The following is a 115,343-nucleotide window of genomic DNA, read 5'->3' on the forward strand; positions in this document are numbered from 1 at the left end:
CCATAGATTCCGAAGACCTTGACGCCATCAACCGCCTGGGTCTCGTTCAGTTGCATCTCGGCCGGTTCGACGACGCGGAGGCGGGATTCCAGAAGGTGTTGGATCTTGCGAGCGACGACATTGGTTGGCAAGCAGTCGCGGCCGGAAACATCGGTATGGTGCGTCTCGAACGATGGGATTTCACAAGATTGGATTTCATTGGTGCCTTGGACGGGCTCCTAATGGCCTTGCAACTTAATGAGCGCATTGGTTCGGTGAGCGGTACCGCCAAGGCATACGGCAACTTGGCGTTGGTCCATCAAAGACTTGACGATTTGCCAAAGGCTCAGGTTATGTTGCGCAAGGCCTTGGCCCTGTTTAAGAAGAAAAGTCTTGAGCAGGAAGTGGCCAGGACGTATGCAAACCTCGGTGCCGTGTTGAAGGCTCGCGGTAAGCCTCGGGCCGCAAGGGTAGTCCTTTGCAAAGCCGCGAATACCGCCCAAGCGATTAGCAACACGGCGGTCCTGGCCGGCGCCTACGCCAATCTGGGGGCGTTGTTCGAGGAGGCGGGAGACTTCGCCGAGGCCCGGCGCCTGTGGACCCTCGCCCGAGACCTGTACGCCCAGATTGGGGCCGGGCCGAATATGGAGCGGGTCAAGGGCTGGCTGGACGGGCTGCCGCTGGACTGAGCCCGCCATCGCGGGGCGTGCGCCAGGGCCGCCCCACCCGCCCGGCGTCCGACCCAACACGTGCGGCGCGCGGCGGATCGCCTGTTGGGTGTCGCCCCGCACGTGCGTGGCGGAAGGGACCACGTGCGGGGCGGGGCCCAACAGGTGCTGGGCGGCACGCCGCACGTGCGGGGCCGCATCCAACACGTGCGGCGCGGCACGGAACACGTGTTGGGCGGCACCCAACGCGTGCGGCGCGGCATCCAACACGTGCTGGGCGACGCGCCGCACGGCGTTATCCGGGCGTTGCGGGGCCCGCGCAGCCACTCACCCGGCCCGCACCGCATCCACCGCCACCGGTCCCGGCAATCCCGGAAACCGCCCCCGCGGGCCCGCCAAGCGGGTTTCCGCGGGCGATCGGGGGCGTGGAGTTGGTCGCAGCGCCCCGGTGGATGGCCCGGCGGAGCGCGGAGGCGTTTGGTTTCTGGCTGAGCTGTGCGGCGCGGGAGATCGCAGGGGGTTATGCGAACCACCGCCCGCCTCGCAACTGTTACGCTTGCTCGAACCCAATCACCTGCGTATCTGGCAATCCGGCATGGCTGCTCGGAGCGACTCGAAACTCTCATCCGAGACATTTGTGCCGGTCAGATCCAGTCGCTTCAGTTTTGGAAGCCCTGCAAGCCCTTCCACCTTGGTGACCCCTGTATGGCTGAGATCGAGGCGGACAAGGTTCTTGAGTACGAGAATCGGCGTGATGTCCCGAACGCCAGCTTCGGACACGTCAAGATCGACGAGTTGGGGCAATGCAGCGAGATAGGTCAGGTCGCCGACGTACGCGCTACCGAGAACAAGTTGTTCCAGACTTTCCAAATTCGACAGCGGTGAGAGGTCGGCGATTGAGGTGCCCCCGAGGAATAGTCGACGCAGGTTAGAGAGCGTCCGTACCCCCTCGATTTCCCCCAACGTTGAACTGTCCAGGTCGAGTCGCCTCAGTCGTGGGAATGCCAGGAGGGGCTCAGACGTCGACAACTCGGCACCGGTCAGCGACAGCTTCTCGCAAGCTTCGAAATCTCGCTCGGTCAGTTTATCAACGGGCTTGTCAAGTGCCAGCGACGCGGCCTCGCGGTAGATCCGAAGGTCGTGCGTGCTGGCCTCGAGAATCTGGAATTGCCAGTCCATTAACTCGGACAGTTCCACCATACGGGGTATCGGCGACTTGGCAAGTAGACCGGGCTCGTCGTCGGCGTCACGGGCAACACTGTCGATTAGTTTGTCTCTGAACGCACCGTTGCGATAGTGGGCGTGCGCTTCGATCGTGAAGACGCTCCGGAGATGAGGATCATCAAGCATGCAGAGAAATGGTTTGAACACCTTGGGCGTGCGGATGGTGTCCTCGGGATAGGGCTCGCGATCCAGGAGGACAACGCGCCAGTGGCTGAAGAATGCGTCGAGCGTGCGCGTGCCCAAGGCGTCGAGGCAGCGCTCAAAGTCCTCCTTGGCGTGTTGGCTGATAGATCCGCCTTCCTTCGACGAGGAAGTGGGAAGGTCCGCGCGACCGCTAGCGAGCAACTCCAACCTGCGCCTTACCATGAAACGACGAGCCCCTCGAAGTGCGCAAAGCGTGCGGTCAACTGGCTCGTCATTTTCGAGGCCGAGCCGGTCTTCGTGCCAGAGTTCACCAACGGCCGCCATCATGATCCCGTTGAACAAACGCTTGATTTCGCGCGGGTTGCGATCCGCGTGCTGCAGGATGAATTGCCGAATGCTTCGCTGGGCGGGCTCCCAATGCGCGAGACTCTCCCAAACATGATGTTCGCTGGCAACGCTCTCGAAGAAAGCCTCTGCGATTTCCTCCTCGGCGTCGAGCGTCACCTCGACCTGGAACATCTTGGCCAGGTAGCGATGGGCGTCGACCTCGCGAACGCCGTGCTTGTCGTACAGGCTCTTGACCTGCGCGGTGATCACCGGCTGGTCCACGCCCACGACGAAGATGGTCCGCGGAATGCGCAGGTAGAGCTTGAGGGCCTCGAGCACCTGCACCGCAACGTGGGGCCGGCAGCGGTCCAGGTCGTCGATGAAGACCACGAGGCGTTTGTGCTGGGGGATCGTGTGCTTGACCCAGTCCGAGAGGGCCTGCTCGAGGTTGTTGACGAAGGCCAGCTCCGGGTGGTTGGCCTCCTTGTACGCCTCGACCGCGCCGCGGACGGCCTTGTCGGGCTGGAGCTCGACCCCGGTGCCGTCCACGCCGGCCTTGACCTTCACGCTCTCCAAGCCGGCCAGGAAGGTCTTGCCCAGCATGCCGCCGAACAGACGCACGGCGTTGGTGACCGTGGCCACGTCGCTGTGCTGGACCTTGATCGTCTCTCGGATGATCTCGGCGATGATGCCCCGCAGCACGTCGTCGCGGTCCTGGTACTTCCAGGGGTCGAACCAGACCGTGCGGACCTGGACGAAGTCGTCTTCGTCCATCCGGCCTGCATCGACAAGTTTCTGGCCCCCGCTCTTTTCGCCGCTCTTCCCTGTGGACCAGCATTCCAGCATCCGGTCGAGCCACTTCATCGCCGTCGACTTGCCCGAACCCCACGGCCCGTAGATCGCCGCCGTCAGCGGCATCTGCGTGTCCTTATGGCGGATCAGGTCAAACAGGGGGCCGACCTGACGCACCAGACGCTGGCCGACAATGGGCACTTCGCCATCGGCACGTCCGCCGTCGACGTACTCAATGCCCGCCGGCGGCTCATCGCCAACCGCCGAGCCCACCGGCGGCGAACGCAGCAGCCGCGCCGCCTCCTCCTGGGGATTCCGCGCGGGACGAACGGAGCGGGGCTTAGGAGTCGCATTGCTCACGATTGCCAGCGTAGGAGGCCCCCAGGTCATTCGCGTACGCCCGATCAGGGGGGATGACCGGCCTACGACGCTGCAATCTAAGCTGCTTCCATACAAGTACTTGTCGCCTGCTCGCACAAATGCAGAAAGAAATCTTTTACAAAGAACAGAACTCGCAGTAAAGCCGCTCCGCGATCACCCCGATCTTCATTTCCGGACGGGCGGCACGGTGCCAACCGCCATGCACAACGGCTCGCGATGCTTCCGACGATGTGGGGGCGGGCGGGTCACCGAGATTGGAGGCATCGTTATGACTGCTACTCGCACGATCCCCGACGACAAGCCGGGGCAATTGGACTTCTTCGAGACCCGCATCACCGCGTGGACCGAGAGCGCGGCGGAGATCGGGTTGCTGGCCAGCCAGTCCGCGCAGCTGAGCTCTCTTATTACATCGGCACGCGCCAGTTATGATGCCGCCCAGGCGGCCAAGCAGGCCTTGAAGGGCCTCATCGAGGTGCAGGACGCCGACCTGGCGGCCATGACGCAGTACGGCTCGCAGCTCGTCCAGACCATCCGCGCGTTTGCCGTGCAGACCGGCGATGCGCAGGTGTACGCGACGGCCGAGATCGAGCCGCGCAAGGACCCGACGCCGATCCCGCCGTTCCCTGCGAGTAATCTCTCGTACGAGCTCACCACCAGCGGTGCGCTGAAGCTGCGCTGGGACGGGCGCTTGTCGACCGGGACCTCGTACATCCTCGAGCGCGCGTTCTTCAACGAGCAGAGCCAGCCGCTGCCCTTCGAGGCCATCGCCTTCGTCGACGGGCTGAGCTATACCGACGCGTCGATCCCGAGTGGCACCGGCAACGTGCTGTACCAGGTCAAGGCCCTGAAGGGCGACACGACCACGCAACCCACCGCGCCGATCTTCGTGCGCTTCGGCACGGGCAACCATGCGCAGGGCCAGCAGCAGGCGGCGTAAGAAGCGCGTCCGCCATTCCAGACCCCCACGAGTCGATGACGCCCGGGCGCCGTATTGGCCCGGGCGTTGTCATTGATGAGAGGACCACGCGACGGCCAAGCCGGCGAGGCGCCAAGACAAATGTCCGGGGCATCGGCCTTGGGAGTCCTACGCCTTGCGCCCCACCATCGCCTCGTACACCAGCTCGCTGCCATCGGGCGCGAGGCGGTGCACGTAGCGCTCGCGGGCGGCCAGCCCGAGGCGGCCCGACGACAGCATCTCGCGCACCAGCCCGGCGAAGCCCCCGCGGGCGTCCTCGTCGAGGAACTCGGCCTTGATGTTGAAGCCCACCCAGCCGCCGGGCGCGACGCGGTCGAACGCGGCCATGAAGACCTCGGGCGGGACGTCGCCGTAGCCCAGCGCGGCGACGCAGACCATGGCGTTGAACGCGTGCGCGTCGAGGACGGCCTTCGCTTCCGTCGCGCTGCCGCCCTCGACCGCCTGGGTGATGTCGCCGACGGCGTAGGCGTCGTACAGGCCCGGGCGGTCGCGCTCGGCGGCGACGGCGGCCTCGGCGCAGATGTCGGCGCCCACGATACGGCGGACGCCGAGCCCGGCGAGCTCCTCGCCCACGCAGCCGTTGCCCGCGCCCAGGTCGAGCACGGTGAGCGCCGCGGGATCGTCGCCGGCCTCGAGCATCGCGCGGCCCAGCAGCCCGACGACGACGCGCGGCGACGTGCACCTCAGGGCGTGGTAGACCCACTTCTCGTAGAGGCCCGGCACGGCGAAGACCTCGTCGTAGTCGTGCAGGCGGATGCGCCGCCAGCGGCCGATGCCGTCGGCGTCGTCGGCATGAACGCGCACCAGCGCCCACTCCTCGTCCTGGTCGACGTCGGCGCCCATCACGGGCAGGGCGAGGTCGAGGGATGCGATGGCCGCGTCGAGATCGGCCGTGTCGATCACGGGGGCGGCGTCGGATGCGGACGGTGATGCGGGCGAAACGGTCATGCGTGCTCCTTGCTGGATTGCGCTCGAGGGCAGCGAACTGCTGCGAGCGAGGATGCCGCCCGGCACGCAGCGCAGGGCAAGCACCCGCCAGGGCGTGCTGGCGGTCGTACACGCGACGCGCTTCGAGCGATCGACGCGCGGGGACGACGAGAGATGTGACAAGGCACGCTACGGGAGCGCGCGCCCTCGATCAACCCGGGCCGCCGGGCCTACTCGAGCAGCTCGAACGGCGGCAGGTCTCCCAGCAGCGGCCGCACGTACTGCAGGAACGACTCGCTCACGTCGTGGTGCCCATCGAGGTACGCCGGCGGCATGTGCCGCGTCTTGGCGGCCACGTCCTCGAGCCGCTGCACGCCGGTACGGCACTGGTAGGTTTCGTTCGGGCCGATCTGGCTGGTTCGCTCCAGGGTGATCGAGATGCCGGCGTGTCCCTGCGCGGCGAGCTCGGCCGCGGCGACGCCGACCATGCGGGCCTCGCGCGCGTCGACGGGGCTGGCGTCGGGATAGCAGCGCTGCAGGTAGCCCAGCGTGTCGGCCCGCACGCGCGGGGGCTTGCCGCCCTCGGGCGTGAGCTTGGCCTTCAAGAGGCCCGAGAGCTGGTCGCCCAGCGCGCCCGAGCCCGAGAGCTGGACGTTGCCGTGCGCATCCTTCTCTTCGCCCATGAGCAGGGCCCCGATCGCCACGCCGTCCTTGTCCTGGATGCCCTCGCTCACGGCGATGTGGCACCGCCCCAGCTCGTCGTAGACCCTCGCGACGTCCTGCACGAAGCGGTCGGTGATGAACGGGACCTCGGGCACGTACACGAGGTGCGGGCCGGCGTGCTCCTCGTGCCGGGCGGCGGCGGCGGCGGCGGTCAGGAAGCCCGCGTGGCGGCCCATGACGACGTTGATCTTGATGCCCGGCAGCGCGGCGTTGTCCATGCCGTCGGCCATGTGCGCCAGCGCGACGAACCGCGCGGCGCTCGCGTAGCCGGGCGTGTGGTCGTTGCCCACGAGGTCGTTGTCCACCGTCTTGGGCACGTGGATGCACCGCAGGTCGTAGTCAGCGGCCTTGGCGGCCTCGCTCACGATGCGGCAGGTGTCGCTGCTGTCGTTGCCGCCGATGTAGAAGAAATACCGGGCGTCGAGCTTCTTGCAGCTCTCGAAGATCCGCTGGCAGTAGTTGGCGTCGGGCTTGTCGCGCGTGCTGCCCAGGGCCGCGCTGGGCGTGTGGGCCACGCGGTCGAGCATGGACTCGTCCAGGCCGGTCATGTCGCTCACGCGGCCCTCGGTCAGCCCGCGGACGCCGTTGCGCATCCCCAGGACCCTCGTGACGTGGCCGCTGGCGTGCAGCCCCCGCCGCAGGCCGAGCGCGACGCCCACCAGCGATTGGTTGATCACGGCCGTCGGCCCGCCCGATTGGCCGATGACCGCCGTGCCCGTTGGAAGATCGCTGGATCGTTCTGCCACTGCTCGCCTCCCGCCAAACGGACCAAGAGAACCCCGAAGAGGCGGATTGTTGGCCCTCAATCGCGGGGCGGCCTCTTCTACAATCGCCCGTGCCGACCGAGATCCCACAGCACGTGCTCGAGTCCATCCCCCCCGCCGACGGCCGCAAGGCCCTCGTGGCGATGTCGGGCGGGGTCGACTCGGCCGTGGCGGCGGCGGCGATGGTGCGGGCCGGGTGGGACGTCGTCGGATGCTTCATGCGGCTGGGCTCGCCCGACGAGGACCTCGACGCCGACACCAAGATCGGCCACCGCGGCTGCTGCTCCATCGGCGACGCCCAGGACGCTCGATTGGTCGCCGCCGACCTGGGCGTCCCCTTGTACGTCTGCAACTTCAAGGACGACTTCGGCCGCATCATCGACTACTTCGTCGACGCCTACGCCCAGGGCCGCACGCCCAACCCGTGCGTGCGATGCAACGACTGGCTGAAGTTCGGCAAGCTCCACGCCTACGCGAGGTCCGTCGGCGCGTCGGTCGTCGTCAGCGGCCACTACGCCCGCGTCGATCGCACGGGCCCGCAGCCCAGATTCAGGCGCGGGCGAGACCACGCCAAGGACCAGAGCTACGTGCTGTTCGGCGCGCCGCGCGAGCGGCTGGCCGAGATGGTCCTGCCCATCGGCGAGTTCGAGGACAAGCAAGAGGTCCGCGACGCCGCCGAGGCGCTGGGCTTCAACGTCGCCGGCAAGCCCGACAGCCAGGAGATCTGCTTCGTGCCCGACGACGACTACGCCGGGCTCGTCGAGCGCCGCCGCCCCGAGCTCGTCGGCGCGGGCTCGGTGCTGACCATCGACGGCGTGCCCCTGGGCGAGCACGCCGGCCAGCACCGCTACACCGTCGGCCAGCGCCGCGGCCTGGGCATCGCCGCCGCCGAGCCGCTCTACGTCGTCTCGAAGGACCCCGCCGCCAACACCGTGACCGTCGGCGGGGCCGAGTCCCTCCTGTGCCGGGCCGTCGACGTCGGCGAAGCAAATTGGCTGGCGCCGCAGCCCGATGACGGCGACCGCGTGCTCGTCCGCTACCGCGCCCACGGCAGCGAGTGCGCGGCGACGATGACCCACCTGCCCGATGGCGACCGACCGACGCCCTCGGGCCGGCATGGCCGCTTCGCGCTTACCTTTGCCGAGCCGCAGCGTGCCATCGCCGCCGGCCAGGCCGCCGTGTTGTACGACCCGGCCGACCCCGATCTGGTGCTGGGCGGCGGCTGGATCGAGTCGACGGCGTAAAACCCACACTGGCAGCATGAGTCTGCCGCTCTGGGTCCGGTTTCCCAAACTCGAGCCCGGATCGGTCCGAAAATACGGGTGTGCATCGGGCCTCCGACGCACGCGGTGAACCTGGGGCGGCATGAGCAGAGGGCAGACCATCCTCGACGCGATCGACGGCGCGTTCGCCGCGCACGGCGATCGCGTGGCCATCGAATCGTGGCCCGATGGCGAGTGCCTGACCTACCGGCAGCTCCAGGCGCGGAGCGCCTCGCTCGCGGCCGCACTCGCTCGTTCGGGCGTCGCCCCGGGGTCGATGGTGCCGATCGTCTTGCCGCGATGCGCCGATTACCTCGTCGCCGTCGTCGCCATCCTTCGCTGCGGGGCCGCCTACGCACCGATCGATCCCGCGGCCCCGCGACGCGAGGCGATGCTCAGCCCGCTGCGTTCGCCCGTCGTCGTCGGCCGCGAGACCGGCATGCTCGACCCGGCAAGCATCACCGAGCCTGGCGAAGCGCCGGTGGTCGAGTGCTCGCCCGAACACCCCGCGTACGTCATGTATACCAGCGGCACCACGGGCCGGCCCAAGGGCGTCCTCGTGCCGCACCGCGCCGTGACCAGGCTCGTCATCGACGCCGACTACGCCGAATTCGGCCCGGACAAACGCTGGGGCGTGATGAGCGCCGTCGCGTTCGACGCATCGACGCTCGAGATCTGGGGCGCCCTGCTGCACGGCGGATGCTGCATCGTGCAGACGATGGCGGTGCCGGGCCTGGACGACCTGGCCGACTACCTGACCAAGGGACGCGTCACCGACACGTGGCTGACCGCATCGCTCTTCAACGCCATGGTCGACGAGCACCCGCGGGCCATGTCCCACATGCACCAGCTGCTGACCGGCGGCGAGCGTGAGAGCATGCCGCACGTCCGGCGGTTCAAGCAGCAGAACCCCGGCGTGCGTCTCATCCACGGCTACGGCCCAACCGAGAACACGACGTTCAGCCTCTGTCACACCATCACCGACGAGGACGCGCGTGGCGGCCGCATCCCCATCGGTACGCCCATCAACGGCAGCACCGTGCGCATCGTGCGGCCGGGCGGCACGCCCGACGAGCAAGCCCACGAGGGCGAGCTGCTCGTCGGCGGCGCGGGCCTCGCGCTGGGCTACCTGAACGACGAGGCCAGGACCGCCGAGAAGTTCGTGGAAGACCGCGACGGCACGCGCTGGTATCGCACGGGCGACCTCGTGCAGTTTCGAGAAGACGGCGCCGCGGTATTCGTGGGGCGCGTCGACCGCCAGGTCAAGATCCGCGGCCACCGAGTCGAGCCGGACGGCATCGAGCACGAACTCGCCGCATGCCCGGGCGTCGAGCAGGCCGCCGTCGCCGTCACGGGAGAGACGGCCGAAACGCGACGCATGACGGCGTTCTTCGTGCCCGCCGGCGATACCACCGCCGCCTCCGTGCGCGCCGAGCTGGCCGAACGCCTGCCGCCGACCCAGATGCCCGAGCGCTTCGTGGCGGTGGAGTCCATGCCGATCGGCCCGACGGGCAAGGCCGACCGCGGCGCGCTCGTCGCGAGCCTCGAGACCGACGAACGACGCGCTTCAGTCGAGGCCAACGATCTCGAGTCGGCCCTCATCCGGCTGTTCTCGAATCACCTGGGCGCCGACATCCGACCCGATCAGCCGTTCCGCGAGGCCGGCGGCCACTCGCTGCTGGCCATGCGGCTCAGCGCCGATGTCCGCCGCGAGCTGGGCGTTGCGTTGCCGGCGGCGCAGATCCTCCGCCTGCAGACGATCGGCAGCATCGCCCGGCTCGTCCCCTCGCTGCCGGCGGCCGAGGCAGTTGGTCCGACGCAGCATGCCGACCCAATCGGCGACATCCGCCGGCGCGCAAGCCTCGAGCATGCGCGCGACGGAACCGCCCTGGCGATGCTCGTCCACCACGCCTGGCACGTCTCCGCGGGCTTCGAGCTCGAGGACCTGCGCCGTGCCTGGCTCGCGCTGCTCGAACGCCACGACGCGCTGCGCACCAGCGTCGCGTTCACCGATGCCGGCCCCACACTCGTCGAGCACGACCCACGAACGGCGGACGTGTTCCACGCCGAACACGACCGCCTCGCCGCGCCAGATCCCGGCGATCCACGCGTCCGCCGAGCAATCGAACGGACCATCGGCCCGGGCGATCCGCCCGCCCGGTTGCACGCCTGGCCCCTCGCCGATGGATCCCACTTCGTGCTCCTCGTGTTCCACCACGCCGCGATCGACGAGTGGTCGCTCCAGGTCCTCTCGGACGAGCTCGATGCGCTGCTGAAGGGCGAGTCGCTCGAGCCGGCGACGCCCTACCAGGCCTTCGTCGATGCCGAGTACGCGATGATGGACGTTGCCTCGGCAGAGCGGCTGGCCGACCGCATCGCCGGCGGCGAAGCCCCGACCGCCGAGCCACCGCCGCCGGGGCCGCAGGCGGGCCGCAACTACGAGATCGAGCTTGAGTTGCTGACCGAGTCGACGCTCGACGCGCGTGCTGCGTCGCTGGGCGTGTCGCCGCCGGCGCTCGTCGCCGCCGCGCTGGGCACGACGCTTCGGTCACGATACGGTCCCCCGGGCCGATGGTTGATGACGCCGTTTGCGCGCCGGCCCGGCGATGCACTGCAGCGCGTCGTCGGCTGCTGCCTCGACATGCGTCCACTCGAGGCCTCCGGCGCTTCCTTCGAAGAAACGGCCCGGGCGCTGCACCAGCAGATGCTCGACGCCCAGGACGACCGCACGCTCCCGCTCGAGACGCTCGTCGAGCGGATCCGCGGCACGACGCCAGAGCGTGCGGGCGATGCGACGCGCTTCGGCCTGACGTACCGGTACATCGACGATCGGCCTACGCCGCTCGGGAACGCGACGGCGACCCCGATCGACGTCCCGCAGCCCGCGGCACGCTTCGGCCTGTGCCTGCACGTCGAACGGCGGCCGAGCGGGCTGCGCCTGTGGCTCGAAGCATCTCGCGCCCAGTACACCGATGATCAGCTCGGAGCGATCGGAAGGCAGATCGTCGATCTCGTACTGGCCGGCACCGCGTCCAGGCCCGATGCACCCGGAGCGGTTGCGACCGAACTCGAGGCCGACGACGGCGTGTCGGCCCACGCCCTGCACGTCTTGAGCGAGCTCTGGGCAGAATTGCTCGGAACCAGACCGCGGCCCGACGGCGACTTCTTCCAGGACGGCGGCACCAGCCTGCTGGCGATGCGGCTTGCCGCGGCCATCCACAAGCGCCTCGGCCGCCGGCTGATGCTCAACCAGTTCCTCCGCCGGCCAACGCTCGAAGGGCTCGCGCGGAGCATCCGCGACGACGCCGAGCATCCGTACGCGGAGTTCTCCATCGCCTCGCACGACGAAGATCGCACCGATTCGCCCTGGTGCGTTGCCGTTCCCGGTTCGGCGGGCCGCGCCATCGATCTCTACCGCCTCTGGCACGAGCTCGGCCGCGATGACGCTGCGCCGATGGACATGCTCGCGTACGATCTGGCCACGATCGCAACGGGCGAGTCCAATGCGTTCGAACCAGACCGCTTCTTTGCAAGATTTACGGCGCTCACCCACGCGTACGCGATGTCGCGCAACCGCCGGGGACCGCTCACGCTCATGGGCTATTCGCTCGGCGGCCTGGTAGCGCTCGACATGGCCGCCAGGCTCCAGGAACTCGGTCACGACGTACAACGCGTCGTCCTGCTCGACGCCTACGCCCCGCCGTACCTCAGCCGGACGCTGCCGTGGTATCTGGCCAAGATCAACGCAAAGCTGCGCACGGCTGGTCGGAAGGCCGACGTGCGTCAGCCGGCGCCGCCCGATCACGAGAGCGGCGATGCGCACGCCGCCGAGGTCAGCCGCGCGACGTGGCGCGGCATCCACCAGACGCTCGCGAGGTGGCAGCCACCCACGGTCACGACGCCCACGGTGCTGCTGCGCTCTCGGCCGGCGTGGAAGCACGTCCGTCCGGTCTGGCACGCCAGGACCAACGGCTTGGGCTCGCTGCTGGCCGGACCCGTCGACGTGCGCGTGCTCGGCGTTGCGCACCTTGCCATGCTCACCACGGGCTCCGATGCCGTCGCCGACAGCCTGCGAGATCTGCTCTGCGTGCCGACGCCCGCTACACCGCCCAAACGCGAGAGCCGGCCGTCGCCCAGCGAGCATCATCCTGCCCGGCCCTGACCGGCGCACCGTCGACGAAGCTCGAGAACGCCGGAAGCACGAGCGCGTGGTACTCGACATCGAGCCAGAAGCACGGCAGCTTCACACGCTCGCCCCGGCCGCGCAGCCGCACGGTGGGGTGTACGTGGCCGCACAGCGTGTATTCTCGGGCGACGATCGGCGGCTCGTGCGTGAGCGCGAGCCCGTCGAGCTCGACGCGCGGCGGCAGGACGTTCACGCCCCAGCCCTCGAGCATCGCCCGGCCGCGCGGCCTGGTGATGCTCCGGTCGTGGTTGCCCGGCACGAGCGCGAGTTCGCAGCCAAGCGTCGGCCGCCACTGCCGGATGAGCTCGTCCATGCCCGGCGCGTACGAGGCGGGCCCGTGCACGAGGTCGCCGAGCACGACGACGCGATCAGCGTTGACGCGATCGGCCGCATCGCGCAGCCTCTCGAGGTCTGCCTGCAGCGGCCCGACCGGCAGGGCGCTGCCCGCATCGCGAAAGGCCTGGCACTTGCCCCAGTGCGTGTCGGCGACCAGCAACAAACCCCTGGCTGCCCAATACAACGCACGCTCGGGCATGAGCTGCAGCTCGTGCCCGGCCAGCGTGATCGAGATATCGCCGGTGGAAACGGTCATAGCTCGGCCTGCATCTCCGCCTGCATGCGCGCCAGGCGAGACTCGAGGTCTTCGCTCGACATCGTCTGCGAGCCGATGCGCTCGATGATCAGCGGCAGGGCCAGCGGGCTGGGCTTCTCGGCCTGGACGATGTTGAACCGGCTCGTCGCGATGCGGTCGAGCGCCGCGGCCAGGCGACCCTGCTCGAACTGGTTGTCCAACACTTCTCGCCGCGCCTGCGCCAGCAGCAGGTGGTCGGGGTCGAATTCGCGCAGCACGTCGAAGATGAGCCCGCTGGACGCCTGCAGGTGCTTGCCCGCGGCGCGCGTGCGGGCGCCGGGATAGCCCTGGAAGACCAGTCCGGCAACGCGGGCGATCTCGCGGAACTGCAGCCGCGCGAGCTCGGCGGTGTTCACGCTCTCGAGCGCGTCCTCGACCAAGTTCTCGCGAGAGAAGAGCGCAGGCGTCAGGTGCTCCCGGTACGGGAAGGGCTCGGGGCAGAGCAGTTCGAAGCCGTAGTCGTTGAACGTCGTCGTGAACGTTGCCGGCGTAATCCGACCGAGCCGAAGCGACAAGAGCGCACTCAGGCCGCTATGCACGAGCCGGCCCTCGAACGGATACGCGAGCAGCCGGAACCCGTCGCGGCTCTCGAGCAGCTCGAACAGCACCTCGTCGGCGTCGGGCACCTCCGACCGATGCGACTGGACGGCGACCACGGGCAGGAACGTCTCGAGCTCGACCGGCAGGCCGTCGGCGTCGCCCGTCTCGACGGCCCGCGCGGCGCGCTCGAGCGACTCGCGTACGGCCCTGGACAGGCTCTCGCTGATCGGCAGCCGCGTGCCGCCCCAGATCGGGGTCAGGTTCGTCTGCCGCGTGCCCTTGCGCACGAGCGCCACCTCGTTGCGCACGCCGACGAACCGCAGCGTCTGGCCGGCAAAGTTGAAGTGCTGGCCCTCGCGGAGGCGGCCGACGAAGCTGTCCTCGATGTGGCCCAGGCTCCGTCCGCCGGCAAAGCGCATCTCGATGGTGCTCGGACCGGTGATGGTGCCGACGTTGAGCCGATGCATCTGGGCGACGCGCTTATTGGGCACGCGGTAGACGCCGTCGACGAGCTCGACCTTGTGGAAGCGCTCGTAGGCGCTCAGCGTCGCCCCGCCTTGGGTCACCAGCAGCAGCGTCCAGTCGAACGACTCGCGCGAGAGATCGCGGAACGACCACGCCGAGCGGACCTCGTCGAAGAGATCGTCGGCATCGAACCCGCCGCCGAGCGCGACGGTCACCATGTGCTGGGCCAGGACGTCGAGCGGCTGGTTCACCGGATCGCGCGGCTCGACCGCACCCGCGTCGATCGCGTCGCGGACGGCGGCGATCTCCAGCAGCTCCAGCGCATTCGTGGGTACGCACACGATCTCGCATGGCTCGCCGGGCCGGTGCCGCGCGCGGCCGGCGCGTTGCATGAGCCGCGCGACGCCCTTGGGCGAGCCGATCTGTACGACCCGCTCGACGGGTGCGAAGTCGACGCCCAGGTCGAGCGAGCTCGTGCACACCACGATGCCGACGTCGCCGCTCTTGACGCCCAGCTCGACGCGCTCGCGCTCCTCGCGGTCGATCGAGCCATGGTGCAGCGCCAGGCGGCCCTCCCACTGCGGCCGCTTGATCGAGATGGCGTGGAACCACTTCTCCGCCTGCGATCGCGTGTTGGTGAAGAGCAGCGTCGGCTGATCGGGGTCGAGGTACGCCAGCACCTCGTCGAGCATGGCCAGGCCCATGTGCCCGGCCCACGGGAAGCGGCGGATGTTCTGGGGCCGCAAGGACTCGACGATGACCGGCCGGTCGATGGGCGCCCGCACCACCGCGGGCTCGATGTCCGAGCCAACGAGTGCCGCAGCGGCTTCGGGCGCGTTGGCGATGGTCGCGCTCAGGCCCCAGGTCTGCAGCCCGGGCGCGAAGCGGCGGAGCCGGGCGAGGCCGAGCTCGACCTGGCTGCCGCGCTTGCTGCTCAGCAGCTCGTGCCACTCGTCGACGATCACGGCCCGCAGGCCCTCGAACCGCTGCTCGGCATCGGCCTGGGTGAGCAGCAGGCAGAGCGACTCGGGCGTCGTCACCAGCACGTTGGGCAGGGCCCGTCGCTGGCGGCTGCGGACCGTGCTCGAGGTATCGCCCGTGCGGCTCTCGACCGAGATCGCTAAGTCGAGATCGTCGACCGGGGCCCGCAACGCCTGCTCGATGTCGCGGGAGAGGGCGCGGAGCGGGCTGATATAGAGGATGGAGAGCTTCCGGGCATCGACGTCGGCATCGGCGAGGGCCGCCAGCGGGCCGAGGTAGGCGGCGTAGGTCTTGCCCGAGCCGGTCGGCACCAGGATGAGGCCGCTGCGGCCCCGGGCTTGGAGCGCCCAGGCCTCTTCTTGGAAGCCGTGCGGCTGCCACCCTCGATCGGCGAACCAGCCGCGGAGGCGGTCGAGGGTGCCCCCTGATTTTGTTTGGGTTTTGGACATTCCTTTGACTACACTATGCCCGCTGGTCGGCTCGGTCGGCGGGCGATGTCCCACGGAGGGGGTGTTCATGCAGGCCCACCGGCTCGACGCCACGAAGACCCCGATGGCCGCCGCCGTCGAGTGGTTTGTGGCGAAGGCCGGCGACGGCGAGCTCGATCTCTCGAACGTGCTCGTCGCCACGCCCGGCGCCCGGGCGGGTCGGGTGTTGTCGACGCTGCTCGCTCGGGCGTGCCAGGATCGCGGGTTGGTCCTGACGCCGCCGGACCTCACCACCGCCGGCAAGCTCGCCGAGGCAATGGCCCCGGCCGCGCGTCCCGCGGGCGACCTGCAACGCCGGCTGGCGTGGGCACGCGTGCTCCGCGACGCGCCCGAGGATCTCATCGCACCCGTCTTGCCCGAGTCGGCCGAGCCCGAGGCGTGGGCGCTCGAGATCTCGCGATCGCTGGACGAGCTCGCCCGCGGCGGGCTGCGGTGCCGCGACGTGGCCCGGTCGGAACTTCCGCCCCTCGAGGATCCGCAGCGCTGGCACGCGCTCGCGTCGATGCAGGGCGAGTACGAGGCACTTCTCGGTCGGGCCGGCCTGGTCGATCCGACGCTGCACGCGATCGATGCGGGCTCCGACGTCGCCGCGGGCCTGCGGGAGATCGTGCTGCTGGCGTGCATGGACCTCACGCCCCTCGCGCGACGGATGCTGCGCGAGGCGCCGTGCCCGGTGCATGCCTTGGTCATGCTGGATGAGGGCCTGGACGACGACGGCGTCGTCCTCGAGGACTTCTGGCGTGACGCCGACATCGACGTGGAGCCCGAGGACGTGTTCGTGACCGAGGGGGCCGAGGCCCAGGGAAGCCTGGCGGTCCGCGCGGCGGTGGACCTGGAGACCAGCGCCATCGGCACTGCGGACGAATCGCTCGCGGGAGCCGTGCGCCGGGCGGCCGACGGCCACGGCTTGAGCGTGCACGTCGCGTGGGGACCATCGGCGTCGGCGAGCGGGCCGGCCCGTCTGCTGGCCGACCTCGCACTGTTGCTCCGCGAGCGAAGCTTCATCGCACTCGCGCGGGTGCTGACGAACCCGATCGTGGTGTCGACGCTCGCGCGGGAAGAGCATCGTTTCGACCAGTTGCCCCGCGCCGTTGACGACTACGCCGGCGCCGCGTTGCCGACCAAGGCATTTGCCAAGCTCCCCGAAGGCACGCCGCGCGTCGCGAGGCCGCGGCGCATCGTCATGCACGCCCAGGCCCGCCTCAAGAGCATGCTCGGCCCGCTCCGTGGCAAGCCCCGGCCGCTCCGCGAGTGGGCCCACGAACTCGGGCAGGTGCTCACGAAGTTGCTCGCGCCATCGCAGGACCTGCTCGGCCCGGCATCGCTCGACGCGATCGCGGCGATCGGCGAGCAGGTGCGCGGGCTGGCGGCGCTGCCCGAGGCGCTCGACGCGGAGGCGGTCTCGGCGCACCAGGCGATCTCGCTGGTGCTCGGCCAGCTCGACCAGCGCGGTGCACCCGCCGAGCCCGGTGGCGAAGACGTGGACTTGCTGGGCTGGCTCGAGCTGCCGCTGGACCCGTCGCCGGCGATGGTCGTAATGGGCGTGCACCACTCGACGCTGCCCGCCGCGGCGATGCCCGGGCCGCTGGTGACCGAGGGGCTGCGCCGCGCACTTGGCCTGCCCGGCGAAGACCGCACCCTGGCGCGCGACGCGGCGAACATGGCCGCGCTGGTGGGCGGCGGCCGGCGCGTGCGGTTCGTGCTGGGCTCGGCCGATGCGAAGGGCGAGCCGCTGCTGCCCAGCACGCTGCTCTTGCGCGGCTCGGGCGATGGGCCGGCCCGCGTGCTCGGGCGGGTGCGCGCCCGCTTCGAGACGCATCCCGCCCGCGAGGCGCCGCCCGCCTGCGGATACCGCGTGGGCGTGATGCGGGACGCGTCACCGATCACCAGCATGGCGGTCACGAGCTTCCGGACGTTTCTTGAAAGCCCCTACCAGTTCTACCTGCGCTACGCGCTCGGGCTCCGAGACGTCGAGCCGATGCCCGGCGTCCCACGCCTGGAGGCCAATGCGTTCGGCACGCTGCTGCACGAGGCGCTGGCGCGATTCGGCGGTGATGTCGCGTCTCGCGAGATCGAGGACGAGGGCGAGATCCGGCGACTCATGCACGCGGCGCTCTGGGAGTCGACCGAGCGGCTGGCCGGACGCCGGCCCTCGGCCATCACGCTTGCGCAGATCGATGCGGCCGAGCACCGACTCGCAGCGTTCGCACGGGTGGAAGCCGCGTGGCGACGCGAGGGATGGCGGACCGTCGAGGTCGAATGGACTCCCGAGATGCGGCCGCCGCTGGGCAAGACGGGCATCGGCCTGAGCGGCGCCATCGATCGCATCGACTTCGACGCCAACACCGGGAGGCTCGCGCTCTTCGACTACAAGACCTCGAACGAGGCCCGCCAGCCGGCTGCGGCCCACCGCGGTCGTGACGGCGCATGGCGCGACTTGCAGCTACCGCTGTACGAGATCCTCGCGCGACCGCTCGCGCTCGAGCACGGCGTCGAACAGATTCCGGCACTGGGGTACGTCTCGCTGAGTGCTCGCGACGCACGGGTCCTGGAAGCGGGTTGGGACGAGGCGGACCTTGCCGACGCGCACGCGTGCGCCATCGACGTTGCGACGCGAATCCGATCGGGCATCGAGGCGATGGCCGACCTGGGCTCGCCGCGATTCGATGGCCCGCACGCGCGGCTTGCAGGACTGGGTATGCTGCTGGACCCCGAGCACCTCGCGGACCGCGCGGGGGTTGCGCCATGACGCCCCCCCACGCCCAAAAGTCGCCCGCGTTCGAGGTCGTCATGGCCTCGGCTGGGACGGGCAAGACCTTCGCGCTTACGAACCGGCTGGCGGGCCTGCTGGCGGGCGGCGTTGCTCCCGAGCGCATCCTGGCCGCGACGTTTACGCGTCAGGCCGCCGGCGAGATCCGTGAGCGGCTTCTTTCGCGCATCGCCGAAGCCGCCGCGGACGACGCCGAGGCAGCGGCGCTTTCCGAGCACACGGGCGCCTCGCTCGACGCGGCGGGCTGGCTGGGCGTGCTCAAGCGGCTGTGTCGCAGCATCCACCGCGTGCGCATGGGCACGCTCGATAGCACGGCACAGGGACTCGCGAAGTCGCTCGCACCCCAGCTCGGGCTGGTCTCGCCGTGGAGGCAAGCGTTCGAGCACGTCGAAGAGCAGCTCCGCGCGGAAGTCGTCGAACGGCTCTTGGAAGAACTCGCAACGCCCGAGGAGCGCGCACCGATTCGCATGCTCACGGGCCGCGAGGGCAGCACGACGGGCGACCAGCGGCTGGCAAAGCTCCTCGCAGATTCGGGCGCCGAACTGCGGCGAGCCCACCCCGACGCATGGGCGTGCCTCGCCGCGCCAGCGTCGTCTGGCCCGACGCTCGATGAGGTACGCCAGGCGGCGGAACGGGTGCGCAACCTGCCGCTGCCCAATAACAAGGGCGGAACGCCCAACAAGAAGTGGACGAAGGCGCGAGACAAGCTCGTCCTGGCCATCGAACGGGGCGAATTCGCTGCAGCGATCGACACCAAGCTCGTGACGTGCTGCAATGACCAGTCGCCGGCCTATTCCGGTGTCGATGCTCCGGCAGAATGGCTGCCCGAGCTGCGGACCATTCTGGAGGGCGTGGTTCGCCACGAGGTCTCGTCGCTGCACCAACGGAACCTCGTGGCGGGGACGTTGCTCTCGCGCGCCGTTGAGATCGAGGACGACGTCCGCCGCGAGCACCGTGCCTACTCGCTGGGCGACCTGTGGCGTGCGTTGGCCGAGAGCGACCTGGAGACCCAGCAGGTTGCCTACCGCATGGACGCCCGATTCGACCACGTGCTGCTCGACGAGTTCCAGGACACCTCGATCGACCAGTGGCGCGTGCTCGAGCCGCTCATCGACGAAGCGGTCGCCGGCGGCGAGCGTGAACGCTCGGTGTTCGTCGTGGGCGACGTAAAGCAGTCCCTCTACGGCTGGCGCAACGCCCAGGCCGGGCTGCTGCCGTACGTCGCGCAGCGCTGGCCGCAGATGCACACGCGTCCGCTCAACAAGACCTGGCGCTGCCGCGGGACGATCGTGGAAGCGGTCAACCGGATCTTCGGCGGGCTCTGCGAGAACCCGAGCATGGAGGCCCATGCGGCGGCCGCCGAGCGATTCGCCGACCAATTCGAGGCACACGAGTCGGCGGTGCAAGGCGAGGGATTCGTGCGAGTGGTCGACCTTTCGGCGGTGCTCGACGAGCCCGACGACGAGGACGGGGCCATCGAAGCGATCGCCGACGCCGTCGCTCGGACGCACGACGCCTGCCCCGACGCGCAGGTCGCCGTGCTCGTGCGCCGCCGGCGTGCGATCGGTCGGCTCGTGGCGGCGCTGGCCGATCGGGGCGTGCCGGCCGTCTCGAACACCTCGGCCAGCCCGTGCGACCATCCGGTCGTCGAGGCCGTGCTGTCGGCCCTGCACCTGGCGGCCCACCCGGGGGATGGGCCGAGCCGGTTCTCGATCGCGACGAGCCCGCTCGGGGTGTCGGTCGGACTCACGGCGTGGAACGACGCGGGGCAGGCCCGGCGGCTCTCGGGCGAGCTCGCGCGACGCATCTTCGAGGACGGGCTTTCGCGCACCGTGGAGTGGCTGGCGCGTGCGGCCGGTGAGGCGACGAACGCCCGCGGACGAGCGCGGCTGGCCGACCTGGTGCACCTCGCCGAGCAATACGAGGCCGAGGCGCCGGAGGCCGGCGGCATCGACGACTTCATCGCGTCCGTACGTGCCAGCCGGGTTCAGCCCCGCGGAGGCGGGCTCGTGCGCGTGCTCACGCTCCACGCGGCCAAGGGCCTGCAATTCGACGCGGTCTACTTGATGGACATCGACGGCCCGCTTGCCTCACACCCGCCCAGCTTCCTTTCCGACGCCGGGGGCGCGGAAGCGATCGATCCGACGGCTGCGCCGACCCGCCTGAGCCTGCCCGGAGGAAAGGAGCTGCGAACGCACTGCCCCGAGCTCGCCAGCATGTACGAGCAGTGGCGGGTGCGTGCGGTGTACGACGAGCTATGCCTCTTGTATGTCGGGATGACGCGAGCCAAGGCCCACCTCGAGGTGTTCGTGCGATCGGACGCCAAGGGGCTTGGGAGCGTTGCCTGGCGGGGGATTGGCGGGCAAGGCCAGGAGATCCACAACGGCGGCCTCGAGTGGATGGACGGCTTCGGAGCAACGCACGTCGCGGCCGCGCCGACCTCGCCGGCGTGGTCGCGGCCCGAGACCGTGCCCGAGCGCTGGAGCGGCCCAAGGCAACCCTGGCGGATCGCCACGGTCAGGCCATCTGACGTGGGCGAAGCGCCCGAAGTAGCCAGCCTCTTGGCGACCGACGCGGCAGCGGCGGACCTCGGCGCCGAGATCCACCGCCTTCTGGAAGGGGTCGAGTGGCTCGAGGACGCACCGGCGGACCCACTCGGGTGGGTCGATCATGCAGGGCCGCTGACGACGGAGGCGGCGCGGCGGATCGAGGCCGCCCTCCGCGAGGGAACGCTTGCCGAAGTGCTGTCCCGTTCGACCATGGCCCAGGCGTGGCCCGGGCTGGAGCTGTCCGTCGAGCGGGAGCGGCCCATTTCGGTGGTCGTCGAGGTGGAGGGTCGGCCGACACTCGTCCGCGGCCGCGTCGATCGGCTGGTCATCGGCCGCCAGCGTGGACGGATCGCCCGATGCTCGGTCATCGACTTCAAGACCGGCCAGGCCGGCGAACGAGGCCCTGCCCAGTTGGACCTGTATTGCCGGGCCATCGCGCAGCTGTACGGGCTTCCGTTGGATGACGTGTGGGGCACGCTCGTGTTCGTCGGCGACCGGCCCTAACGGGCCGTGGCAGGGGTTTCACTTAGATTATCGGGCGAAGGAACGGGCCCTGGAGGCGCGTACGCCCCGTTGTGGGCCTGGGTTCGAGAAAAAAAGCGTCCTGATTTCTGGCGGGGTTTGGGATCGGTGGTAGGTTGTGGGTGATAGGTCGCAAGCAGACGACTGTTGAACCAAGGCTTTCGGGGCATACGGCCCCGGTCGCGTGAGGAGATGTAGATATGAAGAAGGCTTTCGCCCTCGTCGCCGTTGCCGGTGTTGCCGCTGCCGCCACCGCCCAGTCCATCGAGATCGATGTCGCCAACCCGACCCTGGCTCCCGGTGAGAGCACCACGGTCACGCTGAGCGCTGGCTACGGCTCTGGCGACTACGCGGTTGCCGGTGTTGCCACCGACTTCCTCAGCTCGGTCGGCTCGACCGGCTGGAGCGACGTCGCCCTGATCGCCCCGATGGACGGCCCCGGCACCAGCGCTGGCGCCCCCTCGGGCACCGGCGTGGACGGCATCATCGCCGGCCAGCTGAACTTCCCGATCGCCGGCATCTACGCCGACGACTCGAACCCCATCGCTTTCTGGAGCGCCACCTACACCGCCCCGGCCGTCGTTACCGACGCCTTCACCGTCGACCTGAGCACCGACACCAGCAAGTTCGACGTCTACATCGCTCGTGACTCGGCCACCAGCGAGAGCCGCCTCGGCGATCTCACCGAGGGTTCGGGCGCCATCAACGTGGTCCCGGCTCCCGCCAGCCTCGCGCTGCTCGGCCTCGGTGGCCTGGCCGCCGCTCGCCGCCGCCGCTAATCCGGCTCCTGCGACAGGCTCGAATCTGAATTCACGCGGTCTCGATGAGAATCGAGACCGCGTTTTCGTGTCGTTTGCGGCAAAACCCCTTCCGATCGACGTAAGTCGCTGGAAAATCAGGGTTTGCCTCGATCTCTCTTCGGAGAAAACCGATCATTATCCTATCAGAAGAAGCCGGCGTTGAGTCTTATAGGACCTTTCGATTGCGAAATCCGCGCAAAAGCGTGGTTCCAACGTGCAAAAGGTCTTGTCGGCCCCTTTTGGTTCGGTTACACTCGACGCGTCGATCCACGGGTCAGCAAGTTCGGGATCGATGAAAAGTTGTTGTGTGAATTCCTGAAACAAGGTTTCTTGAGCTCAAGAGGAGAGACCAAGATGAAGACTGCTGCGATTCTTGCTGTTGCTGGTGTGGCCGCTGCTGCCACCGCCCAGAGCATTTCCATCGATGTTGCCAACCCCACCCTGAACCCGGGTGAGAGCACCACCGTCACCCTGAGCGCCGGCTACGGCGGCGGCGACTACGCCATCGCTGGCGTGGGCACCGACTTCATCAGCTCGGTCGGCTCGACCGGCTGGAGCGATGTCCAGCTCATCGCCCCCATGGACGGCCCCGGCACCAGCGCTGGCGCCCCCTCGGGCACCGGCGTGGACGGCATCATCGCCGGCCAGCTGAACTTCCCGATCGCCGGCATCTACGCCGATCCGACCAACCCGATCGCCTTCTGGAGCGCCACCTACACCGCTCCGGCCGTCGTTGCCGACGCCTTCACCGTCGACCTGAGCACCGACACCAGCCGCTTCGACGTCTACGTCAGCCGTGACGCCGCTCTCAGCGAGAGCCGCCTCGGCGACCTCCGCGAGGGTCAGGGCGCCATCAACGTGGTTCCCGCTCCCGCCAGCCTCGCGCTGCTCGGCCTCGGTGGCCTGGCCGCCGCCCGTCGTCGCCGCTAATCCGGCTTCAGCGACAGGCTGAATTCTGAATCTGCACGGGCCCGACGAGAGTCGGGCCCGTGTTCTTTTGGGGCGCGAACAAGGCCGGACGAGCGACCGACGCGGAACTTGCTCGGCTCGCGTGCGGACCGGATCGAGCAATTCACGCACGATGCCGACGAGTCTCGGTACGTTGCAAGCGAGAGGAGCAGAGAAATGCGTGGGATGGTGCTCATCGTCGTCGCCGGAACCTGTGGGGCCGCGCTCGGCCAATCGCTCCAGATCCAGTTTGCCAACCCGACGCTGAATCCTGGGGAAACGACCGTGGTGACCTTGTCGGCCAGCTATGGCTCGGGTGACTACGCGATCGCCGGCATCGCCACCGACTTGATTGCATCGAGCGGCTCCGATGGATGGAGCGATCTTGAGCTCGTTGCATCCATGGACGGGCCTGGCACGACCGCCGGGGCGCCCTCAGCGACCGGCATCGACGGAATCATCGCTGGTCAGCTGAACATCCCGATCGCCGGCATCTACGCCGACGGCTCGAATCCGATCGCGTTCTGGCGGGCGACGTACACATCGCCGGCCATCGTCGGCAGCGCGTTCGACCTGGAAGTGTCGACGGTCACCAGCCGCTTCGACGTGTACGTCTCGCGTGGCTCGGCGACCAGCGAGAGCCGGCTGGCCGACCTGACCGAAGCTCGAGGCGGCATCTTCGTGGTGCCCGCTCCATCGGGGGCGGCGGTGCTTGGCGCGGGGCTCATCGCTGGCTTTCGACGGCGGCGAAGGTCCGCGTAATCTCGGTTCACCGGTCGATGGCAACGTCGACTGGCTCAGAACCGCAGAACGTGGTGCAGCGGATCGATGGCGCCGAGCTTCGAACGTCCCCCGAGTGCCTCGAGTTCGATGAGCACGGTGGCGCCGATGATGGTCGCACCGGCCATGGTGGCCAGCTTGGCCGAGGCGTCGAGCGTGCCGCCCGTGGCGAGCAGGTCGTCGACGATGAGGACGCTGCTGCCCGCGGGGATGTCGCCCGCGTGGATCTCGAGCCGATCGACGCCGTATTCGAGCTCATACTCGACGTGGTGGACGTCGCGCGGCAGCTTTCCGGCCTTTCGGATGGGCACGAATCCGGCCGAGAGCGCCTGGGCGATGGCGGTGCCGAAGATGAAGCCGCGAGACTCGGCGCCCAGAACGAGGTCGACCCGCTTGCCTCGGAATGGGTTGACCATGAGTTCGACCGCGAGGGCGAGGGCGCCCGGGTCGGCGAGCAAGGGCGTGAAGTCCTTGAAGACGATGCCGGGCTTTGGGAAGTCTGGAACGTCCTTGATAAACCGGAGCAGGTTGGCTTGCATCGGGTGGTCCCAGGGGTGTCCGGAGCTTGGCGATCGCGGACCTAGCATAGCGGCGCGTTGGGCCGGCCTCGTTGCGGCGGCGGCCGGTCGAGTGAAATGGGTGGTTCGGGAGGCAGTCGATGGCTCGTGCAAGTTCGACCAAGCGTATCGAGACGGTCGAGCCGATCGGCGCGCGTGTGCTCATCCGAAAGGATGAGGACAAGAAGCAGACCAAGGCCGGCCTGCACCTGCCCGACAAGATGGAGATTCCCACGCTGACCGGGCGGATCGTGGCGATCTCGAGCCAGGTGGCCAGCGACGAGGACTACCCGGTCCGGCAGTATCAGCGGGTGTTGTTCCATCCCGGCAAGGCGATTCCGGTCGATTTTGAGGGCGATAACCGGCTCTTTGTGGTGCCGATCACCGACGTCGTGGCGGTGTTCCGGGCCGCCGGGGATGACACGGACGCCGACGGCGGCGCGTAGGAACCTTCGACGCGATGCCCGATCATGCACCCCACGCCGGACCCGAGGAGATGGCGTCGCACCTGGCGGCGCCGCTGGAGTCGCTGGCCGACCCGCTGGCGGTGCCGACACTCCGGTCCGTGATCGGCGATGATCGATTCGACGTGACGCTCCGCCCACCGGGCAGCAAGAGTCTGACGAATCGCGCGTTGCTGCTCGCAGCGCTGGCGCGAGGCCGCAGCGAACTTCGCGGCGCGCTGACGGATGCAACGGATACGCGCGTGATGATCGCGGCGCTGCGCACGCTCGGCGCAGAGATTGAAGTTGACGCGGGCGTGATGCGCGTGTCGGGGGTTGGCGGGCGTTGGTCACCCGCGGGCGGAAGCGAGGTCACCCTCGATCTGGAGAACGCCGGCACGGCCACGCGGTTCCTGGCTGCGGCGAGCGTGCTCTCGCCTGCGCCGATCATCATTACCGGCAACGCGCGAATGCGTGCCAGGCCGATCGGTGAGCTTGCCGGTGCTTTGGGAGACTTGGGCGCACGCATCGAGAGCCTCGAAACACCGGGCTGCCCGCCCATCCGGGTGACACCGCCGGCGGACGTGCCCGAGCGCGGGCAGGTGTTCTTCGATGAACTTCCATCCAGCCAGTTCGTGTCGGCCGTTCTCATGCTGGGTGCCTTCTTGCCGGGCGGGCTCGCGGTCGAGATCGATGGCGAGGTCACCAGCGCGTCGTACGTCCGCATGACGATGGGCCTCTTGGATGCACTGGGCGTCAGCGTTCGCTCGTCGGCAGACCTCCGCGTGCTCCGCGTGGCGTCACGCGGGGGCGCGATCGACGGGTTCGAGTTGGACATCGAGCCGGATGCGAGCGGGGCGTCGGTATTCTGGGCGGCCGCGGCGTCGTCTCCGGGCTCGCGCGTGACCATGGCCGGCGTCGATGAGTCTGGCCTCCAGGGCGACGTGGGGTTTCCATCGGTCCTCGCCCGGATGGGTGCGGAAGTGACGTCGGTTTCGGCCGATGACTCGCCGAGCGGATCGAAGCTCGGCGTTCGCGGTGGGGCCACGATCATGCCAGTGATGGCCGACATGCGCGACATGCCCGACGCGGCGATGGCCCTGGTCGTGCTTGCGGCGCTTGCCAAGGGCGGGTCGATGATCCGCGGGCTGCACACGCTGCGCGTGAAGGAAACGGATCGGCTGCAGGCGCTCAAGACCGAGCTGGCGAGGGTCGGCGTGGATGTCGAGCTCGACGTTCACGGCGAAGACGGCGCCGTTCGCGTGGAGCCACCGACCGGCGGGCTGGACCGGTCCGAGTCGGCTCCGGCGGTGGTGTTCGAGACGTACGACGACCACCGGATGGCGATGGCGCTGTCGCTCATCGCGCTGCACCGACCGAACGTGAGCATCGCCGACCCGGGGTGCGTGCGGAAGACGTATCCGGGGTTCTGGGCGGAGCTGGCCAAGGTCTATCAGTAGCGACCAATACTCGGCATCTGGCAACCTACACTGGGAGTTTCGAGCACGATGCCCGACTCTGGAGACTTGCCTCATGCCCGCGACCGCCGAGCCGATTACGACCGTGGATGGCCGCCTGAACGTGCCGAGCCACGTCATCATCCCGTTCATCGAGGGTGACGGGACGGGACCGGACATCTGGGCGGCTTCCGTGCGGGTGTTCGATGCGGCGGTTGAAAAGGCGTATGGCGGCGAGCGGAAGATCCACTGGCACGAGGTGCTCGCGGGCGAGAAAGCCCACAACGAGACCGGTGAGTGGCTTCCCGACGCGACGCTCGACGCGTTTCGCGAGTACCTCGTCGGCATCAAGGGGCCATTGACCACGCCCACCGGCGGCGGCATTCGCTCCATTAATGTTGCGCTCAGGCAGCAGCTCGACCTGTACACCTGCCTGCGGCCCGTGCGTTGGTTCGAGGGCGTGCCCAGCCCGCTCAAGAACCCGGGGCTGACCGACATGGTCATCTTCCGCGAGAACACCGAGGATATTTACGCGGGCATCGAGTTCGAGGCCGGCAGCGACGACCTGGCGAAGTTCAAGCAGGGCTTCAGCCAGACGTTCCCCGATCGATGGGCGAAGGTTCGCTTCCCCGACTCGTGCGGCATCGGTCTCAAGCCGGTGTCGCGGGAGGGCACCGAGCGGATCGTCCGGGCGGCGATCCAGTACGCGATCGACCACGAACGGCCGTCGGTGACGCTGGTGCACAAGGGCAACATCATGAAGTTCACCGAGGGCGCCTTCATGAAGTGGGGCTACGAGGTGGCGGCGGAGCACTTCGGAGCGACGCCGCTCGATGGCGGCCCGTGGCACGAGTTCACCGCACCCGACGGCAAGAAGATCGTGATCAAGGACGTGATCGCCGACGCGTTCCTGCAGCAGATCCTGACTCGACCGGCCGAGTACGACGTGATCGCGACGATGAACCTCAATGGCGACTACGTGAGCGACGCGCTCGCGGCCTGCGTGGGCGGCATCGGCATCGCGCCGGGGGCGAACATCAACTACGACACCGGCCACGCCGTCTTCGAGGCCACGCACGGCACGGCGCCGAAGTACGCCGGGCAGGACAAGGTGAACCCGGGCAGCGTGATCCTGTCGGGCGAGCTCATGCTTCGGCACTTGGGCTGGAACGAGGCGGCCGACCTGATCATCAAGGGCATGGAGGGTGCGATCGCCGCGAAGACGGTGACGTACGACTTCGAGCGGCTGATGGAGGGTGCGACGCTGCTCAAGTGCAGCGAGTTTGGCGAGGCTGTGGTAGAGAAGATGGCATGACCAAGAAGTTCGAGGGTCGGTGGCCCTTTCTCTATGACTCGATGTCGCCGACACTGTCGCTCAAGCGGATCTTTTCAGAAGACCAGCCGATCCTGTATGTCTGCCACGACTACGACGGAGGATACCAGTTCCTCGATGGTGGCGATGTTTCGGAGGAAGACGCTGCGGTGGTAGCTCTGGAAGAGGTGTTCAGGCTCGACCCGACCATCGCGGAAGTCGCGTGCCTCCCGCCCGGCTGGAGGGCGTATCGCGACCGGGTCGAAGATCTCTGGCAACTCTTGCTCCCGCCCGACGACGAACAGAACGATCAAGAGGACTAGCACCATGCGGCTCATGCTGTTCACCGACACGCTTGGCGACGTGAATGGCGTGAGCCGATTCATTCGCAACATGGGACACGAATCGCTGGCGGCGGGGCGCGAGCTCTTGATCGCCACTTCGACGCGGTTCGAGGTGCCCGATGATCCGTGCTTCTACAACGTCGCGCCGAAGTTCGCGATGAAGATGCCCAAGTACGCCGAGCTGGACATGGTGATCCCGCGGAAGGGTGATCTGGTCCGGAGGGCCGACGAGTTTCAGCCCGACGTGGTGCACGTGTCGACGCCCGGCTCAGTGGGCAAGGTCGGGCGCGACTACGCCAAGAAGCGCGGCATCCCGATCGCCGGCGTGTACCACACCGACTTTCCGGCGTACCTCGAGCACCTGTTCAACGACGAGATGTACGGCACCATCACGGCCCAGTACATGAAGTTCTTCTACAAGCCTTTCGAGCTCATCTTGTCTCGCAGCGAGCAGTACATGGAGTCGCTCGAGAAGCTGGGCTTTTCGCGGGATCGCATGGCCAAGCTCGAGCCGGGCATCAAGCTGGACGACTTCGACGCCAAGCACAAGGACGAAGGCGCGTGGGACGAGTACGGCCTGCCGCGTGACTCGGTGAAGGTGCTGTACGTCGGGCGGATCAGCACGGAGAAGAACCTGCCGATGCTGACGGCTATCTGGCCCAAGGTTCGCGAGCGGGCGAAGGCGGCGGGCGTCGATGCGAGGCTGGTCATCGTCGGCGGCGGACCCTACCTCGACGAGATGAAGTCGGCCCTCGGCGGGCACGGCACGGTGTTCCCGGGCTTCAAGCACGGCACCGAATTGGCGACGCTGTACGCGTCGGCGGACATGTTCGTGTTCCCATCGTTGACGGACACGCTCGGGCAGGTGGTGCTCGAGAGTCAGGCCAGCGGCATCCCCGTCATCGTGGCGGATCAAGGCGGACCGAAGGAGGTCGTCGACGACGGCCGCACGGGCTTGGTGCTGCCCGGGCACAAGACGCACGCATGGGTCGACGCCGTGAGCGATCTGGTGATCGACCACGACAAGCGGAAGGCGATGGGTGCGGCGGGCGTGCCGTGGTCGCAGAACTTTTCGATCTCGGCGAGCTTCGAGAAGTTCTGGGCGGCGCACGAGGCGCTCGTGCGGGAGCCTGCGCTCCAGGGCGCCTAGGTCGGGGCGAGGTCCGGGGCCGGACTTAGGGCCAGGGCTCGTACGACACGACGCGGTCGAGCACGTTGGCGTCGGCGACGAGGGCGACCTTCGGCTGATGGGCCACGTACTCGGCCTCGTCCATCAGGGCATAGTGCATGATGATGAGCTTGTCGCCCGGCGTGACGAGCTGGGCGGCGGCGCCGTTGACCTCGATGACGCCGTCGTCGCCCAGGAAGACGTAGGTCTCGAAGCGCTCGCCATTGGCGACGTTGGCGACCTCGACGGCGTCGCTCGCCCGCAAGCCGACGGCCCGCAGCAGCCGGCGGTCGATGGTGATCGAGCCCACGTAGTCAGGCCGGGCCGCCGTCACGGCCGGCATGTGGATCTTGCTATGGAGCACTTTTCTGAGCATGGGAAGGGGATGATAGAGGAGGCGTGCGGTTTCGACCGCAAGAATCGTGCGTCTCGAGCGGGCAATAACGGGCGTTGCCCGCTCGTTGATCGCGGCGGGCGCGGTGCGCCCCCACTACCGGAGGTTGCCGACCATGAGCAGGGTATTTAATCGGGTTTTGATCGGGATGTCGTGCGTGGCCCTGTGGCTGGCCGCGGCGCCGGCGTTCGGGCAGTTTGGCGGCGGCGGATTCGGCGGTGCCGAGGGCCCGCGGGTCAACCGCGAGCAGTTGGAGGACTACGCCGAGATCCTCGGGCTGGACGCGGACCAGCGTGAGATCGCCCAGATGATGCTCGAAGAGTACATCGACGGGGTTCAGACGGCGACGGACGCGATGCGCGAGGCCGCCCAGCAGGCCCGCCAGGAGTACGAGGAAACGCGCGATCGGTCGGCCTTTGGCGAACTGCGGGAGATGAGCGAGCAGACACGCGAGCGTGTCGCGACGCTCGAGGCCCAGCTCATGTCCGACCTTCAGACGATGCTCACGCCCGAGCAGGGCGAGGCCTGGCCCCGGGTCGAGATGGCGCATCGCCGGGCGACGACGCTCCCCCGCGGGCTCATGAGCGGCGAGCGTGTTGACCTGTTCGAGATCGTGAAGGGCTTGGAACTCGAGGGCGAGCCCGCGAGCGAGGCCCAGGCGTTGCTCACCGATTACGAGATGGCTCTCGACCGAGTCTTGGTCGCCCGCAACGATAAGTTTGAGCAGGGCCTGGAGATGTTCCGCCAGCGCGATTTTGAGTCGTTGCAGAGCCACTTCGAGGACGCCCGCGAGGCCAGCATCCGAGTCCGCGACACGAACCGGACGTTTGCTCGCCGGCTCGAGGCCGTCGTGCCCGAGGAGAAGCTGCCCGCGTTCGAATCGGCCGTCCAGCGAGCGAGCTTCCCGTCGGTGTACCGGCAGAACCGGGCCGACCGTGCGCTCGAGGCCGCCAAGGGCCTGGAAGACCTTAGCGACGACCAGCGTGAGCGGATCGAGGCGATCGGCCTGACCACCGAGCGACGGATGGTGCAGGTCAACCGCAAGCTGGCCGACACGATCGAAAGCAACGAGGTCAGCATGACGCTGCGCGACATGATGCGTGGCGGGCGTCGTGGAAACGAGGACGGCACCCGCGAACTCTTCAGCGAGAAGCGCGAGGTCGTGAACCAGACCGTCGAGCAGATCCGCGCGGTGCTCACCGAGGACCAGGCCGCGAAGATCGACGCCGCGATGGGCTCCGACGAGGAGCGCGAGGGCCGGGGGGATCGGGCCCGGCGTGGCGGCCGCGGCGATCAGGCCCAGCGGACTCGCCAGCGCGAGTTCTAGTCCGGCGTTTCGAGTTCGTGGGGTCTGGCCGGCATGACGGCCTGAGCGACGCGGCGCATCCCTTGGTCGGGGGCGCTGCGTCGCGGTCTTTGGCCCCCGGGAGGCTGCGTGATGCGAACGAGCGTGCTTGGGGTGGCGGTCTTGGGCATGACGCTGGCGGCCGGTTCGGCCGTGCTGGCGCAGGAGCGCGAGCGTGTCGTCGTGGGGTCGGTGAGCGCCCCGATGGGCTCCGGCGGCTCGAGCAACTCGCTGTCTCGCGAAACCGTCCAGCGCATGGGTGAAGCGCTCGGACTCGACGAGGTGCAGCTCGAGATCGCGCTGGAGATGTTCAAGGAACTCGCGTCTGAACGCCAGAGGCTCGGTGATCGTCTGCGGCAGGACCTCGAGGCTGCTCGCAACGACGTGGAAGATGGCGACTTCGCTGCCATGATGGCCACGCTCAAGGAGGTCACCGGCGAGCACCAGCAGGCGGTTCAACGGCTCGAGTCGACGTTCCTTGGCGACGTGCAGGCGATTTTGTCGGCAGAACAGGCCAACGCGTGGCCGCGGGCCGAGCGGATCCATCGACGCGCCAAGCATCTCGGGACGCTCACGCGCGCCGAGGCACGCGTCGATCTCGACGACCTCGTCCGTGAAGAATTTGTCGAGCGGGCCAATGAAGACGGTGTCCTCGATGCACTCGGATCCTGGGCGCTGCAAGTCGATGGCTTGTTGGTCGAGCGAGCGCGCAAGGCCGAGGGCATCGGCGGTCCGGGCTTCCAGGGCGGCGTGTTCTTCATCGAGGCCGAGGAAGATCCGTACAAGCCGTTGCGATCGCTCGACGGGCGAATCGCTGGTGCGAGTCGCCAGGCCGCGCGGTCGCTTGCGGGCGTGCTCGGGGACGATGCGTTCGAGGCTGCGTTTCTACGCCGGGCGTTCGCGCGCGTGTATCGACAGACCGACGGCGAACGGCGGCTTGAAGCGGCCCAGGCGCTGGCGTCGCTCACCGACGAACAGCGCGGCCAGCTCGACGCCGCCGCCGACCAGTGGTCGCGGGACGTGGGCCCGGCACGCGACCGATGGGTCGCCGCCGAGCGTGAGCGGGAGGAAGACGACCGGATGCCTCCGGGCGTCATGATCGTGGTGCAGGGCCAGGAGCCGACCGACAGCGAGAAGGCCCGTGATGCGGTGGAGGTTTTGAACGAGAGGCTGGAGGCGCGGATCGCGTCGATCCTGAACGAGCAGCAAATGGCCGAACTGCCCGCGCCCTCGGCCCCGGAGCGGGCGTTCGAGGTCGATGCGCCGGCGGCGGCGGGTCGATCGATCCGGATCCGCCGCTAGCCCGTACCATGAAGGGTGGGGATCGCGTGTTTGGTGCACGTGCAACCTCTTGGCGGGCATCCCAAAGAAGGGGACATCGGAGTCGTGCTGCCGGAGTCGATCGCCCCGCTCGAGGGCGTCACGGCGGACACGAAGGGGAAGCAACCATGAGTTCGGTGAGCATGCGCGAGATGAATCGCGAGTTTTACGTTCGGTATTTGATCTGTTTGTTGCTCGGCATCGGCGCCGTCGTGGCCCCGGCCCACGCCCAATGGGGCATGGGCATGGGCAACGACGCGATGCAGATGGCCATCGGTCGGGCGTCCGTGGACCGCTATTCCGACCTCCTCGGCTTCGATGAGGTACAACGCGAGACCGCGGAGATGCTCCACCGCGACTATCTGGACAGCTTCAAGCAGGCCAACGACACCCTCATGGACGCCATGCAACGGCTCCAGGAAGAGGCCGGCAAGAGCGGCGACTGGCAAAAGATGATGAAGCCCATGGGCCGCATCATGCTGGGCTTCTTCGATCGGCTCGAAGCTCTCGAGGCGACGTTCTTCGACGACCTGAAGATGATCGCGATCGAGCCCGGCCAGCAGGAGGCTTTTGTCAGGGTTGAACGGGCTCGCCGGCGTGAGCAGGTGGAGACGGCCGGCCAGATCAGCGTGGTGAACGGCGGCACGATCGACCTACACGAGATCGCCCGTGAGGTCGAGGTCTCGGGCAATGAAGCGGCCCGAGAGGCGTTGCTCGCCTATGAGGCCGAGATCGATCCGGTGTACAAGCGGTTGATCGACCGCTCGTTCGGCTTCATGCGCGACCAGATGGAGCGCATGAAGGACATGGACGACGACGACGAATCGATGGGCTTCGACGCAGAGGCCATGGAGAAGATGCAGGACGCTATGAAAGACATGCGTGAGCTCGGGTCGCAGGGCAAGTCGATCAACGCCCGGTACGCGCGCCAGATCATGCAGTTGCTGCCGACCGAGCGGCAGGCCGCGTGGGACACCGAAGTGAAGCGTCGGACGTGGCCCACGGTGTATCGCCAGAGCAAGGCCGAGCGCCAGATCGAGGCCGCGGGCAAGCTCGACAGCCTGACGGCGCAGCAGCGCGAGGGCCTGGACGCCATTCGCCAGACGTACGAGCGCGAGGCGGCGCCGATCAACGATCGCTGGGCCAAGGCCATCGACGAGCAGCAGACGGGCGATGAGATGAACTGGTGGGGCTGGGGCCAGGATTCCGAGGAAGCCGACGCGGCCGAGGAAGCGCGCAAGGAGCTCGACGATCGATTCGTGGAGCGCGTGCGGGGGCTGCTGACCGCCGAGCAGCTCGAGTCCATGCCCTCGGTTGGCGAGTCGGGCTTCGACGCCGACGAAGTGCTGCGCGAATTCGGGGGAGGCTAAGGCGCGTGGAGCGAACGACCGCGACAGATCGGGTTGAGCGCGAGGGCGCGCACAACGGCCACGTGGCTTCGTCGAACGGAGAACCCGTCGAGAAGACGCCGACCGTGATCAACGAGGCCCCGTCGGTCGAACGGTCGCTCTCGCGGCTCATGGGCGGCGACGACGTAGCGCGCCTGCACGCCGCGCCGGTCGAGGAGCGCGACGGGCGCGTGGTGCTGGCGATGCTCGACCCGGGCGATTGGGCATCGGCCGACGAGGCGTCGCTCATCGTTGGACGGCCCGTGACACCGGTAGCGATTGCCGAGCCGGCCTTCCGGGCGCTGGTGCAGCGCGAGTACGGCACGACTGCGGCGGCGATGGCGGCGAGCCTGGGCCTGGGCGGCGACGAGGAGGTGCTGGCCAACCTCGAGTCGATCGAGGCGGAAGACCTGCACCGGATGGCCGAGCAGCCATCGCTGATCAACCTCGTGAACCTGCTCATCCTCGAGGCGATCCGTCTCGGGGCGAGCGACGTGCACGTCGAGCCCTTCGAGCGCGACCTCAAGGTCAAGTACCGCATCGACGGCGTGCTGGTGGAACAGCAGCCGCCGCCCAAGCGACTGCAGCCGGCGATCACCAGCCGCATCAAGATCATGGCCGGCATGAACATTGCCGAGCGATACGCGCCGCAAGACGGGCACATCACGCTGCGGTTCGATGGGCGGAAGATCGACATCCGCGTGTCGACGGCGCCGACGATCTACGGCGAGTCGATCGTGATGCGCGTGCTCGACAAGCAGAGCCTCCAGCTCGACCTCGCGACGCTGGGCATGCGGGAGACCGACCGGCGCGAGATCGATCGGCTGATCGCCATCCCGCACGGCATGGTGCTCGTTACGGGGCCGACCGGATCGGGTAAGACGACGTCGCTGTACGCGGCGCTGAGCAAGCTGTACGACCCACGCAAGAAGATCATCACGATCGAAGATCCGGTGGAGTACGAGCTCGAGGGCGTGAACCAGATCCCCGTGAACCCCAAGCGCGGCCTGAGCTTCGCATCGGGCTTGCGGTCGATCCTGCGTCAGGACCCGGACGTGGTGATGGTCGGCGAGATCCGCGATGGCGAGACGGCCGAGATCGCCGTGCGCGCCGCGATGACGGGCCACCTGATCTTGTCCACCTTGCACACCAACGACGCCGCGAGCGCCGTCGGCCGGATGCTGGACATGGGCATCGAGCCTTTCCTGCTGGCCAGCGTGCTCGAGGCCGTGATCGCCCAGCGGCTCGGCCGGCGATTGGCGGCCGGCTATGCGTTCCCCCACCGCCCGACCGACGCGGAGATGCTGCGGCTGACGGCCGAGGAGCGGTCGATGTTTGCCGACGCGACGGGCGAGGCGATCGACTCTCACGACGCGGGGCTCTCGATCTTCAAGGGTCGCATCGGGTTCTACGAGGTGCTCACGGTGACGCGGGCGATGCGGGCTGCGATCGGCGAGCGGGTGAACGCCCAGAAGCTGCTGGAGACGGCGCACCCGACGCACCAGACCATGCGCCGCGACGGGCTCATCAAGGCCTCGCAGGGCCTGACCACCGTGGGCGAGGTGCTCCGCGCGACGCAGGACAGTGGCACCGAGATGCTGCTTGGCGAGCCGGCCGACGAGGGTTCGGACTGATGCCCAGCTTCCGCGTGCAGTGCGCCGGCGGCGGCGACGCTCCGATCATCGATGCACCGACGCGGGCGGCGGCCATCCGGGAGGTGTCGCGACGCGGGCTGACGCCGCTGGTCGTCGAGCCGATGGATGCCTTTACGGCGTCGACGAAGGTTGGCAGCGACGGTGCGGGCGACGCGGCGGCGCGGCCGGGCTTCTCGCTGTCGAGTGGGCGGTTCAGCGGCACGCAGCGGGCTGCCGTGGTCCGCGAGCTCTCGACGGGGCTCGACGCGGGCCTGCCGCTGGTGCAGGCCTTGCGCCTGATCGCAAGGCAGCGCAAGAGCAAGGCACAGCGTGCCGTGATGGAGCGCGTGATCGATAAGGTCGAGCACGGCCGGGGTCTCGCCGAAGCGTTTGAGGCGTCGCCCGAACTGGCTAACGATCTGAGCGTCAACATGGTGCGGGCAGGTGAGGCGTCGGGCAAGCTGGCCGAGGTGCTCGGCCAACTCGCCGACCTGCTCGAGCGCGACGTCCGCCTTCGGCGTGCGCTCGTGGGCGCGACGACGTATCCCGGCCTGCTGCTGGTCTTGTGCCTTGCGTCGATCGTGCTCGTGTCGACGGTGATCGCACCGAAGATCCTCGAAGAGGCCGCCGGCGCCATCGAGAACCTGCCCTGGCCGACGCTGGTGGTACAGGCATTTGCGAACTTCGTGCTGGGCTGGTGGTGGCTGATCCTGGCATTGCTGGGACTGTTGATCGCCGGGTTTGTTGCCATCCGCCGCAGTGATGAGGGACGACTGAGCATGGATCGGGCGTTGCTCGCGACCCCGCTGATCGGCTTGCTCGCGCGCGACGTTGCGGTGAGCCGGTTCACGCGGACGCTCGGCACGCTGACGGGCTCGGGCATCAGCCTGCTGCAGGCGCTGCGCATTACGCGGGCGACGCTGGGTAACCGCGCCCTCGAGAACGTCATCGATGATGTCGTCACCCAGGTGAGCCAGGGCAAGACGCTGGCGACGCCCATGGAGCAGAGCGGGTATTTCCCGCCGATGCTCGTACAGATCGTGGCGATGGGCGAGCGAAGCGGCCGGCTCGAAGAACTGCTGGGCCACGCGGCCCGGGCGATGGAAGAACGCACCGAGGCGACGCTGAAGCTGGTGACCACGCTGCTGCCGCCGCTCTTGGTGGTGACGATGGCGGGCGTCGTGGGATTCATCGTGCTTGCAATCCTGCTGCCGATGCTCGAGCTGCAGGACGTGGCCGGGAGCGCGATGTGATGGATGGTTTTGGACATGGAGCGAGTGCAATGAAGAAGAACGCACGCCGGCGTCGGCGCGGATTTACGATCATCGAGGTGCTTGTGATCATCACGATCATGGGCATCATCGCGGCCGTGGTCGTGCCGAGGCTCTTCAGCCGCATCGGACAGAGCCGCCAGGCAACCGCCGAGAGCAACGCCGCGAGCATCGCGGGCCAGGTGCAGGTGTTCCTGATCGACATGGGCAAGCTGCCCGACACGGGCACGCTGGAGTTTCTGCGCAAGGAGCCCAGCGGCATGAGCGGCACCTGGAACGGGCCGTACATCACCAACGACGAAATGCTGATCGACCCGTGGGGCAATGCGTACGTGATCATCGCGCCGGGCGAGAAGAACACCGATTTCGACATCGTCAGCTATGGCGCCGACGGCCAGCCCGGCGGCGAGGGCGAGGACGCCGACATCGTCAAGCCGTAAGCGTCGCGGCGTTTCGCGTCTGGAGAGGGTCTTAAGTAGCGATGCATCGCGCCTTCACGCTGGTCGAGTTGATCGTCACGCTGGTGATCGTGGGCCTCGTCCTGGGCCTGGCGGTGCCGCGTGTCGCGACGCTGGCCGGGCGGGGCGTGTCGGCCGAGGCGGACGCGGTGGCGTCTTTGCTCTCGAATGCGGCGGGCCGAGCGGCCGTCGGCTCGCAGCCGTTGCGGGTGCGGGCCGAGGCCAAGACGGTCGTCGTCGAGCGGCGGGAACTGGTCGAGCAAGGTCGGCGTGAATCGTGGGTGTGGCAGCGCGACCCGTTCATGCCCCAGGTTCGATTGAATCGTTCGACGGTGGGCTCGGTGCACGCCGATGGCTTCGCGGTGCGAGGGTCGCCGTGGATCGTGGAACTGGCCGCGGGCTCGAGCGTGGAGATCGACCTGATCGGGGGCAATGGACCGGTGAACGTCGCGTTGATGCCCGGGGCGCTCCGCGCCGTGGTCGTCGAGGGCGACCGGATGATCGAGCCGCCGGGCCGCGTCGACCTGGATGCCAGCGGCATGGAGAGCACGCCTTGGTAGGACGATCGCCGCGACGCACGGGATTCCTGCTGGTCGACGTGCTCGTCGGCACGGTGCTGCTCGGCGTCGCGCTAGGGGGCATCCTCGTGGTGTCCACCCGAGCCCTCGCGATGCAGCGCGAAGCGGCCTCGCTGCGCCAGGCGGGCATGGTGGCCGACGAGGTGATGTCGACCGTCTACGCGTACGGCACCGAGGAATACACGCGGGTCATTCGAGCGAGCGGCCAGGCGAGCGAGCCCTTCGAGCGGTTTGAGTATCGCGTGGATATCGACACGGGCAACGCGGGCGAGCCCGATGAGGTGAACGTGCTCGTGACGTGGCGGTCGGCGACGGGGCAGCCTCGCTCGCTCGAGCTTGATGCGCTCATCGCGCCCCGGCTTGGCGACGAGCCCGACCCCAACCGCATGCCGCCCGAGGCGATCGAGCGATGAGCGGGAGGGCGCGTCGGCATCTCGGCTTCACGCTCGTTGAGACCATCGCCGCTGCGGGCGTTATCGCACTCATCACGGGGCTGGTCGCAACCTCGGTCGTGCGGCTGGCTTCGGCCCGCGAGGCGTCTCGGGCGCATGCCCGGGCGTGGTCGAGCGCCGATCAGGCAGCCCAGATGGTGCAGCGTGCCGTGCTGCAGACGCTGCGGCGCGAGGACCTCGCGCAGACGCGGCTGGTGATCCGCGACGGCGGTCGCGGCGAGGCGTCGAGGGACTCGATCTACGTCGTCGCGCGGGGGCTCGAGCCGGTTCGGCGGGTCGAGAACGAGGCGCTGCGGAGCGAGGGCGGCGAGTTCGAGGTCGGCTTCAAGGTGCAGGCCGGCGAGGATGGCTCGTCGCTGTGGCGCCGTCGCGATATGGCCTTCGACGAGTACCAGGACTCCGGCGGCGTGGCCGACGAGGTCGCCCGAGACATCGTGAGCTTCTCGGTGACGGCCGGCGACGACGAAGGCGTGTGGGCCTCGTGGGACTCGGACCAGACCGGCCTGCCGTACATGGTGATCATCGAAGTTCGGACGTCGACGCCCGATGGCCGCGGCTCGGCGGTTGCACGGCGCGTGGCGGCGTTGCCGCGCGTATTTGCGCAGCCGACGCCCGCTGAGATCGAAGCCGCGGCGGAAGGGGGCGCCCCGTGAGGCACGCTCGCAAGAGCTTCGCGACGGTTCTGGCGCTCTGGGTCATCGGCCTGGCGGCGGTGCTGGTCATGGGCGTGCAGTCTGCGGGGCTGGGCCAGGCGTTCGGCGCCCGCGACAGCCTGGCCGAGACTCGTGCGAGGTGGGCCGCGGTTTCGGGCGTCGAACGGATGATCGCCATCCTGGCCGACGACACCGAGGATCCGCACCCGACCGACGCATTCGACGTGTACGACCGCATGGCCGAGGCGGCGCGCGGCACGGTGGGCGGCACGGGCTCGTACCGCATCGAGCACTGGGAGGGCGGCGAGCGGTTCGACGGGCCGGCTGACGCCAACGCGCGCATCCACGTCGGTCGCATGACCTCCGACGACCTGTTCTGGCTGCCCAACATGACCGAGGACCTGATCTCTCGGATCATCGACTGGACAGACGAAGACGACGAGGTCAGCCCGCTGGGGGCCGAGGTGGGCTCGTACCTGTCGCAAGAGCACGCGTACGAGCCGCGCAACGGGCCCATGCAGACCATCGAGGAGATGGAACTGCTGCTGGGCATCCTGCCGATCGACGTGCGCGAGGAAGACTGGAACCTCAACAACGTGCTCGACCCCAACGAGGACGACGGCGACGAGACGTGGCCGCCGGACAATGGCGATGGCGTGCTGGAAGCGAACTGGTCGGGCATCCTCACGGTGGTGAGCAGCGAGAGCGCCTATGGACTGAGCGGGCAGCCGCGCGTGCGACTCGGGCTGGGGCTGGGCGGCGGCGAGCTCGTCGGTCGCGTCGGCATCACCGCCGAGCAGGCCGACGTGATCGCCCAATACGCCAGCACGAACGCGGCGACGCTCGAGGCGTTGATCACCACGCCGCTACGGTCCCTGCCCGGCCTCACCGGCCAGCCGATCGACCCGCAGGCCCAGCCGTTGACCGATGCACAGATCGGCCTGCTGCTCGAAGAGGCGGCGATCGACGCTCCCTGGCTCGACGCGACCGGACCACTCCTGCCCGGGCGGATCAACATCAACACCATCTCCGAGGACACGCTGGCCTACGCACCGGGCGTGACCAGCTCGATCGCCGACACGATCATCCGCGAGCGGAACGGGCGTCCGCTGGGCTTCCGGACGGCGGCGGACCTGCTGGAGTCCCCGGGCCTTACCAGGGGCCGCGTGCAGGAGCTGATGCAGGCGTTCGGGTTTCGCAGCTCGGCATTCGTCATCCGCAGCGTGGGAATCGACGAGGCATCCGGGATGCGCGTCGAGATGATCGCTACCGTGGACCGATCGCGACTGCCCGTCGTGATCCGGGACGTCATCGTTCGATAAGGTTCGTTCCTCGAAGGATCGTTGGGAAGGGGAGCCTTTGGCCAGGCAACGCGACACGAGTATGAGCCAGGGCGTCGTGGCAACCGACCGCGTCGGCGGCGACGCGGTGCGCCTGCTCGTCGAGCGATCGGGCGAGCGATTCCGGTTGACGACGGTTGCCGACGCCGGCGAGCGTCCGCAGGTCGGCCTGGCTCCGTGGGGACAGTCGCTCGTGCGGTGTCGCGGCGTCGACGACCTGCCGCCGCAGGAACTCCTGAGCGTGCTCGCGATCCTGGGCGACGGCGAGCTTCCTGAGCGCGTGCCGGCGTGGAGACGCGCCTGCGGGGCGCTGCCCGTGGGCAATGAGGGGCGAACAGCGCTGCTGACGGCGTGGATGCCCGGCGGCGAAGCGGACGACGAAGCCGGCGATGCACGGTTCGCGACGGCGCCCGCGGCGCTCGGGCTGGCGGTCTCGCTGGCCGAGGGGTGCGCGTTCGCCAGCGATTCGGCGCAGGGCGTGCTCATCGTGGCCGCGCGCGGGCCCGAGGGCGTGCTGGTGCGATCGCTGCGCGAGTCGCCCGACGTCGTTTCGACCGATGCGCACGTCGAGCGCCGGTTGCTCGAGGCCGCCTCGGCGGTGGGCCTGCACGAGGACCAGGCCCGCTCGACGCTGCGAGCGTCGGCCGAGCCCGGGCGCGGCCGGCGAGCGGGCTGGTCGGCCGGGATCGGCGAGGCGCTCGCGCAGAAGATCGAGGGCTGGCCAAGCGATGCCCGCGAAGCGGCGAAGCGGCTCCTGCCGGCCTGCGCCGGAATGCTGGCGCTCAGCGACGACCCCGCCGTGCGAGCGCTCGCGTCGCTGCGCCAAGACGAGCCGGCGACCAAGGCGTCGACTGGCGAGCGGATGAACGCGTGGCTCGCGTCGCGTCGAAACGTCGCCGTCGCGTGCGCCGTGTGCGTGCTGGTGGTGCTGTTTACGCCGCTGCTGGGCGCCCTGGTGCGCGAGGCCATGCTTGGTGCGATGGTGGCTCGGGCCGAGACGTTGCGCGAGCAATACGAGGCCGACGCCCGGCGCGCGGCGATCTACGGCCAACTTAACGAGCGCGTGTGGCCCATGACCAAGATGCTGGCCGAGGTCAGTGCTGCGGCGCCGGTGCACGTCGTGCTCGAGAGCGTGCGGATGGACAGCAACGCCCAGATCGATATCGAAGGGTTCGTGCAAGTGACGGCCGGCGGACCGGTGCTGGAAGGCCCACCCGAATCGCTCCTGACGCGATACGAGACCGCGTTGAACGAGCTTGGCACGCTTGGCTCCGTGACGGTCGTGCGGCGCGAGGTCGTGGGCGACGCGGCTGAGTTCCAGATCAGCGCCCGCGTGCGGAGCGCTATCGCCCGCGCCAGCCTGCCCCAAGACTTCGCCGAGATGTCGCTGGCCGAAGTGTTGTACGGCGAGGGTGCGAGCAACACGACCACGCCCGTCGTGGCATCCGCCAGCACGCCCACGGGTCGCTCGCGGCCCTCGTCTGGATCGAGCAGCCGGGGCGAAGCGGAGAGGGCGTCGAGGGATAGTGCGATCGAGAGTAGCCGGGAGTCGGCGGCTGATCGGCGGCCCTCGGGCGAGAGCGGACCTGCCTCGGAAGACGGCGTTCCGACGCCGATCACCGACGCGCAGATCGCAGAGCTCGATCGCAGCGAGCTCTTGAATCAATGGCGCATCCGCAACAGCGCGTCGCGCGACGAGTCGAACGATGCAGGGACGAGGGCACGGCTCAAGGAAGAAGCCGACAAGCTGATCGCCCGGTATCGTGAAGTTGGGAGCGGCGGATGAGCGACCCCGGAAGCCCCACGCGGGCCGGCATCCTGGATCGATACGCGCGGCTGCCACGATCGGCGCGGTGGTTGGCGTGGGCGGTCGTAGGCCTCGTCGCGTACTTCTTCATCGTCGAGCCCGTGGTCGACACGACGGTCGGTGCCTCGGGCCGAGCCGATGCGATGGCCGCGCGCATCCGGGCCGTCCAGGCGATGGGCGATCGGGCCGAGGACCACCAGCAGCGAATCGCCATCGGCTCTCGCCTGCACGGCGAGGTCGAGCTGCCCGGGCCCCGCAGCGAGCGCGCGACGGCGCTGAACCGCGCCGTCGATCGGGCACTCCGCGACGCGGGCGTACGCGGGGCGCGCACGCAGACAACCGAGCAGAACCTGGCCGACGGGCCTGCGACCGACTACTACGGTGGGCGTGGCTCGCTCGTAAAGCTCGTCAGCACGGTGAGCTTCGATGCGTCGCCCGAGGCGTTCAGCCAGGTGCTGGGCGCCCTCGAGGCCAGCCCGGACGTGGCAGCCGTGACGCGGGTCATCGTGCGGCGGGCCGACGACGGCTCGCGGCAGGTTTCGGCGACGCTGACGGTCGAGGCGTGGGCCCTGTCGGCATCGGCCAGCCGCAGCGCTGGAGGCAGTTCATGAACGCTCCGACGACGGCGTGGGTGCTGGTCGGGGCCGCGGGCCTGGCCGCGAGCGTGGCGCTCATCGTCTCACTCGGCGGGATCGCCCAGTCGGCGACGCTCTCGCTGCCACCCGCCGAGACCGACATCGGCACTGGTAGCGAATTGGGAGACGTGACCGCGAGGCACCGGGCGCAGCTGGACGGGCGGTCGCCGTTCTTCGTGCCGGGTGCACCGCCGCCTCCCCCACCGCCGCCGCCTCCCGCTTCGCCGCCGGCGCCTCCTCCGCCGCCGCCCGCACCGCCGCCTCCGCCGAGCTCCTACGGCGGGCCGAAGGTCGTTGCGTTCGTGAACGGGCACGTGCTGTTCGACGACAAGACCTCCCTGGCCGTGGGCGAAGGAGAGTCAGACGAGCTCCGCGTACTCGAGGCGTCGGCCCCGTGGTCGATCCGGGTGATGTGGAAGGGGATCGAGTTCGATGTTCCGTTGATGGACCGGGATCGCACGGTGATGCCGGATCGCGGCGAGGGTTCGTCGCCCACGGGCTGAAGCGAGGTACTTGATGAAGGCAGACATTCGTTGCAGCCTGGTGGTTCGGTCGACGGTCGCGGCGCTCGTCGCGATGGCCGGTCTTGCGCCGCCGACGAGCATCGCCCAGGACGCTGACCCGGCCGAGACGGTAGAGCAGGAGGGGCAGGCCCAGGAAGTCCCGGCGCCGATCGAGCGAGGCCCGGACGGACGACGCGTGCTCGACGGCCCGCCGACGACGCTGTCGTTCCGCGGCGCCGACCTCGACGACCTGATCCCGTTCCTCGTCGAAGCAACGGGCAAGGTCGTCATCGTCCCCGAGTTGCGGCTCAACGTCGACATCACGCTCATGAGCGACGAGCCGATTCCGCAGTCGCAGGCGCTCGACCTGGTCATCCTGGCGTTGCAGCAGGACAACGTTGCCGTCGTCGAGACCAAGGACATCATCATCCTGCGCGACATCAACGAGGTCATCCGCCAAGACGTGCCGGTCATCGGCCCCAGCGAGAGCGTGATGGACCGCACCGACCTGGGCACGATGGCCGAAAAGATCTACCGCATCAGCAATTCGGAAGCATCCGAACTGGCCGAGGCACTGGGCGAGATCGTGCCGGACTACGCGAAGGTGACGGTCGACGAGGCTAGCAATCACATCGCGGTGCTGGGCAACATCGGCCTGCTGCGTCGCGTCGAGGGGCTGCTGGCGGGCATGGACCAGCCGGGCTCGCGCGCGCTGGTGACGCGGACGTTCCGCCTGCGGTACGCCGATGCGGAACTGATCGCCGAGAACATCACCGAGCTGTTCGGCCAGGACGGCGCGACCACGCAGGGCCAGCAGCAAGGCGGGCGAAACTTCAACCGCTTCTTCGGCCGCGGCGGCGGCGACGACGAAGGCTCGAGCGGCGCCTCGACCGCCGAGCTGCGCGTGACCGCCAACACGCAGCAGAACGGCGTGACGGTCGCGGCCGAGCAAGGCGTGATGGACCAGATCGCCGACCTGATCGAATCCGAGTGGGATCTGCCGCTGCCCGAAGAGACCGTGACGCCGCGCATCTACACGCTGGAGAACAGCGACCCGATCGCCGTCCGCGACCTACTTGTGGGCCTGTTCGGCGAGCCAGACGCGGCGGCGGGCGGTGGTGGTGGCGGCGGCGGCCAGGGGAACCAGGGAAACCAGGGCAGCAGCGGCTCGTCGCAGGGCGTCGGCCGGCTCGCGGGGCAGTTCGCGTTCGAGGCGATCCCGTCGGCGGGCCAGATCGCCGTCGTCGCGAAGAGCCCGGACAACCTGGCCGTCATCGATCAGATCATCCGCGACCTCGACCAGCCCAAGAGCGTCGGGCTGCCGGCGATCGTCTCGCTCAAGCACGTATCGGCCGAGGAAGTCGCCGAGCAGCTCAACGCGTTGCTCGCGCTCGATGGCACGCTGGCGACGATTCCTCGCAGCGAGAGCGGGCTCTCGACCGGTGCCGGCGCAGGCGACAGCCCCTTTGCCGACGACGCGGCCGACACCGCCGCGGCGGATACCGACAACGACCCCGGAACGATCACGTTCTGGTGGCAGACGGCTCGCGAGCAGACCGACAGCGCGGGGCCGAGCAACCTCATCGGCAAGCTCCGCATCGTCCCGGTATGGCGGCAGAACGCGATCATGGTGCTCAGCCCGCCGGAGTACCGAACGGCCGTGGTCGACCTGATCCAGCAGCTCGACCAGCCAGGGCGGCAGGTGCTGATCCAGGCGGTCATCGCTGAAGTAAGCCGAGACGATGCCGAGGCGCTGGGGCTGCGGTGGTCGAGCTCGCCCATCAACCTGACGCGCACCGACAACTCGATCTCGTTCGTCTCGAGCACGACGGCCAGCGAGGGCGGCATCTTCGGGAATCTCTTCGACACCAGCGTCTTGAACGTGGGCGTCGATCTGAACGCCGTACTGCAGGCCCTCGACGAGCGGACGGACGTGAGCATCCTGAGCCGGCCGATCATCTTCACGAGCGACAACCAGGAGGCCGAGTTCTTTGACGGCCAAGACATCCCGTTCATCACCAACGCCCAGACGACCGACACGGGCGGAACGACGCAGGGATTCGAGTACCGGGCCGTGGGCATCCAGCTCCGCGTGCGCCCGCGGCTGACGCCCAACAAGGACGTCGACCTGCGCGTTAACATCGAGCTGAGCTCGGTGGCGCCGGGGCAGGCCACGGCGAGCGGGCAGGTGGTTGTCGACCGCCGCGAGACGACGACGCAGCTCATCGTGCGCAGCGGGCAGACGCTGGTGATCTCGGGCATCTTGCGCAACGAAGACTCCGAAGTCGTGCGGAAGGTGCCGCTGCTGGGCGACATTCCACTGCTGGGCTGGCTCTTCCGCTCTCGCGAAACGGGCGTGAGCAGCACCGAGCAGCTCATCTTCATCACGCCGGTGATCGTTGAGAATGCCGAAGAGGCCGATGCGATCAACGAGGCGTACCGCCTTCGCTTACGCATGCAGCGCGAGCAGATGGGCATCGAGGAGCCGCTCGAGGGCGAGCTGCTGGACGATGCGGAGGCATTGGATGACGGCGAGCCGGGCTAAGCGGTCGGTCGTCACCGCGCTCGCGCTGATGATCGGCGCGAGTGGGTGCGTGGTCGACCAGGAGCGCACGCAGGCACTGCGTGAAGAGCGTGCGAGCGCGCCGCCCGAACTGCCGAGCGATCCCATCGCCCGGCCGGTGATCAGCGGCACGACGGCGTCGCGCGTCTCGGTGTCGATCGAGTCGCTCGGCACGATCGAGTACGACGGGCTGAGCGTGCCGATGGTGAGCCCGGACGGCCGGTTCGTCGCGACGCAGGACGTACCGGCCCCGCCGCGAGCCCAGCGGCTCGCGATCGAGTCAGCGTCGCCCGATCGGAGCCGATTCGGCACCGTGTCGATCTCGCCCCTGCGGCCGGGCGTCGGCGGGCTGCGGGCGAGCGTCGAGCTGTTCGACCTGCAAGCGCCGATCCTGCTGGGGCGGGACGCGAGTGCCGAGGGCGTGCTGGTAGAGTCGCCGCGCCCCGACGGCTCGCGCTGGATCGGCGTTGCCCGGTGGAGCGAGACTGAAGCGGGCATCCGCTGGCTGGTTCGCGACGGTTCCGTGGCGGCGCACGCCGTGTTCACCGGCAACGATGGATTGCTCTACAGCCGCCGGAGCGCGGGCGGAAAACGCTTCGCGCTCGTGCTGCTCGATCGCGATGGCGATACGCATACGCTCTCGCTCCCCGACGCCGACCTGGTTTTTCCGCTGCTCGCGCCGGACGAACGGCACGCGACGTGTTTGGCCGTCGACGATGCCGGGGCGATCGATTTGCTCCTGATCGACCTGGCAACGGCGAGCGGCGGCGACCTCGGACGCGTGGTGCGACGCTGGCGGCTGGCGGCGAGCGGAGGCATCGTGGGCGCGTCGCAGATCGTGGCGGCTTCGCAATCGGCCGTTCGTGGCGTTTCACAGGCCGACGCCATGCAAGAGATGGCAGCATCACCGACCGAGGCATCGCTCGGGCCCATCGTGTTCCACCCGACGATGGACCGCTGCGCGGCCGTCGATGCCTCGCGCCGAACGCTCGTCGCGCTCGCGCCCAAGAGCGTGGCCGCCGTCGACGCCGGGGATGGGCGGGCGATCTGCTCGACGCCCGACGGCCTTGTATTGTGGACGCCCGGCCCGCAGGCTGGCCGGGGTACGGCTACTCGCGTGCTCAGCGAGGACTACCTCCCGCGGCGCACCGCAAGCACCGAGCGACCGTTCGTGCTGCTCGCACCGATGCGACGGTCGGCGACCGGGCTCATGGTGTTCGGCATGGCTCCCGCCGGGGCGCCGTAGTCAAGCCATGAGCAGGGCTTCGCCGGTCAGGCCGGGCCCGAAGGCGAGTGCCAGCAGCGGTCCGCCTTCATGCTCCTCCAGCAGCTTCGCGATGATGAAGAGGATGGTCGCGCTGCTCATGTTGCCGTGACGGCGCAGCACGTCGCCCGAGGCGCGCGTCGCGCCGTCGTCCAGACCAAGCGCGTCGGCAACCGACGCGAGCACCCTGGGACCGCCCGGGTGGATGGCCCATGCGGCGATGTCGGCGCGTTGCAAGCCTTCCGTTGCAAGCAACCCATCGACCCATTCGCAGACCGATCGCGAGAGGATGTCCGGCACGGCGGGCGAGAGCGTCATGGTGAAGCCAGCCTCGCCGATTCGCCAGCCCATGGCACCGAGGCTGTCTGGGAGCAGGATCGACGCCGTTCGTCTCAGCGAGGGCGCGGATCCGCCACCACCACCGGCAACGACGCACGCTGCGGCGCCGTCGGCGAACAGGGCGTCGGCGACCGAGCAGCCGTCTTGCTGTGACGCCTGGATGTGAAGCGAGCAGAGCTCGACGCAGCAGACGAGGACGCGTGCCCCGGGCTCGGCGAGAGCGATCGCCCGCGCGGTACGGAGCGCGTTGAGCGCGGCATGGCAGCCCATGAAGCCGATGTTGACGCGCTGCACCGTGGTGTCAAGCCCGAGCGAGCCAATCAACGAGATATCGACGCCCGGCGAGGCGAGGCCCGTGCAACTCGCCGTCACGAGGTGGGTGACCTCACGAGCATCGATGACGGAGCGCTGGATCGCTTGGGTGCAGGCCTCGTGGGCGATGGGCGGCGCAAGCACATGGAACGACCGCATGCGGTGCGCCGTGTCTGGTACGGAGCCGTTGTAGTAGGTCTGCCCCTCGCCTTCGACGATCGCCATCGCACGTTCATCGATTCCGGACTGGGCGTACAGGTGCGACATGGCCCGGGCGCGCGCAGGCGTGACCTTGCCGATCGCCGCGACCATCTCGGCGGCGGCTGCCTGATCGAGCCGACCACGGGGCGTCGCGGTGCCGATGCCCAGCATGCGGGCGGTCATGCCACGCTCCTCCGAGATCCGCTGAGCATTGCGGTTGCCGACGCGCTCACGCTTGGCGCCACGCCGGCGAACGCAATGGCCACGCGGACCAGCGTCGGCGAGCGAACGGCGTTGCTGACGGCCCGGCACCTTGTGTGACGCCGGGCGAGCAAGCCGTGCAGCGTGCGAGGCCAACGTGATGAATCAGGACCGTGCTCGATGCAGGCGATGGCGTCACCGGCGACGGCCGATCCACCCAACAACGCCCACGACATGCCCTCGCCCGTGAAGGGCTCGACGTAGCCCGCGGCATCTCCCACGCGCAAGATCCGGCCTTGTTGTGCCTGGGCGCGGCGGCGCAGGACGGGCGTGCCGAACCAGCGGCCATCGGGAACTTCCGACGCGTCTAGGCCAGCCTCGGCCCAGATCGCGCGGGCCGCCTCCGTTGGCGAGCCGGCCTGTCGCACGAGTTCGGGCGTTGCCGCCATCGCGAAGTCCACGCGCCCATCCGGCAGGGCCACGCGGCCGAGGTAGCCGTCCCGCGCCACGGCCATCGTGAGCTGCTTCGTGGGGCACAACGCGGCATCCGTCGTCAGGCCCAGGCCGATGCGTCCGCCGCGCGGCGGACGATCCGCATGGCTGCGCAGTCCCGACGCATCGATGACGACCCCTGCCAGTAGTTCGTCACCGCCGAGGTGGACGCGGCCGTCGGGCGTCGCACGCGCCGACTGCCTCCAGCGCACCTCGACGCCAGCAGCCTCGGCAGCGTCGACGAGCGCCGTATCGAGATCCTCGCGAGAGATCGATGCAAAGCCCGACATGCCGACACTGACGCGTGCGCCACGGGCCGAGAGCGTGAGTCGTTCGATCGGGCCAGCATGTGCGAGCACGCCGTCGAGCCCGGCATCCTGAAGCGCATCGATGCCGACGGCGCCGAGGCAGCAGCCGCAGACCTTCCAGCGGCCCTTGCACGCCCGATCGATCATCAGCGTTCGCGCGCCGCGGAGGGCCATGGTCCGTGCAGCCATCGCGCCCGCGGGGCCCGCCCCGATCACGACGGCGTCGTAGTGGCGTCTGTCGACCATTGGATGAGCATACGCGCCGGAAAGGCGCGATCGATCCGCCACGAACCGCCCTCCGAGATTCCCCGAGTCATCGAACGGGCCTCCCCCACGCTGAGGGCGGCACGGGCCGATCGGACGGCATCGACGTGCACCACGTACGACCGAGTCGTCAGTCGGGGAATGACGATCGCCAGCGCCGTACCCCACGGGCCGCGCCTGAGGTCGCTGACGAGTACCTGCTCGTTCGCGGCGGCGGCCATCTTCTGCAGCACCGTGCAGACCTGGTCGTCCGTGAGGTGGTGCAGGAAGAGGGCGCAGGTCATGACGTCGGCTTGCAGCGGGTCCTCGTTGAGGACGTCGAGTTGATGCGTCGCGAGCTCCACCCCCGCCGCCCTCGCACGCTCGCTCGCGTTCTCGAGCGCGACCTTGCTGATATCGCAGGCCGTAATCGCAAGGCGAACGCCGTCACGCCTCGCCCGCTGCAGCAGCGCGACGGGCAGATCGGCGCTCCCGGTGGCGATGTCGACGATAGTCAGCGGCCGATCGAGCCTTGATGCGAGCCTCTTCAACCTCGGATAAAACTGTCGGGTCACGCCGCTCAGGGCGTTGAGCCTCGCCAGTCCGCGCAGGGCGTGCGCGTGCTCGGCGGGGTCGAGCGCCGGATCGTCCATGAGTTCGCCGACGAGCACGCGCGGCATCGCCTACGGCGCTCGCTCATCGACGCCGAGGATCCAGCCCTCGAGCATCGCCCGCTCGTGCGGAGGCTGGAGCAGTTCCTTCATGTCCCACATGGCGTCGCGAGAGTTTGCGACCTGCCGCGCGTCGCGGTACCAGTGCTTCGGCGCACGCTTGGGGAACAGGCTGGGGTAGATCTCGGCGATGCTGATCGCGTCGGGGCGATCGGGTGCGGGCTCGAAGGGCCACAGGTGCGTGCGCGGAGCGAGCGCCTGATCGGTCAGCAGCCGGTGGATCGTCGGCAGGCCCATCAGGCTCTGGGAGCCCACGCTACCGATGCCCGCAAGCTTCCAGGGCGATTGCGGCCTGCCACCGCCCACGCCGCGAGCCGCCTCCTCCGCCGCCCGGAACTGCGGCACGCCCGTTGGCTTCTCGCGGCCCATCGGCAGGCCGACGAGGTGGTTCATCTCCTTCGGTCGGCCCCAGAACGGCCCGTGCGGCGCACCGGTTGCTTGCCGGATCGAGTCGTTGAGATCGCGCGCGACTTCGAAGCGGTTGTTCACGCCCGAAGGGTCATCAGTGATGCGCGATGCGAAGGAGGCGCAAAGCTCTCGACCCACGGGCAGCACCGGCTCGCCCGAGTCCGAGAGCGGATAACCGATGGCAAAGTCGAAGCCAACGATCGCCCGGGCGCCCGCGTGCTCGGCCAGCAAGCCATGAATGCGGGCCTCGGCCTCGAGCCTCGTGGGCATGTATTCAGGGTCCGGGCTGGCGTGCTCGGTGCTCCGCCAGGCGAGCCAGCAGCGATCCTCGCCGGGCTCCGGCTTGCGGCCCTTGGCAGCCGACCAATCGCAAGCGATAACCAGATCGAACGCGTGCGTCATCGACAGTGATAGCCCGCTCGCGCAGGCTCAGCAGCCGCAGGAGCCGCCCGGGCCGCAGGAGTCGCGGCCCTTGTTGTCGGCCATGCGCCGCGAGAGTTCGCCCACGGGCCGCGGGCCGCCACACGAAATGGCCTTGCCCTCGGCCTCACGAGGTCGTTGCGATGGCTTCTTCGGCGCGGCGGTCACGACAGCGGCAGCAACAATCGCGCCGAACGCGACCATGGCGCCCATTGGCGTCAGCACGGCAACGATGTTGGGAAGGAACACCACCGTCACGGTGGTCAGCACGAAGATCAGCACGCCAGCGATCAAGAGTCGGCGGCCGGGGATGGGGCGGTCCTCGTCCTCGGGCTCGGCTTCGGCGCCCACCGGCAGACCGGCGTCGTCAGGCGACCACCAATTGTCGGAATCCACGATCTCGAGCGGACGGTCGGGCATGGTCTCACCTTGGGAGCGCGGTAAACCGCGTCCACCCACGAGCTGTTCCCGAGTGTCAGCCGGAGTGCCGTTCTCGGACGCTTGCGATCGTCGACGGCGAGCGGGCATGCAAGATGATAGGGGCACCCGTACCGAAACACGACCTAGCCGCAGCGCAAGAGCAGGGCGTCGATGACCTCGGCACTGAGCGTCGAGCGGGTCGGCGTCATCCCGCGAGCGGCCATGTCGTCCAGCGTGGCCCTCGCCTCGTTCAGCCATCGCCGAGCATCTTCGGCGTTCGCGTCGTCGGCGTCGAGAAAGCTCTCGCCCAGACCACGCTGGGAGATACCCAGGACCGTCCAGAGGCGTACGTCGCTGGGGTTATCTTCGAGCCCGTCCCGCGCGATGGCCATGGCGTCGTGGAAGCCCAGGCGTGCGGCGTCGTGGTTGCCACGCAGGCGATCGCAGTGCGCGACGCGCTCGATGGCGATTGCCGATGCCATGCGGTATAAACGGTTTTCGGGGTTGGCGTCGGCCAGGTTGGTGCGTAGGTCACGGGCATTGGCGAACCCCTGCTTCGCCTCCTCGATGCGGTCGACCCGCAGCTGCGCGTTGGCGAGCTTCTCTTCCGCGACGGACCAGTCGAAGTGGGCCCGGGCGTCGCTCGAATCGGCCTGCGCGATGCCGGCGAGCGCATCGCGGGCACTCGCGTAGAGCCTGACCGCCTCGTCCTTCTCGCCCATGTCGCCACGCACGTCTCCCAACCGATGCTGCACAAGGGCGAGGTCGCGCTGGGCGCGCACGCTCCCGGGGTTCGCCTCGGCTGCTGCGGCCCGGAGCGACTCCGACCGTTCGAGGTAGGGCAGCGCCTCGTCGGCCCGGCCCAGGCGGGCGAGCGTCAGGCCCATCTCGTTGAGGCCGATCGTCAGGCGGCGCACCAGGACCGGATCGCCACCGGCAGCCAGGCGTTCTGACGCCTCGAGCGCCCGGCTGAAGTGCTCGAGCGCCTCGTCGGGCTGGCCTCGATTGAGCATCGCCGTTCCCAGGCGCTGCTCGGCGAGCAAACGGACCTCGTCGGCCGCGTTGGTCTCCAGGCCGTCCAGCGTGTCGAGCGTCCGCTGCGCATAGTCGGCCGATTCGTCGGCGCGGGGCGTGCTCGTCAGCGTCTCGGCGATCGCCAGTTCGGTGCGCGCAAGGGCGATCGTCGAAGCCTCCGACGGAACCGCTTCCGCCAGCCGGCGGCGGAGATCGATGCTCGTCGCATAGCTTGCAAGCGCCGCCTCGGCGTCGCCGAGGTTTGCCCGCCTGGGGTTACCCTGGATGTCACCGATGCGGAAGTAGGCCTCGGCCAGTTCTTCCAGCAACTCGGGATTCTTACCGGCGTCTTGGGCGAGGCGGTCGAGGTACTCCAGGCCCGTGCGCACGAGCCGGCGTCGCGCCTCGATGGCGCCCGGTAGCGGCTCGATGAGGTCGTGCAGGTCGAAGAGCATCGTGTTCGCCAGGGCACGAACGTCGACGAGCCGCTGCTCGGCCAGCGTCCGTTGCCGCTGCGCGTGCACGCCGAACGCCACGCTCACGATACTGGCGACGACGAGCATCGCCGCGATCACCCCGCCGGTGATGACCGGGCCCTTGCGCCGCTTGGCGAACTTGCGGAGCTGGTAGAGCGTGGTCGCGGGACGCGCCGTGATGGGCTCGTCGCGCAGCCACCGGCGCAGGTCGTCGGCCAGCGCCGCGGCGGACGGATACCGGCGCGACGCGTCCTTCTCCAGCGCAGTGGAGATGATGGTCTCCAGGTCGCCCCGCAGCCGCTTGTCGAGCGTTCCCAGCCGCCGCGGCTCGTCGTCCTGGATCGCACCGAGTGCGGCGGCCAGCGGCATGTCTCGTACGGCCAGCGGAAGCTGCCCCGAGAGCAGCTCGTAGCCGACGGCACCCAACGCGTAGATGTCGGTGCGCACGTCGATGGCGGCTGCGTCGCCCGAGGCCTGCTCGGGGCTCATGTACGCCAGCGTGCCCACGACTTGCCCGGGCAGCGTGCGGATCGTCGCGGCGGTGCCGTCGTCGGCGGTCAGGCGGGCGATGCCGAAGTCGAGCACGCGCGGCCGGCCCTGCTGGTCGACGAGGATGTTGCCCGGCTTCAGGTCGCGGTGGATCACCCCACGCTGGTGGGCGTGGTGCACCGCGTCGGCGACCTGGGCGAGCAGCTCGACGCGTTGGGCGAGCGAGAGCTCGGCCGCGTGCGCCGTGAGCGGTCGGCCCTGCACGAGCTCCATCGCGAAGAACGGCGCACCGGTCGCGCGATCGAAGCCGGCCTCGTAGACGGCGGCGATGCCGGGGTGTTGCAGCCGGGCGAGGGCCGCCGACTCGTGCTCGAATCGCCGTCGAAGCGAGGCCGACGCCGCGCCGCCGCGCACGACCTTCAGCGCGACCATGCGCTCGGGATGCGCTTGGCGTGCCTCGTAGACCACGCCCATCGCGCCCTCGCCCAGCACGCGGACGACCTCGAAGTCGCCCAGGGTCGATCCCGGCGGCAGGTGGTCGCCGAAGGCGCCGTCGTCCAGGTCGTGGCTGAGCAGGCTGAGCACCTCGGCCCGCAGCGCTTCGTCACCAGCACAGATCTCTTCGAGCAGCGCGACGCGCTCGGCCGGCTCGGCGTCGCACACGCGCAGGAAGGCGTCCTTGGCGCGCTGGTAGAGGGACTCACTGGTCATCGGTCGCGTCCGGGCCGGCGAGCGTGCGCCGCAGGAAGGCCTTGGCCGAGCGCCAGTCGCCGCGCACCGTGCGCTCGCTGACGCCCAGGACGGCCGCTACTTCGGGCTCGGTCAGGCCGCCGAAGAACCGCAGTGACACGACTCTGGCCGCACGGTCGTCGACCTCTGAGAGCTTCGTCAGCGCGTCGTCGAGGTCGAGCGGATCGATCGGGGCCGACGTCGCGTCGAGCGCGGCACCATCGAGCGTCACGCGGCCCCAGCCGCCGCCGCGCTTCTGACGCCCGCGTCGCCGCGCCTCGTCGGCGATGACGCGCCGGACCATCTCGGCCCCGATCGCGAAGAAGTGCGTGCGGCCCTGCCAGTCGACCCGGTCCTGGTCGGCCATGCGCACGTAGGCCTCGTGCACGATGGCGGTGGGCTGGCACGTCCAGTCGGCCTGGCCCGCGCCGCCGAGCCGGGCGGCCGCGAGGCGTCGCAGGTTGTCGTAGACCAGCGGGGCGAGTTGGTCGGCCGCCTTCGCGTCGCCGCCAGCCGCGGCCAGCAGCAGCACCGTGTGCTCGGGAGCCGGTCCGTGTTCCGGCCCGTGTTCCTGCCCGTGTTGGTCGGCGTGGGGCTCGATGACGATTTCCTCGGTTTTTCGTTGCCGGTGGTGCGAGGCATTGTCGCGTTCCGGGCAGCGTGGTGCAAGCCCGTTCGCTCGCACCCCCGACCGATGCACGAACAAGGGTAGACAGGAGCCCCACCATGACCACGATCTTTGCGAACTCCCGGACCGTCGCCTGCGTCCTCACGGCCCTCGCGGCGACCAACGCGCTGGCCCAGGCGCCAATCCACGTCTCGGCGTCTCTGGGCGACGACGCCAACCCAGGCACCCCCGACCAACCCGTAGCGACGCTTGCCGCGGCGCGGACGCTGGCCAGTTCCGGGGTGATCTACCTCGACGCGGGCGAGTACACCGACCTGCGGCTGACCAGCGGCACCGCGCTCCTCGGCGGCTTCGACGCCGGCGACGGCTGGAGCCGTGATCCGTCGCTCAACACGACGATCGTGCGGACCTCCATACCCACGACCGCGGCGGTCGGCGTCATGGCCGACGGCATCCGATTCACCATGCAGCCGTCGACCGGGATCAGCCGCTACGGGCTGGTGCTCCGCGGCGTCGAAGACTTCTTCGCAAGCAACTGCGAGTTCGTCGCCGAGACCGCCATGGGCGGCGCGAACGGTTCGACCGGCTCGAGCGGAGCCCGTGGGGGCAATGGCGGGCTCGGCATGCCGGGCGTCGAGAGCGACGACCAGACCATCCCGGGGACCAGCATCCCTCTTTGTACGCAGGGCCTCTGGCCGCTCGGGGGCGTCGCGGGCACCGGCGGCGGTTTCCCGGGCGGCGTCGGCGGGCGGCCGGGACGCGATGGCGACTTCGGCCGGCCTGGCGAAGCGGGTGAGGGCCCCGGCGGCGGGCGCGGCGGCGACGGAACCTTCCCGGGCCTTGGCAACTGGTGCCCCTTTTTCTTCGGCGGGCGAGACTCGATCGGCGGCGACGGCTTCCCGGGATCTAACGGCGTGAACGGGCCGGCTGGCGGAGAGGGCTCGCTCGGGGCCGACGGCTTCTATGTCCCACAGCGCGGTGGACAGGGTGCCGATGGCCAGGGCGGCGCTGGGGGAGGCGGCGGTGGCGGTGGCGGCGGCGGCACCGCAAGTTGCAACAGCTTCGGCGGCGGCGGCGCTGGTGGTGGCTCGGGCGGCGGCGGTGGTCGCGGCGGACAGGGCGGGCTCGGCGGTGGCGCTTCGGTTGGCTTGGTCGTCACGTCGTCGACCGACGTCGTCATCAACGGTGCGAACTTTGCCACCGGTGGCGGCGGAAATGGCGGCAACGGCGGCAATGGCGGACAGGGCGGGGCCGGCGGCCTTGGCGGTCGCGCCGTCTCCACGTGTACCGCAGGCAACTTCTACGGCGGCGCCAGCCAGCAGGACGACGGCTCCAACGGCGGCATGGGCGGCAACGGTGGGCGAGGCGGCAACGGCGGACGCGGCGGCGGCGGCGCTGGCGGGCCGAGCATCGGCATCTGGGTCTCGGGGCCGTCCGTCGATCTCGTCGACGCACGCTACGACCTCGGCGATCCTGGCAACGGCGGAGCCCCCGGCGGATCGGCGGGCACGCAGTTGCAATCGCGCGGTTCGATCGAATCCGAAGGCGCCATCCCCGTCGACTGCAACGCCAACGGTGTGCACGACCTGGTCGACATCGCCAACGGCGATAGCCTCGACCTGAACCTCGACAATATCCCCGACGAGTGCCAGTGCCGGGCCGACCTGGACGGCGACGGCGTGCTCACCATCTTCGACTTCCTCGAGTTCCAGAACCTCTTCGACACCGGCGACGCGGCCGCCGACTTCGACGGCGACGGCGAATTGACGCTCTTCGACTTCCTGGCATTCCAGAACGCGTTCGACGCGGGCTGCTGAGGCGCACGCCCGCCCGCAGATTCCTCTCCCAGATCCGCGCCGCTCGCCGGCGCGTTTCTTGTATGATTGGGGCGGAGGAATCGATCGTGAGAGAGAACCACACCCCCCGGCCCGGCACGAGGCTCCTCGTTCTCGGAACCTTGGCGGCATTCGGCCAGGCCGCCCAGGCCCAGTTCGTGCCGCTGGATCGCTTCCTGCCGCCGGACGCCCGCGTGTTCGACCAGTTCGGCACCGACGTGGCGATCCTCGAGGATCGGCTGCTCGTCACCGCCCCGGCCGACGACGACGTCGGGCCCGATGCCGGCGTCGCGTTCCTGTTCGACACCGAATCGGGCGCGCTCGTCCGCACGCTCGCCGAGCCCGGCCTGGTCGGCACCGACTGGTACGGGTACGCCGCCGCGCTGAGCCCAGCGGCGGCCATCGTGACCGCCTGGGGCTTCGACGACGGGGACGGACCGGCCGGCGCGATGTTCCTCTACGATCGCCAGACGGGCAGCCTCGTTGACACGTTCACGCCGAGCGACGCCGAGTTCGGCGATCGCTTCGGCTTCTCGATCGACGCCGACGGAAGCGTCGCAATCGCCGGCGCACCAAACGCCGACGGCGCTCGGCTGGCCTCGGGCGCCGCCTACCTGCTGGACGTGAGAGCCCCGGACGCGGTCGACGAGCTCGGCCGCCTGTCCGCCAGCGACGGCGCCCAGGGCTCTGGCTTCGGATTCTCGGTAGCGATCGAGGGCAACCTCGCCCTGGTCGGCGCACCACGTGACAACGAGATCGCCGCCTCCGCTGGCGCGGCGTACCTCTTCGACGTCTCCGATCCGCGACAGCCCGTCGAGCTCGCCAAGCTCACCGCCAGCGACGCCGAGGCGTTCGACTTCTTCGGCAAGTCGGTCGCGCTGCACGGCACGGTCGCGATCGTCGGCGCTCCCGACGCCGACCAGCCGGGCGCGAACGGCGCCGGCGCCGCCTACCTCTTCGACCTGACCGACCCGCGCGAGCCCCGTGAGGTCGCAATCCTCGCGAACGCGGACGTCGGCGTGCTGGGCAACTTCGGCCTGCACGTGGCGACCGACGGCAGGGCCGTCCTAGTCGGCGCGCCCAACGACGATGCCGGCGCGGCCGATGCAGGCGCGGTGTTCGTCTACGACGCGCGCACGGGCGCACCGCTCGAGCCCATCCGCGCCGGTGCTCCCAGCTTCGGCGCTCGCTTCGGCACCGGCCTGGACTTCACCGGCCGGCGACTCGCCGTCGGCGCGCCGCAGGACGACAGCGCGGGCGTGCGGGCCGGCGCCGCCTACGTCTTCGCCGCCCCGTGCCCGGCCGACCTCGACGGCGACGGCGAGCTCACCGTGTTCGACTTCCTGGCCTTCCAGAACCTCTTCGACGCCGGCGACCCGGCCGCCGACTTCGACGGCGACGGCGAGCTGACCATCTTCGACTTCCTCGCGTTCCAGAACGCGTTCGACGCGGGGTGCTGAGGCATCGTTGACCCGATGGAATCGCCCCCTCCCCCGCCGTCGACCACCCGTGTGCTCTTCGTGTGCGGCAAGAACAAGTGGCGCAGCCCGACGGCCGAACAGGTCTTCGCCGACCATCCCGACCATGCCGGCCTCGAGTGCCTCTCCGCCGGCCTGAGCAACGATGCGCCGACGCCCGTCTCGGTCGACCTGGTCGAGTGGGCCGACGTGATCTTCGTCATGGAGCCGGTGCACAAGAAGAAGCTGGCCGCGCGATTCCGCGACCACCTCGGGCACGCCCGCGTCGTCTGCCTGGACATCCCCGACGACTACCGCGAGATGGACCCCGCGCTCATCGCGTTGCTCGAGCGGAGGGTGCCGCCACACCTGCGCTGATCGCCGTCGCCGTCACTCGGCTGGCCTTCGATGACGAGGCCATCCCGCCTGGCACGGCCCCGCTCACTCCACGTACCGCGCAAAGCGCGTGAGGTAGGGCGTGCCCATTTCGACCAGGGTGACGTCTTCGAGCGGGAAGGGGCCGGGCTCTTCCCATCGACCCAAACCGTCGACGCAGCGCACGTCCACGCGTGAGTCGGTGACGTACCTCACCTTGGCGAAGTAGAAGTCCTGGATGGCTTCATCCTCGTCTTCGCACTGGATCGCCAGGAACGGGTACCGCGCCGCGGCGTCGCCGATGGCCATGGCCATGCTGCTGAGGTCGATCTTCGGCGCTTCGTCCAAGCCACCCAGCAGCCCCTCGGCCTCGAGCATGCGATCCCAGAAGGCCTCGTAGTCGCCCTGGCGGACCGACACGACGTCACGCTCGCGGATGATGGCGTAGCCATTGGGCTCGAAGTCGTCGAAGGGGTGCACGAGGGCCAGGCCGTTGGCGGCGTCGAGCACGTAGCCGTTGAGCCTGGGGTTGCTCGGGCGGCTTCGCTCGATCCTGACCCTGCGGCGTGTGCCGGCGTGCTCTTGCAGCGACGTCATGCGAGATTCCGATGGCGCCCCCGCGCTACGGACACCCGGCGGCGAACGCGTTCTGGAAGGCCAGGAAGTCGAACAGGGACAGCTCGCCATCGCCGTCGAAGTCGGCCCGCGGATCGCCGGCATCGAAGAACGACTGGAACGCGAGAAGGTCCATGACCGTCAGCTCGCCGTCGCCGTCCACGTCGGCCCGGCACGGCCGGCGCACGCATCCGTAGCGTGCGATGCGGCTGGACGCGTGGCCGCCCGCGCTCGTGAAACGCCCGCCGGCGAACAGGGCCGCGCCCGAGCCGTCGTCGTGGGCATGGAGCGCATAGACCCGCGGCGTCGAGCCGTCCATGCCCGAGCCCAGCGGCCACCACGTGCGACCATCCCAGCGGGCGAGGTAGTTGCCCGGTCCGCCGTACATGCTCGAGAACGCGCCGCCCACGACGAGGTCCGGGCCGTTACCCCCGCCTGGGTCGAACACGTCGACGGCGTACGCGATGTTCGAGAGTCCTCCGCCGAGTGGCTCGTAGCGCGCCCCATCCCAGCGGACCGCGCCGCTGGTCTCCGGCCGGCCAATCACGCCCAGCCTGCCGACGATGTAGAGCGCCGGCCCGCGGCCGTCGTCGTAGGTGGCCATGTCGAAGGCCTCACCGTTGAGCGGCGTCGAGAGGTCCGACCACACGCGTCCATCCCACTTGAGCACGCAGTTGTTGGGCACGCCCGGCAGCGTGAAGTCGTCGCTGCCCGCGTAGAGCGCCGGGCCCTTGCCGTCATCGAAGACGTGCAGGCAGAATACCTCGGCCCTCGCACCGCTGCCGACGGCCTTCCAAGTCCTTCCGTCCCAGCGCGCCACGTACTTGGCGGTCTGGCCGTCGACACGCAGGAAGTCGCCGCCTGCGTAGAGCGCCGGGCCCGAGCCATCGTCGAAGACCGCCAGCGCGTTCACCAGCCCGTCGCAGCCCTCGCCGGTGCCCACCGTCGACCACGCCGCGCCGTCCCATCGCGCGACGCCGCGGGCGGGCTGGCTGCCGGCCGTGCTGAAGTATCCGCCGGCGTAGAGCGCGGGGCCCGAGCCATCGTCGAAGCTCGCCAGAGCCAGGGCACCCGCGTCGAGCCCTTGGCCGAGCGCCGACCAGCGCAGTCCGTCCCACCGCGCGACGTGGTTGGCCCGCACGCCGCCGGCATACTCGAAGAAGCCGCCGGCGTAGAGCGCTTCGCCCCCACCGTCGTCGTGGGTGGCCAGCACGCGTACCTCTCGGTCCATGCCCGCGCCGTCCCCCGGAGATGCAATGCTCGCCCACGCCGCGCCGTCCCACGTTGCCAGGCCGCCCATGAAGGCGTCCGCGACCGTCTTGAATCGACCGCCCACGAACAAGCGTTCCCCGGTGCCGTCGTCGTAGACGGCCATGGCGTCCACGCGTTCGTCCATCGCGGCGTCGAGGCCGGTCCACCGGCGGCCGTCCCACTTGGCGACCGACTCCACCGGCTCGCCGCTGGAAGCGAGCCGTCCGCCGACGAAGAGGGCCGGACCCGAGCCGTCGTCGTAGACCTGCATGTCGAGCGCGACGCCGTCGAAACCGTCTGCCAGGCCCGACCACTCGGACCCATCCCACCTGGCCACGCCGCGGGCGGGAACGCCGCCGGCGTGCTGGAATCGTCCGCCGACGTAGAGTGCTTCGCCCGCGCCGTCGTCGTAGACGGCCAGCGCGAATGCGGTGTCGTCGAGCCCGATGCCGCCGGAGCCCTCGAGCGGCTGCCACGCGACGCCGTCCCACTTGGCGATGTGATTGGCGATGCGGCGGTCGCCGAGGATGCCGAAGTCGCCCGCGGCGTACAAGGCCGGGCCGTTTCCATCGTCGAACACCACCAAGGCGCGCACCTCAACGAAATAGAGGCCAAGGCCGACGCCCACGGGGTTCCACGCCGCGCCGTCCCAGCGGGCGATGCCCTTGAGCGAGTGTGCCCCGCCCGTGGAGCGGTTGAGATTACCCCCCGCATACAGAATCGGGCCCGAGCCATCGTCGTAGATCGCCAGCGAGTGGACCGAACCAAAGAAACCGGCGCCCACGGGACCCCACCGCGCACCGTCCCAACGAGCAATGTTGTCCACGTCGACCCCGCCGGCTCGGTAGAAGTTCCCACCGGCACAGAGCTTCTCGCCTGTTCCATCGTCGAACGCGACCATGGCGTACGTGAAGAGGTTGGTGCCGGAGTCCAGCGGCGCCCATGCCTGCCCGTCCCACCGTGCGATGTTGCTCGATTCGACGGATCCGACCGTCTCGAAGTTGCCACAGATGTACAGCGCCTCGCCCCGGCCGTCATCCCAGGTGGTCATGGCGTGAACGTCGCGATTGACGCCCACCAACCCAAACACGCCCTCGGCCCACTGCGGATCACAGGGTTGCCCCTTGCCGGGCATGGCCATGAGCAGGACCACCAAGGCCGTCGCCGCCAGTTGCCGTGCGAGCGCGGTTCGAGCCCCACCGGACGCGTGATCGTGGATCATGTGGCCCTCCCTTGTCTTGACCAAGTTACCAGATCACGACCTTCAGTGCAAGGCCATTTGATCCGGAGCGTGGTTCCCAGGAGTAGAGTTTCGATTCATTAGTCGTTCGGCGACACCGCGTGCGCCTCGATCTCCACGAGCATCCGCGGATCGACCAGCGCCGCCACGACCAGCAGCGTCGCGGCCGGCCGGACGTCCTTGAACGCCTCGCCGTGCGCCCGCCCCACCGCTTCGGCGTGCGCCACGTCGGTCACGTACAGCCGCGTCGACACGACGTGCGCGAGCCCGGCCCCGTGCTCGCGGAGGACGGCGCCGATACGCTCGATAATGGTCGAGGCCTGGCCGCCGGCGTCGCCCTCGCGCTCGATCGTGCCGTCGGCGTTGACGGCCGTCGTGCCGGCGAAGAAGAACTCCGTGCGATCGGCGTGCTCGATCTTAACGCAGCGGCTGTAGCCGTTGGTCGCTTCCCAGGGGCCGCCGGTGGAAATGTTGGTGCGCTTCACGGCGAGCCCTAGAGCTTCTTCAGTGCATCCACGACCTGATCCACGTGCTCCTTGGTGTGCACCGCCGACATCTGCAGCCGCAGCCGCGCCTCGCCCTCGGGCACGACGGGGTAGCCGAAGCCGATCACGAAGACGCCCAGTTCCAGCAGCCGCTTGCTCATCGCGATGGCGGTGGCCGTCTCGCCGACGATGATCGGGCAGATGGCGGTCGGCGAGTCGATGACCTCGAAGCCCGCACCGCCGATCTGCTGGCGGGCGTAGGCCGTGATGTCGCGCAGGGCCTGCACACGCTCGGGCTCGCGGAGCACGATCTCGATCGCCTTGTTCGCGCTGCACGCGACCGTGCACGGCAGGGCGTTGCTGAAGAGCGTTGGCCGCCCGCGTTGCACGATGAGCTCCGTGCCGCGCTTGCTGCCCGCGATGAAGCCGCCGGCCCCGCCGCCCAGGCCCTTGCCCAGCGTGCCGGTGAAGAAGTCGACCTCGCCCCGGCTCGCGTCGTGGCCGGGGGCACCGGGGCACATGTTGAAGTGCTCGTGCGTGCCGCGGCCGGTCGTGCCCATCACGCCGTGGGCGTGGCTGTCGTCGACCACGAGCATCGCGTCGAACTCGTCGCAGAGCGTGCGCAGCGCCGGCAGGTCGGCGATGTCGCCCTCCATCGAGAACACGCCATCGGTGACGACCCAGATCTGGCCGGTGACCTCCGGGTTGCTCCGCGCCGCCTCGAGCTTCTCACGAAGGCTGCCCAGGTCGTTGTGCTTGTACACGCCCTTGTGGACGCCCTTCTTGATGACGGCCGCCAGGCGGATGCCGTCGATGATGCAGGCGTGGTTCAGCTCGTCGGACAGCAGCAGGTCCCCCGGCTCGGCGAACGTGGGGTACAGCGCCTCGTTGGCCGTCCAGCAGCTCACGAACGTGTAGCTGCTTTCGGTACCCATGTACTTTGCGATGGTTTGTTCGATGGTCTCGTGGCAGTCGAACGTGCCGCAGATGAATCGGACCGACGCCGTGCCGGCGCCATACTTCCGCAGCCCCTCGATGCCGGCCTCGACGACCTCGGGGTGGTTGGCCAGGCCCAGGTAGTTGTTCGAGCACATGCAGATGACTTCCCTGGACTTGCCAGAATCGTCGCGCAGCATGACCGTCGGCCCCATCGGCCCGGTGAGCATCTGGAGGTGCTTGTATTGCCCGCCCTGCTCGAGCTGGGCGAGGATGTCGTCGGTGCGGGCGTTGAAGGGCCTGGTCGTCGTCGCTGCGGTCATGCGGGGTCTCCTGCGTGGCTACGTGCAGGGTAGGAGCGTGCTCGCTCAGAGCCCCGCCACCGCGACCCCGTGCCGGGCCGAGTAAACCTGCGCCATCATCCGGATTGCGTTGTAGTTGCTGCCGGCCGAGAACGCGGCGGCGTGGGTGGGCCGATCGACCCGCTTGAGCACGTCGCCCAGCAGCGTGGCGGCCTCGCGGTGCTTGCCGTCTCGCTCAAGCATGCCGACCGCACCGGCCACGGCGTATCGCGACATGCTCGTCGCGTTGAGCGCCGTATCGATGACGTCCTGGTACGCCAGGTACGCGCCGTGCTTGTCGCCGCGCTCGATCGCGTCGGCCGCCTGCCGCAGCCGGATGCGGGCCCGCAGGTCCTTCTTGCTCTTGACGTGGTCGAGCACGCGCTCCCAAGTCGCGATGCGATCCTTCGGATCCTCCATCGACGCGACCATTGGCTCGAGCATGCCCACCATGAAGTGCTCGGCCCCGGCGTCCTTGCACAGCCGGATGATCACGTTCGACCACTGCACGCGGTCGGCCATGGGCATCGCCGGATCGTTCACGGCCTTGGCGACGATCGCCCAGCCCCGGCGGTCGGCGGGATTCTGCCGCAACGCCAGCTCGGCCAGCTCGAGCACGCCCAACCGGCCGCGGCGCTCGGTCGCGCCGCGTCGCTTGTGCTCGATCTCCAGCGGCTCCACGCCCGCCTCTAGCGCCTCGGCCGCGTCGAGCCAGGCCGTCGCGGCGTGCCGCTGGCGTTCGTTTACCGAGGCCAGCCGCGCCAGCAGCCCGAGCTCGTCGTCGCCGATGGAGCCCCGCGTCTGCGGGTCCATGACGACGCCGAGCACGCCCTGGTACTCGTCGTATCGCCCGACGTCGAAGTTCCATCGCGCCCGGCGGCCCTGGGACTCGAGGTACCCGACCCACGCGTGGCCGACCTCGCCGCCGCGACCCACCACGTACGCGGTAGGCACGCCGATGGCCTTGCCGACCGTCACGGCGTAGTGACACTGGTCGGCGCACACGCCGCCGTACTTGCGGATGTTCTGGATGGTGAAGCCGCGCTCGGTGACCTTCTTGGCGCTGCCCGTGCGCGCGTGATCGTGGTCGTACTCGATGTCGAAGAATCGCTCGCCCACGGCCCGGTCGCCGCGGTGCTCTGCGAGCGCCCACTCGAGCTCGTCGACGCTCGCCGCCGCGTCGACCACGTACACCAGCAACTCCGGCGGCACTTTTCGCAGGCCGAAGAGCATGTGCCGCTCGTTGCCCGTGTAGTAGCGGAAGAGCGCGACGGGCCCGGCGCTCTTGGCCGTGTTCTCGTTCACGCTCCGCGCGAACGTCTCCTCGCCGTCGTGCACGACGCACAGCGCCGCCACCAGCGCCGGATACCGCCCCACCGCCTCGTCACCAAACGTCTGGCGCAGGTCGCCCAGCGTCTCGAGCACCCCTGCCCCCCGGTCGGCCGGCACCACCGCGTGCACGAGCGCCGCGCCCGGACCGGTGTCGGCCGAGAGGTACGCCAGCCAGTCGGCCCGCTCGTCAACGGTCGCCGCGCCTGCCAGGGCGATCGTGCGCCGCAAGCGAGCGATATCTGAAAGCAAGGACGCATCGCGCACCGTCCCGTTGACGGCCATCGTCGCCAGCATCGTGTCGAGTTCGGCGAGCAGCTCGTCCCGCGATGCATCCTGGGTGATTTCGGCTTGCGCCCGCTCGCGAACGTCCGAGAGACCCTGCGAAAGTTTCGCCTGAAGGGCGTTGAGCTGGGCAACGGCCGGGCACGCGACCAATGCCACCCAGCAAAGAGCCAGCAGGATCGCCACGCTCGCTCGTACGCCTCGCTCCATCGTGCAGACCTCGCTTGAAGCTCGAATCGCCGCCAAGACCCGTCACGCCGCGAGCCGGCCGCGTGTATTTCCTCAGACAGAGTATTGCGATCAACGCTCGAGGAGGATGCACCATGCCGGCCAGAATCTCGAAGTTCGTCACGTCCGCAACGCTCGCCGTGGTCTCGGCGGCCGCGCTCGCACAGGAAGAGACCCGCATCGCCACCGCCGACACCTACGTCGAGAGCTCCATGCCGGCCGCGAACTTCGGCTCGGCCGACGAGCTCGCCGCGGGCAAGGGCAGCTCTTGGGGGCTGGGCTTCGCCCGGCTGTACCTGAAGTTCGACCTGAGCGACCTGAGCGATCCCGACGCCGTGGAGCGCGCCACGCTCCGCGTGTTCCAGCACCGCACCGAGCCAGCCGCGGGCGGCCTGGGCGACGACGTCTTCACCCTGATGAGCGATTGGGACGCCGACGAAGTGACCTGGGACACGAGGCCCGAGAACGGCGACCGCGCGGGCAACGACAGCCGACGCGTGGGGGACAGCTTCAGCACAGGATGGCTCGACTACGACGTAACGGATCTGGTCAAGGCCATCGCCGACGGGGCCGCCAACAACGGCTTCGCCGTCGCACAGATCCGCGAGAGCACCGCCGGCGCCTCGCGCTATGGCTACTTCCGCAGCCTCGAGTTCGCCGACCCGGCGCTCCACCCGCAACTCGTGCTCGTGCTGGTCGATGCCTGCCGCGTCGATCTCGATGGCGATGGTGACTTGACGATCTTCGACTTCCTCGCGTACCAGAACCTTTTTGATGCCGGCGACCTCGCGGCCGACTTCGACGGCGACGGCGCATTGACGATCTTCGACTTCCTGGCCTTCCAGAACGAGTTCGACGCGGGCTGCTGAACCACCTTAGGGATATCGCCTCAAGGCTCCTCGATCCGAAGCATCCGACGGATCTCGTCGGTCTTGAAGCCCAGCAGCATCGGCCGCCGCACGCCCGGAAGGGTAATGACGTCGTAGAGCTCGCGCACCACGCCCTCGAGCCGCAGCCAGTGATCGGTGGTGCCCGTTCCAAGATTAATGACGTGCAGAGCGCACCGTGCCTCGGCGTCCTTGGCCTTGAGGTTCTCCTGCAGCGGCAGGCCTTCGAAGGTCCTGTTCTTCCGCGCTGCCGAGAGCCCGACGACGGCGTGCTCGCCCTCGAACGTCAGGCCGCGCGCGAAGCCCGGGCAGAACGCCACGTTCTCGAACGACCCGCTCTTGAGATCGACGAACCCGAAGTAGCCCGTCCCCGCGTTGACCAGCCATACCTTGTCCGGGTAGTCGGGATGCATCCGCGGCGAGTGCGGCATGCTGAGCCCCTCGCCCACGATGTCGCCCGAACGCACATCGATGAGCACACCCCCACCATCACGTCGGTCGCGCCAGCCGTCGGCCACGTCGCTCTTGCTGACCGCGGTGGCGTACCGAGGCTCCCCGGTTGCCGGATCTCCGGCCAGCCCATTGAGGTGGCAGCGGTCCTCCCCCACCGGCGCCGACAGCGGAGCACTGATGAACGAGGGCGACCACACGGGCTTGAAGCTGTACGTGTGGCTCACCGTCGCGATGCAGTTGAACGCCGTCACGCAGAACACCGGAGCCTGACCCTGTGGCACCACGATGTCGTGCACGTCGACATCGCCGGTCGTATGCCCGAGCGTGGGCACGTAGAGCGCGTCGTAGCCCTCGGGCGTCGCCTGTCCCATGGGCACGTAGTTCTCCAGCCGCCAGAGCTGGTAGAGCGAAGCCATCCACAGCGTCTGGCCGTCTGCCGAGGCGTGCAGCCCCATGCAGCGGTTGAAGGTCCGCTCGTAGACGCTCAGCCGGCCGTTCGGCTGCACGCCCACCAGGAAGAGCTTCCCGGCTTGGTACGTGCTCAGGCCCAGGCTGACGGCCCGCGACGCCATCCACTCGATGAGGTGTCGCGAGGCAGAAATAGCCAGCTCAGGCTGCTCCGACGGCGTTGCGGCATCCATGGCCCAGCATATGGCCTTCCCGACCCTGATACGGGCGGGCCCGGGCAGCGCGACGGCTTGCCCGATTTCCCCGATGTGGCTTCCACCCGGCCCCGACAAGCCCGGTAGCCTCCGCCATGGCAAGCTCCGCCTTCGACATGCAGCCCAGCGACGTCAGCGGCAGCGTGGGCACACTCGCAGTAATCTTGGGCGATCAGCTCGACCCGCGGAGCTCCGCCCTCCGCCGGCTCGACAAGGAGGCCGACGCCGTCCTCATGATGGAGGTCGACGAGGAGGCCTCGCTGGGTCCCAGCCATCGGCAGCGGACGGCCATGTTCTTCTCGGCCATGCGGCACTTCGCGCTCGAGCTACGCGACAAGGACTACCGCGTCCGCTACACCCCGGTCGATCAGCGGGGCAATACCCACAGCCTGACGGGTGAGATCGAGCGAGCCGCCAAGGCGCTCAAGCCCGACCGCATCATCGTCGTCCACCCCGGCGACTGGCGCGTCTACGAAGAAGCCCAGGGCTGGGAAGACGCTACAGGCGTCGAGACCGAGATCCTCGAAGACACCCACTTCACCTGCACGCTCGACGAGTTCAACGAGTGGGCCGACGGCCGCAAGGAACTCACGATGGAGTACTTCTATCGCGAGCGTCGCAAGGCCCTAGGCATCCTCGTCGACGGCGACGGCAAGCCCGAGGGCGACCAGTGGAACTACGACCACGACAACCGAGAGTCGTTCAAGAAGGGCGGCCCCGAGTCTCCCCCGCCGTTGCGGTTCGACCCGGACGACGTCACGAAGGAAGTCATCGCGCTCGTCGAGAAGCGCTACCCAGACGCCCCGGGAAACCTGGACGATTTCGGCTGGCCCGTGACGGGATCGGACGCGAAGAAATCGCTCGACCACTTCATCAAGTATCGCCTCCGCGAGTTCGGCCCCTTCGAAGACGCGATGTGGACCGGTCGCCCCTGGCTCTACCACAGCCACCTCAGCGTGCCGCTCAACCTCAAGCTGCTGGACCCCAAGAAGTGCATCGATGCGGCCCTGGAGGCCTACGAGAAGGGCAACGCACCGATCAACTCGGTCGAGGGATTTGTCCGCCAGCTCATCGGATGGCGTGAGTACATCCGCGGCGTCTACTGGCGCGAGGGCCCCGACTACCGCGACCGAAACTACCTCGACCAGCACGGCGACCTGCCCGACTTCTATTGGACGGGCGACACCGACATGCGCTGCATGAAGGAGTGCATCGACCCCGTGCTCGACTACGCATGGATGCACCACATCCCGCGGCTCATGGTCACCGGTAACTTCGCGCTCATCGCGGGCGTCCATCCCCGCAAGATCGGCGACTGGTACTTCGGCATGTATGCCGACAGCGTCGACTGGGCCACCACGCCCAACACCATCGGCATGGCCATGTACGCCGACGGCACCGAGGACGGCGGCCCCGTCGTCGCGACCAAGCCCTACGCCGGCAGCGCCAACTACATCAACAAGATGTCCAACTTCTGCAAGAAGTGCCCATACGACAACAAGGCACGCACCGGCGAGACCAACAAGGGCCAGGCCTGCCCCTTCAACACCTTCTACTGGGACTTCTTGATCCGCAACGAGGATCGGTTCGCCGGCAACAACCGCATGGCGCTCATCATGAAGAACGTCAAGAACATGTCCAAGGAAGAGAAGATCTCCATCCGAGTCAGCGCTACGTCCGTGCGCAAGAAGCTCGGCATCGGCGACATCGAGAAGTGAGGCCCGCCCCATGCGACCCCTGATGTGGTTCCGCGCCGACCTGCGAACCCGCGATAACACGGCCCTCAGCGCTGCCTGCACGGCTGCCTCCAAGGGCGTGCTCGCCGTCTTCACGATCTGCCCCAAGCAGTGGCGCGAGCACGACTGGGGCGACATGAAGGTCGACTTCCTCCGCCGCAACCTCGAGGAGTTGCACGAGGGTCTCCAGTCCCGCAACATCGCGCTGAAGTTCATCGAGCGAGACTCGTTCGATGGCATCGAAGACGACCTGCTCGAACTCGCCAAGGAGCACCACTGCAACGCGCTCTTCTTCAATGAGGAGTACGAGGTCAACGAGCGCAAGCGCGATGCGGCGGTGGCCGCGGCCTTCGCCAAGGCCGGGCTCTCGGTCCGCAGCTTCCACGACCAGACCTGCGTCCCGCCGGGCGAGCTCCGCACGAAGGAAGACAAGCCCTACACCGTCTACTCGCCCTTCAAGCGCAAGTGGTACCAGCACTTCAAGGACGGGCTCGTCCCCAAGGCCCAGGGCCTCGCCAAGAAACAGCCCGAGATGGTGTCGTCGTCCGACGCCGTCCCGGACTCGCTGGGCGACTTCGACGCCGACGCCGGCCGTCCGGACCTCTGGAAGGCCGGCGAAGACCACGCCTTGTCGCGCCTGCGGAGCTTCATCGAGGGCCGCCTCGATCCGTACAAGGAAGAACGCGATTACCCCGCCATCAACGGCACCAGCACCATCAGCCCCTACCTCGCGATCGGCGCCGTCTCGCCCCGCCAGTGCATCGAGGCGGCGCTGGACGCCAACAACGGAAAGATCGACGGCGGAAGCAAGGGTGCCGTGCATTGGATGAGCGAGGTCATCTGGCGTGAGTTCTACCGCCAGATCCTCGTCGCGTTCCCGCGCGTCAGCAAGCATCGCGCATTCAACAAGAAGTACGACATCCCCTGGCGGGACGACGCCGAGGCCAAGGGCCAGTTCTCCGCGTGGTGCCAGGGCAAGACGGGCTACCCCATCGTCGATGCCGCCATGCGGCAGCTCAACCAGACCGGCTGGATGCACAATCGCTCGCGCATGGCCGTCGCCATGTTCCTCTCCAAGGACCTGCTCATCGACTGGCGCTGGGGCGAGCGATACTTCATGGAACACTTGGTAGATGGCGACCTGGCCAGCAACAACGGCGGCTGGCAGTGGTCGGCCGCCACCGGCACCGATGCCGCCCCCTACTTCCGCATCTTCAACCCCATTAGCCAGAGCAAGAAGTTCGACCCCGACGGCGAGTACATCCGCACGTTCGTCGACGAGCTGTCGGACGTCAAGGGCGATGACATCCACGCACCGTGGGAACAGGAAGGACTGCTCGACGACACGGGCTACCCCGAGCGCATCGTCGACCACCACGTAGCCCGCGAGCGCGCACTCAAGGCGTTCAAGGTCGAGAGCTAGCGGCCTGTTGCAGCAGGACGGTCAGTCCCAGAAGGGGTCGGCGATCAGGACCGAACCCTCTCGGCGTACGTTCTTGTACGCACGCAGGAAGGCGTTCTCGCCCACGCCCAAACGTTGGTCGGGCTGGGCGGGCGATCCTCGCACGTCGTCCTCGTTTACGAACAGGTTGTCCGCCTGGGTGGGCTTGTCATACTCGCGGAACACGAACGTCAGCGACTGCGGATCGGGCCGCTGCTCGTAGATCACGCGCATGTCGTTGTAGGCGATGTTGCCCGACCACTGGTTCTTGCGGCCGTGGATGAGCAGCGTCTTGCTCTGCTTGCCAAACAAGCCCGGCGCGAGGTACCAGTCGCCCGGGTCGCCGCCATAGGTCGGCCCGCGGTTGCCGATGAGGGCCTCGCCCGACTCGTTGGTCGACGCCCACATCTTCTCGCGATCGCCGAAGGGTGCCGAGTGCGCGTACGACGTGAAACCGACCTGCCCGTCCAGCCGGCGCGCGGGCCCGCCGGCGCTGCCCGAGCGTTCGCTCGGCACGCCCGCGAAGCCCGGATCGAACACGGCGAACTCCGGATCGATCGCGGCCTTGGGCAGCTTGTCCTCGTATCCCGGATCGACCTGGATCCGGTCACTGACCTCGGCCGGGCTCACCAAGAGTTCGACGGGCACGTGTCCGTTGTAGATCATCAGCGACAGGATGTTGCCCGTGTTGTCCTTGAACTCGTCTTCGGTGGCCGTGACGGTTGCGTCGTTGCGATCGACCTGGCTCGGCCGCGGATAGGTCTCGTTGTGGGACTGGGCCCACACGGCCATGCCCTGCGCCGTTCCCCGAACCTGCGTGGCGTCCTTCACCTGTCGGGCGACGAGCCGCGCCTGGCCCAGCGCGGGCAGCAGGATGCCGATCAGCAGCGCGATGATCGCGATGACCACCAGCAGCTCGATCAGCGTAAACGCGTTGCGGCGGTCCGTGCATGTCGTGCGTGGTCGATGCGTCATGCGATCTCCCTTCGAACCCTTCCACAAATCGTACGTTCGGCGGGTGATCCGGTTCCGATTGGTGCCGCAGCGCACGAAAAAACGCCGCGGGCCAGGCGGCCCGCGGCGTCAAGAATCAAGTCTTCAGGCCGAAAATTCAGCCCGAACGTTCGATCACAAGAATCGAACTTAGTCGACCCACACCTGGACCGTGTAGGTGATGCCCGCACGCGTGACGGTGCCAACCGGGCGGAGGTAGTTGTTGTTCATGTCCAGAGCCTGCGTACCACCGGTGCTCGTCGAGCGGATGGTGTGCTCGGTGGCGGACGGGCGACCGCTGGCGGCAGCGCCGGTCTCGTCGTTCTCCGACACGAACAGGTTGTCGGGACGGGTGAAGGCGGTGCTGGAGCCGCCGCCGCTGCCCGTGAACGTGAAGGTCAGGTTCTCGGGGTCGGGACGGGTGTGGAACTCGACGTGCTGGTCGTTGTAGCCAGTGTTGCCGGCCCACTGCGTCTTCGAGCCGTGGATCAGCAGGGTGACCGAGCGATCACCGAAGTCGCTGTCCTCGATGAGGCGCCAGGTGCCGGTCTCGCCGGAGCCGTCGAGCTCGTAGCCAGGACCGCGGTTGCCCAGGATCGCATCGGTCGAGCTGAACGTGTTGCTCCAGATGCGGTTGCGAGCGCCGAAGTAGGGGATCTGGGCGTACGAGTTGTTGCTCGGGCCGCTGGTGCCCTGCGGGTACGAGACGCCGTCGTTGTCGTCGAAGGTCGTGCCGCGGAAGCGCGGGTCCCACAGCGCCGACTCGGGCGTCTGGGCCTCGGACGGGTTGGCGCTCTCGTAGTCTTCCATCAGCTCGACGTCGCCGGCCTCGGCCGGGCTGATCGCGAGCTCGGTGGGGAAGAAGCCGTTGAAGATCAGCAGCGACAGGGCGTTGCCCGTGGTGTCCTTGCTGAAGTCAGGGGTCGGCGAAGGGCCACCCAGCGTGTCGCCGTTGCGGTCGACGCGGCTCGGGATGGGGTACTGCTCCTGGTTGTTCTGGGCCCAGATGGCCATGGCCTGAACGATGCCACGGACCTGGGTCGAATCCTTCAGCTGGCGGGCGGTGGCGCGAGCCTTGCCCAGGGCCGGCAGCAGGATGCCGATCAGCAGCGCGATGATCGCGATGACCACCAGCAGCTCGATCAGCGTAAACGCCTTGCGATTCTTGATCGTCTTCATGGAACGTTGCTCCAAGCTTTCCCGGTCGCGTCGCATCATCGATGCGCCACGACCGGTCATCATCAGCGGTCCGCAATACCGTGCGGACCAAGCGGAGCCGAGTCATGTTTCCGTGCACCCGCCGATCCCGGTCTCGGCCATGCCAGGAGCGCTGCGAAGGTGCAACGCCTGGGCGGGGCTGATCGCCGGCGGCCTGATGCGGGCCCCCGTGGGGCCGGCCGGAGCGATCGTCAAGATGTCGGAAGAGTGACTGGAGCGGGTGCTGATGACGTGGGCGAGCGATGTCGTCCCATCAGAACGGTGTTGCGTATACCCGCTTGGATCCCCTTCCCGCTACGCGTAGCGCGTACAGATTACTGGATCTGATTCGCCAGTCAAGCCCCAAGGTTGCGATCAACCCCGTTTTCCATGAAATTCGCGCCATTTATACCCACTCAGACTCCAAACGGATTCCCCAGATGTCGCAAAACCCGAACTTTCACCAGATTCTCACCGACCTCGGCATCGAACTGCCCAAGCCACCGCCGGCGGTCGCGTCCTACGTGCCGGTCCGCGTCGACGGCAATCACGCCTACGTAAGCGGCCAACTTCCCTTCGTCGACGGGGCCCTGCCCCAGACCGGCCGCGTCGGCGTCGACCTGAGCCTCGAGCAGGCCCAGGGACTGGCGCGCACCTGCGCCGTCAACGCCCTGGCGGCCCTGCACGCGTACGCCGGCGGGCTGGACAACATCGCCGGCATCGTGCGCGTGGGCATCTACGTCGCGTGCGGCCCCGACTTCACCGACCACCCGAAGGTCGGCAACGGCGCGAGCGAACTCTTCCAGCAGGTGTTCGGCGAGCACGGCCGCCACGCACGCGCCGCGGTGGGCTGCACCTCGCTGCCCTTAGCTTCGCCCGTCGAGGTCGAGGTGATGGCGCGCTTGAAGCGTCCCGTCGAGTAAGGCTCGGATCAGCCGAACGCCTTCTTGTAGTCCGCCAGGAATCGCTCGAGCCCCGAGTCGGTCAGCGGGTGGTTCATGACCTTGCCGATGACGTCGAAGGGCACGGTCGCCACGTCGGCCCCCACCATCGCGCACTGCAGCAGGTGGTTGGGGTGGCGGATCGACGCCGCCAGAATCTTGGTGGCAAGCCCGTAGTTGTCGTAGATCTGGCGGATCTTGACGATCAACTCCATGCCGTCCTCGCCGATGTCGTCGATACGGCCGATGAACGGGCTCACCAGGTACGCTCCCGCCTTGGCGACCATGAGGGCCTGGAGCGACTGGAAGCACAGCGTCATGTTCGTGCGGATGCCCTCGTCGCTGAGCGCCTTGCACGCGCGCAGGCCGTCGACGGTGCTGGGCAGCTTCACCACGATGTTCTCGGCGATGCCCGCGCGGTCCTTGCCCTCGGCCAGCATCTCGTCGAACTTCGTCGCGATGACTTCTGCCGAGACCGGGCCCGAAACGACCTCACAGATCTCTTTCAGGCGCTGGCCGTAGTCGACGCCCTCCTTGGCGATGAGCGTCGGATTGGTCGTGACGCCGTCGAGCACGCCCATCTCGTGGGCCTGGCGGATCTGGTCGAGGTTGGCGGTGTCGATGTACAGTTCCACGCGTGGTTCCTTCGTCAAGAGCCGCGAATCGAGCTTCCCAAAAACGAGCCCCCGCCGTGAGGCGGGGGGCAATTCCAACCAGCGGCGTCCGGCCCTCGGAGGGGCCCCCGCCTCACGGCGAGGGCTCGTCGGAGACGCCGACCGGTCAGGCCGACACGGTAGCCGCCGCCTCGCGCTCCAGCACGGCCTTGAGCTCCCGCCGCATGATCTTGCCCGTCGGGTTCCGCGGCAGGGCCTCGATCACGCGGATCTCGCGCGGCACCTTGTAGCCCGCAAGCTTGTCCTTGCACCAGCCCTTGAGGGCCATCGCATCGGGCGTCGCGCCCTCCTCGGGCTCGATGAAGGCGACGATCTCCTCGCCGCGCGTCGGGCACATGCGGCTGGTGACGCCCGAAGCGTGCACATCGGGATGATGGTTGAGCACCTCCTCGATCTCGCGCGGAAAGACGTTCTCGCCTCCGACGATTATCATCTCCTTCAGCCGCCCCGTAATGAGCAGGCGGCCGGCCTCGTCGACGTGGCCGATGTCGCCCGTGCGCAAGAACCCCTCGCCGTCGAACACGCGGGCCGTCTCGGTCTGCTGCTTGTAGTAGCCCTTCATGACGTTGGGCCCGCGTACGCGGATCTCGCCGTCCTCGCCCGGCCGGAGGGTGCGGCCGCGCTCGACGCAGGTGATGCGTTGCTCGACCTCGGGTAGCGGCAGCCCCACGCAGTGGGCCCGGAACTCCGTCGGCCGGCACCAGTGCGTCACCGGGCTGGTCTCGGTCAGGCCGTATCCCTCGTGGATGGCCACGCCGAAGCGCTCCTGGAATCGCCGGAAGATGTCTTGGGGCAGCGGCTCGCCGCCCGAGACGGCGTAGCGGATCTTCGCGAAGTCTTCGGGCAACGCCGACTTGACGGTGAGCAAGGCACCGTACATCGACGGGATGCCCACGAACACCGTCGGCTGGTGCTCGCGGAAGAGCTTCACGACCGCCTGCGGCACGAAGCGGGCCGTGTACACCACCCGCTGGCCCAGCAGCAGCGGCAGCAGCGTCATGACCGTGAGCCCGAAGCTATGGAACTGCGGCAGCACGCTCAGGAACGTGTGGTTGTCGCGGGTGAACTGCACGAATCGATCGATCTGCCGGATGTTGCTCAGCAGGTTGTCGTGCGTGAGCATCACGCCCTTGGGCCGGCCGCTGGTGCCCGAGGTATACAGCAGCACGGCCAGGTCATCCATGCTCGATCGGGCCGGCCAGCGCAGCTCGGGCACGCCCTTGAAGTTCACTTCCTCGAGCCTGATCAGGTGCTTGCACCGGGGCTCGTAGCCCAGGAAGTCGAGCATCGGGCCCGCCGTCACGATCGTGTCGCAGCCGCAGTGATCGACGACGTACTGCAGTTCTTCCTGCTTCAGCAGGTAGTTGAGCGGTACGACGGTCTTGCCGTGCATCCAGCCCGCCAGGGCGGCGATCGGGAATCCGCCGCTCGTCGGCAGCATGACGCCCACGGTGTCGGTGTTGCAGCGGCGTTCGATCTCCGACGCCACGAAGTAGCTCGCAGCCAGGATCTTCAGGCCCGAGTAGCTCGAGCGGTCATCGACCACCAGCGTCTTTCGTCCGTGGCGGACCAGGCTCCGCAGCAGCGACCATTGGATGCTCAAGGCTCGGCCCCCGTTTCGCGACCGCGCCCCCGGGCCTCCTGCCCGGAGCGATCGAGCCGCGAAGGATCAGGGCATGGTAGACCAACCACTAACTAAGCCGACGGCCAGCCGGGCGGCATGCACGCTGGTCCTGATGCTCGCGGCCCTGACGCTAACGGCGTGTGCCAGCGGCGGCGGCCAGTCCTCCTACCGCGAGTACTACGAGGCCGGTCAGTACCGCGCCGCGCTGGCGCGTGCCCAGGCGACCGAGGGCCGGCCTGGCGGCAACTCCGACGCCGCCCTCGTCGCAGGCCTGAGTGCCGAGGCCCTGCGCGACGATGCGACCGCCCGGGCGTGGCTCCAGCCCATCGCCCGGGGCTCGGGAGACCGGGCCGCCCGGGCCCAGGCCGGGCTGGCGCTCATCGAGCTGCGCACGGGAGACCCACTCCGGGCCGCACGCCAGCTCGAGGCCGCCAGCGCCCAACTCACCGGGACCGATTCGCGCGAGGCCGCGCGCGTCGCGGCCCAGGCCTACGAGCAGGCCGGCCGGCAGAGCGATGCCGACCGCATGCGCCGCCGGTCGGCCGGCACCTTCGAGCCGGCAACGCCCGGCGACGCCACCTTCGTCGCCGGCGGCTTCACGCTGCAGCTTGGCGCCTACAGCACGCGCAGCCGAGCGACGCAACGGCTGACCGAAGTGCGCTCGGCCGCGCGCACCAGCGGCCTGGGCGAACCCCGCATCGAAATGGCCGCCCGCGACGGCCGCGTGCTCTACCTCGTGCACGTCGGTCGATTCCGCACGGCGGGCGATGCGGAGCGCGCCCGCCGTACGCTCGGCGTCTCGTCGATCGTCGCCAGCGCCATCTAGCAACGCGAGCAAACAAAGAGCGGGGCCCGTGCATCGCACGCGCCCCGCCGGGAACGAACCTCACGCTGCCGTCTTCCCGGAGACTACGGGCAGCTGGTGGTGAAGATCTGGAACGCATCCAGGCCCGCTTCGGTCACCGAGTCGTTGGGGTTGTCGGTGGCCAGGAATCGGAATCGCATCTGGCTCGTCACGGGCACGAAATCGCTGATGGTCCAGGTCTTCTTGACCCAGCCCGCCGCGTCGCCCGTGCTCTCGATGGTCACCCAGTCGAGCCCGCCGTTGTTGGAGACCTCGACGTCCATGGTGTCGATGTCCAGGTCGTCGTTGGTGAACCAGCGTGCGTAGCTGAGCTGCGCGTCCGGCGTGGCGCTCAGGTCATAGACCGGCGAGATCAGGATCGTCGGGCCGCCGTCCACGTCGCTGTTGCCCGCGACGTTGTCGGTCACCCAGCACTGGCCCGAACCGTCAAAGTCGGCAAACGGATCGCCGCGACCACCGGCGGCGGGTACGCCGCGGTCCCACTGACCATCGGTCAGATCGATGTTCTCGACCGTCCAGCCCACCGCCGTCTCGAAGTCGAGATCGACGACGAACGTCTGGTTGGCCACCTGGTAGCTGAACAGGTCACTCGGCGCCGTCGGCGGGAAGACCACCTCCCCGCTCACCGTGCCCTCGGCCACCAGGAAGAACTCGGGCGTGTCGCCGCAGGCCGCGGCCGGCACCGTGCCCTCGTACAAATCGCCGCCCAGGCTCACCAGCGGCACGTCGATGAACGATCCGCCGTCGAAGCGGTACCGCAGGACCTCCGAGCCGCCGACCAGTGCCTCGCCGTCCTTGGCCTTGATCTCGACCTCGAACGTGACCGCTTCGCCCGGCGCCACGATGTCGGGGAGCAGGGTCTCCACGTCGAAGTCGACGCCCAGCGGCGCGCGGTTGTTGTTGACGTAGATGTCGTCGAGGCCCAGGCGGCCAACCGACGACCCGAAGCTCGGGCCGAAGTCGAAGCGAACGGCCTCGATGTTCGAAAGATCCAGCCCGCTGCCATTGACGAGGAAGTCTTGCAGGCGGATGCGGGTCGTTTCGTACTCGTTCTGCCAGCCGGCGCCCGAGCCCGAACCGGTGCGCTGGTAGGGCTCCTCGACGCCGCCGCCGTAGACGCCGGTCTGGATCGAACTCGTGGTGCCGCTGCCGTCGCGCAGGCTCACGGTGAAGGTCAGGTCGCCGAGCTGGGCGGCCGTCTGCGGGTGCCGCGTGCCCTGGGCCGCACGGAAGCTGAAGAAGAAGTCGTCGGTGAAGTCCTGCTCGCTGGGGATGACGGCGAACTCGATGTAGCTGTCGCTCGTCCAGTCGAACACCAGGCCGCGCGAGTCGTCGCCGCCGGTCGAGCGGGTCATGCCGTTGCTGGGCTGCGTGCCCGTCCAGCTGTACGAGCCGTCCGAGTCGGCCTGCAGGACCTCCTGGGCGTTGCTGACGGTCAGCGTCACCGAGCCGCCCGAGCTGCTCTGGTCGATGGCCCCGTTGGTCTGGAAGTCGTCGATGTAGAAGTCGTCGCCGTCCAGCGTCTCGCGATACTCACGCACCACGGTCGTCGTCTGGCTGACGCTCAGGCTCTCGAGGCTTTCCGCCTGGCGCCAGAGGTACTCGGTGGCCATGCGGCCGCCAATGCTCTCCTCGGCGTGCAGCTTGGCGAGCACCAGGTACACGGCCATCTGAACGCGCTGGGCCTCTTCGCGGCCGATCTCGGTGCCCGGAGGTCCGCGGAAGTCGTTGAAGCCACAGCAGTTGAAGTCGTTGTGGTCAGCGCCGTGGATGTACGTGCTGTAGCGGTTGCCCTCGGCCCGATCGTGGATGGCAAACGAGCTGACGCCCGCCGAGGGCGCGCCCGAGATGTCGCCGTCGGCCGAGCCCCACAGCAGGTGGAAGTTCACCAGCCCCGGCTCGGTGCTGCCCGATCCCAGCGAGTTGTTGGGCGCGATGCTCGACACCAGCACGATGTCGTCCGAGTCGTAGTTCTGCGTGATCACCAGGCCATCGCGCACGCGCGTGAACGCGCGAGCCACGCCCTCGCCGCCGCGGCTGTGGCCGATCCACATGATGCGGCTGGTGTCGATCTGGCCCTGCAAGACGCCGCCGCCGATGGTGTCCAGCGAGCCCAGCAGCGCGTCCGTGTGCAGGTACGTCGTCGTGCTGGCCGTCTCGATGCCCGGCACGGTGTCGTTCTGGTTGGCCATCACCACGAATCCGTGGCTCGCCAGGTTTTGCTGGAGGAAGTCGTACCAGCGGTAGTCGTGTCCGTTGCCGTGGCTGATGACCACCAGCGGCAGCGGCGGCAGGTCGGCGATGTTCTCCGGATACACCGTCAGCTGGCGGTTGCGGCTTGCGACGATGCCCGGCCAGCTCACCGCATAGTCGAGCCCCGGCGCGGTAGCGTACGGGCCGAGCTGCGTCAGGTTCTTGAAGATCGCAAAGCCGCCCAGGTCGCCGCGGCCATCGATCAGGTCGCCGTCGCTCAGCGTGCCGTCGCCGTCGAGGTCGATCACCAGGTCGTAGATGCCTGCGATGTCGTCGCCCGCCGGCCCGGCCAGCGTCGCCGAATCATCGAGCGCGAACGTGTTGTCCTGGATCGTCCCCGACACGAAGTCGACCGACTGCGCGCTCCCCCGCACGTCGGTCAGGCTCGGGTCGGCGTCCCACTCGGCCTCGCTCTTGTTGGCCACGACGTAGACGTCGGCCGTCTGGCCCGCCACGGTGGGGAACAGGCCCGGGTCGACCGCGATGTTCACCGTCGTGCCCGTGTTGTACGCGTCGACGTGGCTCGAGAACGGATACCCGCCCACGATGGTCGCGGCAAGCTCGGTCTCGATGACGCCGCCCACCGGGCAGCCCGCGTCGAACTGGTTTTGGAACTCGAGGAAGTCGAAGATCGTCAGCGAGCCATCGCCGTCGAAGTCGGCTGCGAGGTCACCCGCGGCGAACAGGTTCTGGAACGCCAGGAAGTCGAAGATCGTCAGTTCGCCATCGCCGTCGATGTCGGGCGGGCACTCGGGCGTCGCCGTCGCGACGCCGGCCGCCAGGCCGAGCGCCATGCCGGCGGCAAGGAACAACTTCCACGGGCGCGCCATCGGCGCGGTCTTCGTGCTGGGCATCAGCTCATCTCCTCTGCTCTCGTCGAGATCGGTGTTGCACGCGAAAGCGGCCGCGGGATTCCCTCGCGTCCGCAACCCAGCATACAGCAACATCGCCCGCCGCGCAACACGCCACGCCGGCAATTCGCGTGGTTATCACACGATCAGTCTGTGGTTCGCGTTGATATCAGGGTGCTGGCCGGGTCTCGGCATCCGCCAGCGGACGCAGATCGAGGTCGTGCCCCACCGCCTCGATCTCGTCGAGCATCAACGCCAGTTCGGCCTCGGTCGCCCGATCGTTAGCAGAAACGTGCCTGAACGCCCGCACGCCGAACACCGGCGCGTAGTTCGTCAGCACGCGTCCCCGCAGCCGGACGCGTTCGCGTAGCACGTGCGTGCTCGCATCGATGGCCCGCAGCCGCCGATCGGCCGGCAACCCGTCGAGCGAAGGCGCGTGGTACACGAAGCAGGTGTTGCACCCGCCGCCGACCTCATCCGGATCGCTCAGTAATTCGAACCGCTCTCGCTCTCGCACGAGGTCGCGCATCATCGAGGCAAGCTCGAACTTGCGATCGACGATCTGGGCCATGCCCGCATCACCCCGCGCCTTCCACGCAAGCCATACCTTGAGCGCATCGACCCGCCGGCCGCACTGGATGCTCATCTCGCCCGTGTCCAGGTCCGGCGCGTCGTTGTCGGCGTGGTACAGGTACTCGGCGTGCACCGCGTTGCACTGGTGCAAGAGCCCCGGCTCACGCACGATGATGACCGACGCGCTCAGCGGCACGTTCAGCATCTTGTGTACGCACCAGGTCAGCGAGTCGGCCCGCTCGGCACCCGCCATGAGCTCCCGCCGCTGCTCGCTCAGCAGCGCGCTGGCACCGTACGCGCCGTCGACGTGCAGCCACAGCCCTTCGCGCTCCGTCACGTCGGCGATCACATCGATCGGATCGTACGCACCGAGCACCGTCGAGCCCGCCGTCGCCACCACCAGCATGGGCTGGCGTCCCTCGGCTCGGACCCGCCGCACGGCGTGCTCGAGCGCATCGACGCGCATCCTGCCGTAGCGGTCCTGCGGCACCTGTACGACGCCGTCGGTCCCCAGCCCCAGGATGACCGCCGCCCGCTCGACCGAGTAGTGCGCCTCGGCCGACGTGAAGACGACCGGCTTCGAGCCGCCCAATCCGTGGCTCTTGACGCCGGGCAGCGCCCGCTGGCGGGCCATCAGCATCGCCATGAGGTTCGAGAGGCTGCCGCCGGGCGTGAACAGGCCCTCGCACCCGGTCCAGCCGATGGCCTTGCCCATGCGCGCGATCACCTCGCGCTCGACCAGCGTCATCGCCGGCGCGACCTCGTAGGTGTACATCGAGGCGTTCATGACGGCCGTCAGCCACTCACCCACGATCGCGACGGGGTCGAACCCGCTGAAGAGCTGGTTCGAGAAATTGGCGCTGCCCGTGCGGACCGAGAGCTCCATGAGGTCGCGGGCCTGTTCCATGAGCTCGTCGACGGGCACCGGCGGCCCGTCGAGCGCCAGCGGCACCCTCTGGTGGATGGCGCTCGGCGGCGGGTTCAGCGTCACCGGTGTCTGCGGGTCGTCGCTGCGACGCAGGTATTCGGCGGCCAGGTCGGCGGCGGCATGCAGGATCTCGGCCACGCGGTCGGACCGCATATCGGAATGCTCTTTGACGGGCCGGCTCTCGCTGGGCATGCACTGCTCCGGGGGTCTCGGTGGGATCACAATCTCGGCAGGTCGTAGTTTATTCGCCTCCGAATCGCCCGGCGTACCCTGCGGGCATGCCCGAACCAGCACCCTCCAATGGCGGACGATCCAGGTCGGTGCTCGGCGCGCCCGGCCGCGCCTTCGCGACGTTCCTGCGCATCGTCGAGTGGCTGGGCAACTGCCTGCCCCACCCCGTCACGCTCTTCGCCCTGCTCGCGCTCATCGTCGCGCTGGTCAGCGGCGTCGCCGCCTGGGCCAACTGGCAGGTCGTCTTCGAACGTCCGCTGCCCGGCGGCGGGTTCGAGGCCGAGACCATCGTCGCCACCAACATCATGAGCGGCGACGGCTTCCGCTGGCTCATCCAGAACCTGGTCACGAACTTCACCAGCTTCGCCCCCCTTGGCACCGTGCTGGTCGCCCTGCTGGGCGTCGCCGTCGCCGAGCGGAGCGGCTTGCTTAGCGCCGTCATCCGCGCCATGGTCCTCGGCGCGCCGCCGAAGCTCGTCACCCTCGTCGTCGTGTTCGCCGGCGTGCAGAGCAACATCGCCAGCGAGATGGGCTACGTCGTCCTCATCCCATTGGCCATGGTCGTCTTCCACTCGCTGGGGCGCCATCCGTACGCCGGCCTGGCCGCGGCCTTCGCGGGCGTCAGCGGCGGGTACAGCGCCAACCTGCTGCTCGGCACGATCGACCCCTTGCTCGCCGGCATCACGCAGGAAGCCGCCCAGATCGTCAGCCCGGGCTACGAGGTCCATGCTGCGGTCAACTGGTACTTCATGCAGGTCAGCGTGGGGATGGTCACGATCCTCGGCTGGGCCGTCACCACCTTCATCGTCGAGCCCCGACTTGGCAAGTACGACCCCGCCAACGCCGACGAATCGGTCGAGAAGGACCCGTCGCTCAGCAGGCTGACCCCCCAGGAGTGGCGCGGCCTCAAGCATGCCGCCGTCGCGGCCTTCGTCACCATCCTCGCCTTCGCCTACGTCGCCGGGCCGCTGCTGACCAACAAGGTCGAGGTACCACCAGCCGTCACCATCACCCAGTACTTGGACGCAACGCCAGAGCAGCAGGCCGAATTCGTCGAACAGGCCACGGGACCCGTCGACAAGCGGGCCCTCCGCATTCCGACGAGCTCGGGCATCAACAAGCTCGACGTGCTCCCGGGCTACGGCATCCTGCGTAACCAGGACACGGGCGGGCTCATGCCCAGCCCCTTCCTCCGCGGCGTCGTCGCCATGATCTTCGTCTTCTTCATCATCCCGGGCTTCGTCTACGGCCGGGCCGTCGGCAGCATGAAGAACGACCGGGACGTCATCGACGCGATGGCCCACGGCATGAGCACGCTGGGGCTCTACATCGTGCTGGTCTTCTTTGCCGCCCAGTTCGTGGCGATGTTCAACTACTCCGGACTGGGCCGCATGCTCGCGGTGGTCGGGGCGGACGGCATCCGCGCCCTGGGCATCGACTCGCCCATCGTCTTCATCCCCTTCATCCTCATGTGCTGCTTCATCAACCTGATGCTGGGCAGCGCCAGCGCCCAGTGGGCGGCGACGGCCCCCATCTTTGTGCCCATGCTCATGGGCGTGGGATACTCGCCCGAGGTCATCCAGGCGGCCTACCGCATCGGCGACAGCACGACCAACATCATCACGCCCATGATGAGCTACTTCGGCCTCATCCTCGCCGTCGCCGCGCGGTACGACAAGAAGCTGGGCATCGGCACGATGATCGCCACGATGCTTCCCTACTCCATCGCATTCCTCATCGGCTGGATGATCCTCTTCTACGTCTGGGTGTTCGCGCTCGGCCTTCCCGTTGGTCCGGGCGCCCCGACGCACTTCACGCCCTGAGATCAGCCAATGGAAGTGCCGTACGCCACGCCGCCGCAGACGCCGATCGAGCCACACGCCGCGCGCTTCTCCAGCACGGTCAAGCCGATCAGCGAGTACCAGCCAGACCCCAACGGCCGCCGGGCCGTCGTAATCCTCGGCATGCCCGACGACACGGGCGTGAAGCTCAACAACGGCAGGCCCGGGGCAAAAGAGGGACCGGGCGCGATCCGGCGTGCGCTATCGCGGATCGGCGTCGATCGCCCGGCGACCTTCGAGTGGCCCACCGTCTACGACGCCGGCGACGTGTTGCCCGCGGGCGATAACCTCGACGAGACGCACCGACGGGTGAGCGAAGCATCGGCAGCGTTGGCGAGGGCGGGGCTACTCCCTATCGGCCTCGGAGGCGGACACGACCTCACTTTCGCCTTCGTTCGCGGCGTCATCGATGGACTGCCAGAGGAACAGCGACCGCGTGTTGGCACGTACCTCGACCCACACCTCGACGTCCGCGAGACCACCGGTTCAGGCATGCCGTTCCGGAGGCTCGTCGAAGACTGTGGCGTGCGATCGCTCCGCCTCGCGGGTTTCGACCCGATCGCCAACACCGCCGCACACCTCGACTGGTTCCGGGCGCACGGGGGAGAACTCATCGAGGTGGACGCCGCGCCACCCCCGACACCCTTCTTTGCCAGTCTCGACATGGACGTTCTCGACGCCGCACACGCCCCGGGCGTCAGCGCGTTGAACCCCTGCGGCCTCACGCCGCGCGAGGCCGTTGGGTGGGCGAGGCGTGCGGCCGCCTCGTCCAAGATCCGATGCTTCGACGTCATGGAACTCAGCCCCCCGAACGATGATCGCGACCGCACGACCCGGCTTGCGGCGTACATCGTGCTGGCAGTGATCGAGCAGTTGGAAGGCCAAAGACTGTGACGACCATCGCCAACGCCCGGATCCTCACCCTCGACCCATCCCTCGGCGAGGGCCCACTCGGCCTCATCGCCCGCGGCTGGGTCCGCTTCTCAAACGGCCGCATCGAAGCAGTCCACGCCGGCGATTGCCCGGACCAACCCGATCTGGACGCCAACGGCCGCGTCCTCATGCCCGCCTTCACCGACTGCCACACCCACGCCTGCTGGGCCGGCAATCGCGTCGACGAGTGGGCCGCGCGGCTCGCCGGGGCCTCGTACCTCGAACTGCTCGAGGCCGGCGGCGGCATCATGAGCACCGTTCGCGCCGTGCGCGCGGCGAGCCAACAAGCACTCACCGACCTGCTCCTCGAACGCCTGCACACCATGCTCGACCACGGCACCACCGCCGTCGAGGTCAAATCCGGCTACGGCCTGGACACCGAGCACGAGCTCAAGATGCTCCGCGCCATCGCCGACGCGAACGACCGCTTCCCCGGCACCATCATCGCGACCGCCTGCATCGGCCACGCCCTCGACCCCGACGTGGAGCGCACCCGCTTCGTCCGCACGACGATCGATAAGACACTCCCGGCCGTCACCGCCGAGTTCCCCGGCATCGCCATCGACGCCTACGCCGAGCCCGCCGCCTGGCATCTCGAAGAGTGCCTCGAGCTGTTCGACGCGGCGATGGAGCGAGGCCACCCCTGCCGCGTCCACGCCGACCAGTTCACGTCGATGGGCATGGTCGAGGCCGCCCTCGACCGCGACTTCCTCAGCGTCGATCACCTCGAAGCAAGCTCGCCAAAGCTGCTCGAGCGCGTCGCTAAGAGCAATACCCACGCCGTCGTCTTGCCTTGCAGCGGCTTCCATGTCGATCGCCGCTACGCCGACGCCCGCACGCTCCTGGAGCACGGCGGCAGCCTCTGCCTCGCCACCAACCTCAATCCCGGCAGCGCGCCGTGTCCGAGCATGCCAATGGCCATTGCCCTGGCCTGCCGCTTCAACGGCTCCCCGCCAATCACGCCCGAGCAGGCCATCCTGGCAGCAACCCGCACGCCAGCGAAGATGCTGGGACTGAACGATCACGGAACGCTCGCGCCCGGCTCGAGCGCGGACGCCATCCTTCTTCATCACACGAACGAGCGTGAACTCGCCCACTCGTTCGGGATAAACCCGGTCGACCGGGTGTGGGTAGGCGGCGTCCAAGCCACGGCTCTCTGAACCGACTGCACGACCGCCAGGTCTGCACGGATGTCGGCCGAGCGACGCGATTTCCGACGGCGCGTGAGTACGCCGGCTCGTTCACGCTGATGGTTCCCAGTCGGCGCGCGACCGCGAAAGCGGCCGCCGGCAACGGAGCCGAGGCCGCGCGACTTTCCGGCGAAGCGCCATCCAGAGAGGAAGGTGCACCATGCGACAGCGCCCGATCGACGCCAGCTACCTCCGCCGCATTCCCATCATCGCAGCCATGGCAATGGCTGGAGCACCCCTGGTGCTCGCGGATACCAAGGTAACCGGCGACGTCCCCAAGACGAACAAGCAGTGCCTGACTTTCACCGTCGAACGTGATAGCGAACTCGACACGCCGGTGCGAGACCTGCACTTCGCCAAGGGCGCGCTTCCAGAAAACTTCGAGAACCTCGAGGTCGAGGTCAAGTCCGAGGACGGCGAGGTCCTCGATGGCTGGGTCGTCGACGTGCGCAACGGCAAGGTCAACGTCTACTCGCCCGACGGCGAGATCCCCGCCGGCAAGACCACCATCAAGCTCACCATCGACAACAGCACCGAGGGCGACGACTACGAGTGGGGCACGAAGACCAGCCAGAAGACCGAGCTCTACACCACCGAGGACGGCGACCACCTGACGGCCAACGACCACACCAACGAGACGCTCACCACCCACGGCAAGGAAGGCCACCTTGCCGCCACCATCTCGGCCGACCCACCAACTCGCACGGGCGACACGCTGCTCTCGCCGGCCACCGACCCGGCGTTCATCGAACCCTTCGCCAGCGTGTCGTGCGCCTACACCGGCAGCGAGCCCTTTACGACCGCCCCAACGAGCTGGTGGCGCAGCCTCCCGCTGGCAGACCTGGGCGTCGCCGGCGAGTTCGTCACGACCGAGGTCATCATCCCCGTCGAGGCCGCAGCTCATCCCGATGGCACCCAGGCCATCACCGTTCGGCTCTATCTCGACCTCGACGGCGGGGCGCCGGGCATCGACGACCTCGACCTGCTCGCAGCTGCCGGCCTGTCCGCCGACGACATGGAATTGTCGACCATCAGCCTGCCCATCAGCGCGCGCCTGCCCGCCGACGCCACGCTGGTGATGGAGGTCCAGTCCGACGACGGCTCGAGCCCGGCCGACCCCGGCACCGCTCTGGGCGGGCGTTTCTTCATCGGCGGCAACACGCTCGACCAGCCCACGCCCAGCTACTTCTCCTCGGGCCCTTGTGGCATCGAAGAGCCCGTCGACATCCGCGACCTGGGCTTTGGCCTAAGCCTGGGCGTCCAGGTGCTCGGCTACGAGCAGCCCGGCTGCTACCCAGACCTCGACGGCGACGGATCGCTCACGCTCTTCGACTTCCTGGCCTTCCAGAACCTCTTCGACACCGGCGACCTGCGCGCCGATTGCGACGGTTCGGGCGAACTCAACCTGTTCGACTTCCTCTGCTTCCAGAACACCTTCGACGCCGGCTGCCCGGGCTCGGCCATCGCCATCGATGCCGTTGAGCCCGACGAGGCCAGGCCGGGTGAAGAGCTGACCATCTTCGGCTCGGGCTTCGGCGACGCGGCCGACGAGATCCGCGTAATGCTCGGCGCTGACGACGCCGGCCGCGGCGGTGTCGAGGCCGAGGTACTTGACGTCTCGCCAACCGAGCTGCGCGTCCGCCTGCCCGAGACCGAGGGCGTCGGCAGCGGCGATTCCGTCGTGATCTCCATCGGCGAGGTGATCGATCCGGCGCCCTTCGTCAGCGACGTATTCGACGACATGAGCCTGGCGGCCTTCCAGGTCAACACCGACGCCATGCGGCTGGACGCCCTCTCGATCTTCTCCGACGTCGATCTGTCGACCGAGACGGTCAAGACCGGCGTGCCGCACTGCTGGAAGGTCAGTGGCAACGCCCAACGCGGCGACACCCAGAAGGTCGTCGTCGTCATGACCAATCCCGACGGCTCGAAGACCACGCACACCCGCAAGGCAACATACAAGGGCGACACGAGCGAATCGGATACCAGCAGCGACCTGGCCGACTGGCTCAACGGCCTGCCCGGCGTCACTGCCAGCTACGACTCGGTCAAGAACAAGATCACCGTCACGGCCACCAACGTCACGACGATCACCGTCACCACGACCGGCGGCAACCACACCATCGAGTAGCCCCGCTGCACACGAGCAATCCGCACGGCCGCCCGCGCGATCCATTGCGCTGGCGGCCTGTTCTTTCACCCACCCCGCATGGCATCGAGCTCGGCCCACCGCGCGTACAGCGCCTGCACGCGCTGCTGGCCGGCGCCGAGTTCTTCGTACGCCTTCGCCGCCCGAGCATGGTCGCCCGCCAGAGCCGGGTCGTCCGCCTTGGCCTGCAGTTCCTCCAGCTCGGCCTCGGCCTCGAGGATCGCTTCCTCCATCCCGTCGTACTCGCGCTGGAGCTTGTACGACAGCTTGCCGGGTTTGGGCGCGCTGGGCTTCTTTGGCTGGGCCGCCGCGGGCTTGGGCGTGTCTGGTGGCAGCGTCGACTGCTCGGCCTTGAGCACCGCCGCCTGCCACTGCTCCATCGACGCGAACCACTTCGCACCGCCCTCGCCGTCCAGCGCAACGTACTCGGTCGCGATGCGCTCCAGCAGGAAGCGGTCGTGGCTCACCAGCACGATCGCGCCCGGGAACTCCATCAACGCCCGCTCGAGCACCTCCAGCGAAGGGATGTCCAGGTCGTTCGTGGGCTCGTCCAGCAACAGCACGTCCGCCGGCATGAGCATCAGGTTCGCGATCAGCACCCGCGCCTGCTCGCCGCCCGACAGGTCTTTGATCCTCATCGGCAATTGCTCGGGCTCGAACAGTAACCGCTTGGCCCACCCCGTGATGTGCACCCTCGAGCCCTGGTAATGCACGAAGTCGCCCACCGGCCGCAGAGCCTCTCGCAGGCTCTGGTCCTGGCCGAGCGCTTCGCGGTGCTGGCTGAACGTGACGACCTTCAACTCGTCCGCACGCTTGATCGTGCCCGAGTCGGGCTCCATATCGCCCGACATGAGCCGCATCAGCGTCGTCTTACCCGAGCCGTTGACGCCCATCAGGCCGACGCGCTGGCCCGGGGTCAGCGTCAAATCCAGCCCCTCGAACAGCCGCTTCTCGCCGAGCATCTTCGAGACGCCGTGCAAGGCCAGGAGCTTGTTGGTCTTCCGCTCGGTCGCGTCGAAGGCGATCTGCGTCGTCTTGGTCGGTGCGGCGTTGCGCTCGGCCGTGTCCTTGAGCTCTCTTCGTCGCTCGGCCGCAGCCGTCACCTGGCTCTTGTTCCGCGTGCCCCGGCCCTTGACGCCCTGCAGCAGCCAGGCCGTATCGCGCCGTACCTTGCCCGCGATGGCCGACTGCGCCGCCGCCTGGGCCTCAAGAAACGCGTCCTTCCGCCGGACGAAGGTGCTGTAGTTGCCCTCGGCCTCGAACGCCCCGCCCGGATACGCGGCCGACAACTCGATGATGCGCGTGGCCGTGTTCTCGAGGAAGCGCCGATCGTGCGTCACGAACACCATCGCGATGGACGAGGCCCGTACGAATCCTTCGAGCCATAGCACGCCCTCGAGGTCGAGGTGGTTCGTCGGCTCGTCGAGCAACAACAACTCGGGCTCGCCGGCGAGTACGCGCGCGATCGACAGCCGCTTCCGCCATCCACCCGAGAGCGTCGCGACCGGCTGCTGCAAGTCCTCGAATCCCAGCTTCGTGAGCGCGATCGAGGCGCGCGTTGTCAGGTCGGTGATGGCATCGGTCTCATGGCCGTCATCGCTCGCCAGCCCACCGCGCACGACCGACAACGGCGTCGCGCCCTCCGCGAATCGGTCGTCCTGGTCGACGTAGGCCGCCCGCAAGCCCCGCCGCCGCACCACCTCGCCGGCGTCGGGCTCCACGCTCCCGGCCAGGATCTTCATGAGCGTCGACTTGCCCCCACCGTTGGGCCCGATGAGCCCGATCCGCTCGCCGTCCTCCACGTGCACCGACACGCCCTCGAAGAGCGTCTTTGACGGGTACGTCTTGGTCAGGTTGCGTGCGGAGAGCAGCGTGGGCATCGTGGTTGTTCCGATGGGATCCCAACGATACACGCCCCGACACACGAGAACCGCGCGAGCAGTCGTTCGTACAGAGAAGCATGGCACGCACGGCTCTCACCTTCGCACTCGCCCTCGCCACGGCCGCCGCACTCTTCCTGATTGGCGGCTCGACGAGCAACGGCTGCCTCTGGGACCGCGACACGCTCCGTGCCGAGGCCGCCGGTGCGCCGGGCATGGTCGAGACGATCGTCGGCCGCTTCGACCGCTTCCCACCGCTCTACTACGAGATGCGCCTCGAACGGGCCGCCGCGGACGTGGCCGCCGATCCCACAGACCTCGCCGCCTACGACGACGCAGGCGTCGCATGCGATCGCCTCGGCCGGTACGACGAGGCCATTGCGTGGATGGCAAGGAAGCGCGCCGCGCTCGACGTTGCGCCAGAATCCGGCACCAAGACCGACCACGAGTACCGCTACCTCGCCAACCTGGGCACCTTCCACGTCCACCGCTGGCTCGCCACCGGCGCCGACCGATCAAACATGGCCGACGTCGAGCGCGCCCGCGACCTGATCGATCAGGCCATCACCCTCAACCCCGACGCCCACTTCGGCCGCGAGCGATATCAGCTCATGGCCATCGACTGGATCCTCGAACCGCCGTCCCGCTACGAATTCGATACCTCGCACGTCTCGATCCTCGAAATCGATCCGGACTTGAACGCCTACGAAGGTCGGTTCCCCTTGCACCGGCTTACGGACAAGGGCTACGACGACGCTGCCGAGGGCTTTGCCGGCCTCGTCTCGCTGGGTAACGGCTGGAACAGCTTCGATATCTTCTTCACGCTCGGCGGCGCGCTGCAGGGCCTGGGCGAAAGCTCGCTCGGCGCCTTGGCCTGGCTCCGAGCCGAAGAGATCGCTCGGGACGGCGGCCGCAGCCTGCATCCCGACGCACAAGCCGAATCGTTCGAAGCCCTGGATGCCGCCCACACCAACCTCTCCAACACCGACCCCGTCGAGGCGTTCTATGAGGAAGCCCGCGCCGAGGCCGACGCCTGGCACGCCGCCCGCACCGCCTACATCACGACTCGCCTCAAGCAAGGCCAGCACCCCGACACCCACCCGGCCTTCTTCGCCGCGTGGGTCGAGCCCAGCACCATGCCCGCGATGCCCGACGGCCTGTTCGGCCTGGGCGGCTTCGACGAAGCCACCGTCCGGGTCGGCCTCGTCGTCGGCGGCCTCGTGCTGCTCATGATGGCCTGCACCCTCACGCTGCTCATCCGCCTCGTCCGCCGCCAGACCGTACGGCGCGATGCACGCGGCCCCGCCCCCGCCGCCTGAGCATTCCACGAACGCGCACCTACCCTCGCCCGTGCGCATCTGCATGCTCAACTGGCCGCTGGTCTTCCACGGCGCCCGCAAGGGCGGCATCGCCGGCTACATGCAGGCCCTCGCCCTCGAACTGACCACCCGCGGGCACGACGTCACCACCATCGCAAGCGGCACCACCTACACGCCCGCGAAACGCAGCAAGCCCGGCAAGCCCGGCCCCTGCACCGCCAAGCGACACCCCGACTGGTTCGGCATCGGCGTCTACGAGATCGTCAACAGCCCCGTCCTCGCGCCGAGCCTGCTGCAATTCAACGAGCCGATGGCCGAGGTCGCCTCGCCCGAGCTCGAGCGCGCGTTCGAGCAAGTCTTGAAGCACGCCAAGCCGGACGTCATCCACGTCCAGTCCCTCGAGGGCTTCAGCCTGGGCTGCCTCGACGTCGCCCGTCGCCACGGCTGCCGCGTCGTCTACAGCCTGCACAACTACCACGCCCTCTGCCCGCAGGTCTACCTGATGCAGGGCCACCGCACGATCTGCACCAACTACGAGGGTGGACGCGCCTGCGAGGGCTGCGTGCCCGCACCCGACCCCGAGAAGGAGCGCGCTCGCAGGGCCGAGGCCCATCCCGACGAACCGCCCCCCTTCGACGCCAACCCCGCGCCCGCACCAAAGGTCTCGCTCCCCGTGCTGCCCGCCGATCTCGACGATCGACCCCGGGCGATCGACCCCGCCGACGACCCACGCGGCACGAGCGCCCTGCTCCGCTCGTGGCACGAGCCCCGCCGCTGGTGCATCCCCGAAGACGCCACGTGGCAACCCTTCGACAACGTCCCGCGCGCCGAGCCAACGGTCGCAGGCGAGACCACCGACTACGCAACTCGACGCGCCGCATTCATCGACCAGCTCAACCGATGCGACGCCGTCCACGCCGTCTCCAGCTTCGTCGCCGGCAAGTTCATTGCACACGGCGTCGAGCCCGCACGCGTCGAGACCATCACCATCGGCACCATCGCCAACCACCTGCGCGAACACAACGCCGAGCTCGCCTTCGACCCGCCGCCGCGCCCAACCTTTGATTCGCGACCGCTGCGTCTCGTCTTCGTCGGCGTCAACCACTGGTATAAGGGCCTGTCGATGCTCGCCGACGCGCTCGAGATGACCACGCCCGACGTGCTCCGCCACGTCGCGCTCTCGGTCTTTGCCGCGGGCGGAAAGTCCATCGAGTACCGCTTCCGCCGCCTCGAGCCCCGCCTCGCGTCCCTGCGATTCGGCTATGAGTACGGCCCGCAAGACCTGCCCTGGATGTGCGGCGGCCAGGACGTCGGCGTCGTCCCCAGCGTGTGGTGGGACAACGGCCCCCAGACCGTCATGGAGATGCAGGCCAGCGGGCTGCCCATCATCGGCGCCCAGGCCGGCGGCATCCCGGATTTCGTCCGCCACGAGGTGAACGGCCTGCTGTTCACCGGCAACGACCGCTTCGCCCTGGCCGCCGCCATCGCCCGCTGCGTGCAAGACCCAACCCTCGTCGCCCGCCTGCGATCGAACGTCCGCCCCCCCAAGACGATGGCCGCCCACGCGTTGGAAATGGAGCCGGTTTACGCGAGAGGCGTATCGTGACCGCAACGGCCCGACCCGAACCACGGCCGACTCCAACCCCCACCGCCTTCCAGACCCACCACCAGACGTTGACCCAACACGCCCACGCATCTTCTCAGGCACACGATCGCCAGCACGCTGCCGCCGCGCCCGCCTCCTCCGCTGCGATCCCGGGCGCCGCCGTCATCATGGTCACCTGGAATCGCGCAAGGGAGGTCCGCCGCGCCATCGAGTCCGTCCTCGCACAGCGAGGCGTCGACCCGAGCGCCATCCACCTCGTCGTCGTCGACAACGCCTCGACCGATGGCACCACCGATGCCCTGGCCGCTTGGCTCCGCCCCGAGCGCCTCGTCCGCAACGAGACCGAGAGCGCCCACGAGCCCGCCTTCGACATCCAATACACCGACGACTCGAACACCGTCGGCCTGGCAAGCATTACGCTCGTGCGCAACGCCGCCAACCTCGGCGGCACCGGCGGCTTCAACACGGGCTTCCAGGCCGTCGACCAGGTCCTCGCCAAGGACGCGAGCATCGACTTCCTCTGGCTGCTCGACGACGACGCCGTCGCCGACGCGCACGCCCTTGCCTCGCTCCTGCGTACCGCCGAAGAAGACCCGCACGCCGGCCTCGTCGGCTCGCGGGCCGTCGACATCGCCGACCGCCGCACGACCTACGAGACCACGATCTACTACGACCCCCACCAGGGCCGCATGGCCGAGACGCCCCACGCCGGCCACCGCCTCGAAGCCGCGCACAACGACTGGATCTCCGACGTCGGCAACAGCCGCGGCGACCACCGATTCTCGGGCGTTCGCGAGGTCGACGTCGTCTCGGCCTGCAGCATGCTCGCACGCCGCAGCGTCGTTCAAGAGGTCGGCTACTGGGACAGCCGCTACTTCATCTACTGCGACGACGCCGACTGGTGCCTCCGCGTCGGCCGCGCGGGCTACAGGGTCGTGTGCGACCTCGACGCGGTCGTCTATCACACCCCCTGGTTCCAGAAGCTCACGCCCACGCGCCTCTACTACGCCCAGCGCAACGCCATCTGGACGATGCGCAAGGGCCTGGCCGGTGCCGCTCTACGCGCCAGCACCGCCCGTTGGATGGTCTCGGTCCTCCGCGCCAGCCTCGCCGCCAGCCTGCGCCGCCGCCGATTCCACGCCGAGATCCTCCGCCGCACCGCGCTCGACGCCATCACCAACCGCGCCGGCCGGCTCGACGCCGCCGAGCCACCGCACGAGCCGATCGCCGACGCCATCGCGCGCCTGCACCTCGACCGCCCCGACGCGCGACTCGCCTTCCTGTGCATGACCGATGACCAGGTCGAGCTGGCACGCACGATCAAGGCATCCCTCCGCGACCGACTCGCGTCGCGATGCCCCATCTTCGTCACCATCGTGCGCCACGACGCCGGCGCCGGCGACGTGACCTACGCCCCCACCACGCGCTCTCGCATCTCCCGGCAGCTCCCCTTCCTGACCAACCCACCCGACGCGTGCGTCGTGCTCAATAACACCAACGACTTCCCGCTCGCCCGCTGCGCCGTCACGCTGCACGTCGACCATCGCGACCCCGAGCGATGCCAGGCCGAGCACGACCGCATCCCGTCGCGCGTCGCGTTCCTGGCGCGTTGGTCGACCACCGCCGCGCGCGCCGCGTGGTACGTCCTTCGTAACGCGCCCCAAGCGCCATCGGCCCCCTTCGGATGACCGTCGCCCACCCGCCACAGGCCGATCCGCCCCGCACCATCGCGCTCATGGGCTGGGCAACCCTCAGCCGCCAGGCCGAAGAGGGCTCGGGCTACAACCTCAACGCCTCCGAACTTGCCATCGGCCTGGCGCGGCTCGGCCACCACGTGCACTACCTGGGCTCGGGACTGCGCTACGACCTCCGCCCGGGGCCCTACGTCCGAGAGATCGCCCCCTGGAAGGGCATCCGCAACTTCGAGCTGGTCAACAGCCCCAACCTCGCGCCCTCGGCCATCAACCTGCGCAACGTGAACACCGAACGTCGTTGCGATCGCACGACCCGGCTCGTACTGAACTGGCTTACGAACATCAACGCCGACGTCGCGCACGTCCACACGCTCGAGGGACTGAGCCTCGACTTCATCCCCGCCATCGAGGCTGCCGGCATCCCCGTCGTCGCCACCACGCACAACTACGCCTGCGTCTGCCCGCAGGTCGACCTGCTCCACCGCGAGCACGAGGTCTGCCTCGACTACGACGGCGGCAACCGCTGCGCGAACTGCCTCGAGGCCCCGCATCCCGCGAAGCGCCGCCTCAAGCGACGCCTGGGCCAGGCCGCCCAGGGCCTCGTCGGCCAGGCAATCACCGGCCACGCGCGCGCCTCGGCCAAGTCCATCGCCCACGCACGACGCGTGGGCGGGACAGAGCCCACGCCCGTCGACGAGCTCCGCCACCTCGGCTACGACAACGGCGCCGTCGAGTCGGCGCAGAATGCCGAGGGCGAGGACAGCACCTACGGCCTGCACGCCGAGCCGCGCGAGCTGCCCAAGCCCGCCCCCATCCTCCCCGAGGATACCAACGAGCGCATGCTCGCCAATCGCGACCTGCACCTGACCGTGCTCAACGACTACGGCCGGCGACGCCAAGACGGCATCGCCGCCCTCAACGCCGCCAGCCTGGTCACGCCGCCCAGCGACTTCCTGGGCCGCGTGCACGAATCGATGGGCCTCGACCCCGAGCGACGACGCACCGTCCGCCTGGGCCAGCCCCACTTCGATCGCATGCACCGAGCCGCCATCGCGCTGCCCGGCTACGACCAATCTCCCTGGACGCCCGACGCGAGCCGCCCGCTGCGCCTGGCCTTCTTCGGCACCGTGCGCCCGAACAAGGGCCTGCGCGTGCTTGCCGACGCGATCGGGCTGCTACCCGCCGACGTCCGCCGCCGGTGCATGTTCCACGTCCGCGCCTCGGGCGGAGACTGGGCCTTCCGCAAGCTGCTCAGCGGCTACCCGCAGGTCCAGTTCGCCGGCGCCTACGACCTCATGCAGCGCGCCGCGTCCGTCGCCGAGTACGACGTCGGCCTGCTCCCCCACATCTGGATGGAAAACTCGCCGCTCGTCCTGCTCGAGCACCTGCACGCCGGCAAGCTCGTCGTCACCAGCCGCCTGGGCGGCCCGCCCGAGTGGATCGTCGAGGCGGGCGGCGCCACCAATGGCCTGCTCTTCCCCTCGGGCGACGCCCAGTCGCTCGCCGACCACGTCACCAGCCTCGTGCGCGGCCAGGTCGCCATCCCCAGCGCCAGGACCATCCACGACATCACGCCGCACCTGACCAGCTACCCCGCCCACCTGGACGAGGTGCAATCGATCTACGAAGAAGTCATTGCCCAGAAGGCCTCACGCCCGGTCGACGAATCCCTCGAGCCGGCGTGACCGCAGCGGGTGCTGCAGCTTCCGCAGCGCCTTGGTCTCCACCTGCCGCACGCGTTCGCGGGTCACCTTGAAGATGCGACCCACTTCCTCGAGCGTGTACGTGTACCCGTCGCCGATGCCGTACCGAAGCTTGATGATCTCACGCTCGCGATAGCTCAGCGTCCGCAGCACCTGCTCGAGCTTCTCGCGGAGCATCTCCTGGACCATGCCGTCGGACGGCTCGCCGTGCCGCGCGTCCTCCAGTACTTCCATCATCGAGCCGTCGTCGTCGCCCACCTGCTTGTCGAGCGAAGCCGGGCTCCGCGACAGGTTCATCACCTTGCGCACCTCGGCGGGCGTGCACCCGGCCGCGTCGGCGATCTGCTCGTCCGTTGGCTCCTGCCCGTGCTCCTGGATGTGCCGCCGCTGGATCGCACGGATCTTGCTCATCGTGTCGATCATGTGCACCGGCAGCCGGATCGTGCGCGCATGATCGGCCAGCGCCCGCGTGATGGCCTGGCGGATCCACCACGTCGCGTACGTGCTGAACTTGTAGCCACGCTTGTACTCGTACTTGTCGACCGCGCGCAACAACCCGGTGTTGCCCTCCTGGATCACGTCCAGGAATCCGAGCCCGCGGTTGCGGTACTTCTTGGCGATCGACACCACCAGCCGCAGATTGGCCCCCGACAGATCACGCTTGGCCTGCTCGTACTCCCAGAACACGCAGTTGAGCTCCGCCACGCGCCGCGCGAGCGCCTCGGGCGTCTCGAGCACCAGGCCGCGCAGGCCCTCGAGCTCTTCGCGCATGACCTGGCGATCGTCTTCGTCGAACGAGGCCGAGGAGCCGTTGCCCTCGTGGTGTTCAGCCAGCAACGCCTCGATCTCGCGCATCTTCGCGGAGATCGCCCGCAGCTTCCGCAGGATCGGGACCAGCCGGCTCGTCCGCAGCTCGAGTTCTTCGATGAGCGCCGATACCCGCCGACGCCGCGCCGCCAACGAACGCTCGATCGCCGCGAGTTCCTGCACCGCTCGCGGTGTCAGCCGGCCGTCATCGCCCCGGCCCTCGCGGTACACGTGCTCGGCCCGGGACCATTCCAGCCGATTGCGCGACAGCATCGCCTCGATGGTCGGCAGGCTCGACGGCAGCCGCCGCGCGAGCCGCTCCTTGGCCTCGGGCGTGATCGTCGAAACCCGCAGCGTGCGATCGAACGGCAGCTTGCGAGACTGCACCTGACGCAGCAGGTCGACCGCCTGGGCCGCCACGTAGTCGCTCTGCAGGCAGCGCCGGCGGAACATGATCCGCGTAAGCTCGATCTTCTTGGCAAGCCGCGTCTCGCCCTCCCGCGTCAGCAGCGGGATCGAGCCCATCTGCGCCAGGTAGCTGCGGATCGGGTCCTCGACCGAGCGATCGGCCACGATCGGGTCGGTCGACTCTTCGCTCGCGGGAGCGACGAGGGGGGCGGCATCCCGACGCTCGCTCTTGCGATCGCCCGTGCCCTTGGCGTGCCGCGTGCGGGCGCGATAGCTGGGCTCATCGAGCAGCTCCACGCCAAGGTCGTCGATGCGGGCCAGCAGCACGTGCAGCGAACGAGGCTCCACCCAGTCGTCCGGAGCCGCCTCGTTGATCTCCTCGAAGCTCAACCAGCGCCGGGTGGCCGCGGTCTCCAGCATCCCGGTTATGGAAGGAGGCAATCCGCTCATCGCACGTCCGGACCCGGTCGGCCCCATCCTCCCTCGCTCATGGCAGGGCCCTGCCCCGCCCGCCCCGACCTTGCCACCGCCCGATCAAACTCTATTCGGCCAACCTGGATGCCGCCCACATGCCCGCACGCCGTCGGGCCCCGATGGAAGCCCGAGAACCCGCTACGACGGCCTCGCAATGCGTCCAGGGTCATGCTGGAAGCGTGCCAGTTGCTCTCGACGGGCCCGGATCCGCTCGAACGGGTCGACCTCCTGGCTGGTCTGTCGGCCCAAAACCTGCCGCATGAGCCCGGCGACCAGGTCACGCAGGCCCGCCCCATGGTCCCCGCTGCCGCTCGCACCGCCCTGAACGACAGCCTGACGCTCGGCCCAAGCCACCAGCGTGCTGGCCCACTCGAACGCATCCTCGGGAAGCTCGCCCCGGAGGACCGCCATCGTGATCGATTCGCCCTCGGCCGCCAGGTGATCGACCGCCGCCGCCACCGGCTCGCTCGGCCCGCCCGAGACGGCGTCACGCAGCATGATGGCGTCGTCCTCACTGAGCAGCCCCCACGCCTTCGGCTCGAGCAACACGACGCCAACCAATCGATCGGCGGCCGCCAGCGACGCCGGCTGGCCGCCCTCGCGCGCCCCCTCGACCGCGCCGCGAGCACGCCGCGGTGCGCTCAGGGCCAGCTCCCGCAGACGATACTGATCGAGCCCGCTCAGGTTGCCGAGCTGCGCGAGGATCTGGTCCTGCCGCGCCGGCTCGATCTGCCGCAGCCCGTGCTCGCCCAGCCACCGAACCTCATCTTCCACGCCCTTGAGCAGCGCGGAGCGCCCCTGACCGGCTAGCCGAGCCTTGAGCCGCTCGAACCGGAACGACAGCAGGTCGCCCGCCGAGCGCACCATGGCAGCAAACCGCTCCTGGCCGCCCTCTTGCTTCAGCAGCTCGTCGGGATCCTTCGCGTTCTCGCCCTGCCCGAGGATCGCGATCTGAACGTCCAGCGGCTCGGCGAACAGCACGCCGACGGCCCGGTCCGCCGCCGTCAGCCCCGCCTCGTCGCCGTCGAACAGCAGCACCACGCGGTTGCACAGCCGCCGGAGCAGCGACGCGTGCTCGGCGGTGAAGGCCGTGCCCAGCGTCGCGACCGTATTGGTGAAGCCGGCTTGGTGGCACGCGATGGTGTCGGTGTAGCCCTCGGTCACGATGCAGAAGCCGGCCTGTCGGATGCCGGCGTTGGCCTTCCAGAGCCCATACAGCACGCCCGACTTCTTGAACACCGGGCTCTCGGGGCTGTTGAGGTACTTGGCCGGGTCGTCCTCGCTCAGCCGCCGCCCGCCGAACGCGATCACGCGCCCGCCCTGATCGTGGATGGGGAACATCAATCGGTTGCGGAAGACGTCGTAGTGCCCCCCGCCCTGGTCGCGGGCCTTCACGAGCTGCGCCGCCGCGAACGCCTCGACCGGCCGCTTGGCCCGCAGCACGGCCTGCACCAGCCCGTCCCAGCCCTCGGGCGCCGCCCCGATGCCGAAGGCTTCCACCATCTCGGGCGAGATGCCTCGCCGCTCAATCATCGCACGGGCCGCCCTGCCGCCCTTGGGGTCGACCAGCGACCGGCGGAAGTACTCCTGCGCCATCGCGTTGGCCTCGAAAGCGCTGGCGCGCTCGCTGCGGCCGGGCCCCGAGGGCGCCCGCCGCCCCTTCACCGTGAGCTCGACGCCCGCGACCTCGGCCAGGTGCTCCAGGGCCTGCGGGAACTCCACGCCGTCGTACTTCTGAACAAACGACAGGGCGTCGCCACCCGCGCCGCACGCGAAGCACTTGAAGATCTGCTTCGCGGGCGAGACGAACATCGACGGCGAGCGATCGTCGTGGAACGGGCACAGCCCCACCCACTCGCGGCCCTTCTCGCGCAGCTCCACGCGCTCGCGGACGACCCGCACGATGTCGGTGGCCGCCAGCACCCGCTCGATGTCCGCCCGATCGCTCATGGCACTCCGTTGCTCGGCGTTCTGGTGTGACGGTACGCCCGAGATCTCGCGCAAACGCGCGCCCCGATTGCAATCGACCGGGATCGCGGGCGATCGAATGGATACGCTGTCCATCATGGCGATCCGGACGGCGGTCCGCTATCTCGGCACGGTGCAGGGCGTGGGCTTTCGAGCGACCGCCCGCTCCATCGCCGAGCCGCGACCGGTCACCGGCCTGGTGCGCAACGAGCCCGACGGCACCGTCTGGCTCGAGGCCCAGGGCCAGCCCGGCGACGTCCAAGCGTTCCTGGACGCGCTCGCACGCACGATGCAAGGCCGCATCGCGCAGGCCCGCCACGAGGACCGTCCGGTCCGCGTCGGCGAGACGGGCTTCCGAATCGCCGGCTGATTCCCGCTCACCGTCCGAGCGAAGCGTCCCGAGAGGGTCGCCGACATCCTGGCCCGCACGTCGGATCGAAGGAATGACCAACATGCCCATCGACAGCCAGCACATCGAAAGCTACAAGGCGCTCTGCTCGGACATGTACGTCAACCTCAAGCTGGCCTTCCACAGCGAGATCGACACGACCCGGCAGGCCACCGTCGAGTTCTTCGACCGCCTTCGCAAGGAGTTCCCCGCCCTCCAGACGTTCCGCCACGTGCAGAACGAACTCGCGATCGAGTCGGCGCCGGGCATCTCGCCGCAGCACTGGGTGGCCGTCCGCGGCAACTGCGTGCGCGCCGGCGCGGTCAACCCCGAGTCGTTCGAGCAGGCCTACCAGCTCCACGCCGCCGTCCTCGAGCTGGCGCCCTACTACCTGGGCATCAGCCCGCTGGACATCGACTACTACGAAACCCTCTTCGGCTTCGACATCGAGGCCTCGGGCGATCACGACCGGATCGTGTTCGAGTCCCTGCTCCGAGGCTCGCCCCTGGCAAGCCTCGTCGAGGACATGGGCGCCGCGCCCATCGACGCCCAGCCCATCCTGGGCGTCGCACTCCGTGGCGACGGCATCCCGCGGCGCAGCGAGGCCTACTTCGAGGTCAAGACCAGGCCCGCCGGCGCCAGCAACGGGCTGGACGGCGAGCCCATCAGCGTGTACCTCACCGTCCGCCGACACGGACCCATGGAAGACATCACCACGCCGAAGCTTGAGTTCTCGGACCTCGGCCGCTGCGGCGAGCGCATCATCGAGAGCTCGGTCATGCCGAGGCTCGTCCAGCCCATCCGCTCCTTCATCGCCTCGGGCGGGACCAGCACGTGGAGCTGAGCGCCCCGGCCATCCTGGGCCAGGCCGCCTCCGGTGGCGATACCGGGCAGTTCCTGATCTGGGTCGGTGCGCTCATCGTGGCGGTCGTCATCGGCACGGTGGTGCTGCTGATCATCCGGCGCCGCATGATCGGACGTGCCGACGAAGACCGCGGCGGGTTTTCGACGATGGAAGAGATGCGGGCGATGGTGGCCCGGGGCGAGATGTCCCAGGAGGAGTTCGATCAGGTCCGAAAAGCCATGATCGACAAGATCAAGGCCGCCAAGACCGAGCCCCAGGACGGGGGCCGGGTTTCCGAGGCCGGCCCGCCCGATCGGGAAACACGGACTCGCCCGGACCGGTAGAGAAAAACACGCACGACGACGTCCTTTTTGCATCCAGACGGGCCTCTGACGCGTCGATACAGTCCTGACGTGCGGGCAAGGGGCCCCCGATTGGACGCAGTGGGAAGAGCATGGCAAAGAACACCCGAGACAGCGGCAACGATCTCAGCAAGACCAAGCCGGGTGGCGGCGACGACGGCTTCAAGGGCCGCCGCGTCACCACCTGCTCGTTCTGCGGCAAGTCCAGCCGAGAGGTCGGCCCCATGGTCGAGGGACCGGGGCAGGTCTATATCTGCAACCCATGCACCGACCTGTGCCTGAACATCTTCAGGCAGGAACGCCGGAAGGTCTCGGCGGTCGGTAGCGCGCTGGGTGAGGTGCCCACGCCGCGAAACATCACCGAGTTCCTCGACCAGTACGTCATCGGCCAGGAGCAGGCCAAGAAGACCCTGGCCGTGGCCGTCCATACCCACTACAAGCGACTGCTGCACCTGGAGAGCAACGACACCTCCGTCGAGCTCGACAAGAGCAACATCCTGCTGATCGGCCCCACCGGCAGCGGCAAGACGCTGCTGGCACGCACGCTGGCGCGGATGCTCAAGGTGCCCTTCGCGATCGGCGACGCCACCACGCTCACCGAGGCCGGCTACGTGGGCGAGGACGTCGAGAACCTGCTGCTCAAGCTGCTGCAGGCCGCCGACTTCGACCTCGACGCGGCCCAGCGCGGCATCATCTACATCGACGAGATCGATAAGATCGGCAAGACCAGCCAGAACGTCTCGATCACGCGCGACGTGTCGGGCGAAGGCGTCCAGCAGAGCCTGCTCAAGATGCTCGAGGGCACCGTCGCCAACGTGCCCCCGCAGGGCGGCCGCAAGCACCCCGAGCAGCAATACATCCAGGTCGACACGAGCAACATCCTGTTCATCTGCGGCGGGTCGTTCCAGGGCCTGGAAGACATCATCCGCCGCCGCGTGGGTCGCAGCCGCATCGGCTTCGGCACCGCCGAGGATGCCACCCAGGTCGGCGAGCGCAGCGGCGCGCTGCTGGCTCAGGCGACGACCGAGGACGTCATCGAGTACGGCATGATCCCCGAGCTCGTCGGCCGCCTGCCGATCATCAGCCCGCTCATGCCACTCACGCTCGACGTCATGATGACCGTGCTGACCCAACCTAAGAACGCCCTGGTGCGTCAGTACCAGCACTTCTTTGATCTGGAAGGCGCGAAGCTGCAGTTCACCAAGGGCGCGCTCAAGGAGATCGCCAACCGGGCGCTCAAGCGTGACACCGGGGCTCGCGCACTCCGCGGCGTGATGGAAGACATCATGCTCGACCTGCTCTACGAACTGCCCGAGCGCGACCACGAGGGCGACAAGTACGTCATCGACCGCGACGACCTGAAGGGCAAGATGACCCTCGATGACCTGCGTGTCGAGTCGAAGAAGACGGCCTGATCACGCTCGCATGAACACGAAGCCCGGGTCCCGCCCGGGCTTTTTCGTGCGCGCCGTCATCGGGAAGCGTCAGTTCAGGTCGAGCAGGATCGGTACGTTGGGCGCCTCGACGTGCAGCCGCAGCTCACCCTGCGCGAGCCCCAGCGCTCCGCGTGCATCTCGCAGCACCAGGTGCCGGACGCTCGGCAGGCCTGCAAGCCGCTGGCCCATCACGACCGCGATCAGCTCGGCGTGGTCGCGCAGCCAGCTCGATACGACGACCAGGTCGCGTACCGCCGCCGACGCGCGTTCGCTGTCGGCCGCCCACGCCACCGCGTGCAGCACCCCCGAGCCATCGACGGCCAGCTTGACCTCGTGGGCGTACGGGCACGAGACCTCGACGGGTTCGAGTCCATCGGGCAGCGTGCGCTGGTGGGCCGTCGCGTCGGTGTGGCTCGATACGTCATCGCTCGGATGCTCGTCGATCGTGTCCGCCGAAGCGTCGTTCTCGAGCTTGACGTTCGTGACCTCGCCGCCCTCGGCATTGAATCCGGCCGGAACGCTGGTGCGTCGCGGCTCGAACCGATCGCCAGCCCCCGGCCGAGTCTGAACATCCGCCTCGACGGGGCGCTCGAGCATGCGGCGCAGCAGGTCGGGCACGTCGGCCCACGCCGGCGGCGCGCCGTGGTACAACTCGGCCGAGACGCCGGCGTCGATCCGAAGGACCGGCGTATCCGACTCGACGGTGAGGCCAAGAAATCGCTGTGCCGCCTGTGCCAGCTTGTTAGCAGCCTCGCCCGCAACCGCGCCGTGCGCGCCTGCAACGGCGATCCGCATCACGGGCCCGGCCTCATCGGGTGGCAAGTCCTGGGCGATCGACTTGATGCTCTGGTACGCCCGCACGATCGCTGGATCATCGGCGCCCGCCAGGATCGTCATCGTTGCCGCCTCGCACTCGCCTCCGATCCAGCCTGCCTCGGCCTCGGGCAAGCGCACGATCAGGTCGGCGTCGAGGCGGGCCAGCCGCTCGAGCGCCCGCGGGAGTTCTGCCTCGGCTCGTCCGGAAAGCCCCGGAACGCCGAACACCTCGAGCCTTGCAGACTCGTCGCCGAGGCTCAGCAGCCCCACGGCTCGGCCCGTGTCGCGGTGCCGATCGCGTGCGTACTGGCTGGCCCACCCCGCCGCGTGCACGGGCAGATTGCCAAGCACCAGGAGCGAGAGCGCGGGCTCGCTCGCACCGCTGGAGGGCTTCAGTTCGACCTCCGTCACCGGATCGGCGGATTCGACGCCGTCGTCGACCCCGTCAACCCCAAGGAAAAGGGCGGCAAGGTCGTCCGACACGCCGTCGGGCGAGTCTGCACGGTCGTAGGGCCCCGCGGGACGGTCGCTGCCCCCGAGAAGGCGAGCGCCATTGCTCGATCCGGAAAGCGTCGTGGACGTGTGGTCGGACATGGTCGTGCGCTCCGTCGCGTGTCCTGCCCGGAGATCCTCTCGGGCAATGCCTGCGGCTGCTAGGCCGCGGGCGGCGGGCCGTCCCTTTCGTGACTGCGGGCGTCGGCCGGCGGCCCGGATACCTCCGCGATGCTGTTCGGCTCGCCGAACGGGTTGGTCACGGCATCGGGGTTGAACGGGTCGGCAGTCCAGAAGCCGTCGACCACCAACCGGTACGCGTGCCGCCCCGGTGGGAGTTCGAGCTTGCGTGCGTGCACGCCCAGCTTCTGATATCGGTTGAAGCGGTGGCTCTGGGCCGACCAAGCGTTGAATTCTCCGGCAACGGCCACGCTTCGGCCCAGCCCGATGGGCTGTACGAGCCAGACCCCACCGGCCACGGGGTGGATGCCGAACGCCTCCGACCCGTGCTTCGGAAGCAGCAGTCGCTCGAGTTCGAGGTTGCCCTGATCGTCGTCTTCGAGCGTGGCCGACGGCGACGACGTTGGCTGGGGCACGGCCGATGCGTTGCTCGCGTCACTGGTCGCCGCAGGGGCCTGCTGGCCCGACCGAGGGGCAGGCGGCTGCACAGCAGGGCTGGCGTTCGGCGGCTCGACGGCGTCCAGCTCCATCGACCGGCGGGCCCGCTCGGCGACTTGGGCGACCGTGTGATGACCGCTCGCCGCAGGCTTCACTTCCGTCCAAGGTTCGGGTCGCAGTTCGTGAACCGCGGGCGCCGCTGATCCGGCCGTCCCTTCGCCGCGTGCGTCGTTCAGCACCCACTCGGCGAGCTCGGCGTAGTCCTGGGCGGCCTGCGACTGCGGCGCGTACTCGCCTACCGGACGGCCGAACGTCGCGGCCTCCTTCACCTTGTCGTCCTTGTGGATCACGGTCTGGCAGACCTGTGAGCCGAACCGGCTGCGGAGTTGTTCGAGGAGTTCGCTGGGCAAGGCCGCTTCGGGCTCGTGGATCGTCGGGACGATCCAGTGGCGCGCCTGCCGCCCAAGCCGCTGGCCAAGGCTTCGGAGAGTCGCCACTTGCCGGCTGGCACCTTGCTGCGCAAAGTAGCTCGTTTCGACGGGAATCAAGACCTCGTCCGCAGCACACAACGCGTTGTACGTCAGCAGGCCGATCGACGGCGAGCAATCGATGATCGCGAGGTCGTAGCCCTCGAGTCCAGCGATGACCTTGGCCAACCGCTGTTCTTTATCCTCGAGCGACGCGAGGCCGCCACGCGAGGCCTCGAGCCCGGCGAGCTTCATCCGGCTGGGCAGCAGGTCGAGGTTGCGGCCGATGCGCCAGAGCAGCTTCGAGCGATCGAGCGAACCGGGCGACTCTGCCAGCATGGCGTCGCCGACGTCGACCTCGATGTGGGCCTCGGGAATGGCAAGGCCCGCGGCACAGTGGGACTGTGGATCCATGTCGACCAGGAGCACGCGCTTGCCCCGGGCGGCGAGCGCCCCGGAGAGGCTGATGGCGGTGGTCGTCTTGCCACAGCCACCCTTCTGGTTGACGATCGCGATCGTGCGCATCGGGCTCCTGCCCTCTCACTGCAGCGGATCGATTCTGGCGCCAGTGGCCAGCTATACACCTCCCTCTATCAACCCTTCCGGCCGCGTTATCGGGATGTTCGTGCAAACGCCTCCAAAGAAGGCGCTAGGCCCCATCGACGCCCCATCTTCACACCGCAAATGTCGTAATTACGACAAAATCGCGCCTAGACGATGGCCCGCCACGCCTTGGCGATCACGTCGTCGCCCGGGTCATCCCGCATCACGACGCCGTCGCGCGTGGGAAGGACGAGGCGGAGCGTTCCGCCGCTGGCCTTCTTGTCTTGCCGCATGGCGGTCGTGAGGTCCGCGAGGCTTCCCGCAGCTACGAGCCTGGTCGGCAACCCAACCGCTTCGACTGCCATCCGGACCGAAGCGGTGAGTTGCCGGTCGCCGACGCCGAGTTCTTCGGCCAGCGTCGCCGCCGCGATGAGCCCCAGCGCGACCGCCTCGCCGTGCATCGGGTGGAACTCGGCCCCGTCGATGAGCACGCGGGTTGCTTCGCTGCCCTCGATGGCGTGAGCGAACGTGTGGCCGAGGTTGAGCGCGCGGCGCCCGGGCGTGCTGCCGGTCGCAGCCTCGCGCTCGTCACTGGCGACGATGTCGGCCTTCAGGCCGACGTGTTGCGTGACAAGCGATGCCAGGAGATCGGCTTCGCCCGCCAGCATGCGGGGCATCGACTCGATCAGATTCTGGAGCGAGAGCAGGTCTTCGCCGGAGTTGCCGGCGATGAGTGCGTGCTTGATGCACTCAGCCATGCCGCACCGCATGTCGCGTGGTTGGAGCGAGGCAAGCGCGTCGACGTCGGCCACGACCAGCGAAGGGTGGTGGAACATGCCCACGGCGTTCTTCAGCAGCACGGCCGAGTCGTCGATGCTGGCTCGCAGGTTCACCGCGGTCTTGCCGCCCACCGATGCGTCGACCATCGCGAGCAGCGTCGTCGGGCACTGCACCACCCGAACGCCCCGGCGGTGCAGACCGGCCGCGAGTCCCGCGACATCGCCCAAGATGCCTCCGCCGAGCGCAACCACCAGATCGGTACGCTCGAGCTTGGCTTCGGCCAGATCTTCGAGCATCCGCTCGAGCGTGGCGATGCACTTCGAGTTTTCGTCGAGACGAAGCTCCGACCGAGTGACCCTTGGCTTGTCAAGAGAAGCCGCGGCCTGATCTCGCAACCCAGCCGGCACGCCGGCATCTTCGAAGACGTGGACCCGGGCGCACTCAAGCCTGGCTAACTCGAACAGTTGGCCGAGGCGAGAGAACAGGCCCCGTCCTGTGAGCGCGAGATAACCGCCGCTCAGCAATCCCACCCGAACGCTGGCCGGGGGAGGCTCGGTCATTGCGGGAACTGCTCGCCCGGCTTGAGGCCTGCGCGGTTGCGGTCGACCTGGTCGGGCCTCGCCCACGAGACTTCGTCCGCGTCGGGGTAGAGGCTCTCGACGTCATAGTGGGCCCGGGTGTTGGGCTCGAAGACGTGCAGCACGACGTCGACGAAGTCGGCCAGCAGCCACGTCGAACGCTCGTCGCGCGCCTGGCGGACGGCGGGCATGCCCGACTCCTCGGCCAGCTCCATCGCGTGGTCGAGCACCGAGCCCATCTGCCGATCGCTCGTGCCCGAGGCGATGATGATGTAGTCGGTCACCGGGCTCTGGCCCGAGACGTCGAGCACGACGATAGCCTCGCACTTGTCGTCGCTGAGCATGCGGGCCAGGTCGACAGCGAGCGTGCGCGCGTCGTCGGTATTGCCGCGGCGGGTCGGCGACTGGGAATCGAGCTTGATGGGCGAGCGGTCGTCCTGGGGCATCGGCTGGTCTGGGTCCTTGTGGTGGTTGAGCGTAGGGACGCGGGCGATCGGTGCGATGACCGAGTACGGCCTTGCCCGCGTGCGACGGGCGCGTAACCCCGCGAATCCAAAAGAAAACGGCCCGGATTGCTCCGGGCCGTCTCAAGTCCAAAGCGGTCGAGATATTCCTCGCCAGCCGTCACCGGCTGGCTCGTCGCGTTGCACCAGAGCGAACTCTGGAAGCGGTGCGAACGAGAGTGTACTGACGATTTTGATCGCTCGCTGGAGTTCGCACTCCGTGGATCGCCTTGGTCGGGGACGATCCGCGAGTCTAAGGAAATCCCTTAGAAAGGAGGTGATCCAGCCGCAGGTTCTCCTACGGCTACCTTGTTACGACTTAGTCCCAGTTACCGAACTCGCCGTAGGCACCACTGAATCGTGGCGACTTCGGGCGCTCCCGGCTTCCATGACTTGACGGGCGGTGTGTACAAGGCTCAGGAACGTATTCACCGGAGCGTAGCTGATCTCCGATTACTAGCGATTCCGACTTCATGCAGGCGAGTTGCAGCCTGCAATCCGAACTGGGGCGCGCTTTTTGCGATTTGCATACCTTCGCAGGTTAGCATCGCTCTGTACGCGCCATTGTAGCACGTTTGCATCCCTGGGCGTAAGGGCCATGAGGACTTGACGTCATCCCCACCTTCCTCCGGTTTGACACCGGCAGTCTCGTTAGAGTCCTCGCCATAACGCGTTAGTAACTAACGATAGGGGTTGCGCTCGTTAAGGGACTTAACCCGACACTTCACAGCACGAGCTGACGACAGCCATGCAGCACCTGTGCACGTTCCACCCTTGCGGGCGTGGCTCTGCTTTCACAGAGTTAATCCGTGCATGTCAAACCCAGGTAAGGTTCTTCGCGTTGCCTCGAATTAAGCAACATGCTCCACCGCTTGTGTGAGCCCCCGTCAATTCCTTTGAGTTTTAGCCTTGCGACCGTACTCCCCAGGCGGCACACTTAACGCTTTCGCTTCGACCGGAAAAGGGTCAGACCTACTCCGATCTAGTGTGCATCGTTTACGGCGTGGACTACCAGGGTATCTAATCCTGTTTGCTCCCCACGCTTTCGTGCATGAGCGTCAGGACAGGCCCAGGGTGCCGCCTTCGCCTTCGGCATTCCTGTCGATATCTACGCATTTCACCGCTCCACCGACAGTTCTGCACCCCCCTACCTGCCTCAAGACCAACGGTTCGCCCCGCAATTCCCCGGTTGAGCCGGGGCATTTCACGGGACGCCTGAAGGTCCGCCTGCGCACGCTTTAAGCCCAGTGATTCCGATTAACGCTTGGGCCACTCGTCTTACCGCGGCTGCTGGCACGAGTTTAGCCGGCCCTTCCTCTGGACCTGATCGTTGGTTCTAGGTCCTGACAGTGGTTTACGACGCAGAGCGCCTTCATCCCACACGCGGCATTGCTCCGTCACGCTTTCGCGCATTGCGGAAGATTCGTCGCTGCAGCCTCCCGTAGGAGTCCGGGCAGTGTCTCAGTCCCGATGCGGCGGGCCATGCTCTCACACCCGCTACCCGTCTTCGGCTTGGTGAGCCGTTACCTCACCAACAACCTGATAGGACGATCGCCGCTCCCAACTTCCTCCGTAGAGCACACGGGGTATTACCGCCGGTTTCCCGACGCTATCCCCCACATTGGGGTACGTTCGATCGCATTACTCGCCCTTTCGCCGGTGTCCCCCGAAGGTTCTCCCAGACTTGCATGCTTTAGCCATGCCGCCAGCGTTCAATCTGAGCCAGGATCAAACTCTTCAATTGAAGCGACAACCGAGCTTTCACCCGATTGCCGACAATCTCAGAATGATCCGTTTGAACCGCTGCAACTCCAACGAGCAGAACTCGCGAAGCGACAGCGGCCGGTCATTCTCGCGATCACAAGTGATCACGAGCCGTCGTCGGCAAAGACGACGGTCTAGTTGGCGTACTCAAATTCATCACGAGAGTGCGCCAACGGCCAGGATCTGTGCATCCCGGCCACCGGTTTGACCGGCCTTGCCAACCCCTGGTCGGGGCGTGCGGGTGATGATCCGCACTGACAAGGCCTCACACTCTCGAGGGCATCTCGACCGCTTAGATTTCAAAGAGCGTTGGGGCGGGCTCGCATCCGCTTGCCGGCCCCGAGTCCCGCGTCCGGCCGTGGCCAGAGCGGTGGAGATAATACACGGCTCTCAGCGTGCGTCAAGCCTCGACGCCCCCGTTCCTCCACTTTTTTTAGGACCCTCGCTCGCAACGCCCCCTGCATTCGCCGAGGACGTGTGCACGAGGGGCAGTCCCGATGGCGAACCGCCCTGCCCGGCTCTCCCCTGCTCGGCCATCGCCACGCACGCCGCCAGCACGACGGGCTCCTTCCGGGAGCCCCGCAACGACTTGATCGCCCGGCACGCCTCCACCAGCGTGGCACCGGTCGTGCTCACGTCGTCGACCAGCACCACCACGCGCAGTCCGTCCAGGGCGTCTTCGCCGACGCAGGGCCGCATGGCCCGGTGCAGGTTGCGTTTCCTCGCGGCCGCCGAAAGCCCGGTCTGGGCGGGCCGATGCCGCCTGGTGAGCATCTTGCGGCATGGCGCGCCCGACCCGCGCGAGACCGCCCGCGCCAGGCACGTGGCGTGATCGATGCCCCGACTCGCCCGGCGCCAAAAGCTCATCGGCACGGGCACGACCGCCGTTCGGCCGAGCACCGCCTCCTCGGGCTCGCCGGCATGCTCCGCGACGAGCCGCAACCGCTCGGCTACCGCCGCACCGAGCGCCACGCCCAAGTGCTCGCCCACCGCGTGCCAGCGGTTGAACTTGAAGTCGTGCACGGCATCGCGGAGTGCGAGGTCGTAGCGCCCCAGTCGAACGAAGCCGTCCCAGGGGATCCGCACGCTGCGGCACGTACCGCATCGCCCAGCCGCGAACTCACCCGGCCCAACGCCGTGGCCGCATCGAGGGCAGTATGCATCGAGCGCATCGGCAACGAACCCTGAGCTGCGTAACGCCTCGAGCGGACCGGGCAGGTCGCTGAGCATCGCACGCTCGACGGTGACTAAGCCCGTCCGTAGTTTGTTGAGTGCGCCCCCACGCACGGCGGTTACTCCGCTTCGCCCGGCTCGGGGCGATTGCTCGGCCCCGCGGGCGGGTCGGGGCGATCGGGCCTGATCAGTCGCGGCGGCTGCCGGGGCGACGCAAACGCCTCGCCGAGCTTCGCACGCAGGAGCGAGGCGCGTGCTTCTCGGCGTTGGTCCTGCGTCAGCTCCTGGCCGATCGCCTTCTGAATGTGCGCCGGCTGCACGGCCACGAGCAATTGGTTCACGAGCGACAGCTCGAGATTCGGCACCAGCTTGAGCGCGATGCCCAAGCGCAGCCGGCTGAGCAGCTTCGTTGCTTCTTCCGTGCTGAGCAGCCGCGCGTGCAGCAGCACGCCCACGGCCCGCCAGGTCTGGTCTTCGAGGCCGCGGCGTCCGCCACGCATCAGCCGGTCGCGGGCGTTGTGCTCGTAGGCGATGACCATCGGGATGATCTCGCTCTCCATCTCGCGGAGCAGCACGGCCTCGCTCTTGCCGATGGTCGTCTGGTTGCTGATCTGGTAGAAGTCGCCAGTCGCCTCGCTGCCCTCGCCATACGAACCGCGGACGGTCAGGCCCAGGTCGTCGGCGGCGCGCTTGACCTTCTCGATCTCGCGCGTGATCTTGAGCGCGGGCAGGTGCAGCATGACGCTCAGCCGCACGCCGGTGCCGACGTTCGTCGGGCACGCCGTGAGGTACCCAAACCGCGGGCTGAAGGCGTAGTCGACGCTCTGCTCGATCGCGTCGTCGGCAGCGTCGATCTCCTGCATCGCGCCCGAGAGATCGAACCCACCGCGGATCACTTGCAGGCGCAGGTGGTCCTCTTCGTTGATCATGATGGAGAGCCGACGCTCGGGCAGGCCGATCGCCACCGCCCGGCCGTGCATCGGCTCGCCGGGCTTGCCCATGGCGTGCTGGCGGCTGATGAGCCGTTCCTCGACGAGCGACGCCCGGTGGCCCGAGGTCGTCGACGCCAAATCGACCCACTCCAGGTGCGGGCTCAGGCGTGCCCCAAGCACGACGGGCTTGAGGCGCACGAGGATGGCCGTGCGCTCGCTCGCGGGCGCTCGATTGGGGAAGCGGAAGCCCGCGAGGTTGCGCGCCATGCGCACCCGGGATGACACGACGACGTCGCCGGCCCGGCCGGCGACCGCCAGCCAGCTCCCCGCGCCGCCCTGTCGGCCCTGGTCTTCCTTCATGCCGGCCCGCCAGCCCCGCCGCCAGATGGCTCTCGCTCTTCGCCCTCGAGCGGCCGCAGCTCGTCGCGGAGCGCCGCGGCCCGCTCGTACTGCTCCATCGAGATCGCCTCTTCGAGCTGCTTACGCAGGAGCGCCACCCGCTCGGCCCGTTCCTTGGCGCCGCCGAGCACGCGCTCGATGGCCTCTTGATCACCCTCGCGGGCCGTCGCCAGCATGCGCTTGGGCGTCTTGCCGATGTGGTGGGTGCTGCCCTGGTGGGCACGCTCGATGAGCGGCGAGAGCTTGTCCTCGAACGCCTCGTAGCAGCCCGAGCAGCCCAGCAGCCCGTGCTGGCGGAATGCCGCGAACGACAGCCCGCAGGTGCCGCACTTCAGACCCGAGCCTTGCTGTTGCACGCTCAAGACGACCGACGAGCCGCCGGCGGGGATCGAGACACTGGAGTGCCCGGTCAGGCCGACCTCGGCGGCATGCCGCTCGCACAGCCGGCGCACCATCACCTGGCCGTTGACGATCTGCGTCTCGTGGACGGTCGCTTCGGCATCGCACAGGTCGCACTTCACGCTGATGTACCCCGGGCCGGCCGGTCAGGGCGGGCTCAGTCGCATTCTACGGGCACGCGTGGGCGGGCTCGGAAGCACCGTGGGGGATCGCCGCGGAAACGCCGCCCGCGGCGGGGCAAACCGGGTCAGCCGCCGGCCTGTTCCTTCTGCTGGCGGGTGTAGCCGTACTTGCGCTTCAGTGGCTTGACGACCAGGCCGCTCTTGATCGCACGGGTGCTGGCCAGCACGCGCGTGGGCTTGCCGTCGATGATGGCGTGGACCTTCTGGAGGTTGGGCCGGAACGCTCGGCGGGTGATGCCGGTGGTCTTCAGGCCGAAGCCACCCTTGGAGATCTTGGCGCCGCCGTAGGCCTTGGACTTGCCAAAGCGGGTCTTGCGTCCGGTAAAGTGGCATTCATAGGGCATCGTCCAGTCCTCGGTCTCGATCCACGCGGTCGCCCGGGCTCCTGGGCCCGGCGGGTCGAGATGGTAGGCCCCAAGGTTGCCCCGAGGAAAGCCGCGGATCGGCCGCTAGCCCCGCGCCAGGTTCTCGCGCGAGAGCATCAGGCTCAGCGTTTGGGCGACCAGGTCGATGTCGCGCTCGGTCAGGCCGCCATGGAACGGCAGGGCGATGGTGCGGTCCGACACGCTCTCGGCGATCGGGAAGGCCCCACGCTCGTAGCCGAAGCGGCGGACGTACTCGGGCATGAGATGGATGCTGGGGAAATACGGCGCGCAGCCCACGTCGTGGTTGCGCAAACCCTCGATGATGCGGTCGCGCTCCTCGGCCGTGTAGCCGCGCTCCAGCCGGACGGTGAACACGAACCAGCTCATGCTGGTGCCGCTCTCGATGGTCGGCAGGATGATCCCCGGGATGCCCAGCAGGCGGTCGAGGTACTCGCTGGCGACGCGGCGGCGGGCCTCGACGATCTCGTCGAACCGGCGCATTTGCGCCACGCCCAGGGCGCAGGCGATCTCGCTCAGCCGGTAGTTGTACCCCAAACGCTCGTGGCTCAGCCAGAGGCCCAGCCCGCTGCTGCCCTCCTGGGCGAGCTCGGAGGGCATCGACCGGCCCTGGTTGCGCAGGCTGCGGCAGAGGTCGGCCAGGTTTTGATCGTCGGTGACGATCATGCCGCCCTCGCCGGTAGTGATCTGCTTGTTGGGGTAGAAGCCGAAGACGCCCACCCTGCCGAAGCTGCCGCACTTGCGGCCCTTGTAGGTCGTGCCCAGCGCCTCGCAGCAGTCCTCGATGAGGTGGATCTCGTTCTTGTTCGCGATGGCCGCGTAGCGATCCATGTGCGTGGGGTTGCCCAGGGCCTCGACGGCCATGATGGCCTTGGTGCGCGGGCCGATGGCCTGCTCGACCTTGTCGGGGTCCATGTTCAGGCTGCGCGGGCAGAGGTCGACGAACTTGGGCGTCGCGCCGACATAGAGGATGGCGTTGGCGCTGGCCACGAAGCTGAACGGCGTGGTGATGACCTCGTCGCCCGGCCCGATGCCCAGGGCCAGCAGCGCCAGGTGCAGGCCGCTGGTCCCGCTGTTGACCGCTACGCCGTGGTCGCAGCCGGCGGCCTCGCTGACGAGGGCCTCGAAGGCCTCCTGCATCGGCCCGATGCTCAGCCGGCCCGACCGCAGCACGCGGACGACCGCGTCGATCTCCAGGTCGGTGATGTCGGGCCCGCTCAGGGCGATCTCGGTGCCGGCGGTCGGACGGCGTGAAGGCCTGGATTGGTCGCTCGAATGCACGTGGGCTCCCGTATCGCTCGGCGTGGGCTCTCGATGCCGACCGCAGGGGAGTTTATCGCCCCGAGCGACGGATCCGCCGAGCCAGCGTGTCGGCGAGCTGGCCAACGGTCTGCCCGTCTGCCTCGCACCCCACCGCCACGCGCTCTTCATCGGCAATCTGGCGCTCGATGCGCCGAACGGCGGTGATGATCGAGGAGTGATTCGGCCGGCCCATCGCCGTGGCGATCTCGGGATAGCTCGCGGTGGTGAGCTGGCGGGAGATGATCGCGACCAGGGCTCGGGCCAGCACCACCCTTCGGTGGCGGCCGCGGCCGGAGAACTCGGCGCTGCCGACGCTCATGAAGCGGCACACACCCTCGATGACCGCGTCGACGCGCACCGGGCCGGCCTTTGGTGCCAGCTGGGCACGAACGCCCAGGGCCTGGTGCACGGTCGACATCGCCACGCGATCGCCCGCGGGCGTGTCGCCCACGCGGCCCAGCAGGTTGTGGAAGGCATCGACGCGGGCCATGGCGCCCTCGATGTCGCGGAACGAGCCGGCCGGGCCGTCTTGGGTCTCGGCGGCGGCGGCGGTCGCGATGGCGGCGACTACGTCGTCTTCGAGCGTGAGGCCACGCTGGCGGGCCAGCTTGCGCACCATCGCCTCGCGCAGCTCCTGGTCGGGCTCGCCCAGCTCGATGGTCAGCCCCGAGAGCAGGCGGCTGACGAGCTGCTTGCCCAGCCCCTCGACCTGACGCGGGTGCTCGTCGCTCGCGAGCGCAAGGCGGCAGCCGCCCTGGAGGATCTGGTCGAGCGTGTGCAGCAGCTCGGCCTTGGTAGCGTCCTTGGTGGCCAGGAAGTGCACGTCGTCGAGGCAGAGCAGCTCGACGCCGCGGTATTTGTCGCGGAAGGCCTCGGTGCCGCCGGTACGCAGGGCGGCCAGGAAGCCGTTGGTGAAGTGCTCGGCGGTGACGTACTTGGCCTTGCCGCCCGAGCCTCGCAGGCCGTTGTAGCGGAAGGCCATGCCGCGCAGGAGGTGGGTCTTGCCCAGCCCGCACCCGCCGTGGAGCACCAGCAGGCTGCCGGCCCGGGGCGCCGCGCCGGGATCGCTGATTGAAAGGGCGGCCATGTGGGCCAATTCGTTGCTTTGCCCGACGACGAAGTCCTCGAGCCGCACGAAGCGGTCGGACTGGGGCCGAGCGGCGTGCGAGGTGTGGGCCTTGGGCTGGGCCTCGCTCTTGGGGCGGGCGACCTTGGTGGCCTTGGGCGGACGGGCCGCGGGGAAGGCCGACGGGCGATCGACGAAGCGGACCGAGCCGCCGCCGGCGATCTCGACCAGGTGCTGGCGGAAGCGGTTCTCGACGATGGGCACGAGGAAGCGCGACGCGACGACGACCTCGAGCCCGTCGTCGGTACGCTCGAGCTTGGCCTGGCCCTGGAAGTATCGCTCGAACGTCAGCGAGCCGACCTTGGCCGCCAGCAGACGCTCGAGGTTCTGCTCGCGTTGGGCATCGCTGGCAGCCCCTTGCGTCGCCTCGACCTCGGCCGACGGTGCGTCGCCGTTGCGGCCGGGGTGGACGCGGCGGGTGCGCAGACGCTCACCGGCCGCGTCGCGGCCGGGCGTGCGTGTGAGCACTCGCTCCTTCTGGGGCTGGTACTGCGGCTGGGCGGTCGGCAGCTGGGCCGTATCGGCGGCGATCTCGAGCCGGGGCGCCTGGTTCGCGGCGTTCGAGGCCTTGCCGGCGTGGACGCGGACGTCTGCGTTGCTCGCTGGTTTGGCCTGAGGAGAGCGAACGACTTCATCCCTGCTGATCGCTGCCATGGCGAACCCTTCTGACCGCAACGCGGCCGCACGAACCCCCCGCCACGGCCAAGCGGCCGAAGCGTCCGGTCGTCCTGCAGAGTCCGTTCCCCGAGCGTCTTCGGCCGTCGACCTGCGCATTCCCCGCGCTTGCATGCCGCCGCGTCCGACGGTCGGTGAAGCCAGCGGTCGTGCAACGATTCCCCACCCGAAGGCCTGGTGGTCGTGCCCGTTGGCGGTTGGACGCGGCTGCTGTGGTCTACGTGCCCCCTCGACGCGGCGCCATTCCATCGACGCCACAGGAATGTATCCGAGATGGCGTCACTCCGCTACCCGATTTCTTTGCGCGCGGGCAAAACGGGAGAACAAACACGCGACATTGCAAGGGCTTAGAGCTTAAAGATTTCTTTATGCACAGGCGCAACGCAGGTTGTCAACATG

The 115,343-nt window shown here is 68.5% G+C and carries 89 protein-coding genes and 1 rRNA gene (1 of these 90 only partly in view); 50 read left to right on the forward strand and 40 right to left on the reverse strand.

The window, feature by feature from the left end; genetic code table 11:
- Positions 1–668 carry the 3' end of a tetratricopeptide repeat protein gene (locus RIA68_05735; protein MEQ8316938.1) on the forward strand. It extends 967 nt beyond the left edge of the window, so only the last 668 of its 1,635 coding nucleotides appear in the window; its start codon lies beyond the left edge, outside the window; the stop codon is at positions 666–668.
- A gap of 549 nt (positions 669–1,217) precedes the next feature.
- Here the strand turns inward: RIA68_05735 and RIA68_05740 are convergent.
- Positions 1,218–3,494 carry a P-loop NTPase fold protein gene (locus tag RIA68_05740; GenBank protein MEQ8316939.1) on the reverse strand — a complete coding sequence of 759 codons (2,277 nt, stop codon included), beginning with the start codon at positions 3,492–3,494 and terminating at the stop codon, positions 1,218–1,220.
- Between the two features lie 289 nt (positions 3,495–3,783).
- Here RIA68_05740 and RIA68_05745 point away from each other — a divergent pair, with 289 nt between their 5' ends.
- Positions 3,784–4,452, forward strand: a complete 669-nt coding sequence (locus RIA68_05745; protein MEQ8316940.1) for a hypothetical protein — start codon at positions 3,784–3,786, stop codon at positions 4,450–4,452.
- A 147-nt stretch (positions 4,453–4,599) separates the two neighbouring features.
- Here the strand turns inward: RIA68_05745 and RIA68_05750 are convergent, their stop codons facing one another.
- The gene (locus RIA68_05750; protein MEQ8316941.1) at positions 4,600–5,439 is read right to left on the reverse strand and encodes a class I SAM-dependent methyltransferase; all 840 of its coding nucleotides are present in this window, start codon (positions 5,437–5,439) and stop codon (positions 4,600–4,602) included.
- A 209-nt stretch (positions 5,440–5,648) separates the two neighbouring features.
- A complete protein-coding gene (locus tag RIA68_05755; GenBank protein ID MEQ8316942.1) occupies positions 5,649–6,887 on the reverse strand; it encodes a 6-phosphofructokinase in 1,239 nt (412 codons plus the stop codon).
- A gap of 89 nt (positions 6,888–6,976) precedes the next feature.
- Here RIA68_05755 and mnmA point away from each other — a divergent pair, with 89 nt between their 5' ends.
- Together mnmA and RIA68_05765 are read left to right on the forward strand one after the other, a co-directional pair.
- Positions 6,977–8,149 (forward strand): tRNA 2-thiouridine(34) synthase MnmA, encoded by a 1,173-nt coding sequence (mnmA, locus tag RIA68_05760; GenBank protein MEQ8316943.1) that lies wholly within the window; start codon positions 6,977–6,979, stop codon positions 8,147–8,149.
- Between the two features lie 121 nt (positions 8,150–8,270).
- Positions 8,271–12,329, forward strand: coding sequence for an amino acid adenylation domain-containing protein (locus RIA68_05765; protein ID MEQ8316944.1), 4,059 nt, complete (start codon positions 8,271–8,273; stop codon positions 12,327–12,329).
- Here the strand turns inward: RIA68_05765 and pdeM are convergent.
- Entirely contained in the window at positions 12,268–12,945 is a 678-nt protein-coding gene (pdeM, locus tag RIA68_05770; protein MEQ8316945.1) for a ligase-associated DNA damage response endonuclease PdeM, read from the reverse strand. The two genes, RIA68_05765 and pdeM, sit on opposite strands and share 62 nt — an antisense overlap.
- Positions 12,942–15,419, reverse strand: a complete 2,478-nt coding sequence (locus RIA68_05775) for a ligase-associated DNA damage response DEXH box helicase (GenBank protein ID MEQ8316946.1) — start codon at positions 15,417–15,419, stop codon at positions 12,942–12,944. The genes pdeM and RIA68_05775 overlap by 4 nt, the downstream gene beginning before the upstream one ends.
- Positions 15,420–15,486: 67 nt before the next feature.
- Here RIA68_05775 and RIA68_05780 point away from each other — a divergent pair, with 67 nt between their 5' ends.
- The 5 genes from RIA68_05780 to RIA68_05800 all read left to right on the forward strand — a co-directional run bounded on the left by RIA68_05780 (position 15,487) and on the right by RIA68_05800 (position 23,809).
- A complete protein-coding gene (locus RIA68_05780; GenBank protein MEQ8316947.1) occupies positions 15,487–18,207 on the forward strand; it encodes a PD-(D/E)XK nuclease family protein in 2,721 nt (906 codons plus the stop codon).
- Positions 18,204–21,281, forward strand: a complete 3,078-nt coding sequence (locus RIA68_05785; GenBank protein MEQ8316948.1) for a UvrD-helicase domain-containing protein — start codon at positions 18,204–18,206, stop codon at positions 21,279–21,281. Before RIA68_05780 ends, RIA68_05785 begins: the two co-directional genes overlap by 4 nt.
- Positions 21,282–21,499: 218 nt before the next feature.
- Positions 21,500–22,078, forward strand: coding sequence for a PEP-CTERM sorting domain-containing protein (locus tag RIA68_05790; GenBank protein MEQ8316949.1), 579 nt, complete (start codon positions 21,500–21,502; stop codon positions 22,076–22,078).
- Between the two features lie 375 nt (positions 22,079–22,453).
- On the forward strand, positions 22,454–23,029 hold the full coding sequence (locus tag RIA68_05795; protein ID MEQ8316950.1) for a PEP-CTERM sorting domain-containing protein: 576 nt from the start codon (positions 22,454–22,456) through the stop codon (positions 23,027–23,029).
- Between the two features lie 195 nt (positions 23,030–23,224).
- Positions 23,225–23,809 carry a hypothetical protein gene (locus RIA68_05800; protein MEQ8316951.1) on the forward strand — a complete coding sequence of 195 codons (585 nt, stop codon included), beginning with the start codon at positions 23,225–23,227 and terminating at the stop codon, positions 23,807–23,809.
- Between the two features lie 35 nt (positions 23,810–23,844).
- Here the strand turns inward: RIA68_05800 and RIA68_05805 are convergent, their stop codons facing one another.
- On the reverse strand, positions 23,845–24,366 hold the full coding sequence (locus tag RIA68_05805) for an adenine phosphoribosyltransferase (protein MEQ8316952.1): 522 nt from the start codon (positions 24,364–24,366) through the stop codon (positions 23,845–23,847).
- Positions 24,367–24,485: 119 nt separating this feature from the next.
- Between RIA68_05805 and RIA68_05810 the strand changes: the two genes are divergently transcribed.
- The 5 genes from RIA68_05810 to RIA68_05830 all read left to right on the forward strand — a co-directional run bounded on the left by RIA68_05810 (position 24,486) and on the right by RIA68_05830 (position 29,090).
- Positions 24,486–24,830 carry a co-chaperone GroES gene (locus tag RIA68_05810; protein ID MEQ8316953.1) on the forward strand — a complete coding sequence of 115 codons (345 nt, stop codon included), beginning with the start codon at positions 24,486–24,488 and terminating at the stop codon, positions 24,828–24,830.
- Positions 24,831–24,844: 14 nt separating this feature from the next.
- Positions 24,845–26,287 carry a 3-phosphoshikimate 1-carboxyvinyltransferase gene (gene aroA / locus RIA68_05815; protein ID MEQ8316954.1) on the forward strand — a complete coding sequence of 481 codons (1,443 nt, stop codon included), beginning with the start codon at positions 24,845–24,847 and terminating at the stop codon, positions 26,285–26,287.
- Positions 26,288–26,360: 73 nt separating this feature from the next.
- Positions 26,361–27,599 carry an NADP-dependent isocitrate dehydrogenase gene (gene icd, locus RIA68_05820; protein MEQ8316955.1) on the forward strand — a complete coding sequence of 413 codons (1,239 nt, stop codon included), beginning with the start codon at positions 26,361–26,363 and terminating at the stop codon, positions 27,597–27,599.
- On the forward strand, positions 27,596–27,919 hold the full coding sequence (locus RIA68_05825; protein ID MEQ8316956.1) for a hypothetical protein: 324 nt from the start codon (positions 27,596–27,598) through the stop codon (positions 27,917–27,919). Before icd ends, RIA68_05825 begins: the two co-directional genes overlap by 4 nt.
- Before the next feature lie 4 nt (positions 27,920–27,923).
- Positions 27,924–29,090: a glycosyltransferase family 1 protein gene (locus RIA68_05830; GenBank protein MEQ8316957.1), complete on the forward strand. Its 1,167-nt coding sequence runs from the start codon at positions 27,924–27,926 to the stop codon at positions 29,088–29,090.
- Positions 29,091–29,115: 25 nt separating this feature from the next.
- On the opposite strand, the gene RIA68_05835 is transcribed toward RIA68_05830, so the two are convergent.
- Positions 29,116–29,484, reverse strand: coding sequence for an aspartate 1-decarboxylase (locus RIA68_05835; GenBank protein MEQ8316958.1), 369 nt, complete (start codon positions 29,482–29,484; stop codon positions 29,116–29,118).
- 175 nt (positions 29,485–29,659) lie between these two features.
- On the opposite strand from RIA68_05835, the gene RIA68_05840 reads away from it, so the two are divergent.
- From RIA68_05840 to RIA68_05910, 15 genes are all read left to right on the forward strand, one after another.
- Positions 29,660–30,829: a hypothetical protein gene (locus RIA68_05840; protein ID MEQ8316959.1), complete on the forward strand. Its 1,170-nt coding sequence runs from the start codon at positions 29,660–29,662 to the stop codon at positions 30,827–30,829.
- Between the two features lie 111 nt (positions 30,830–30,940).
- On the forward strand, positions 30,941–32,149 hold the full coding sequence (locus RIA68_05845; GenBank protein ID MEQ8316960.1) for a hypothetical protein: 1,209 nt from the start codon (positions 30,941–30,943) through the stop codon (positions 32,147–32,149).
- A gap of 146 nt (positions 32,150–32,295) precedes the next feature.
- Entirely contained in the window at positions 32,296–33,537 is a 1,242-nt protein-coding gene (locus RIA68_05850; GenBank protein MEQ8316961.1) for a hypothetical protein, read from the forward strand.
- A gap of 5 nt (positions 33,538–33,542) precedes the next feature.
- A complete protein-coding gene (locus RIA68_05855; protein ID MEQ8316962.1) occupies positions 33,543–35,189 on the forward strand; it encodes a GspE/PulE family protein in 1,647 nt (548 codons plus the stop codon).
- Entirely contained in the window at positions 35,189–36,442 is a 1,254-nt protein-coding gene (locus RIA68_05860; protein MEQ8316963.1) for a type II secretion system F family protein, read from the forward strand. Before RIA68_05855 ends, RIA68_05860 begins: the two co-directional genes overlap by 1 nt.
- A gap of 29 nt (positions 36,443–36,471) precedes the next feature.
- Entirely contained in the window at positions 36,472–36,900 is a 429-nt protein-coding gene (gene gspG, locus RIA68_05865) for a type II secretion system major pseudopilin GspG (GenBank protein MEQ8316964.1), read from the forward strand.
- 41 nt (positions 36,901–36,941) lie between these two features.
- Positions 36,942–37,478, forward strand: coding sequence for a type II secretion system protein (locus RIA68_05870; GenBank protein ID MEQ8316965.1), 537 nt, complete (start codon positions 36,942–36,944; stop codon positions 37,476–37,478).
- Positions 37,472–37,909 (forward strand): hypothetical protein, encoded by a 438-nt coding sequence (locus RIA68_05875; protein ID MEQ8316966.1) that lies wholly within the window; start codon positions 37,472–37,474, stop codon positions 37,907–37,909. Before RIA68_05870 ends, RIA68_05875 begins: the two co-directional genes overlap by 7 nt.
- The gene (locus RIA68_05880) at positions 37,906–38,601 is read left to right on the forward strand and encodes a hypothetical protein (protein MEQ8316967.1); all 696 of its coding nucleotides are present in this window, start codon (positions 37,906–37,908) and stop codon (positions 38,599–38,601) included. The genes RIA68_05875 and RIA68_05880 overlap by 4 nt, the downstream gene beginning before the upstream one ends.
- Positions 38,598–39,923 carry a type II secretion system protein GspK gene (locus RIA68_05885; protein MEQ8316968.1) on the forward strand — a complete coding sequence of 442 codons (1,326 nt, stop codon included), beginning with the start codon at positions 38,598–38,600 and terminating at the stop codon, positions 39,921–39,923. Before RIA68_05880 ends, RIA68_05885 begins: the two co-directional genes overlap by 4 nt.
- 61 nt (positions 39,924–39,984) lie before the next feature.
- Positions 39,985–41,727, forward strand: coding sequence for a hypothetical protein (locus tag RIA68_05890; protein MEQ8316969.1), 1,743 nt, complete (start codon positions 39,985–39,987; stop codon positions 41,725–41,727).
- The gene (locus RIA68_05895; protein MEQ8316970.1) at positions 41,724–42,359 is read left to right on the forward strand and encodes a hypothetical protein; all 636 of its coding nucleotides are present in this window, start codon (positions 41,724–41,726) and stop codon (positions 42,357–42,359) included. Before RIA68_05890 ends, RIA68_05895 begins: the two co-directional genes overlap by 4 nt.
- A complete protein-coding gene (locus tag RIA68_05900) occupies positions 42,356–42,886 on the forward strand; it encodes a hypothetical protein (protein ID MEQ8316971.1) in 531 nt (176 codons plus the stop codon). The genes RIA68_05895 and RIA68_05900 overlap by 4 nt, the downstream gene beginning before the upstream one ends.
- Positions 42,887–42,899: 13 nt before the next feature.
- Positions 42,900–45,431: a secretin N-terminal domain-containing protein gene (locus tag RIA68_05905; protein MEQ8316972.1), complete on the forward strand. Its 2,532-nt coding sequence runs from the start codon at positions 42,900–42,902 to the stop codon at positions 45,429–45,431.
- Positions 45,412–46,695 carry a hypothetical protein gene (locus tag RIA68_05910; protein ID MEQ8316973.1) on the forward strand — a complete coding sequence of 428 codons (1,284 nt, stop codon included), beginning with the start codon at positions 45,412–45,414 and terminating at the stop codon, positions 46,693–46,695. Before RIA68_05905 ends, RIA68_05910 begins: the two co-directional genes overlap by 20 nt.
- Here the strand turns inward: RIA68_05910 and RIA68_05915 are convergent, their stop codons facing one another.
- The 7 genes from RIA68_05915 to RIA68_05945 all read right to left on the reverse strand — a co-directional run bounded on the left by RIA68_05915 (position 46,696) and on the right by RIA68_05945 (position 54,196).
- Entirely contained in the window at positions 46,696–47,748 is a 1,053-nt protein-coding gene (locus RIA68_05915) for a type III polyketide synthase (GenBank protein MEQ8316974.1), read from the reverse strand.
- Positions 47,745–48,812 carry an FAD-dependent monooxygenase gene (locus tag RIA68_05920; GenBank protein MEQ8316975.1) on the reverse strand — a complete coding sequence of 356 codons (1,068 nt, stop codon included), beginning with the start codon at positions 48,810–48,812 and terminating at the stop codon, positions 47,745–47,747. The genes RIA68_05915 and RIA68_05920 overlap by 4 nt, the downstream gene beginning before the upstream one ends.
- On the reverse strand, positions 48,779–49,489 hold the full coding sequence (locus RIA68_05925; protein ID MEQ8316976.1) for a methyltransferase domain-containing protein: 711 nt from the start codon (positions 49,487–49,489) through the stop codon (positions 48,779–48,781). The genes RIA68_05920 and RIA68_05925 overlap by 34 nt, the downstream gene beginning before the upstream one ends.
- A gap of 3 nt (positions 49,490–49,492) precedes the next feature.
- A complete protein-coding gene (locus RIA68_05930; GenBank protein ID MEQ8316977.1) occupies positions 49,493–50,350 on the reverse strand; it encodes a hypothetical protein in 858 nt (285 codons plus the stop codon).
- A gap of 27 nt (positions 50,351–50,377) precedes the next feature.
- Positions 50,378–50,788, reverse strand: a complete 411-nt coding sequence (locus RIA68_05935) for a hypothetical protein (GenBank protein ID MEQ8316978.1) — start codon at positions 50,786–50,788, stop codon at positions 50,378–50,380.
- Between the two features lie 143 nt (positions 50,789–50,931).
- The gene (locus RIA68_05940) at positions 50,932–53,478 is read right to left on the reverse strand and encodes a serine/threonine-protein kinase (protein ID MEQ8316979.1); all 2,547 of its coding nucleotides are present in this window, start codon (positions 53,476–53,478) and stop codon (positions 50,932–50,934) included.
- A complete protein-coding gene (locus RIA68_05945; GenBank protein MEQ8316980.1) occupies positions 53,468–54,196 on the reverse strand; it encodes an ECF-type sigma factor in 729 nt (242 codons plus the stop codon). Before RIA68_05945 ends, RIA68_05940 begins: the two co-directional genes overlap by 11 nt.
- Positions 54,197–54,222: 26 nt before the next feature.
- Between RIA68_05945 and RIA68_05950 the strand changes: the two genes are divergently transcribed.
- The 3 genes from RIA68_05950 (at position 54,223) to RIA68_05960 (ending at position 57,794) form a co-directional block, all read left to right on the forward strand.
- Positions 54,223–55,941, forward strand: a complete 1,719-nt coding sequence (locus RIA68_05950; protein ID MEQ8316981.1) for a GC-type dockerin domain-anchored protein — start codon at positions 54,223–54,225, stop codon at positions 55,939–55,941.
- Positions 55,942–56,027: 86 nt separating this feature from the next.
- Positions 56,028–57,419: a GC-type dockerin domain-anchored protein gene (locus RIA68_05955; GenBank protein ID MEQ8316982.1), complete on the forward strand. Its 1,392-nt coding sequence runs from the start codon at positions 56,028–56,030 to the stop codon at positions 57,417–57,419.
- A gap of 15 nt (positions 57,420–57,434) precedes the next feature.
- Positions 57,435–57,794 (forward strand): hypothetical protein, encoded by a 360-nt coding sequence (locus RIA68_05960; protein MEQ8316983.1) that lies wholly within the window; start codon positions 57,435–57,437, stop codon positions 57,792–57,794.
- A gap of 63 nt (positions 57,795–57,857) precedes the next feature.
- On the opposite strand, the gene RIA68_05965 is transcribed toward RIA68_05960, so the two are convergent.
- The 5 genes from RIA68_05965 to RIA68_05985 all read right to left on the reverse strand — a co-directional run bounded on the left by RIA68_05965 (position 57,858) and on the right by RIA68_05985 (position 64,459).
- Positions 57,858–58,388: a hypothetical protein gene (locus RIA68_05965; protein ID MEQ8316984.1), complete on the reverse strand. Its 531-nt coding sequence runs from the start codon at positions 58,386–58,388 to the stop codon at positions 57,858–57,860.
- Between the two features lie 25 nt (positions 58,389–58,413).
- Positions 58,414–60,879: a GC-type dockerin domain-anchored protein gene (locus RIA68_05970; protein ID MEQ8316985.1), complete on the reverse strand. Its 2,466-nt coding sequence runs from the start codon at positions 60,877–60,879 to the stop codon at positions 58,414–58,416.
- A 98-nt stretch (positions 60,880–60,977) separates the two neighbouring features.
- The gene (locus RIA68_05975; GenBank protein MEQ8316986.1) at positions 60,978–61,382 is read right to left on the reverse strand and encodes a RidA family protein; all 405 of its coding nucleotides are present in this window, start codon (positions 61,380–61,382) and stop codon (positions 60,978–60,980) included.
- 8 nt (positions 61,383–61,390) lie between these two features.
- Positions 61,391–62,641, reverse strand: a complete 1,251-nt coding sequence (locus tag RIA68_05980) for an aminotransferase class I/II-fold pyridoxal phosphate-dependent enzyme (protein MEQ8316987.1) — start codon at positions 62,639–62,641, stop codon at positions 61,391–61,393.
- A gap of 45 nt (positions 62,642–62,686) precedes the next feature.
- Positions 62,687–64,459 carry a hypothetical protein gene (locus RIA68_05985; GenBank protein ID MEQ8316988.1) on the reverse strand — a complete coding sequence of 591 codons (1,773 nt, stop codon included), beginning with the start codon at positions 64,457–64,459 and terminating at the stop codon, positions 62,687–62,689.
- Positions 64,460–64,596: 137 nt separating this feature from the next.
- On the opposite strand from RIA68_05985, the gene RIA68_05990 reads away from it, so the two are divergent.
- A complete protein-coding gene (locus tag RIA68_05990) occupies positions 64,597–65,370 on the forward strand; it encodes a DNRLRE domain-containing protein (GenBank protein ID MEQ8316989.1) in 774 nt (257 codons plus the stop codon).
- Positions 65,371–65,390: 20 nt separating this feature from the next.
- Here the strand turns inward: RIA68_05990 and RIA68_05995 are convergent, their stop codons facing one another.
- Positions 65,391–66,482, reverse strand: coding sequence for a TIGR03032 family protein (locus RIA68_05995; GenBank protein ID MEQ8316990.1), 1,092 nt, complete (start codon positions 66,480–66,482; stop codon positions 65,391–65,393).
- Positions 66,483–66,598: 116 nt separating this feature from the next.
- On the opposite strand from RIA68_05995, the gene RIA68_06000 reads away from it, so the two are divergent.
- Together RIA68_06000 and phrB are read left to right on the forward strand one after the other, a co-directional pair.
- Entirely contained in the window at positions 66,599–68,221 is a 1,623-nt protein-coding gene (locus tag RIA68_06000) for a cryptochrome/photolyase family protein (protein MEQ8316991.1), read from the forward strand.
- A gap of 10 nt (positions 68,222–68,231) precedes the next feature.
- Positions 68,232–69,662: a deoxyribodipyrimidine photo-lyase gene (gene phrB / locus RIA68_06005; protein MEQ8316992.1), complete on the forward strand. Its 1,431-nt coding sequence runs from the start codon at positions 68,232–68,234 to the stop codon at positions 69,660–69,662.
- Between the two features lie 21 nt (positions 69,663–69,683).
- Here phrB and RIA68_06010 read toward each other — a convergent pair whose 3' ends face one another.
- Positions 69,684–70,655 carry a prepilin-type N-terminal cleavage/methylation domain-containing protein gene (locus RIA68_06010; GenBank protein MEQ8316993.1) on the reverse strand — a complete coding sequence of 324 codons (972 nt, stop codon included), beginning with the start codon at positions 70,653–70,655 and terminating at the stop codon, positions 69,684–69,686.
- A 168-nt stretch (positions 70,656–70,823) separates the two neighbouring features.
- Positions 70,824–71,852, reverse strand: coding sequence for a prepilin-type N-terminal cleavage/methylation domain-containing protein (locus tag RIA68_06015; GenBank protein ID MEQ8316994.1), 1,029 nt, complete (start codon positions 71,850–71,852; stop codon positions 70,824–70,826).
- Between the two features lie 112 nt (positions 71,853–71,964).
- Between RIA68_06015 and RIA68_06020 the strand changes: the two genes are divergently transcribed.
- Positions 71,965–72,102 carry a hypothetical protein gene (locus tag RIA68_06020; protein MEQ8316995.1) on the forward strand — a complete coding sequence of 46 codons (138 nt, stop codon included), beginning with the start codon at positions 71,965–71,967 and terminating at the stop codon, positions 72,100–72,102.
- A gap of 208 nt (positions 72,103–72,310) precedes the next feature.
- Complete coding sequence (locus RIA68_06025; GenBank protein ID MEQ8316996.1) at positions 72,311–72,793, forward strand: RidA family protein; 483 nt, start codon at positions 72,311–72,313, stop codon at positions 72,791–72,793.
- A gap of 8 nt (positions 72,794–72,801) precedes the next feature.
- On the opposite strand, the gene fsa is transcribed toward RIA68_06025, so the two are convergent.
- Together fsa and RIA68_06035 are read right to left on the reverse strand one after the other, a co-directional pair.
- Positions 72,802–73,446: a fructose-6-phosphate aldolase gene (gene fsa, locus RIA68_06030; GenBank protein MEQ8316997.1), complete on the reverse strand. Its 645-nt coding sequence runs from the start codon at positions 73,444–73,446 to the stop codon at positions 72,802–72,804.
- A gap of 145 nt (positions 73,447–73,591) precedes the next feature.
- Complete coding sequence (locus tag RIA68_06035; GenBank protein ID MEQ8316998.1) at positions 73,592–75,088, reverse strand: AMP-binding protein; 1,497 nt, start codon at positions 75,086–75,088, stop codon at positions 73,592–73,594.
- A gap of 73 nt (positions 75,089–75,161) precedes the next feature.
- On the opposite strand from RIA68_06035, the gene RIA68_06040 reads away from it, so the two are divergent.
- Positions 75,162–75,935 carry an SPOR domain-containing protein gene (locus RIA68_06040; protein ID MEQ8316999.1) on the forward strand — a complete coding sequence of 258 codons (774 nt, stop codon included), beginning with the start codon at positions 75,162–75,164 and terminating at the stop codon, positions 75,933–75,935.
- A gap of 83 nt (positions 75,936–76,018) precedes the next feature.
- On the opposite strand, the gene RIA68_06045 is transcribed toward RIA68_06040, so the two are convergent.
- A complete protein-coding gene (locus tag RIA68_06045; GenBank protein ID MEQ8317000.1) occupies positions 76,019–79,081 on the reverse strand; it encodes a GC-type dockerin domain-anchored protein in 3,063 nt (1,020 codons plus the stop codon).
- 166 nt (positions 79,082–79,247) lie between these two features.
- Positions 79,248–80,732: a pyridoxal-dependent decarboxylase gene (locus tag RIA68_06050; GenBank protein MEQ8317001.1), complete on the reverse strand. Its 1,485-nt coding sequence runs from the start codon at positions 80,730–80,732 to the stop codon at positions 79,248–79,250.
- A gap of 125 nt (positions 80,733–80,857) precedes the next feature.
- On the opposite strand from RIA68_06050, the gene RIA68_06055 reads away from it, so the two are divergent.
- The 4 genes from RIA68_06055 (at position 80,858) to RIA68_06070 (ending at position 86,905) form a co-directional block, all read left to right on the forward strand.
- Positions 80,858–82,633 carry an AbgT family transporter gene (locus RIA68_06055; GenBank protein ID MEQ8317002.1) on the forward strand — a complete coding sequence of 592 codons (1,776 nt, stop codon included), beginning with the start codon at positions 80,858–80,860 and terminating at the stop codon, positions 82,631–82,633.
- 9 nt (positions 82,634–82,642) lie between these two features.
- A complete protein-coding gene (locus RIA68_06060) occupies positions 82,643–83,545 on the forward strand; it encodes an arginase family protein (protein MEQ8317003.1) in 903 nt (300 codons plus the stop codon).
- Entirely contained in the window at positions 83,542–84,744 is a 1,203-nt protein-coding gene (gene hutI, locus RIA68_06065; protein ID MEQ8317004.1) for an imidazolonepropionase, read from the forward strand. The genes RIA68_06060 and hutI overlap by 4 nt, the downstream gene beginning before the upstream one ends.
- A 190-nt stretch (positions 84,745–84,934) precedes the next feature.
- Entirely contained in the window at positions 84,935–86,905 is a 1,971-nt protein-coding gene (locus RIA68_06070; protein MEQ8317005.1) for an IPT/TIG domain-containing protein, read from the forward strand.
- Between the two features lie 65 nt (positions 86,906–86,970).
- Here RIA68_06070 and RIA68_06075 read toward each other — a convergent pair whose 3' ends face one another.
- On the reverse strand, positions 86,971–88,803 hold the full coding sequence (locus RIA68_06075; GenBank protein ID MEQ8317006.1) for an ABC-F family ATP-binding cassette domain-containing protein: 1,833 nt from the start codon (positions 88,801–88,803) through the stop codon (positions 86,971–86,973).
- 80 nt (positions 88,804–88,883) lie between these two features.
- Between RIA68_06075 and RIA68_06080 the strand changes: the two genes are divergently transcribed.
- From RIA68_06080 to RIA68_06095, 4 genes are all read left to right on the forward strand, one after another.
- Positions 88,884–90,122 carry a hypothetical protein gene (locus RIA68_06080; GenBank protein ID MEQ8317007.1) on the forward strand — a complete coding sequence of 413 codons (1,239 nt, stop codon included), beginning with the start codon at positions 88,884–88,886 and terminating at the stop codon, positions 90,120–90,122.
- A 31-nt stretch (positions 90,123–90,153) separates the two neighbouring features.
- The gene (locus RIA68_06085; protein MEQ8317008.1) at positions 90,154–91,728 is read left to right on the forward strand and encodes a glycosyltransferase; all 1,575 of its coding nucleotides are present in this window, start codon (positions 90,154–90,156) and stop codon (positions 91,726–91,728) included.
- A gap of 68 nt (positions 91,729–91,796) precedes the next feature.
- A complete protein-coding gene (locus RIA68_06090) occupies positions 91,797–93,416 on the forward strand; it encodes a glycosyltransferase family 2 protein (protein MEQ8317009.1) in 1,620 nt (539 codons plus the stop codon).
- The gene (locus tag RIA68_06095) at positions 93,413–95,107 is read left to right on the forward strand and encodes a glycosyltransferase (GenBank protein ID MEQ8317010.1); all 1,695 of its coding nucleotides are present in this window, start codon (positions 93,413–93,415) and stop codon (positions 95,105–95,107) included. Before RIA68_06090 ends, RIA68_06095 begins: the two co-directional genes overlap by 4 nt.
- Here RIA68_06095 and RIA68_06100 read toward each other — a convergent pair.
- Positions 95,072–96,760, reverse strand: a complete 1,689-nt coding sequence (locus tag RIA68_06100; GenBank protein MEQ8317011.1) for a sigma-70 family RNA polymerase sigma factor — start codon at positions 96,758–96,760, stop codon at positions 95,072–95,074. The genes RIA68_06095 and RIA68_06100 overlap by 36 nt on opposite strands.
- 192 nt (positions 96,761–96,952) lie before the next feature.
- Positions 96,953–98,764, reverse strand: a complete 1,812-nt coding sequence (gene dnaG / locus RIA68_06105; protein ID MEQ8317012.1) for a DNA primase — start codon at positions 98,762–98,764, stop codon at positions 96,953–96,955.
- 115 nt (positions 98,765–98,879) lie between these two features.
- Here dnaG and RIA68_06110 point away from each other — a divergent pair, with 115 nt between their 5' ends.
- The 4 genes from RIA68_06110 (at position 98,880) to clpX (ending at position 101,791) form a co-directional block, all read left to right on the forward strand.
- Positions 98,880–99,152 carry an acylphosphatase gene (locus RIA68_06110; protein ID MEQ8317013.1) on the forward strand — a complete coding sequence of 91 codons (273 nt, stop codon included), beginning with the start codon at positions 98,880–98,882 and terminating at the stop codon, positions 99,150–99,152.
- Between the two features lie 82 nt (positions 99,153–99,234).
- Entirely contained in the window at positions 99,235–100,014 is a 780-nt protein-coding gene (locus tag RIA68_06115) for a hypothetical protein (protein MEQ8317014.1), read from the forward strand.
- Positions 100,005–100,358: a hypothetical protein gene (locus RIA68_06120; GenBank protein ID MEQ8317015.1), complete on the forward strand. Its 354-nt coding sequence runs from the start codon at positions 100,005–100,007 to the stop codon at positions 100,356–100,358. Before RIA68_06115 ends, RIA68_06120 begins: the two co-directional genes overlap by 10 nt.
- Before the next feature lie 110 nt (positions 100,359–100,468).
- Entirely contained in the window at positions 100,469–101,791 is a 1,323-nt protein-coding gene (clpX, locus tag RIA68_06125; GenBank protein ID MEQ8317016.1) for an ATP-dependent Clp protease ATP-binding subunit ClpX, read from the forward strand.
- Positions 101,792–101,860: 69 nt separating this feature from the next.
- On the opposite strand, the gene RIA68_06130 is transcribed toward clpX, so the two are convergent.
- The 11 genes from RIA68_06130 to RIA68_06180 form a co-directional block, all read right to left on the reverse strand.
- On the reverse strand, positions 101,861–103,222 hold the full coding sequence (locus tag RIA68_06130) for a hypothetical protein (GenBank protein ID MEQ8317017.1): 1,362 nt from the start codon (positions 103,220–103,222) through the stop codon (positions 101,861–101,863).
- Positions 103,223–103,281: 59 nt separating this feature from the next.
- Positions 103,282–104,730 (reverse strand): AAA family ATPase, encoded by a 1,449-nt coding sequence (locus RIA68_06135; protein MEQ8317018.1) that lies wholly within the window; start codon positions 104,728–104,730, stop codon positions 103,282–103,284.
- Positions 104,731–104,915: 185 nt separating this feature from the next.
- Positions 104,916–106,088 carry a 3-dehydroquinate synthase family protein gene (locus RIA68_06140; protein ID MEQ8317019.1) on the reverse strand — a complete coding sequence of 391 codons (1,173 nt, stop codon included), beginning with the start codon at positions 106,086–106,088 and terminating at the stop codon, positions 104,916–104,918.
- Entirely contained in the window at positions 106,085–106,552 is a 468-nt protein-coding gene (gene rsfS, locus RIA68_06145) for a ribosome silencing factor (protein ID MEQ8317020.1), read from the reverse strand. The genes RIA68_06140 and rsfS overlap by 4 nt, the downstream gene beginning before the upstream one ends.
- A 327-nt stretch (positions 106,553–106,879) precedes the next feature.
- Positions 106,880–108,353: ribosomal RNA gene (locus tag RIA68_06150) — 16S ribosomal RNA — on the reverse strand.
- A 410-nt stretch (positions 108,354–108,763) separates the two neighbouring features.
- Positions 108,764–109,660 (reverse strand): hypothetical protein, encoded by an 897-nt coding sequence (locus tag RIA68_06155; GenBank protein ID MEQ8317021.1) that lies wholly within the window; start codon positions 109,658–109,660, stop codon positions 108,764–108,766.
- A gap of 5 nt (positions 109,661–109,665) precedes the next feature.
- Entirely contained in the window at positions 109,666–110,838 is a 1,173-nt protein-coding gene (locus tag RIA68_06160; protein ID MEQ8317022.1) for a protein arginine kinase, read from the reverse strand.
- The gene (locus tag RIA68_06165; protein ID MEQ8317023.1) at positions 110,835–111,398 is read right to left on the reverse strand and encodes a UvrB/UvrC motif-containing protein; all 564 of its coding nucleotides are present in this window, start codon (positions 111,396–111,398) and stop codon (positions 110,835–110,837) included. Before RIA68_06165 ends, RIA68_06160 begins: the two co-directional genes overlap by 4 nt.
- 125 nt (positions 111,399–111,523) lie before the next feature.
- Entirely contained in the window at positions 111,524–111,802 is a 279-nt protein-coding gene (locus RIA68_06170) for a L28 family ribosomal protein (protein MEQ8317024.1), read from the reverse strand.
- A 105-nt stretch (positions 111,803–111,907) separates the two neighbouring features.
- Complete coding sequence (locus RIA68_06175) at positions 111,908–113,122, reverse strand: DegT/DnrJ/EryC1/StrS family aminotransferase (GenBank protein ID MEQ8317025.1); 1,215 nt, start codon at positions 113,120–113,122, stop codon at positions 111,908–111,910.
- 52 nt (positions 113,123–113,174) lie between these two features.
- Positions 113,175–114,923 (reverse strand): DnaA/Hda family protein, encoded by a 1,749-nt coding sequence (locus tag RIA68_06180; GenBank protein ID MEQ8317026.1) that lies wholly within the window; start codon positions 114,921–114,923, stop codon positions 113,175–113,177.
- Positions 114,924–115,343 lie beyond the last annotated feature (420 nt).

This window comes from Phycisphaerales bacterium (assembly GCA_040217175.1).
In the GTDB taxonomy this organism is placed as follows: Bacteria; Planctomycetota; Phycisphaerae; order Phycisphaerales; family UBA1924; genus JAHCJI01.

Coding starts and splice junctions, on each gene's coding strand:
- RIA68_05745 (MEQ8316940.1), top strand. CDS start 3,784: ATGACTGCTACTCGCACGATCCCCGACGACAAGCCGGGGCAATTGGAC.
- RIA68_05750 (MEQ8316941.1), bottom strand. CDS start 5,439: ATGACCGTTTCGCCCGCATCACCGTCCGCATCCGACGCCGCCCCCGTG.
- RIA68_05765 (MEQ8316944.1), top strand. CDS start 8,271: ATGAGCAGAGGGCAGACCATCCTCGACGCGATCGACGGCGCGTTCGCC.
- pdeM (MEQ8316945.1), bottom strand. CDS start 12,945: ATGACCGTTTCCACCGGCGATATCTCGATCACGCTGGCCGGGCACGAG.
- RIA68_05775 (MEQ8316946.1), bottom strand. CDS start 15,419: ATGTCCAAAACCCAAACAAAATCAGGGGGCACCCTCGACCGCCTCCGC.
- RIA68_05780 (MEQ8316947.1), top strand. CDS start 15,487: ATGCAGGCCCACCGGCTCGACGCCACGAAGACCCCGATGGCCGCCGCC.
- RIA68_05785 (MEQ8316948.1), top strand. CDS start 18,204: ATGACGCCCCCCCACGCCCAAAAGTCGCCCGCGTTCGAGGTCGTCATG.
- RIA68_05790 (MEQ8316949.1), top strand. CDS start 21,500: ATGAAGAAGGCTTTCGCCCTCGTCGCCGTTGCCGGTGTTGCCGCTGCC.
- RIA68_05795 (MEQ8316950.1), top strand. CDS start 22,454: ATGAAGACTGCTGCGATTCTTGCTGTTGCTGGTGTGGCCGCTGCTGCC.
- RIA68_05800 (MEQ8316951.1), top strand. CDS start 23,225: ATGCGTGGGATGGTGCTCATCGTCGTCGCCGGAACCTGTGGGGCCGCG.
- RIA68_05805 (MEQ8316952.1), bottom strand. CDS start 24,366: ATGCAAGCCAACCTGCTCCGGTTTATCAAGGACGTTCCAGACTTCCCA.
- RIA68_05810 (MEQ8316953.1), top strand. CDS start 24,486: ATGGCTCGTGCAAGTTCGACCAAGCGTATCGAGACGGTCGAGCCGATC.
- aroA (MEQ8316954.1), top strand. CDS start 24,845: ATGCCCGATCATGCACCCCACGCCGGACCCGAGGAGATGGCGTCGCAC.
- icd (MEQ8316955.1), top strand. CDS start 26,361: ATGCCCGCGACCGCCGAGCCGATTACGACCGTGGATGGCCGCCTGAAC.
- RIA68_05825 (MEQ8316956.1), top strand. CDS start 27,596: ATGACCAAGAAGTTCGAGGGTCGGTGGCCCTTTCTCTATGACTCGATG.
- RIA68_05830 (MEQ8316957.1), top strand. CDS start 27,924: ATGCGGCTCATGCTGTTCACCGACACGCTTGGCGACGTGAATGGCGTG.
- RIA68_05835 (MEQ8316958.1), bottom strand. CDS start 29,484: ATGCTCAGAAAAGTGCTCCATAGCAAGATCCACATGCCGGCCGTGACG.
- RIA68_05845 (MEQ8316960.1), top strand. CDS start 30,941: ATGCGAACGAGCGTGCTTGGGGTGGCGGTCTTGGGCATGACGCTGGCG.
- RIA68_05850 (MEQ8316961.1), top strand. CDS start 32,296: ATGAGTTCGGTGAGCATGCGCGAGATGAATCGCGAGTTTTACGTTCGG.
- RIA68_05860 (MEQ8316963.1), top strand. CDS start 35,189: ATGCCCAGCTTCCGCGTGCAGTGCGCCGGCGGCGGCGACGCTCCGATC.
- gspG (MEQ8316964.1), top strand. CDS start 36,472: ATGAAGAAGAACGCACGCCGGCGTCGGCGCGGATTTACGATCATCGAG.
- RIA68_05870 (MEQ8316965.1), top strand. CDS start 36,942: ATGCATCGCGCCTTCACGCTGGTCGAGTTGATCGTCACGCTGGTGATC.
- RIA68_05880 (MEQ8316967.1), top strand. CDS start 37,906: ATGAGCGGGAGGGCGCGTCGGCATCTCGGCTTCACGCTCGTTGAGACC.
- RIA68_05890 (MEQ8316969.1), top strand. CDS start 39,985: ATGAGCCAGGGCGTCGTGGCAACCGACCGCGTCGGCGGCGACGCGGTG.
- RIA68_05895 (MEQ8316970.1), top strand. CDS start 41,724: ATGAGCGACCCCGGAAGCCCCACGCGGGCCGGCATCCTGGATCGATAC.
- RIA68_05900 (MEQ8316971.1), top strand. CDS start 42,356: ATGAACGCTCCGACGACGGCGTGGGTGCTGGTCGGGGCCGCGGGCCTG.
- RIA68_05905 (MEQ8316972.1), top strand. CDS start 42,900: ATGAAGGCAGACATTCGTTGCAGCCTGGTGGTTCGGTCGACGGTCGCG.
- RIA68_05910 (MEQ8316973.1), top strand. CDS start 45,412: ATGACGGCGAGCCGGGCTAAGCGGTCGGTCGTCACCGCGCTCGCGCTG.
- RIA68_05915 (MEQ8316974.1), bottom strand. CDS start 47,748: ATGACCGCCCGCATGCTGGGCATCGGCACCGCGACGCCCCGTGGTCGG.
- RIA68_05920 (MEQ8316975.1), bottom strand. CDS start 48,812: ATGGTCGACAGACGCCACTACGACGCCGTCGTGATCGGGGCGGGCCCC.
- RIA68_05925 (MEQ8316976.1), bottom strand. CDS start 49,489: ATGCCGCGCGTGCTCGTCGGCGAACTCATGGACGATCCGGCGCTCGAC.
- RIA68_05930 (MEQ8316977.1), bottom strand. CDS start 50,350: ATGACGCACGCGTTCGATCTGGTTATCGCTTGCGATTGGTCGGCTGCC.
- RIA68_05935 (MEQ8316978.1), bottom strand. CDS start 50,788: ATGCCCGACCGTCCGCTCGAGATCGTGGATTCCGACAATTGGTGGTCG.
- RIA68_05940 (MEQ8316979.1), bottom strand. CDS start 53,478: ATGACCAGTGAGTCCCTCTACCAGCGCGCCAAGGACGCCTTCCTGCGC.
- RIA68_05950 (MEQ8316981.1), top strand. CDS start 54,223: ATGACCACGATCTTTGCGAACTCCCGGACCGTCGCCTGCGTCCTCACG.
- RIA68_05960 (MEQ8316983.1), top strand. CDS start 57,435: ATGGAATCGCCCCCTCCCCCGCCGTCGACCACCCGTGTGCTCTTCGTG.
- RIA68_05965 (MEQ8316984.1), bottom strand. CDS start 58,388: ATGACGTCGCTGCAAGAGCACGCCGGCACACGCCGCAGGGTCAGGATC.
- RIA68_05970 (MEQ8316985.1), bottom strand. CDS start 60,879: ATGATCCACGATCACGCGTCCGGTGGGGCTCGAACCGCGCTCGCACGG.
- RIA68_05980 (MEQ8316987.1), bottom strand. CDS start 62,641: ATGACCGCAGCGACGACGACCAGGCCCTTCAACGCCCGCACCGACGAC.
- RIA68_05990 (MEQ8316989.1), top strand. CDS start 64,597: ATGCCGGCCAGAATCTCGAAGTTCGTCACGTCCGCAACGCTCGCCGTG.
- RIA68_05995 (MEQ8316990.1), bottom strand. CDS start 66,482: ATGGATGCCGCAACGCCGTCGGAGCAGCCTGAGCTGGCTATTTCTGCC.
- RIA68_06000 (MEQ8316991.1), top strand. CDS start 66,599: ATGGCAAGCTCCGCCTTCGACATGCAGCCCAGCGACGTCAGCGGCAGC.
- phrB (MEQ8316992.1), top strand. CDS start 68,232: ATGCGACCCCTGATGTGGTTCCGCGCCGACCTGCGAACCCGCGATAAC.
- RIA68_06010 (MEQ8316993.1), bottom strand. CDS start 70,655: ATGACGCATCGACCACGCACGACATGCACGGACCGCCGCAACGCGTTT.
- RIA68_06015 (MEQ8316994.1), bottom strand. CDS start 71,852: ATGAAGACGATCAAGAATCGCAAGGCGTTTACGCTGATCGAGCTGCTG.
- RIA68_06025 (MEQ8316996.1), top strand. CDS start 72,311: ATGTCGCAAAACCCGAACTTTCACCAGATTCTCACCGACCTCGGCATC.
- RIA68_06040 (MEQ8316999.1), top strand. CDS start 75,162: ATGGTAGACCAACCACTAACTAAGCCGACGGCCAGCCGGGCGGCATGC.
- RIA68_06045 (MEQ8317000.1), bottom strand. CDS start 79,081: ATGCCCAGCACGAAGACCGCGCCGATGGCGCGCCCGTGGAAGTTGTTC.
- RIA68_06050 (MEQ8317001.1), bottom strand. CDS start 80,732: ATGCGGTCCGACCGCGTGGCCGAGATCCTGCATGCCGCCGCCGACCTG.
- RIA68_06055 (MEQ8317002.1), top strand. CDS start 80,858: ATGCCCGAACCAGCACCCTCCAATGGCGGACGATCCAGGTCGGTGCTC.
- RIA68_06060 (MEQ8317003.1), top strand. CDS start 82,643: ATGGAAGTGCCGTACGCCACGCCGCCGCAGACGCCGATCGAGCCACAC.
- RIA68_06070 (MEQ8317005.1), top strand. CDS start 84,935: ATGCGACAGCGCCCGATCGACGCCAGCTACCTCCGCCGCATTCCCATC.
- RIA68_06075 (MEQ8317006.1), bottom strand. CDS start 88,803: ATGCCCACGCTGCTCTCCGCACGCAACCTGACCAAGACGTACCCGTCA.
- RIA68_06080 (MEQ8317007.1), top strand. CDS start 88,884: ATGGCACGCACGGCTCTCACCTTCGCACTCGCCCTCGCCACGGCCGCC.
- RIA68_06095 (MEQ8317010.1), top strand. CDS start 93,413: ATGACCGTCGCCCACCCGCCACAGGCCGATCCGCCCCGCACCATCGCG.
- RIA68_06100 (MEQ8317011.1), bottom strand. CDS start 96,760: ATGCTGGAGACCGCGGCCACCCGGCGCTGGTTGAGCTTCGAGGAGATC.
- dnaG (MEQ8317012.1), bottom strand. CDS start 98,764: ATGAGCGATCGGGCGGACATCGAGCGGGTGCTGGCGGCCACCGACATC.
- RIA68_06110 (MEQ8317013.1), top strand. CDS start 98,880: ATGGCGATCCGGACGGCGGTCCGCTATCTCGGCACGGTGCAGGGCGTG.
- RIA68_06115 (MEQ8317014.1), top strand. CDS start 99,235: ATGCCCATCGACAGCCAGCACATCGAAAGCTACAAGGCGCTCTGCTCG.
- clpX (MEQ8317016.1), top strand. CDS start 100,469: ATGGCAAAGAACACCCGAGACAGCGGCAACGATCTCAGCAAGACCAAG.
- RIA68_06130 (MEQ8317017.1), bottom strand. CDS start 103,222: ATGTCCGACCACACGTCCACGACGCTTTCCGGATCGAGCAATGGCGCT.
- RIA68_06135 (MEQ8317018.1), bottom strand. CDS start 104,730: ATGCGCACGATCGCGATCGTCAACCAGAAGGGTGGCTGTGGCAAGACG.
- RIA68_06140 (MEQ8317019.1), bottom strand. CDS start 106,088: ATGACCGAGCCTCCCCCGGCCAGCGTTCGGGTGGGATTGCTGAGCGGC.
- rsfS (MEQ8317020.1), bottom strand. CDS start 106,552: ATGCCCCAGGACGACCGCTCGCCCATCAAGCTCGATTCCCAGTCGCCG.
- RIA68_06160 (MEQ8317022.1), bottom strand. CDS start 110,838: ATGAAGGAAGACCAGGGCCGACAGGGCGGCGCGGGGAGCTGGCTGGCG.
- RIA68_06170 (MEQ8317024.1), bottom strand. CDS start 111,802: ATGCCCTATGAATGCCACTTTACCGGACGCAAGACCCGCTTTGGCAAG.
- RIA68_06180 (MEQ8317026.1), bottom strand. CDS start 114,923: ATGGCAGCGATCAGCAGGGATGAAGTCGTTCGCTCTCCTCAGGCCAAA.